Below are 114,123 nucleotides of genomic sequence, written 5' to 3'. Positions count from 1 at the left end.
AGGTGATCGTTCAGATCGCAACCTGATGTCCTATATTCGCGGCAATTACGGGACAGCCCACGACGGTTCTCAAACCCTCAACCTGATGAAGCGCGATGGCGCAACCATGACCGCCTTGCGTGCCCTATACCGGGCCGACGACGGTTCCGAGATAACGTTGGTGTCCATGTTCTGGATTCGCCAGGCCGGCGCCTCCATGACTGACCTCAAGCGTTTCTACCTGGTAGGTAAGCGGAATGTCAGTCTGGAAGTGCTCCTGCAGCAATTTGGTTCCAACAACGTGCGCCAGCTCAAGCAGTATGTCGATGACGACCCAATGCTTAAGCACTTCGACAACAGTTTTTCTGCGTACCAAGAGTATTTCACTAGGCTGCTACGCATGGAAAACTCCAATGCGCCGGCGCTGCTGCAGCGTGCATTGGGTCTGAAGAAGATTGATGACCTGACAGCGCTGATCCGTGAACTGGTGCTGGAGCCAAGCAAAGTTCGCGATCTGGCTACTGGGGTTGTTAAGGAATTCGACGATCTGATCGCCGTCCACAATGAGCTGGATACAGCTAAGCAGCAAAAGGAGGTGCTGAGCATCCTGCCAGACCATAACCGGAACTATGAGAGTTCCTTGGAGGAGCAAGGGCAGGTCAATTCAGAGGCCGCTGGGTTGACTGCATTCTTCGGTGAGCAGGGCAACCGACTCTGGGGACTGCGCTGTGAAGATCTGGATCGCTCGCTGGATGACCTGACGTCGGACGGTAAGCGTTTGGCTGAATCGGTGTCGCAGAATGAGGAGCGTGTAACCTCGCTTTTACACGCCTACCAGCAGCAGGGCGGTGATCGCCTTGATAGCCTGCGGCGTGAGGTTGAGGATGCGGAGAGGGGCTTCCAGACCACGACCAATAAGGCCCATGACTACCAGAAGGACACTCGTGATCTTGGGCTTGCTGAAACGCTTACCGCGAGCGCCGTGCGGGACAACATCGCTTCGGCCAAAGCTGTTCTGGTTGATTTACCCGCTCAGATTGACGATGCGAAGAATGCTTTCGGCGAGTCGCGTGGCGCTCTCTCGGGCATTACCCAACAGATAAAGAACCTGCAGGCCCAGATCAGTGAAATTGAGAAGCGGCCCAACTCCAACATTGACGCCGCGTTTCAGCGCCTGCGGGACGAAATGGTTGAGAGCCTGCAACTCAACAAAGATGGCGTCGTATTTATCGGTGAACTGCTCGACGTGCGCAGTACCGAAGCGCGTTGGCGCGGTGCTATTGAGCGGGCGCTTGGGGGCCACCGGACAACGTTGCTGGTGCCCGAAGACAAGTTCCGCATGGTTACCGGCTGGGTAAACAGCCGACACACACGGCCTGCATGTTCGTGTCCAGGTTGTCAGCAAGACCGAGCGCAACCCGGAGTTCCTCGGCGACGGGTTCCTACGCAAACTAGAATGGAAAGAACATCCGTATCGCGACTGGCTAAAGCGCCATCTGGCGCGTTTCGACCTGCACTGTGTGGATTCCACAGAAGTGCTCAATGATACCCCTTACTCCATGACCCGCGAGGGCCTGGTGCACATGGAAAAGGGGCGTTTTGAGAAGAAGGACGGGACACGCGTCGACGATAAAAAGAACTGGTACCTCGGATTCAACAACCTCAGCCGACTGGCGGCACTCCAGGAAGAGGGGGAGCGCCTGCGGGAAGGCCTCGATTCCGCCCGATCCGATGAATCTGTAAAACGTCAGGAAATGGACATCCTGGTGGCCTCTGAGGCCATCTGGAAACGTGTGGCTCAAACCCTGTGGGATCAAATTGACGTCACCTTGGCAAAGCAACACCTGGACACCCTAAAGAACGACCTTGCGGCCCTCAATGCTCCGGACAGCGATCTGAGTAAGGCCAAGGCGCTGCTTGAACTGGCTAAAAAAGAGCTCCAGGAAATCCGCACTGCGCAAAACCAAAATGCCAGAGCGGTCGGTGGGTTCGAGTTGGAGATCCGGCAGGCCAACAAAAGTCGTCAGGTCTCAGCCCTTGCTGCCAGTGCAGGCTTGGCAGACGCTGTGCGCCAGTCATTGTCCCTGCGTGTTGGCATTCTTACCTTGGAACATCTGGATAAACTCAATCAACTGGAGAAAACCCAGCGAGAGTTCCTAGATGATGCATTGAACTCGATTGGCAAACGAGCGAATCACTACAACGGCCGCATGATCGCGATCATCAACAGCTTCAAGACAAAGTGGCCGTTGGTTGCCAATGACTGGTTGACGACTATCGAGGGTCGCCAGGATTACATCGACTACCTCGACAAGCTTAATAACGAGGGTCTGCCCGATCTGGTTGAGCGCTTCCAGCAGCGTCTAAACAACAATACCACCCAGTCCCTGGGCCGCATGCAACGGGCCATTGATGACGAGCGTGAGGACATTCAGGATCGTATCGCCACCATCAACGAAGTGCTGGAGCGTACTGAGTTCAACCACGGCACGTTCCTGCGGCTGAAACATGAGGATGAACACTACGCGCATGTCAAAGAATTCACAGCCTTACTGGGCTCGGTTCTTAAACATGCCTCAAGCGTTGATCACGAGGCTCGGTTCCTCGAGCTTTGCAGTCTGATCAGCAAGCTGGAAAAGGCTACCAATTCAGCCACCGCCATTAACCTGGAGAGTCAACGCCTCTTGGATTCGCGCTACCGCATGACGTTCTATGCCAACGAAATCGTGAAGGAAACCGGCGCCGTGCGTGATGTGCTTCGCTCATCTTCAGGCAAGTCCGGTGGGGAGAAGGAGTCGTTTGCCGGCATCATCGTGGCTGCCAGTCTGGCCTATGTGTTGACCCCGGATGGTGCTCCGCACCCGATGTACTGCACCGTTTTCCTGGATGAGGCCTTTTCCAACACTGCCGATAAGGTGAGTCGCCGCGTGCTGCGGGTGTTTCGTGAGCTTAAAATTCACGTCAATTTGATTACACCCTACAAGAACCTGAACCTGGCTCGTGATTCAGCCCGCTCTCTGATCATCGCCGAGCGTAAGATCGATGGCCATGAAAGTCGCCTGAGCCAGATCACTTGGGATCAACTTGACCAGCAAAGCGCTGAACGCCGGGAAGCTAAGCAAATCCAATTGGCCGGGGTCGCTGAAGGCCTGGGCATTCAGATGGAGCAACTCTAATGCGCAGTTGGGGGCGTTTGCCAACCGATGTCATGCGCGAGGTCGAGCGCCTTGAATGGGATAACGCAACCAATCTACGGGGGCGACTGCAGGGCACGCGGCGCTTTCCAATCAGCTTGACGCTTAAGCCACCAGCGGCTGGCGATGCATTGATGGACATTGACCACTTCCACAACTGGGTCAATGCATGGCGGCAATGGAGCAAGCAAAGTCAGGTTAAGTGGGTAACCCGCAGGTATCGAGTGGTGGGTGATGTCGAGGTACCGGAGCGGCTTGACCTTGGGAATGTTAAAGAGTTGATTGAAGCCATCGGGCCAGCAGCCGTAAAGCGTTCCCATATCTGGGCGGCTCTCATGGAACCCCTGCTGGCAGTGGATCGAAATCTGTATGACACCCTCATTCGCCAGATTCTTGTGGTCGAGCAAATGAGTCATCGTACTGCTCAGCAGATGGCTAAAGTACTGCCACAGTTGCGTAAGGGTATTGGGGCTGGGTATTTCCTGCGGGGGGTGCCTGTGCAAGGGATTGATACCAAATTTCTGGAAACGTACAACCCTCTGCTGACCACCTTGCTTGATGTCATCCACAGCGGGGAACTGAGTGAAGCCGGTGGGCTGGATGCCTGGCTCGGCTGCCTGCCAACCCCGAGTAACTGGCTCTATATTCGACCCCTGTGCCCAGAGGTTAGGCAACAAATGGGGGGCTTTTCTGTAATACAGATTCCTCTTGAACAGTTTCTTGAGCAACCATTGCCTGGCCGCAGGGTGTTGGTAGTGGAGAACACCAAGCCAGGCTACGCCTTGCCCGAACTGCCCGAAACAGTCGCCATCTTTGGTGGTGGGCGGAACATCCAATGGCGTATGGCTCCATGGCTTGCCGAGCGGGATGTAGCATATTGGGGAGACATCGACAGCTGGGGGCTCACAATCCTTGCTCACGCCCGGCAGGCACTGCCAGGGATTACGGCCTTGATGATGGATCACGAGACCTTAATGACGCACATGGATTTTGCCGTGGAGGAGCCGCGCTCAACGAGCCTTCCTGCTATTGGTTTGCATGCGGAGGAGCGTATGCTGTTTGAAGGTCTTATCAAATCTGCGCAAAGCATAATCCGTTTGGAGCAAGAGTACCTTGCCCAGGATTATGTTTTGTCCAAACTCTACAACTGGGCGAATGGCTGCACCACGAAATCGTAATAGTCGTCTCCAACGCAACCCGGTTTGAGTCCGGTTCTTGGTCATGCGAGTGGTAGTAGACGTTATGAGTTGTGCTGAGGTTACTATGGCGTAAGTCCAGCTGCAGATCCTTTGCGCTGCGCAGCGGCGCATCAAACGTGGCCGCCGTGTGCCTAAGCCAATGGGCAGAAGCAGCTTTAAGGCTGATCAGCTCGTGCTCCTCTCGGTCTTCATCTCGCATCCGAGACAACGCGTTATCAAAAACAGCCTGGAGGAGGGCGCGCACCTGTCGTCCTGAAAGACCTGATCTGCCGCGCAGCGTAGTGAGCAGGGGTGTCTTTTCCTCCCACTGTGGCAACTCGGGCAGGCCAACGAAACGCCGATAGCGCCGAGATATTTAGTGACGTACTCGTCTCTAACGGCAATCTTCCCGGCTTTGTTGCCTTTGCCGATGACGTGGTACCACCAGTTTCCTTCTTCGTCCTGTCGAAAATCTCCCATGATCGGGTGCCAATTAGGTCTGCCGACGATATCTGAAACCCGAAGGTACATGGCGAAGAGGGTAGCTACGATGAACAGCGTTCGCTCATGACGCTCAGGTTCGGTCAACGCCATCTGTTCAGCGGTTTCCAGAACGTAGTCCCACTGAAGAGGCGTCAATGCGCGATGAGCGCCTTCTTCTTGCGGAGTGCTCCGATTCTGTCCCTTTTTCTTGATCATGCGGAACGGATTGGTAGCAGCTGCTCCGTCTTCGACCAGATGTTCGAAAAAACGACTACTGATTGAGTACACCTGATTGATGGTGCCTTGAGACGCTTTGTAGCTCTCGGGCAGTTCCACCCCTGGGTGCTGATCGCAGCTTTCCTTCTCACGACGAGCAGCTTTGGAAGATTTCAGGCTGAAAGGCCTCCATTTGTCGTTCGGCATAACCAGATCGCCCCACGTTGACTCTGTGTGGCTGCTGGAGACAAACCGCCCGCGAACAATTGGGCCAATCCAGTCTGCCGGCGGGTTCCGGCAGAACTCAAGGTAGTCCTCGGCGTCTTGACGCTAGAGCTGGCTAAATGGTTTGCGCTTAACAAGCATCGACCATAGGAGCATTCGTTCCACATGTGTGCGGTAAGACGTGAAGGTGAAACTGTTGTCCGAGAATGACCTCAGAAAACTACGCACCGCTAGGTAACCCTTGTGCGCCTCAACCATGGGCTCAAATGAGTCCAGGTAAACTCGAACACACACCATGCCAGGCTCAGGCGAACTAAAGTCCTGATCAATGAAGATCTCATAGGACACAAAGATAGGCCGCGGCAGTTGAGACATTAGAAGGCTTTACCGAGTGATTAACTTCAGCGAGAAACTTCCAGCATTGGGAGTAACTGGAAGTTAGAAGGGCGTGTTTCACAAATCCGCCCTCGCCATCAGCTGGTGAATAGAATGATCGTTTGACAATGTCCGATACTAGTCCTCTACGTGCTTGCGCGCAACTCAACTCTTTAAATTTCATGGTGCGGACATTACCGATAGAATCCTATTTTAAGTCTTGACTTAAGCTTGCAGTCGTACTAGCCATATAGCTTGACATATCCAGTTGTTCGGTTTGAAAGTATATTGTCGCTGGGGTTATTAATCCGAGGCGCCACTCTATTTTCCGGCATTTCTCATAATATGGTTTACTTGTTAATTGAAAATACCAACTTGGATGTCTGCATCACTCTGTTTTGACGTAAATTGAGTACCGGGATCGCCGGGAGATATGGCTCCCCTTAGGGTTGGCTTGCCTGGGCCGAGTCCGGCTGGCGGGGACAGTCTCAGCCCACGCAGGGCATGTCGACAAGATTGGAGCGGGCGGCCGCGTAAATCGACCGCAATACCAGTGGGCATTGGCCTATGGCCGGCCAGGCCCATTACAGATAAATGTAGTGGGCAATAGAGTTAATACTTAGTTTTCAGTGAACGGCTGGAATTAGTGCTGGCCTAGGTTCTTTACATGTGCCTACGCGTGTTTACGGTCTCGAATTTAGAGCACCTCTCGATGGCCACAATTTATTGCAATATCTACAAGTGCGCAACAGACTTTTTATTGTGTAGATGTGCAGCAGGTATTTTTTGCAGCGCAAGCAGTTCATATACTCATTCCATCAGAGAGAATTAGGAAAGAATGAATTTCTAGAGGTTTTTGCAATTTACGTTTCTACAGATTAGTGAACAATGAACATCTCTACAGATCGTTGAAAAAATGGCGATTCTACTTGTTGTTGAATAAACAGCCCTCAACTAGCCGTATTCACGGGAGCACGCATGTGGATACGACGTGGTTGAGCGGCAATCTTGGGCTAACTCTCAGCGTTGAGGGAGTGGATTGAGCGCGTCAGTACCTACTGGGCTGACGTCGTGTCGGAGGTGCCGGTGTTAGTCCAGAAAAACACCCAGTTGGCCAACACAGCAACGCCTGCAGGCGTTAGGGTTGCCTGGGGAGCAATCCAGCCCCCGAACCTGCTGACGTTTCTCCTAGTAAATGAAAGGCGGGCGTTTATCGTCGTTTTTGAAACATTGGCTGCAGGCCACGCAATCCGGGGCTTTCAGGCTATTTTGGGTGAGTAGATGAGTGCGCAACCATTCTCGGAGTTTTTGCAAAAAAGGGCTATGCCGTCAATGGGCGAAAACTAGGACTAGAATCCAATAATTTTCATGTATAACAACGGGATAGCTCGATATTTGGTGTCTACACATTCTGCAAAATCGACGTCCTGTGCAAGCCCGGTAAGAACGCTGGAGGTCATATCTGACGCGGGGTTCAGGGAAGCCCAGGGTGGATTTCTACTACTTTCGCGAACGCATCAACTGCCTGGATGGCAGAGCAGACCTGACAACCATAACCTAAAGCCAATCCCCAATACTCAATTTAACATAATATACATTATGCGTAGTCACAGCTATGGCTCCCCGGACCGAGACAGGTGGATTGCAAGCGCCAATAAGCTCCCTCACACCACAACCTTCAAATTACTCACGCTCACTCATTCACACCCATCCCACATCCCACCATAGGACACTGCAGCACTCAGCCCCTAACCAATGCAGTCCAACCCAACCGAAGAACCCTGCGCTCAGGCCACGCTTTGCGCTCGCACGCAACGCCAGTGCTACAGACACGTCGCGCGCCAATCTCGACCTTGTCCAGGCTACAAACTTAACGCCTGTTGAAATCTGCAGTAATCACAGGCCACAGCTGCTGCGCATTTCACGCTAAGGCAGGCACGCTCAAGTAGTCCTCTAAGTTGAATCCACAGGGCACGCCGTGACGGTCAATCTAGCTGTCGACATGAAGCATCTTGTAGAGCCGTCACAACGATCACGCCCAACGACAGCCTGCAAACCTGCCGCAATGCAAGGGCCTGAAACCTGCCGGGCCCTGTGCGATATGCATACAGTTCAGCCAATCCTGCATTAAATCGGCTGCAGGCACGACGCAAACCAATGATCAGCCAGTTACAGCCTCAGCCGGCGCCGAACGTGAACACAGGGAAGGGATTTGATAGACTGACACACCCCGCTAGACGCGTGGGCAAACAACTAGAAGTTAACTCAACTAAAGGACTATTTAGTTGAGTTATTTATGCCATGCCAGGCGCGCAAGTCATGGCCCCTGCCCTTGGGCTTGGTCATTCACCAAGCCCACCGCAGCCTTCACGCGCTAATCACACCATCGGCGTACATGTCGGCGATGATTCGCCAGCCTTGGGCTTCGAGCGTCCACACGAACAGGCTTTTCATGTGAAATGGCGCTGGCTCATCGGTTTGCAGCTCCCACGTCACCCAGGTGTAGGCGACATTCTCTGCCAGGCGGCGAAGCCGATCGATGCGGATGCGGGCCGCATGGGTGTCAGTGACCAAAGTGGCGACCAGGTCGCGCAGCGCCCCGCTGCCCGAGTACAGGTGGGTGGTGCCGGCACCGGTGATTTCGGTGTCGTGGGTATACAGTTCATCGACGATGGCCGCGGCATCTTTTTGTTGCCACAGCGCTTCCAGTACATTCAAGCGCTCTCGCAGGGCATCCCCTAGTTCATTGTTTTGCATGACTGACCTCTTGTTCTGATTGGAATTGGGGTGATCAACGACGTCCGTTGAAGTAGCCGCCCAGTTGGTGGGTGACTTTGCCAAAGGTGTAAATAAAGGCGCGGAACTGTTCTTTGCCGTAGATCTGCGAGCGAGGGATCGAGCTCATGACGTCATAGTGTTTCGAGCCCCCCAATATGCCTTCGGCCAACACCCGGCTGACCACGTGGCTGGGGGTTACGCCGAAGCCGGAATACCCTTGTACATAGAAGGCGTTCGGCCGGCCGGGCAAGGTGCCGATCTGCGGGAACAGGTTAGCCGAGCACTCCATGGGGCCGCCCCAGGCCAGGTCGATCTTGACGTCCTTGAGGTAGGGAAAGATGTTCAACATCAACTTGCGATTCCATTCCTTCAAGTTGTTGGGAATATGGTCAATGCAGTACGTGGCGGCGCCAAACAGCAGGCGGTTTTCATTGGTGACCCGGTAGTAGTCGATCACCGGGCGGATATCACTGAAGGCGCCACGGATGGGGCTGATTTGTTCAATCAACGCGTCCGAAAGCGGTTCGGTGACCAGCTGGAAGGCGTAGGTACTGATCATCGTCTTGTGCAGTTCCGGCTCAAGACGGTCGAGAAAGGCGCCACACGACCAGACGATTTTCTGGGCCTTGACCGAGCCCTTGGCGGTGCGCACATGGATGGTGTCGCCATAGGTGACTTCCAGCACCGGGGTGTTTTCAAACACCTGCCCGCCCAGGCTGACCAACGCTTGCGCCTCACCCAGCAACAGGTTCAGCGAGTGGATATGGCCGTTGCCCATGTGCATCAACGCGCAGCTGTAGGCGTCCGAACCGACGATTTTTTTGACGTCGGCACCTTCCAGGTAGGCGATTTCGCACTCGGGGCTCAGCTCCTTGTACTCTTTCTCCCAGGCTTGCAGCAGCTTGCCTTGGCGTTTGTTGAAGCCGAGGTAACCGTAGCCATGGCGAAAATCGGCATCGATGCAGTACTTGTTGATACGGCTTTGAATAATCGCGGCGCCCTGGTCGCTGATTTCAAAGATCGCCCGCAGACCGTCTTCGCCAACGTGTTTGCGGATCTTCTCCAGGTCATGCCCGATACCGGCCATGACGTGCCCGCCATTGCGCCCCGAGCCGCCGAAACCCAAGTAACGTGCTTCCAGCACCACGACATTCTTGACGCCCTGCTCTGCCAGTTCCAATGCCGTGTTGACGCCCGAAAAGCCACCGCCGATCACTACCACATCCGCTTCGATGTCGTGTTCAAGGTCGGGGAATTTCAGGTCGTATTTACGTGTGGCCGTGTAATAAGTAGTGGGTGTTTCAACAGATAGCATGACACTTCCTCACAACAGTGCGTTCATCAATCATCCGCCTCGGGCCACGCAGGGCGACAACGTTAGCGCTGCGCAGGTCATGGAGGCGACGCACTCATTAAATCGTCGGGCTGTTGAAAGCGACATGCGCCAGAGCGTCAACCAGATGACCCAGGCTGCCAGGATTGAGGCGTTACCGATGAGCTGGCAACGCATGCCGAGCCCCCTTCCCAATGATTAACATGTTACCGAATGGATCAGTTTTCCAGGCTCAGGGGGCCTATGCCCGATCCTCACGCGCACGCCGAATGAGCATGCCGCCCAAGACCCTACGATGACAACATAAGTAATTGATTTATATAGGGTAAAAAATCGTCCGCGCAAAGGCTGAACAACGGCGTGGTTTTTGCGTGGGCAAAGGGTCTTGATGTAAAAAAACCGGTAATGGAGGTTGCAGATGAACACCGTTGGCTCCCTGCACATGCACACGGGTGCGCGCGGCTTCGAGGAGTGGAACCACCACTTGGCCACCCATTGCGGCACCTTCCAGTGCGAGCCACCCGCCGAGCAAGGGCTGCAGGCGTTTTCGGGGGGTATCCTGCCCTCCTCCAGTGGCCAAGCCATCTGCCCGGGCTCGCGAATCGTCAGCAACTGCCAACATGTGCACCGCCAACACCGCGATATTCGGCAGGATGACCGGGACTTTTATTACCTAGTGATGCAGATGAGTGGGTCAGGCCTGATGTGCCAGGACGACGGCCAGGTCATGCTCAGCGCCCATGACCTGGTACTGCTGGACGTCAACAAGCCGTGTGATTTCTATTTCAACGGCCTCTCCGATCAATTGTCGTTGATCATCCCGCGGCATTTTATCGAGTCGCGATTCCGTCACCGGCAGTTGCTGCTCAATCATCGGATCGCGGCTGATTCCAGGCTGGGGATGCTGACCGGGCTGCTCACCCAGCAATTGTTCGATGCACAGCCTGGGTGTGACGAGGAATCGGAGGCCTTGCTGGACGCGTTGTTGGCCTTGCTGCGCCCCAACGTCACTGAAAACCTGGCAACCCCCCTACCCTATCAAGAGCAAACCCAGCTTCACATGCTGCAAAAAGCCAAGGCCTTTATTGAAGCGCAGTTGATCAACAGTGACCTTACGCCGTCGATGATCGCCGACAGGATCGGCACGTCGGTGCGCAACCTGCACCGTCTGTTCGCCCACGGCGATACCACGATCGGCCGCTATATCCTGGAAAGACGATTGGAACAGTGTGCCGAGCAACTGAAAAGCGAGGGTGCCTACGAAAAGGTCTCCAGCGTGGCGTACCAGTGGGGCTTTAGCGACGTCAGCCATTTCTCACGTTCGTTCAAGGCGCGCTATGGCGTCTCGCCCAAGGCGTTTCGCCAACACTAGCCGTGGCGCCGTCAAGCGCGCGAGACGCCGCGCTTTTCAGGAACACATCGCCGATTCGACGCGGTAATCGCGCGGGGACCGCTGGTACTGTTTCTTGAAGATCTTGCTGAAGTGCGCCGAGTCCGAGAACCCCCAGCGATAGGCGATCTCAGTGATGTTCTCATGCCGCAGGCACGGGTTGCCCAGGTCGCTGGCGCAGCGCTGCAGGCGCGCCCGTTGAATGAAACGGCAGACACTGTCGCCGCTGTTTTCAAAGGAGCGGTACAGGTGCCGTATAGAGATGCCCAACTGGTTGGCCATCCACTCGGGGCTTAACTCGGGGCTGTGCAGGTGCTCGCCGACCATGCGCTCGATTTGCCGGCGCAGCCCGCTGATTTCCAAAATGTCTTCTAGCCCCTGGCAATTGGGCCGCTCGATCAGCGTCGGCTGCAGCAGCGCAATGATCGCGTCCTGCATGCCCATGCCGTCATCGCCGGTAAAGCAGTCTTCCTGGTCTTGCAGGATCTGATTGACCAGCGAGCGCAGCAAGCGGCCGCTGGGTGAGCGTGTCTGTAGTTTCCCGGACAAGCTGCCGTGGGGGCTAAGGGCTCGCACCCGGTCGCGGGAAATCGAGATGGAGACGTGCTCGATCAACCCTTGGGGTTCGACGCTGCACTCACCGGCCTGGTCCATGATCGCCAATTCGCCGGGCGCAAGCTCGATGGCATGCCCATCCAGGTGAAGCTGGCAAAAGCCTTTGCGCTGCACGATCAGGAAGCAATAGCGGTCATCAGCGTTGTCGACGTTCTGCCGAGGCTTTGCAATCTGCCCGGCGTTGGTGCGCACTTCGGCCAGGCCGACGCCACCCAGGTCACGTTGCGACAATTCGCCAATAAACAGCGAGTGTTCGGGACGAAGGTGGGTGGTAAATGCACCGCACGCATCCCAGATGGCTTTATCCCAGTGCAGGGTTTTATGCCGCAGCCCATCTTGATTCATGATTGGCTCTCTTCGCGGACTGATTGCCCGCTTTTTCTTGGATTTATGGCCAATAGTTAACATGTTATTGAAATTTATTTCAACTCCGGCCGTCACTCCTCCACCAAGCAAAATTCGTGACAACCGCAGCGAGGGCGCCAAACTCAGTCGTTAATATTTCATCTAGATGAACTGCCCAGGCAGTCTGTTCACGTGTACTCCTTTGCCCTGCACGTGGCAATAAAAAAGCCGCAACCCGTTGGGGGTTGCGGCAATGGACAGGGTTACTCAATACGATGGGGGGATCACACCTCGTTCAGGATCCTCGACAGGCCCTGGTACAACTCGGGACGCGCGAACTTGAACCAGTAGGCCGTAACGATGCCGATCAAGGCGACCGCTAGCATGCCCAAGGGAATCGCGTCGTTGAAAATCGAATCGCCGCCGGTCAACAGCGGCATGTTGGTGACGATCACCGTCAAGCCGCACGCCAGGGCAATCGCACTGCCCAATGGCGCCAGCAGGCGTTGCCAGACGTTGGTGCCGTGCCGCTCGCGGTGGAAAAAGCGAATCACCGCAAGGGAGGTCAACAGCTGCACCGCGACAATCCCGATGGTGGCCGGTGCACTACCAATGGGCAGTACCTGGGTCATCGGGTCTACGTGAAACAGGCCGAATACCGCCAGCAAGATCACGCTGAACAGCGTTTGCACGGTGCTGGCAACGTACGGGGTGTTGTGCACCTGGTGCGTGCGAGCAAACCGGTGCCACAAGATGCCTTCGCGCCCCATGGCATACAGGTAGCGCGACAACGAGTTGTGAAAGCTGAGCAGCACCGCGAACAAGCTGGTGATCAACAGAATGTTCATGGCATCGGCCAAACCTGGGCCCACCAGGTGGGTTGCCAGTGCGAACCAGATGCCGCCCGGGTCCTGGGTCACGCCTGCGACGATCTGGTCAGGGCCCACGGCAACCACCAGCAGCCAGGACGACACGGCGAAAAAGCCCATGATAATCAGCAAGGCCAGGTAGGTTGCCCGCGGCAGGGTGCGCGCCGGATCTCGCGCTTCCTCGGCGTAGATGGCCGTGGTTTCAAAGCCCATGAAGGCTGCGCCGACAAACACCAGCGCCGCGCCGAAACCTGGCACGAAGACGTTGCTGGGCGCGAAGGCGGTCATGCTGAAACCTGCTGGCCCGCCGCCGTGGTACACCACTGCGGCGTCGAACACCACGATCACGGCCATCTCGGCCAGCATCAACAAGCCCAGGAAGCGGCCGTTGAAGGCGACGTTACGCGTGCCGAAAAACTGCACCACGATGGCTATCACGATCGAGACCAGCCACCACGGCACGGTCCAGCCCAGGTGGGACAGTGCATCGGCGCTGAAAAAGCCGATCAGCCCGTAACAGGCGACCTGCATCCCGGCGTAGGCCACGATGGCCAGGAAGGCTGACGCGGTACCCAGCGGCCGGCCCAGCCCAGTGGACACGTAGGCATAAAAGGCACCGGCGTTGCGAATATGGCGCCCCATGGCCACAAACCCGACGGCAAACAGCAGGTACGCCAGGCCAACCACCAGGAACGTACCGGGGATGCCGATGCCGTTACCCATTTGAATGGCCGTCGGTACGGCACCAATCAGGCCGGTCAGCGGCCCGTTGGTCGCCAGCACAAAGAAAACGATGCTCCACATGCCCACGGCGTTTTTTCTTAATGCGCCGACATTTGTATTTGACGACTCCATAACCCGTCCCTCGTTAAAGCAATGAATGAAGTGCTACGAGGCGACAGTGCCATTGAGCAAGGGGCCGGTCTTGTACATGCCGGTATGGCAGTTGTGTTTTTCTGCCACGTTCACTGGGTAAAAGTGCGTTTGGCACTCATAGACGCATGGATGTCTGGGATAGCAAAGAACAGGGGCGGCGTATGGCCATAGCCTCTGCTCGGCAGCGGGCGCACTTGCCTCGGCTGCCTGGCCTCACTCGCAACGTGCCGGGTGTATTCCTGCTAATGGTCCTGGAGAAACATCATCATGAAACGCAAGCCAATGCACCTGACCCTGCTCTATCGCTCTACCTCTCTCACGTTGCTGGTGGCATTGGCGCCGTTGGCCAATGCCCTTTCTTTATACGCCGATGACCAGACCCAGGTGGATGCCAAGTTGGTGGCCGCCGCCGGGGTATTTTCCAGCAAGCAAAACTACGACCAATCCGGTACCCGTACCAAAGGGTCGAGCAACTGGCAGGAGTCGGTGTTTCAGTATGGCTTGGACATCAAGCATGCGAGCCCACAGTATGGCAATACTTACGCCTCGCTTAATTGGGTGTCTTCGGGCACTTATGGTGACGGTGACCCGGCGGGCTGGTCGAGCGGCTCGGAACGCACCACCAAGATCGAGGATGCCTTCGTCGGCTGGCGCTCGGCCAACCTGTTCCCGGTATTGGGCACTGACGGCGTGGACTTCTCCGTGGGCCGGCAAAACATCGTCATCGGCGACGGCTTTCTGGTGTCGGGAGATGCTTTGAACCTGGGCAACGAAATCGCCAACGGCAAATTGAACCGCGGGGGGGCGTATTACCTCACGGCGCGCAAAGACTTTGACCGCACGGTGGTGTTGCGCCTGGGTGGCAAGCAAGGCTGGCGCAGTGACTTGATGTGGCTTAAATCCGATAACCCGGCGCAAGCCAACCCAGAGGTGGCGGTGGGCACGCTTGAGCACGTGGCCGACAAAGCCACGTTTGGCCTGACCTACCTCAAGGTGCTGGATACCGACAAAGACCTCGCCGAGCTGACCTACCCGGATCGCAAGGGCATGAAGCAATACAGCGTGCGGGCCACGGGCAATGCCGGCGTGCCCAACCTGTTTTTGTCCAGCGAGTATGCCCGTGAAGAAAAGACCAATGGCGACGCGAACGCCTGGTACGTGGAAGCCGGCTGGACGTTCAGCGATCTGCCGCTCAAGCCGGTGGTCAACTACCGCTACAGCCGATTTTCGGACGGCTATGACCCGATGTTCTACGGTAACGGCCGAGCACTGGGCACCTGGTTCCAGGGCGAAGTGGCGTCCAACTACGCTGGCCCCTTCAACAGCAACACGCAAGTGCACCACGTCGGCGTCAAGGTCGCGGCAACGCCAACCGTGAACGTCGGCACGCTGCTGTATGACTTCTCGACCCTGGACAAGAGCCAGCAGAACCTGAACGCCCGTGAGGCGGACCTGTACGCCGAGTGGACCATCAACGAGCACTTTACGCTGTTGCCACTGGTAGGCTTCTACAAACCGGAGAAAAGCGCCGACAGCGGTGGCACGCAGTTGGGCAACAGCAATACCAACGTCTACGCGCAGGTAATTCTGGCCGCCTCGTTCTGATAAAACACACTCAAGGCCGGCAGCCATAGGGCTGCCGGTCAGGTGCCCCGCCCTAGTGCTTTTGCTGATGCAGCATCGTTTGAATCTGATGGGTCGCCTGGCGGGTGCTTTCGGCGAGCTTGCGCACCTCATCGGCCACCACCGAGAACCCTCGCCCGACCTCGCCGGCGCGAGCTGGCCCGCAAGTAGGTGGCCCAGAGCCTCGGTGAGCTCCGCCGCCACCTTGTTCTTCTTGAAGATCATCTACGCACCGTCGACCTTTGAATCCATGAACGGTGGATCTGATCGTAAACCGAAGGCAAATGCTTGTGTGTGTGCGTGCCAGCGCAGTTGTGTGTTCAGGTAAAAACAAACAGGGCGCCTGGTGGGCGCCCTGCGTGCAACAACGTGGCCTGGACGATCGCACGGTTTACCGCGCGTGATTGTCGTAGGGGTTCAATGCCTGCAACACCTGGTCATGGGCCTTTGCTATCGCCGCCTGGGTGCGAAAGCCCTCGCTGCCCAGCCCGGCTTTCTGGTCCTGCTTGACGGCCGCCTCGATCACCTGCAAGTAACTCTGCGACTTGGACACCTCTTTGGGCGTCACGGTGGTTTCTTCCAGCTTGCCCATCACGTACTTCGATACCTTGGTGGTTTGCGAAGCGTCCTGCTTGAGTGTCGCGTCGACCAGTTCGCCCTTCTGGTAGGCGATGCTCGCCGTGCTGCTGGCACTGTCATCGAGCTGGTAGTAGTAATAGTTCTGGTCTTTGTTCAGGTTGCCCAGCGCCAATGCCGTGCCGGGAAACAGGCTTTTGTGGTAACTGGCCTTCAGGTGCGATTGCTGTTGCTGGGCGATGGAGCGATCCAGCGGGTTGCCCTGCACGTCGGTTTTCTGTGACGCGGTGTATTCGAAACTGTCGGTCTCGCCGCTGCGCATTGGGTTGGGCGAGGCGTCGGTCTGCTTGATCGATGCGGTGAAGTCGGCCAGCCCCGTCAACATCGCGTGCTCGGTGTCATTCAGATCCAGTGGGGTGGCGCTGTTGGCCGACGTCGACGCGGTGGCCGAGGGGCCGTTCAGCGAGGTGAAGGCATCCTTGAACAGGTTCATCAGGTCGGCATCGCCTTTGCCGCGTTTGCCTGCGGCATCAAACTGCGCGAGGAAGGCATTCAGCGCCTGGGCTTGCTGTTGGGCGGTGCCCAGGATCGCCGCATTGCGGGTGTCCACCGTCAACTGCACATCACCACTCGGGCCGCTGGCCTTGACGCTTTGCTTGTCGGCATCGGCGTGAAAGCTCAGGGTCTGGACGTCGGCGTCGCTGACTTGCAGTTGCGAGGTCAGGTCCACGGAGGTGAACACGCTCTTGTCGAACTGGGACAGCCCGTCCAGGTTCAGCCGCGGTGGCACTTGGGTCAAGCCGTCGATGGCCGACTGAAAGCCATCGGCCAATTTGCCGACGGCGGCCAATTCGGTGTCGCTCAGATCGCCGCCCGTCACGTCCATCTGCACCGCCAGGCCATTGGCTTGGCTGGCGAGGCTTAAGGTAATGGTCTTGCCACTGGCCGTGGTCAGGGTCAACGAAATGCTGTTGTCGGTGCTGGCGTGCAGGCTTTTTTGCGCCGAGGCCAGTTGCGCCGCCGCGGTTGTTTTCGACGAGTTGATCACGGACTGGGAGTAGTGGCTGCCACCGCCCTTGGCCAACTGGGTGAGCAGCGCGGCGCCCAGGTTCTTGAACCGGCTGGCCGAGTCCACGCTGCCGAAATTGTTGCTTAACGTCGAGGTGACCGCGTCCTTGGCCGTGCTGTTCTCCCACGCACTGACCGGCTCTGCATCGGTCAGCACGCCGCGCATCGAATACACCTGGGTGTCGCTGCTGGTGGCTTGGCCAAGCGTTACGATGGCTGCTGGTGCAGACACCGCCGCAGCCTGCGCGGTTACGGTCTGGGCGGGCGGCAGGCTGGTGGCCAGCGAGGCAAGGTTAAGCTGCGGGGTCACAAGTGAAGCCGTTATCGAGGTCATGAGAGTTATCCATTCTCCGCATTATTGTATCGGATCCATTACATGTAACGGCCTGGGGTGGTAAACCTTTAGCGCAAAGCAAACGTTTGATTTCCAACTCCTGGCTATCGGTAATCCCCCTGCCAAACGGACACCGATACCCAGCAACGCACCGCCCCCCTATACTGGCAACCTCTGAACCGTTGCAGTAAGGGAAGCACTCTTGAAACGCGATTTAAGGCTGGCTTCCCTGTTGACCCTGCTGGTGTGTGCAACGGTGGCCTTGTTGACGGGCTGGCAGATCTGGACCGCGCGCGAGAACACCTTGAGCAATATCGAGGTGGACACGCTGAACCTCACCCAGGCGCTCAATACCTACACCGACGGCATGTTCAAGCAGAGCGAGCTGGTGTTGATTGCCTTGGCGCAAATCGCCGAGTCCGAGGGCGTGGGGCCCCCACAGCGCGAACGCCTGCAACGCTTGATTGCCCAGGACATGAGCGCCCTGCCCCAGCTCAACAGCGTGGTGTTGTATGACGATAAGGGCAATTGGGTGCTATCCAACTCAGCCTTGCGGCCCGCTGACTCCAACGGCAACGACCGCGAGTTCTTCATCCACCACCGTGACCACCCCGACCGCGGCGTGTTCATCGGCCCCACCATCCGCAGCAAAGCCACCAACGCCTGGGTGATTTCGGTCAGCCGGCGGCTTGAGCATGCCGATGGGCGCTTTGCCGGGGTGATCGCCGTCACCATCAGCCTGGAGCACTTCCTCAAGCTGTACCAAAGCATCCAAGTGGGCAAGCTGGGCGCCATCAGCCTGACCACCTCGAGCGGCCAGGTGCTGGTGCGCTACCCCTTCCGCGAACAGGATATTGGCCGCGACCTGTCGTCTGCGCCGATCTTCAACGACGACCTGCGCCAGGCCCGCAGCGGCACCACGCGCTTTGCCTCCAAGGTGGATGGCATCAAGCGTTTGTACGCGTTCAAGAAGAGTGACCAATACCCCTTGGTGACCACCGTGGCCCAAGGGCAGGCCGAAGCCATGCAAGGGTGGTGGGACCAGTCGCAGAAGCTTTTGGGGGTGGTGCTGTTGCTGCTGGCCTTGCTGGTGGCGCTGGGCCAGCGGCTCAAGACCCACATCAATTACCGGATCAAGGCCGAACTCCAACTGCGCAAAAGCCAGAGCTCGCTGCTGGCGCTCAACGACGAGCTGGAAGTCCTGGCGTCGGTGGACAAGCTCACGGGCCTGGCCAACCGCCGGCATTTCGATGAGTTTCTGGACAGCGAACTCAAGCGCGCCCGGCGCACCGAAAGCCCGCTGTCGCTGCTGTTGATCGACGTGGATTTTTTCAAGCTGTACAACGACACTTACGGGCATATCGCCGGCGATCAGTGCCTGCAGCAGGTCAGCCAGATCATCAGCGCTTGCGCGCGCCGGCCAGGCGACCGGGTGGCGCGTTACGGCGGTGAAGAAATCGCCATCGTGATGCCCAACACCGATGGGCCCGGCTGCCATTCGGTGGCGCGTTGCATACTGCAAGCCATCGTCGAGGCTGGGATAGCGCACGCGCAAAGCCCATTGGGCGTGATCACCGTGAGCATTGGCGCCGCCACGTGCGTGGCGCCCTATGGCGAACCACAGGCGTTGATCGAAATTGCCGATCGGGCGTTGTATCAGGCCAAGGCCGAGGGACGAAACCGCTTGAGCGCACTCTAGACTCTGTACGACAAGTGTTTGAGCGAAGCTTAGGCAAGGCGAAAACAGGCGAGGAAAGGACCGGGGTCGCGCTCGACTTTACTGGTTATCCATGAGCATTGCGGTCGGACTCGCGCACGCGCCTGTTTTCATCGCGGCATAATCGAGCTCAGATACATTTCGTACAGAGCCTAATCTCCCAACGGACCACCTTACACCTTTCGTGGACGAGCCCAAGCCATGCCCGACCTGACCACCTTGCGCGACGACACCCCTGGCACCCACCAGGTCATGCACTTCAACAACGCCGGGGCCGCGTTGCAGCCCTCCGCCGTGCTGAACGCCGTGACCGCGCACCTGCACAACGAGGCCCTGTGGGGCGGCTACGAGGCCGCCGCCCTGGCCAGCGCCCCGTTGGACGCCGTGTACCGCTCCATCGCCCGGTTGCTCAATGCCCACCCACAGGAAATCGCCGTGGTCGAGAACGCCACGCGCGCCTGGGACATGGCCTTCTACGCACTGCCGTTGCAGCCAGGTGAGGTGATCCTGACCAGCAGCAACGAGTACGTCGGCAATTACATCCCCTACCTGCAGTTGCAGCGCCAGCGTGGCATCGAGATCCAGGTGCTGGCCGATGACCACAATGGCCAGGTGTCACTGAGCGCCTTGGCCGAACGCCTGGCGCAACCGGGCGTGGCGCTGGTGTCATTGCCGCTGCTGGCCACCGATGGCGGCCCGCTGCAACCGGTGCGCGAGATCGGCGCCCTGTGCCGTGCCGCCGGGGTGACCTTTTTACTGGATGCCTGCCAGGGCGTCGGGCAACTGCCGCTGGATGTGCGGGAGATCGGCTGCCATATCCTCACCGCGACCAGCCGCAAATACCTGCGAGGGCCGCGCGGCATGGGCTTTTTGTATATCGAAAAAGGCCTGTGCGAACAGCTCGAGCCGCCGTTTCTGGACCTGCACGCGGCCACCCTGGTGGGGCCGGCGCAGTTCGACATTCGCAGCGATGCCCGGCGCTTCGAGGCTTGGGAATGCAATGTCGCGGCCAAGCTGGGCCTGGGGGCTGCGGTGGACTATGCACTGGAGGTCGACGTCGAGCGGATCTGGGAGCGTATCCAGCAGTTGGCAGGCTACCTGCGGCGTGAATTATCGGGTATCGCCGGCGTGCAGGGCGAGGATGCGGGCGTGTGCACGAGCGGGATCGTCACCTTCACGCTGGACGCCTGCAGCCCGCTGAGGGTCAAGCAGGTCCTCGCCCAGGCGAGCAAACCGATCAATGTGTCGGTGACACGCGGTCGAACGGGGCCTGAGCGGGTGCGGGCCTCGGTGCATGCCTACAACACCGAGGCGGAAATCGATGCGTTGGTGGCGGCGGTTCGCGGCATCACGGCGGTGTAGGCTTCGCGGATAAACCCGCTCCCACCCTGCCTAACGGCGAAGCAGCAACTTGCTGGCCTCGAACCGATGCCCCGCCGAAAACAGCCGCCGATACGTCAGCAGTACCGCAATCACGGTGCCGAGCGCCGACGCCGCCGCGATCAGGAACATGATGACGATCTGGTAGCGCACCGCCTCCATCGGGTTTTCACCGGCCAGCACCTGGCCGGTCATCATGCCCGGCAAGCTGACCAGGCCCACCACGCTCATCTGGTTCAGGGTCGGGATCATGCCCGCGCGCACCGCCTGGCGTGCGGGCAGGCGCGCAGCTTCCCAGCGGCTGCCGCCCAGGGCCAGGGTCATTTCGATCACCCCGCGCCCGGCGGTCAGCTCCTGGGTCATGCGTTCGATGCCCAACGAGACGCCGGTCAGGGTGTTGCCCAAAATCATGCCCAGGATCGGGATGGCGTATTGCGGCTCGTACCAGGGGTGCACGCCGATCACGGCCAGCAACCCTACAGCCGCGACCAGCCAGGTGCCCAGCCAGATCGAGACGATGCTGTCGGTGCGTTGGCCGGCGTAGGTGCGCTGGCCGCGCGCGGACGCCGACAGGCCGGCAATCAGGGTCATCAGGCACATCACCGGCACTACCACGTACCAATAGGGGTACCGGAAGATCCAGCCCAGCACGTAACCGATGGCCAGCAATTGCACCACCGTGCGCACCGAGGCCACCAGCAACTGACGGCCCAGGCCCAATTTGAGCAGCAGCGACAACACGCCATTGATCAATACCAGGCACGCCGCGATGCCAATGTCCCAGGCCGACAGGCTTTGATAGTTCATGCCAGGGCCCCTGCGATCATGTTCAATTGCCGGTTGCTCACGCGCTGCGCCTGCTGCGGGTCATGGGACACCCACAAGTACGCCCGCGTGCCGGGTGCCTGGCCGAACCAGGCGCCCACCAATTGCTCGACCTGCGCGGCCGAGGCCGGGTCCAGCGCGGCGGTGGGTTCGTCCAGCAGCAGCACGTCGGGGTCCAACTGCAACACCCGAACCAGCGCCAGCACTTGTGCCTCGCCGCCGGACAGGTCAGCACTGTGCTTGTCCAAAAAAGCGGCCGGTTTGCCCGCCTGTGCCAGCAATCGCTGGACCGTCGGCAAGTCGAAACGCGCTTTGGCAAACACTTTCAGGCCATAGGGGTAACGCAGGTTGTCGGCCACCGTGCCGTCCAATAGCCCAGGCTTTTGCGCGATGTAGCACACCCGGCTGCGATAGGCCGGGACGTGGTCAGGTGCCACAGGGTGGCCCTTGAACAGCAACTCGCCACGGCTGGGAGCGTCCAGCAATGCCAGGGCGCGCAAGAAAACACTCTTTCCCGAACCCGACGGCCCGGTGATGGCGACCCGGTCGCCGCCGTTCAAGCGATAGTCGGTGGGGTGCAGCAGGACGCTGCCGGTATTGGCATCCAGGCGCGACAGCTGCCGCGTTTCTATCAAGTCATTCAAGGGCGCGGGGCCTGTGCAGGAAGATGGCTGTATCAGAGCACATTCGGCGCACAGGCTCTACAGCCTAGCCATTGACCGGTCGCCAGCCCAGGCCCAGGGCCTTGTGCAGCGAGGCAAAGTCCTTGAGCAATTGCGCGTCGCCGCTGATGCGATTTTGTTCGGCATCGAAGCGCGTGCGTTCGGCGTCCAGCCAGTCCAGGGTGCTGGCGGTGCCGGCGTCATAGCGCTCGCGGGTCAGGCTGGCGGCGCGCCCCGACGAGGCTTCGATGTCGCGCAACAGCACCACGTTCTCGCGCTGGTGGCCGTAGCGTGCAAGCGCGCTGTCGGCATCGCGCAAGGCGCCCAACACCACGCTGCGGTAATGCGCCTGGGCTTCGTCGCGCCCACCTTCGGCGCTGTCGATGCTGGCGGCCACGCGACCAAAGTCCAGGGCGTTCCAGCTCAAGCGCGGGATCAGCAGCCAGGTGCCGTTGTCCTTGCGCGCCAGGTGCGAGGGGTCACCAGCGCTGAAGCCCAGGTCGCCCATCAGCGACAATTTGGGGAACCAGTCGGCTTTCTTTTCGCCGATCTGCGCGTTGCTCGATGCCAGTTGGCGTTCGGCCGCGCGGATGTCCGGGCGCGCTTTTAGCAGTGCGGCGGGGTCTGCCACCGGCACGCTGGCGGGCACCTTGGGCAGGTCGGCAGGTTGCGCCAGGCGGCTGTCCAGCGCGCCTGGCTCAAGGTTGCACAGCACCGCCAACTGGTCCAGCGACTCGATAATGTCGGCCTGCAGCGGCAAACGCTGGGCTTGGGTGGTTTGCCACTGGGTGGTCACCTGCTCCAGTTGCAGCTGTGAGGCCACGCCGCGGCCGCGACGCTGGCGGGTCAAGTCCACCACCTGGGCCTCCAGGTCGGCCGAGGCATTGACCAGGGCCAGCCGCGCCTGTTGGTCACGCAGGCTCACGTAGGCCTGCACCACGTCGGCCGCCAGTTGCACCTGGGTGTCGGCCAGTTGTGCGCTGGAGGCCTGGGCGCTGGCGCTCGCCGCTTCAATGGCCCGGCGCGTGCCACCGAACAGGTCGAGCTCCCAACTGGCATCGAAATCGGCCAGGTACAGCTGCAACGGGCCACGGCCGCCGCCACTGTCACCCCCGGTCAACTGCGACAGGTCCGGCGAGCGCAGGCGCACGGCGGTCAGGTTAGTGCTGACCTTGGGCCGCCCCGCCGCCTGCTCGCTGCTCAAGCCCGCGCGCGCCTGGCGCAAACGTGCCTGGGCGGTCTGGATGTCCGGGCTGTCCTTGAGCGCGGCCTCCACCAATGTGTCCAGCTGGCTATCACCCAGGCCCCGCCACCAATCGGCGGCGGCGGGCACGCTGGCTGCCGCAGGGTCGGCGTGGGGCAAACGCCCGGCGGCCAGGGTTTTCTCGGCCACCACGGGGGCGCCGTGGTAATCCGGGCCCACGGTACAGCCGGCGAGCAACGCCAGGGTCACAGCGAGCACTAAGGGTCTTGGGGTCATCGTACAGGGCTCGCGGCAGGTTTCTGGAGTAATAGGGCCAACGGAATGCACACCACCAAGGCGATCCCCAGCAGGTAAAAGCATTCGTTGAAAGTCATCACCGACGCCTGGCGCGCGACGCTGGCGCTCAGTTGGGCAATGGCCTTGAGTTGGGCCAGAGCCTGGTCGCCGGTCTGGGCCAGGAAGCCTTGGGTCTGGGCGGCCATGTGGTCCTGGCCCAGGGTGCTGTTGGCGGTCAGCGACTCACGGATCATCGCGTCGTGATAGCTTTGCCGACGGTCAATCAGCACTCCCATCAGCGCCAGGCCGATCGAGCCCCCCAGGTTGCGCGCCATGTTGTAGAGCCCGGCCGCGTCCCCTGCTTCATGGGTGGCGACCGCCGCCATGGACGCCGAGTTCAGGGGCATCATCGCCAGGATCTGGGCAAAGCCGCGCACCAGTTGCGAGGCATAGAAGTCATGGCCCACGCTGTCGCTGGTCAAGTTCACGTCCATAAAGCAACTGGCGGCGAACATCACCAGCCCCAGGCTGACCAGCCAGCGGCTGTCGGCACTCTGCAGCAGTTTGGGCAGCACCGGCATCAACAGGAACGCCGGCAACCCCGACAGCAGCATGATGGAGCCAGCCTGCTGGGCGTTGTAGCCGGCGATGTTGCCCAGGAACTGCGGCAGCAGGTAACTGATGCCATAGATGGCCGCGCCAACGGTCGAGACGATGAAGATCACCGAGGCGTAGCGCGGGTTGCGCAGCAGGCCCAGGCGCACGATGGGTTTGCGCGCGGTGAACTGCCCCAGCGCCACCAGGAAAAAGCCCAAGGCCGACAACAGGCTCAGGCCGATGATCAAGGTCGAGTCGAACCAGCGTTCGCGCTGGCCTTCTTCCAGCACCACGGTCAGCGTGCTCAAGCCCAGGGCCAGGCCGAGAATGCCGGTCCAGTCGGCCTTGATAAACTGCTCCAGGTCGGACTTCTCCGGCTTGAGGCCGCTCCACAGCAAGGCCACCAAGGCCACGCTGACCGGCACGTTAACAAAGAAACACCAGCGCCAACTGGCGTTCTCGGTCAGCCAGCCGCCCACCACTGGGCCCATCAACGGCCCCAGCAGCACCGTCAGGCCGAACACCGCCATGCCCACCGACATCTGGTGCGCCGGCAAGCGCGTGCGGATGATGGTTTGCGCGGTGGGGATCATCGCCCCGCCGGCAAAGCCCTGGCCGATGCGCCCCACCACCATCGCCATCAGGCTGGTGGACAGGCCGCAGTACATGGAAAACACCGTGAACATGATCGCGGTGCCCATCAAAAACCGGCGCAGGCCAAACACCCGGGTCAGCCAGGCCGCCAGGGGGATCATGACGATCTCCGACATCAAATAACCGGTGGAGATCCAGGTGCCCTCGGTGCCGGAGGCGCCGATCTGGCCTTGGATTTGTGGCAGGGCCGAGTTGGTGATGGAAATGTCCAGGGTCGCCAGCAATGCACCCAGGGATCCGGCCGCCACGGCGACCCAGTCGGTGAGCGTAGCGTTGGCGGCACGCGGCGCGGCGGCCGGCGCAGGCGTCGCGAGGGCCTCAACCATGGTGGCGCAGGTCCACGTCCACGGTGGCCGACAGGCCTGGTACCAGCACCGCCCGCACATCGTCGGGCACATCCAGTTGGATGCGCACCGGCACCCTCTGGACGATCTTGGTGAAGTTGCCCGTGGCATTTTGCGATGGCAGCAGCGCGAACTGCGAGCCAGTGCCCGGCGACAGGCTGTCGATATGCCCGGCCAATTCCTGGCCCGGCAAGGCGTCCACGTGCACGGTCACTTTTTGCCCAGGGCGCATCTGGCCGATCTGGGTTTCCTTGAAGTTGGCGGTCAGGTACAGCGCCTGCACCGGCACCACGGTCAACAGCCGGGTGCCCGGCTGGGTGAACTGGCCCACGCGTACGCTGCGGTCGGCCACCCGCCCGGCCAGGGTGCTGACCACCGTGGTGTCCGCCAGGTCCAGTTGCGCCTGCTGCGCGCTGGCCTGGGCCACTGCCAGTTGCGCGCGGGTCTGCTGCAACTGTGCCTTGAGGGTGCCCACCCGGGTTTGCGCCGACAGCACCGCCGCCTGGTGGGCCGCAAGGCCGGTGTTGGCTTGCGCTGCCTTGTTGTCAAGGTCAGCCAGGCGCTCTTCGGTCTCCGCACCGGAGCGGGCCAGTGGGGCATAACGCTGTACCTGCCCCTGGGCATGCCGGGCATCGGCACTGGCACCGGCCAGTTCCGCCTTCGCCTGGGCAATGCTGGCGTCCTGCTGTTTAAGGTCGGCCTCGGCGCGGGCCACGTCGGCCTGGCGCGAGGCCACGGTGGCCTGGGCCTCGTCCAGGGCAGCCTGGTATTTGCGCGCATCCAGGCGTACCAAGGGCTGGCCGACCGCGACCGTGTCGTTATCCCCCACCAGTACCTGCGCCACGTAACCGCCGACCTTGGGCGCCACGGTCATGCTGTCGGCCTGCAGGTAGGCGTCATCGGTGCTTTCGAAGAATCGCCCACTGAACCACCAGTGCGCGCCCCAGCCCAGCCCGGCCACCAGGGCCAGCGCGCCCAAGCCCAGCAGCACACGACGGGGTTTGGCATTGCGCTCGGCGGGCGCGGTATCAGCCACAGGTTGCAGACGGTCGTGTTGACCCAGGGGACGATCGACGGACATGCCGTACTCCAAAATATTCCAGTTGGAATAAAGTGCGTTTCTGGCGAAATTATGTCAAGTGATATAATTTAACCCTTCACTCCCGCAAGGCACTTGGACATGGCACGACATCGACCCGCAACCGAAGGCGGCTACCAGCGCGGCGAAGACACCCGCGTGCGCATCATCGAGGCGGCGCTGGGGCTGTTTGCCGAACGCGGCTTCGAAGGCGCTTCGACCCGCGACATCGCTACTGCCGCCGGGGTCAATGCGCCTGCGCTGCAGTATTACTTCGATAACAAGGAAGGCGTGTACGTGGCGTGCGTGGAGCACATCCTCACGCGCATCTGGGACCAACTGGCCACGACCGTGAACGCGGCCGAGGCGCTGGTCGCGACACCCCAGGCGAGTGACGAGGCGCTGATCGAGGCGTACCTGGGCATTCTTGGCGGGTTCATGTCGTTTATCCACGACACGCCGCAGTCCGATCACTGGCGCCGCTTCATGGCTCGTGAACAGGCGGGCCTGGGACCTCAATCGGCGTTTGACCTGATGGACCAAGGCTTCAACAAGCGCCTGGGGCACGTGACCCGCAGCATCGTCGGCCGGCTGATCGGGCGCAGCGCCACCGACGAGGTCACCATCATCCGCGCCCTGGCGTTCAACAGCCAGGGCATGGTGTTCCGCGTGCTACGCCGGCCGGTGCTCAGTGCGCTGGGCTGGGAGAGCATCGACCTGGAACGCATGGAGACGGTGCGGCGGATATTGCTCTCGCAAAACCGCTTGACCTTGCAGGCACTGGTGCACGAGCGCGAATCGGGAAGACCGGTATAAGGGCGAAACCCCTACAGGAGTACAGATGTACTCCTACTGTGTCCAGGCCACCCCCTTGGTTGTTAAGACATGACCGGGGATAAGACCATTGTCGACAATCATGTTTTATTCTTTGACTTGGATGCACTCAAAAGCTATTTTTGACCTATCGAATCTCTGATGTGTCGACAATATGCTCACTTCCTCTGCCGCCGCCCTGCCCGCTGACGATTCTGAAACCCTCTCGGAAAACGTCTTTCGCCGTATCCAGTCGGCCATCGTCAAGGGCGAAATCGCCCCGGGCAGCAAAATCTCGGAACCGGAGTTGGCGCGCACCTATGGCATCAGCCGCGGGCCGTTGCGCGAGGCCATCCACCGCCTGGAGGGCCAGCGCCTGCTGGTACGCATCCCTCATGTCGGCGCGCGGGTGGTGTCGCTCAACCGTGCCGAACTGATCGAACTTTACGAAATCCGTGAGTCACTGGAGGGCATGGCCTGCCGCCTGGCCGCCGAGCGCATGACCCTGGAAGAAATCGACGAGCTGCGCCGCGTGCTGGAAACCCACGAACGCGACGCGGCCTTCCAGGCGGGTATCGGTTACTACCAGCAGGAAGGCGATTTCGACTTTCATTACCGCATCATCCAGGGCGCCGGCAACCGCACCCTCACCCAGATGCTTTGTGGCGAGCTGTACCAATTGGTGCGCATGTACCGCATCCAGTTCTCTGCCACGCCCAACCGCCCCCACCAGGCGTTTGCCGAACACCACCGCATTCTCGACGCCATCGCCGACCGCGATGGCGAACTGGCTGAACTGCTGATGCGCCGACACATCGGCGCCTCCAAGCGAAATATCGAGCGTCATTACCAGGACGCCGCTCAAACCGTTAGTCCAAGAGGCGAGTCATGAATAATAAAAGCACCCCCGGCCAACGCTTTCGCGATGCCGTCGCCAGCGAACACCCCTTGCAGGTGGTGGGCGCGATCAATGCCAACCATGCGTTATTGGCCAAACGGGCCGGCTTCAAGGCCATCTACCTGTCCGGTGGCGGCGTCGCGGCGGGCTCCCTGGGCTTGCCGGACCTGGGCATTACCGGGCTCGACGACGTGCTCACCGACGTGCGGCGCATCACCGATGTGTGCGACCTGCCGCTGCTGGTGGATGTGGACACCGGCTTCGGCAGCTCGGCCTTCAACGTGGCGCGCACCGTGCGTTCGATGATCAAGTTCGGCGCCGCGGCCATTCATATCGAAGACCAGGTGGGGGCCAAGCGCTGTGGCCACCGCCCCAACAAAGAGATCGTCAGCCAACAGGAAATGGTCGACCGCATCAAGGCCGCCGTCGATGCCCGCACCGACGACAGCTTCGTGATCATGGCCCGCACCGATGCCCTGGCGGTAGAAGGCCTGGAGTCTGCGCTAGACCGCGCCGCCGCCTGCATCGAGGCCGGCGCCGACATGATTTTCCCCGAAGCCATTACCCAGCTTGAGATGTACAAGCTGTTCGCCAACCGAGTAAAGGCGCCGATCCTGGCCAACATCACCGAGTTCGGCGCAACGCCGCTGTTTACCGTGGAGGAGTTGGCCAGCGCCGACGTCTCGCTGGCGCTCTACCCGCTGTCGGCCTTCCGCGCCATGAACAAGGCCGCCGAGAACGTCTACACCGCGCTGCGCCGCGACGGCACGCAGAAAAATGTCATCGACACCATGCAAACTCGCATGGAGCTTTACGACGCCATTGATTACCACGTCTTCGAGCGCAAGCTCGATGCATTGTTTGCGCAGAAGAAAGCCTGACCTGTGGGAGCACGGCTTGCCGGCGATGGCGTGCGCGAGTGCCCCGTCGCAGGCGAGCCTTGCTCCCACAGATGATGAGTCGAATTTCCCAGAATAAATTCAAGAATGGAGAGAACCATGGCCGAAGCAAAAGTGTTGAGTGGTGCCGGGCTGCGTGGCCAGGTGGCTGGGCAAACTGCCCTGTCGACCGTGGGCCAGGCCGGTGCCGGGCTGACCTACCGTGGCTACGATGTACGCGAACTGGCGCAACAGGCGCGCTTTGAAGAAGTCGCCTACCTGCTGCTATACGGCGAGCTGCCCAGTGCCGCCGACCTGGATGGCTACCAGCACAAGCTGCGCACCCTGCGCGACCTGCCACAGGCGCTGAAGGAAGTGCTGGAGCGCATCCCTGCCAAAGCCCACCCGATGGACGTGATGCGCACCGGTTGCTCGTTTCTCGGCAACCTGGAGCCGGAGCTTAATTTCGACCAGCAGCACCAGGCCACCGACCGACTGTTGGCAGTGTTCCCGGCGATCATGTGCTACTGGTACCGCTTCAGCCACCACGGCGTGCGCATCAACTGCGTCACCGAGGAAGACTCCATTGCCGGGCACTTCCTGCACCTGCTGCATGGCAAGGCGCCCAGCGAGTTGCACCGCAAGGTCATGGACGTGTCGCTGATCCTCTATGCCGAGCACGAGTTCAACGCCTCGACGTTCACCGCCCGTGTTTGCGCCTCGACCCTGTCGGACCTGCATTCGTGCATCACCGGCGCCATCGGCACCCTGCGCGGCCCGCTGCACGGCGGCGCCAATGAAGCGGCGATGGCCATGATCGAGAAGTTCAAGTCGCCCGAGGAAGCCACCCGCGGCACCCTGGCGATGCTGGAACGCAAGGACAAGATCATGGGCTTTGGCCACGCGATCTACAAAGACAACGACCCGCGCAACGAGGTGATCAAGGTCTGGTCGAAAAAGCTCGCCGACGAGGTTGGTGACAAGGTCATCTACCCGGTGTCGGTGGCCATCGACAAGACCATGTGGGAGCAGAAGAAACTCTTCCCCAATGCCGACTTCTACCACGCCTCGGCGTACCACTTCATGGGCATCCCCACCGAGCTGTTCACGCCGATCTTCGTCTGCTCGCGGCTGACCGGCTGGGCCGCGCACGTGTTCGAGCAGCGTGGCAACAATCGCATCATCCGCCCGAGCGCCGAGTACACCGGCGTCGAGCAGCGCAGCTACGTGCCCCTAGAGCATCGCTGAACCGCAGGTGCGTGGGGGCAAGGCCCTTGCTCCCACGACGCCCCGCTAAAGTGACTAAACCGTGATCGAGTCCCTGTGCCATGAATACTGATTACCGCAAGAATTTCCCCGGCACCCCACTGGACTACTACGACGCCTGCGCGGCTGTCGAGGCCATCCAGCCGGGCGCCTATGCCACCCTGCCCTACACCTCCCGCGTGCTGGCGGAAAACCTGGTGCGCCGCTGCGACCCGGCCACCCTCAACGCATCGCTTAGCCAACTGATCGAGCGCAAGCGCGACCTCGACTTCCCCTGGTTCCCGGCCCGCGTGGTGTGCCACGACATCCTCGGGCAAACCGCCCTGGTAGACCTGGCGGGCCTGCGCGATGCCATCGCCCTGCAAGGTGGCGACCCGGCCCAGGTCAACCCGGTGGTGCCGACGCAATTGATCGTCGACCACTCCCTGGCCGTGGAAAGCGGCGGCTTCGACCCCGACGCATTCGAGAAGAACCGCGCCGTCGAGGACCGGCGCAACGAAGACCGTTTCCACTTCATCAACTGGACCAAAAAAGCCTTCAAGAACGTCGACGTAATCCCGCCCGGCAACGGCATCATGCACCAGATCAACCTGGAGAAAATGTCGCCGGTGATCCAGGTGCGCGAAGGCGTGGCCTTCCCCGACACCTGCGTGGGCACCGACAGCCACACCCCGCATGTCGACGCATTGGGCGTGATCGCCATTGGCGTCGGCGGCCTGGAGGCCGAAAGCGTGATGCTGGGCCGCGCCTCCTGGATGCGCCTGCCTGAGAGCGTGGGCGTGGAGCTGACCGGCAAGCTGCAACCGGGCATCACCGCTACCGACATGGTGCTGGCCCTGACCCAGTTCCTGCGCCAACAGAAAGTGGTCGGCGCCTGGCTCGAGTTCTTTGGCCAGGGCGCGAGCGCCTTGACCCTGGGCGACCGCGCGACCATCTCCAACATGGCCCCGGAGTACGGTGCCACGGCGGCGATGTTCTACATCGACCAGCAAACCATCGATTACCTCAAGCTCACCGGCCGTGAAGACCAGCAGGTCAAGCTGGTCGAGGACTACGCCAAGCTGACGGGCCTGTGGGCCGACAGCCTGGACACCGCCCGGTACGAACGCGGCCTGAGCTTTGACCTAAGCACCGTGGTGCGCAACATGGCCGGCCCCAGCAACCCGCACGCCCGCCTGGCCACCGCCGACCTGGCCGCCAAGGGCATCGCCGGCGCCTGGGACGACGTGCCGGGGCAAATGCCCGACGGCGCCGTGATCATCGCTGCCATCACCAGTTGCACCAACACCAGCAACCCGCGCAACGTGATTGCCGCAGGCCTGTTGGCGCGCAATGCCAACGCACTGGGGCTGACCCGCAAGCCGTGGGTCAAGTCGTCCCTGGCACCCGGTTCCAAGACCGTGGCGCTGTACCTGGACGAAGCGGGCCTGACCGATGAGCTGGAGCAACTGGGTTTTGGCGTGGTGGCGTTTGCCTGCACCACCTGCAATGGCATGTCGGGCGCGCTGGACCCGGTCATCCAACAGGAAATCATCGACCGCGACCTGTACGCCACGGCCGTGCTGTCGGGCAACCGCAATTTCGACGGGCGCATCCACCCTTACGCCAAACAGGCGTTCCTGGCCTCGCCGCCACTGGTGGTGGCCTATGCCATTGCCGGCACCATCCGTTTCGACATCGAAAAGGACGTGCTGGGCCTCGACGCCCAGGGCAACGAAATCCGCCTGAAAGACATCTGGCCCAGCGATGAAGAAATAGACCGCGTGGTCAAAAGCTCGGTCAAGCCCGAGCAATTCCGCCAGGTGTACATCCCCATGTTCGCCGTGCACGAAGACACCGGCCCCAAGGTCGCGCCGCTCTATGAATGGCGCCCCATGAGCACCTACATCCGCCGCCCGCCCTACTGGGAAGGCGCCCTGGCCGGTGCGCGGCCACTCAAGGGCATGCGCCCGCTGGCCGTGCTGCCCGACAACATCACCACCGACCACCTGTCGCCGTCCAACGCCATCATGCTCGACAGCGCCGCCGGCGAATACCTGGCGAAAATGGGCTTGCCGGAAGAAGACTTCAACTCTTACGCCACCCACCGCGGCGACCACCTGACCGCCCAGCGCGCCACCTTCGCCAACCCGAAACTGTTCAACGAAATGGTTGTGGAGAACGGCCAGGTCAAGCAGGGCTCACTGGCCCGCGTAGAGCCTGAAGGCCAGGTGATGCGCATGTGGGAAGCGATTGAAACCTACATGCAGCGCAAGCAGCCGCTGATCATCATCGCAGGTCAAGACTACGGCCAGGGCTCGTCCCGCGACTGGGCGGCCAAGGGTGTGCGCCTGGCGGGTGTTGAAGCGATCGCTGCCGAAGGCTTCGAACGCATCCACCGTACCAACCTGGTGGGCATGGGCGTGCTGCCACTGGAGTTTTTGCCTGGCACTGATCGCCACACCTTGAACATCGACGGCAGCGAAACCTACGACGTGGTCGGCGAGCGCACCCCGCGCGCCACCTTGACGCTGGTGATTCACCGCGCCAACGGCGAGCGACTGGACGTGCCGGTCACTTGCCGCCTGGACACCGCCGAAGAAGTCTCGATCTATGAAGCCGGCGGCGTGCTGCAGCGCTTTGCCCAGGACTTCCTGGAATCCAGTTCAGCCGCCTAAGCGCGAGGGGAAGTACCTACATGGCTCACGTAGCGCAAATCAAGATCCCCGCCACTTACATGCGCGGCGGCACCAGCAAGGGTGTGTTCTTCAACCTGCAGGACCTGCCCGAAGCGGCCCGGCAGCCGGGCCCGGCCCGCGATGCCTTGCTGTTGCGGGTGATCGGCAGCCCAGACCCGTACGGCAAACAGATCGACGGCATGGGCGGCGCCACCTCCAGCACCAGCAAGACGGTGATCCTGGCCCGCAGCACCCGCCCTGAACATGACGTGGACTACCTGTTTGGCCAGGTGTCCATCGATTCGGCGTTCATCGACTGGAGCGGTAACTGCGGCAACCTGTCGGCGGCCGTCGGTTCCTTTGCGGTCAGCAACGGCCTGGTGCCGGCCGATCGCGTGCCCCACGACGGCATCGCCGTGGTGCGCGTGTGGCAAGCCAACATCGGCAAGACCATCATCGCCCATGTGCCCATCACGGGCGGCCAGGTGCAGGAAACCGGCGACTTCGAGCTCGATGGCGTGACCTTCCCGGCCGCCGAAGTGCAGTTGGAATTCATGGACCCGGCCGCCGAGGAAGAAGGCGGTGGCGGCTCGATGTTCCCCACCGGCAACCTGGTCGACGACCTGGAGGTACCGGGTGTCGGCACCTTCAAGGCGACGATGATCAACGCCGGCATCCCGACCATCTTCGTCAACGCCGCCGACATCGGCTACACCGGCACGGAGCTGCAAGATGCCATCAACAGCGACGAAAAAGCCCTGGCTCGCTTCGAAACCATTCGGGCCTACGGCGCCTTGCGCATGGGCCTGATCCAGGACCTGGGCGAGGCCGCCAAACGCCAGCACACGCCCAAGGTCGCCTTCGTCGCGCCGCCGGCCGCTTACACCGCCTCCAGCGGCAAGGCGGTCGGTGCCAATGACATCGACCTGCTGGTGCGTGCCTTGTCCATGGGCAAATTGCACCACGCCATGATGGGCACCGCCGCCGTCGCCATCGGCACCGCGGCCGCCATCCCCGGCACCCTGGTCAACCTCGCCGCCGGCGGTGGCGAACGCAGCGCCGTGCGCTTCGGCCACCCCTCCGGCACCTTGCGCGTGGGCGCGCAGGCCAACCGGGTGGACGGTGAATGGACCGTGGTCAAAGCCATCATGAGCCGCAGTGCAAGGGTGTTGATGGAGGGGTGGGTGCGGGTGCCGGGGGATGTGGTCTAGGCCCACAGCTTAATCTAGAAACTGAAGATCGTCTCCCTGAATGAAGGCGCGAACTGCTGGTTGTGGGTTCGCTAGCCGCTTGAAGACCTCCGTGACAAGTTCGACGTCTTCAAGTTCTTTAAGATGGTAATTTTGTCATCTACAATAGTGCTGGAGCCGCTCTCTGACAGTCTAAAACTACTGGACTTACTGGGGCGTATGTTCAATTCTAATCAAATGGTGGATTTGGAGTGGTTCACGAGCAATTGGTTTGGGCAAGGTCTGGATTTGTACCAGAAGTTCGACGCCTAAGGGTGGCACCTAAGGGCCGCTACGAGGCTGTATGGGACAAATTCTATACACTCCCTCGGGGCATAAGATTTTAAGATCAACACCTTGGCATTAACCAGCCACGCTACGATTCAATGTAACTAGTTTAATTTGTACATCCTGGAAGATTGGGAGGATCCATATAGCAGCGATAGCTTTTTGGCTCAGATGGCGATATTCCATATCCATCTGAGCCTCCTTCCCTGGGGCTATATTCCACACTAAAAACGCCACAACCTCCCAGCAAAAAAACGCCCACACATAAAAAATATAATCTTCTCATCGTATACTCAATGCTAGATATTTCGTGAATAATACACTCGCCGGCACCACTATTGATGCCAGCTCTTTCCGGCTGATGCGAAAGAATCTTCCTACAAAACAACTTTTCTCTAATTTTTAAATCCTTAAAAAAACACTTGAAGCGGCACAATAATGAAAGTCGTAGGCTAACGATTGGCTGAGTAACGAGAGATCGAATTAAGCGACTGGCGGCCTGTCCTATCCCTCGTACGCTGCTCATTCATCCCCTTTCAGGAGCCACCTGCCATGAAGATTCTGATGATCCTCACCTCCCACGACCAACTCGGGGATACCGGCAAGAAAACCGGGTTCTGGCTGGAAGAGTTCGCCGCGCCCTACTTTACCTTCAAGGATGCCGGTGCCCAGTTGACCCTGGCTTCGCCCAAGGGTGGCCAGCCGCCGCTGGACCCCAAGAGCGACGAACCGGATGCGCAAACCGCCGCCACCGAGCGCTTTGCCAAGGACGCGGCCGCGCAACAGGCCTTGGCCCATACCGTGCCGTTGGCGGGGCTTAAGGCCGACGATTTTGATGCAGTGTTCTACCCCGGCGGCCATGGGCCGCTGTGGGACCTGGCCAATGACGCCCATTCCATTGCCCTGATAGAGGCGTTTTACGCTGCCGGCAAACCGGTGGCTGCGGTGTGCCATGCGCCGGGCGTGTTGAAAAACGTGAAGACAGCCGATGGCCAACTCCTGGTCAAAGGCAAGAAAGTCACCGGCTTTACCAACAGTGAAGAGGCTGCGGTGCAATTGACCGATGTCGTGCCTTTCCTGGTGGAAGATGCGCTCAAGGCCAACGGTGGCCTGTATTCCAAGGCCGCGGATTGGGCCGTGTACGTGCAGGTGGACGGGCACTTGATCACCGGGCAGAACCCGGCCTCCTCAGAGGCGGCGGCAGAGGCGTTGCTCAAGCAGCTTTAAGGTCACGGCGACGCTTTCGCGGATAAATCCGCTCCTACCGGGTTGTGTAGCGGCGGATTGCGCAATGGCGTGTAGGAGCGGATTTATCCGCGAAGCAGCAACGCGGTTACCACCCGAGCCACCGCAGCCCGCGCCTACCGCCTCAGCGCAATTGAACAGTAAATTCCACTTGCACCAGGAGAACGATCGTTCTACCTTGTGATGCATGACTAGACAGCCCACCACAGACCCCCGCGAAACCCTCCTCGACACCGCCGAGGCGTTGATCTATCAACACGGCATCCACGCCACCGGCATGGACCTGTTGGTGAAAACCAGCGGTGTGTCGCGCAAAACCCTCTACCGCTATTTCGCCAGTAAAGAGGCACTTACCGCCGCCGCCCTGCGCCGCCGCGATGGGCGCTGGATGCTGTGGTTCGAAACCCAGGTCAACCAGGCCCCTAACCCGGCCGAGCGCCTGCTTGCGCTGTTCGACGTGTTGGGCGGCTGGTTTGCAAGCGAGGGCTTTCGCGGCTGCGCCTTTATCAATACCGCCGGTGAAATAGGCGACCCAAACGACCCGATTCGCCAGGTGGCCCGCGAGCACAAACAAAAGCTGCAGGACTTCGTGCAGGCCCTGTGCCGTGCCCATGACGCCACCGACCCGCAGGCCCTGGCGCGCCAGTTGTTGATCCTGATTGACGGCGCCATCACCGTTGCCCGCGTGATGGGCGACTTGGGCGCGGCTGACCAGGCGCGCCTTGTGGCACAACGCTTACTCTGAACCTCACCTGGAGATACCCCTATGCCCGCAAACGCCGAGATCCGTGCGCCCCTGCCGCCCTTCACCCGTGAATCAGCCATCGAGAAAATCCGCCTGGCCGAAGACGGCTGGAACAGCCGCGACCCCGAGCGGGTGGCCTTGGCCTACTCGCTGGACACCCGCTGGCGCAACCGCGCCGAGTTCGTCAGCAATCGCGAACAAGCCCGCGACTTCCTGGCACGCAAATGGGCCAAGGAGTTGGACTACCGGCTGATCAAGGAGCTATGGGCCTTCACCGACAACCGCATTGCCGTGCGCTACGCCTACGAATGGCACGACGATTCGGGCAACTGGTTCCGCTCCTATGGCAACGAAAACTGGCAGTTCGACGAAAACGGCCTGATGACCGAGCGCCACGCCTGCATCAACGACCTGCCGATCAAGGCTACCGAGCGCAAATACCACTGGCCGCTGGGCCGCCGCCCGGACGATCATCCCGGGCTGTCTGATCTGGGCCTGTGACCCTCAACGAATCCCCGGCACCCGCACCTTGCCCGCCCGGCACTGGCCCTTGACGCCCTTGCCGCAGGCGGCAAACGCCAGGTCCTTGGCCAGGCACACGCGCACTTCGGCAAGTTCCGGCCCGTTGCAGGTCACCACGATGCCGTCTTCGGGCAGCCCCGGGTTGCTCTGGCGAAACAGCTGGGCGATGTCATCGGCGTCAAAATAATGCGCGGTGGTGGACGGTTGCAACGCCGCCGGAACCTTGACCAGGCCCAAGGCCTTGTCGGCGGTGCGCAGGTAACCGTCGGCACCCAGCCCCGTGCAGGTGCCGTGTTTTTTCCATTCATGCTCAAGCAACCCGGCCGTGGGGAACAGCGTGCGGCCCAGGCTGCGTTGCTCGCGGGACAACGGCTGGGCCTGCCCGCAATCCTGAGGCCAGCCGCCTTTGGCGTATTGCGGCCACAGCCCATGCAGCACGAAGCCGTAACCCTTGCCGCTGCACTGCTCGTTGTCCGGGTGGCTGAGGCAGAAGGTCGGTGACCACGACAGGGTCAACAGGTAGTAATCGAACCCGCCGCCGCTGGCCACCGACGGCGCGTGGCTGCGGCCACCTTGCTGGTTGAACCAGGCGCCTGCCAGGGCCAGCACCAGTAACAGCGCGATGAGGTGAGTCTTTTTCACGTGGCGGTCGTCCTGATCGAATGCAACCGGCGTTTTAGCACAATGCGCGATCAATCGGCGCACATTCATGCAGCTAATGGCGCTGCGTTCACGCGACACAAGGCCCTAAGCTCAGGCCATCCGCTTCTTCAAAAACAATAACGAGGCCGACATGGACGAGCACGCCTACCTGCAGGCATTGCGTACCCTCCAACAACACGCCTGGCCGCCCGGCGTTCCTCGCGACCCCTGTTACCCCCTGGGTGAGCGCCCGCTCAGCGAGTACCTGCGCCATTGGGCACAGGTTGCGCCACAGCGGGTGGCGCTGCATTTCTACGGCCACATCACTACCTTCGCCGAGCTGGATCGGCTGAGCGACCGCTGCGCCGCGCTGCTTCAGGAACTGGGCGTGGGCCCCGGCCAGCGGGTGGCAGTGATGCTGCCCAACTGCCCACAACTGCACATCATCTTCTACGCCATTTTGAAGCTCAATGCCGTGCATGCGCCGGTCAGCCCCATGGCCAAGGGCCTGGAACTGGCCTATCAGCTTAAAGATTGCGCTGCAGAGGTGATCCTCTGCTTCGATCAACTGCTGCCCTTGGTGCGTCAGGTGCAGGCCCAGACGGCGCTGCACACCCTGATCTCCACCAGCCTGAGCGAACTGTGCCCCGCCCAGCCGACCCTTCCAGTGCCCGACCTGCTGCGCATGCCCCGCCAACCGGCCGACGATGCGCTGGATTTCTACCCGGCACTGGCGGCCTGTCGCAGCCCCGCACCCACGGCAGCCCCGCACCTGGATGACATCGCCGCGTTGAACTACACCGGCGGCACCACCGGCCTGCCCAAGGGCTGCATCCACACCCATCGCGACATGCTCTACACCTGCGCCAGCTTCGTGCCCACGGCGTTAGGCTGCGATCAATCGAGCGTGGCCTTGAATTTTTTACCCGAGTTCTGGATCGCCGGGGAAAACTCCGGTCTGCTGTTCCCGGTATTCAGCGGGTGCAGCCTGGTGCTGCTGGCCCGCTGGGACGCCCTCACCTTCATCAGCGCGGTGCAGCATTATCAGGTGACGCACAGCGGCATGTTGGTGGACAGCATCGCCGAGGTACTGGACTACCCGCAGGTGCACACCTTCGATTTCAGCTCCCTGCAGCGCATCGGCGCGATCTCCTTCATCAAGAAACTCACCTGTGGCTATCGCCAGCGCTGGCAGCAATTGACCGGTTGCACGCTGTTTGAATTCAGCTTCGGCATGACTGAAACCCACACCTGCGACACCTTCACCTACGGCCTGCAAACCGACGACTTCGATTTGCGCGCGCAACCGACCTTCGTCGGCCTGCCCGTGCCGGGCACCGAGTTCAAGGTGTGCGATTTCGACAGCGGCGAACTGTTGCCCCTGGGCAGTACCGGGGAGCTGTGCCTGCGTTCCCCTTCCCTGCTCAAGGGCTACTGGCAACGCCCGACCGAGAGCGCCGATGCCCTGCGTGGCGGCTGGTTGCACACTGGCGACCTCGGTGAAATCACCGCCCAGGGCTTTATCCGCTACCTGGGCCGGCGCAAGGAGATGCTCAAGGTCAATGGCATGAGCGTGTTCCCCAGCGAACTGGAAGCGCTGTTGGGCCAGCACCCGGCTATCCAGGCCAGCGCGGTGCTGGCCCGGGCCGATGCGCAGAAAGGCCAGGTACCCGTGGCCTTCATCGTGCTCAAACCCGGCAGCGATACCACGCCTGCCCAGTTGCATGCCTGGTGCAGCGAGGCCATGGCGGCTTACAAAGTGCCGCAATTGCGCCTGATGGACAGCTTGCCGATGACCCCCACCGGCAAAGTCAAAAAACAAGAACTGGAAGCCCTGCTGTGAACCGACCTGTACAGACCTTGCTGATCGCCAACCGCGGCGAAATCGCCATCCGCATCGCCCGCACGGCAGCCGAAATGGGCATCACCAGCGTGGCCGTGTATGCCGAAGACGATGGCGACTGCCTGCACCTGCGCAAGGCCGACCACGCCGTGGCACTCAAGGGCCGGGGCGCTGCGGCCTACCTGGACCCGGCGCAATTGGTTGAAATCGCCTTGGCCAACGGCTGCGATGCCGTGCACCCCGGTTACGGCTTTCTCAGCGAAAACGCCGAATTTGCCCAAGCCTGTACGGCGGCGGGGCTGACCTTTGTCGGCCCCGATGCCGAGGTGCTTCGCACCTTTGGTGACAAGGCCCGGGCGCGTAAACTGGCCATCGAGCTAGGCATACCGGTGGCCGTTGGCAGCGGCCAGGCCACCACCCTGGAGCAAGCGCAGACGTTGTTGCGCCAAGGGCCGATCATGCTCAAGGCCCTGGCCGGCGGCGGTGGTCGTGGCATGCGCGCGGTGTATGAGGTGGCAGAGCTGGCCGCAGCGTTCGAGCGCTGCCAGGCCGAAGCGCTGGCCGCGTTCGGCAAAAACGCCCTCTACGTGGAGCGGTTGATCCAGAAGGCCCGGCACATCGAGGTGCAAGTGCTCGGCGACGGCCAAACCGTCAGCCACCTGTGGGAGCGTGACTGCACCTTGCAGCGCCAGCACCAAAAGCTCATCGAGATCGCCCCGGCGCCCGGCCTGCACCCGCGCCTGGCACCGCGCATTCGCGAGGCAGCCCTGCAATTGGCGCAACAGGTGGGCTATCGCGGCATCGGCACCTTCGAGTTCCTGGTCGACGATGAAGGCGACTTCGTGTTCATGGAAGCCAACCCGCGCATCCAGGTCGAGCACACCGTCACCGAAGCCATCACCGGCGTCGACCTGGTGCAGGTGCAACTGCGCCTGGCCGGTGGTGCCCGGCTGGGTGACCTGGGCTTGGCCACGCCGCCTGCGGCCCGCGGCCTGGCGCTGCAAATGCGTATCAACCTGGAGCAGATGCAGCCCGACGGCAGTGCCCGCGCCAGCAGTGGCGTGATCAGCGTGTACGAACCGCCCAGTGGGCTGGGTATCCGGGTCGACGGCTATGGCTACAGTGGCTATGCCACGGTGCCTGCGTATGACTCGCTGCTGGCCAAGCTGATTGTGCAGGCCGACGACTACCCCACCTTGCTGCGCCGCGCTTACCGGGCGCTGTGCGAGTTTCGCCTGGAAGGCGTGCGCAGCAACATCGGCTTTTTGCAGAACCTGCTGCAGCGCCCGGAACTGCCAAACCGTGAGCTGGACACGCGTTTTATCGAGCGGCACATCGTCGAACTGTTGGCGCCCCCGCCGGCAGCGCACCCGCAGTTGCTGCCCGCCAGCAGCAGCGGCCCCGCGACGCTGGCGCCAGAAGCCCAGGCGCCCCACGGTTGCCTGACGCTGGTGGCACCCAGCCAGGGCGTGTTGGTGCAATGGGAAGTTGCGCCTGGGGCGCCAGTGGCCGTGGGCCAAGCCGTGGCGGTGCTGGAAGCGATGAAGATGCAGTTCGTGGTCAAGGCCCAGGCCAGCGGTGTGGTTCACTCCCTGGCCGTGGCGGCCGGCGACAGCCTGTACGAAGGTGCGGCGCTGTTGTTCCTGGAGCCTGCCGAGGTTCAGGGCACGGCGTTTGCCAGTGAGGAGGCTTTGGACCTGGCACATATCCGTGCCGACCTTGCCGAAGTGCTCGAGCGTCACGCCGTGACCACAGACCAACGCAGGCCCCAGGCGGTGGCCAAGCGGCGCAAGACCGGCCAGCGCACCACCCGGGAAAACCTTGATGACCTGCTGGATGCCGACAGTTTCATCGAATACGGCAACCTGGCGCTGGCGGCGCAACGACGTCGGCGCAGTGAAGAGGAACTGATCGAGCTGAGCCCGGCCGACGGCCTGGTGGGTGGCATCGGCACGGTCAACGGCGCGCAGTTCGGCAGCCAAACCGCGCGCTGCATGGCCATCGCCTATGACTACACGGTGTTCGCTGGCACCCAGGGCATGATCAACCACAAGAAAACCGATCGCCTGCTGGGCCTGGCCGAACAGTGGAAGCTGCCCGTGGTGCTGTTCGCCGAGGGCGGTGGCGGGCGCCCCGGCGACAGCGATTTCGTCGGCGTGGCGGGCCTGGACTGCCACACCTTTATTGCCATGGCGCGCCTGGCTCGCCAGGTGCCGTTGGTGGGCATTGCCTCGGGCCGGTGCTTTGCCGGCAATGCGGCGTTACTGGGGTGTTGCCACGTAATCATCGCCACGCGTAACGCCAGTATCGGCATGGCCGGGCCGGCCATGATCGAAGGTGGTGGCCTGGGCCGTTTCAGCGCCGAAGAGGTGGGCCCCACCTCGGTGCAGTCGCCCAACGGCGTGATTGATGTGCTGGTGGACGATGAAGCCCAAGCGGTGGCCGTGGCCAAGCAGTACCTGGGTTATTTCCAGGGCCCGCTCAAGGACTGGACATGCGCCGATCAACGGGCCTTGCGCCACGTGATCCCGCAGAACCGCCTGCGCGTGTATGACATCCGCCAACTGATCGATACCTTGGCCGATGAAGGCTCGGTGCTGGAATTGCGCGGTGCCTTTGCCCCGGGCTTGATCACGGCGTTGATCCGCATCGAAGGTAGACCGATCGGTCTTATCGCCAACAACCCCCAGCACCTAGGGGGCGCCATTGATGCGGCAGCCGGAGACAAGGCCGCACGCTTCATGCAGTTGTGCGAAGCCTTCGGCCTGCCGTTGCTGTCGTTGTGCGACACCCCGGGCTTTATGGTCGGCCCCCAGGCCGAACAGCAGGCCACCGTGCGCCATGTGTCGCGCATGTTTGTCACCGCGGCCAGCCTGAGCGTGCCGTTTTTCACCGTGGTGCTGCGCAAGGGCTACGGCCTGGGCGCGCAGGCCATGGCGGCAGGCAGCTTCCATTCGCCGCTGTTTACCATCGCCTGGCCCAGCGCCGAGTTTGGTGCCATGGGCCTGGAGGGCGCGGTGCGGCTGGGCTACGCCAAGGAGTTGGCAGCCATTGAAGACCCTGCCGCGCGCCAGCAGTTGTTCGAAAAAATGGTGGCCAAGGCTTACCGCAACGGCAAGGCGATCAACATGGCCAGCTACCTGGAAATCGATGCGGTGATCGACCCCCAGGACACCCGCAGCTGGTTGCTGCGCGGGTTGAACGCGGCAGGTACCCCGGCTCGCAAATCTGCCGGTTTCGTCGATACTTGGTAAACACCGTATGATGCCGGCCACTTTACACCCAACGGGTACCTCGCCATGTCCACGCTCGCCCCCACTGTCCAGCCTCGCGGCTGGGCGTTCTGGTTCAAACCGCTGGCTTTCTTACTGGTGGCGGTCATCGGCCTGTACTACGTGAAGTGGTCGCCCTACTACCTCAAGTCCTTCATCGCCGCTGGCAGCCACAGCATTGGCGGCTCGATCATCGACGATCATCAGGTGGCCCCGCTGTCGGCGGCGCTGGCCTATGCCCAGGTGTACTTCCTGGCCATCTGGAAAGCCGCCGTGCTGGCGGTGATATTGGGCTCCCTGGTGCAAGTGCTGATCCCGCGTGACTGGCTGCTGCGGGTGTTCGGCAAGGCGGGCGTGGGCTCTACCTTGCGCGGCGGGCTGTTCGCCCTGCCCGGCATGATGTGCAGTTGCTGCGCAGCGCCAGTGGCGGCGGGCCTGCGCAAGCAGCAGGTGTCGGTGGGCGCGGCGCTGGCCTTCTGGATCGCCAACCCGGTGCTTAACCCTGCCACCATCATCTTCATGGGGTTTGTGCTGGGCTGGCAGTTCAGTGCGCTGCGGATCATTGCCGGGGTCATCCTGGTGATCGGCGTGTCGTTGTTCGCCGAACGCATCGCCAAGCCGCAAACGCTGCCCGAAGCTGCTGTCGAAGCCGTTGAAATCGTCACCAGCCCAGACGACAGTGGCTGGTTTGCACGCTGGATGAAAACCCTCTGGCAGTTGTTCTGGACCACCATCCCAATCTACGTGCTGGCGGTATTGGTGCTGGGCGCAGCCCGCGTGTGGCTGTTTCCGCATGTGGATGGCGCCATGGGCAACAGCCTGCTGTGGCTGGTCCCGCTGGCCGTCGTCGGCACGCTGTTCGTGATCCCCACGGCGGCGGAAATCCCGATCGTGCAAACCCTGATGGCCTTGGGCCTGGGCACGGCGCCGGCCGTGGCCCTGCTGATGACCCTGCCCAGTGTGAGCCTGCCGTCGCTGCTGATGCTGCGCAAGTCCTTCGACAGTCGGGTACTGGTCAGCGTGGCGTTGCTGACCATGGTGGTGGGCATTATCAGTGGCTTGATCGGCGCCGCGGTGCTTTAACCGCGCTGCTGGCGGTCGCGAAGGTAGCCGATGACAGCGGCGCGATCGCCGGCAAACTCGATGCGCTCGCGCTTGGCATCGCGCTGGTAGGCGTACATCGGGTCGTAGTACTCGCCCAGCAGCCCACTGATCCATTCCCGATGGCCGTCTATTTCGCCGCTGCGTGATTGTGCCAGCAAGGCGTTGTCCATGGCGTGCGCCAGGCGCTGGTAGCGCTCGCCACCCAGGCGTTTGACGATGGCCGCCAGGCTCTGCTGCAGCCGATCGGCAAACCGCTCAAAGCCCTGCTCCTGGCCATGCACCGCAACGAACTCGGCGCGCAGGTCCACCACGTAATCCTTGAGGATGCGTTCCACCCGGCTGTCCAGGCTGTCTTGCAACCAGACCATGGGCGTTGCCTGCATCTTGCGGAACATCGACAACGGCACCGCCAGGCTACCGACCGCGCGGCCTTCGTCTTCCAGAACAAATTGCCGGTGGCCCGCAGCGCGCTTTTTCAGCACGTCCACGGCCAGGTTGTTCTCAAAGCTGATCTGCGAAGGTTGCGCGGTGGCATGCCGGCCAAAGCTTGAGCCACGATGGTTGGCGTGGCCTTCCAGGTCCAGGTTGTTGGGCAGTTGCGCGAGCACTTCGGTCTTGCCACTGCCGGTCAGGCCGCCGACCAAGACGAAATCGCACTGCGTGACGGCCTGTTCGATCTGTTCGAGCAAAAAGCTGCGCAGCGCCTTGTAGCCACCACTGATGCGCGGGAACTCGATGCCTGCCTCGCTTTTGAGCCATTGCTGGGTGATTTGCGAGCGCAGGCCGCCGCGAAAGCAGTACAGGTAGCCATCGGGGTGTTGCCGCGCAAATGCAGCCCACTGTTCGATGCGCGCCTGCTTGAGCTCGCCCGAGACCAGGCGGTGACCCAACTCGATGGCCGCCTGCTGGCCCTGCTGCTTGTAGCAGGTGCCGACCTTTTCCCGCTCGCTGTCGTTCATCAGCGGGCGGTTGATGGCGTGGGCAAACGCGCCCTTGTCGAACTCCACCGGCGCTCGCACATCCATCAATGGCCGGTCGTTGAGAAACACCTCTGTGAAATCGACGGCGTTATCGCGCATCACATCACCTCGACAGCGTGTTGCTGTCGCGCAACCAGCTCGCCAATCGGCTCGAGGGCCAGGCCCAGTTCGCCCGCCAGTTGGCGAAACGCCGCATCGCCTTGGGGCTCGACGGCAATCAGCAGCCCGCCGCTGGTTTGCGGGTCGCACAGCAGTAGCTTGTTCGGCTCGCTCAATGCGCCGATGCGCTCGCCGTAGCTTTCATAGTTGCGGTGGGTACCGCCGGGCACGCAGCCCTGTTCGATGTAATAGTCCACGCTGGGCAGGCGCGGCACGGCGCCGGCGTTCAGGCGCGCGGTCAAGCCGCTGCCGTCGGCCATTTCAACCAAGTGCCCGAGCAGGCCGAAGCCGGTCACGTCAGTCATCGCCTTCACCCCCTCCAAGCGCGCAAAGCGGCTGCCGGGCTTGTTCAGGGTGCACATCTGGTCGCGGGCCACGCCGACATCGGCCTCGCGCAACAGGCCCTTTTTCTCGGCGGTGGTCAGCACGCCAATGCCCAGCGGCTTGGTCAGGTACAGCTGGCAGCCTTGGGTAGCGGTGTCGTTGCGCTTCATGTGGCGCTTATCGACCAGGCCCGTCACGGCCAGGCCGAAAATGGGTTCCGGGGCATCGATGGAGTGCCCGCCGGCCAGGGGAATACCGGCCTCGTCACACACGGCGCGGCCGCCACGGATCACTTCACGGGCGATTTCCGGGGCCAGCACATTCACCGGCCAGCCCAGGATGGCAATGGCCATGATCGGGTCGCCGCCCATGGCGTAGATGTCGCTGATGGCATTGGTGGCGGCAATGCGGCCGAAATCATAGGGGTCGTCGACGATCGGCATGAAAAAGTCGGTGGTCGAGACCACACCGCGTTCTTCATCGATGGCGTACACCGCCGCGTCGTCGCGCGAGGCATTGCCGACCCACAGGTTGGGGTCCAGGTTCTGTGCGCCGCTGCCGGCGAGGATCACTTCCAGCACCTTGGGCGAAATCTTGCAGCCGCAGCCAGCGCCGTGGCTGTACTGGGTAAGGCGGACGGGCTCATTCATGGGTCGATCTCTTTCAGGCAAGGCTGCAAGTCTAACAGAGCCCCCGCCGTGCCACCGAACGCACACCTTTGTCCGCTGTCCAAATAGATGTCTGCGAGGTGACTCGCGTCCAAATAAGAGAAGACTATGGTTACCCATTACAGTGTCTCCGGCCACCTGGCTTGCGGCCGCCACGGCGACAACCTCGCCGCCAGCGCCGAACTGAACCAGGTCAAGTGCCACAACTGCCGCAACACCGATGCCTACAAGCAGGCCCGCCGCGACCAGCGCAACGCCTCGCGCCGCGCCGCCCGCAAGGCCCGTTCCAGCCATCCGGCCGGTAACTGGCGCGACGCCTGGCAGCAACGCCTGGCCCAGATGCCTGGGCGCCAGCGCCTGCCACGCGGCTTTGCCGGCCAGGCGTTCGTCTAGACTGGCTAGAGGGGTGGAGTCATCCGCCCCTGCTCTCTGGACGATTGAACCCGATGGATCTCTTGATCATTTCTTGAGACACACACCATGAACCCCAACCTGCTCGCCGTGGCCATCGCTTCGTTGATGATCACCGGTTGCTCCATCCCGACTGCACCGCACTCCGACCTTTCCCAAGCCGAGTATTTCAACCAGTCCCCCACCCGCTCCAGCCAGGCCCGTGTGCCCGCAGGCCAGCAGGTCAGCCTGGGGGTGGTCTATACCCAGGGTGCGCGTATCAACCACCAGTACCTGGCAGACTATAACGCCCAGGCGGGCACTGGATTTGGCCAGAGCCTGTTGATCCAGCCGATCCACGACGCCTACGTGGCCACCTCGCAGCCGGGCCTGGCCAACGCGGCGATCATGCGGTCGTTGCAGGCGCAGTTCGGCCGGGTGACGGTGTATGAGTCGCCCCAGGCGCTGAAAGCCGCGCGCCCGGATGTGATCGCGATGGTGGATACCCGCAGCCAGTTGATCACGCCGCGGGCCAGCGATGTGCAGTCTGACGTGACGGTGCAGTTTTATGACCGTGACATGCATTACATTGCCACGGTGCAGGGGCACGACCAGAAGAGCTTTCGTCCCGTGTGGGCGGGGGCGCGGACCACGGATGAGTACGTGAGTGAGATTCGGCAGCAGCAGGATGTGCAGGTGAGTGCGTTGCAGCGGTTTGATGTAGCGTTGAGGTCAGTGGTCAAGTAGGCCGTTGGCACCAAGGCGCACGCCCCTCACCAGCGTGCAATCTGCTTGTGATCTTGATCTGCTTTTGATCTTGATCTTGATCTTGATCTTGATCTGCTCTTGATCTGCTCTTGATCTTGATCTTGATCTGCTCTTGATCTTGATCTTGATTGTATGCCCCGTAAAGCGCCCGGGCCGACTGGAGGCGTCGCTCAAGGGGCGGCCCGCAGGGCCCGAGGCGCAGCCGAGGAAGACGGCAGCCGGCAAGCTTCTATAGCCGGTGCCGTCTGCCCCTTGAGCGACGCCGGAAGGAGGGGACCCGCAGCGCAGCGGAGGGCCCAAGCAGGGGCAAGCCTTTTTTGCTTACTTTTTGTGGCGTTTGACAAAAAGTAAGACGCCGTAAGGGCGGAACGGTGAAGTGGCCTCCCCCTAGATAATGGATATGCTCGCAATTCTCAGAAGCAGGATTCCGACGCCTTGCACATATCCATTGGTTAGGATGATGCCGAATCACCTTTCCGGCCTTACGCCGGCTCACTTTTTGTCAAACGCCCGGTGTGCCGGCCCAGCCAAAAAGTAAGCAAAAAAGGCTTGCCCCTGCTTGGGCCCTACGCTGCGCTACGGGTCCCCTCCCTCCGGCATCGCTCAAGCGGACGACGGCCCGGAATAGAAGCTCCTCCGGCTCCGTCTCCGGCGGCTACGCCTCCGGCCGCTTGATCGACGCCTCCAGTCGGCCCGGGCGCTTAATGGGGCATACAATCAAGATCAAAAGCCAAGCAGATCAAGAACAGATCAAGAACAGATCAAAAGCAGATCCAGAGCAGATCCAGAGCAGATCCAGAGCAGATCCAGAGCAGATCCAGAGCAGATCAAGAGCGGGGCTCGCCACTGCTCGGATTTTGGGGGGGCTGATTATGCCGCTACCCTTGGCTGCAACCACCCACTGAACAACCTTGTCACCCGCGGCATGAACACATACACCACCAGCAACACAATACTTGCGGTGATAACCACGTTGGCCGGCACATACCCGCCCAACCAAGGCAACACGCCGAACACCGGTTTCCACAGCAACGGCACCAAAAAACTCAGCGGCAGGATCACCATGAAGGTAATGCACGCCTGCTTCCAACGCGGTGGCGGGTTCGGGGCGCCGGCGTCCACCGGGGTAAACCAGAACTCGCGCTCGCTCTTGACCTCGGTCTGGTCGCCATCGGCCAACCACGGCTGGGCCTCCAGCACCAAGGCCTCGCGGGTGTCCGACTCCAGCCAGAACTTCAGTTGGTCGGCGCTGGCCCAGCGCAGCACCATGGTGAATTGCGCCAGCCCGCCGTTGTGCCCGCGCATCACGTCGATGCCCAAGTGCCCGGGGAATTCGCGGGCCTTGGCAATGGTGGTACGCAGCCATTCTTCGTAGTGGCTTTCTTTACCGTGCTTGATGCGGTGGCGCACCAGTAAGGTGACGACGCCGTCGGTAAGGTCAATGTTCATCGGTGTGATCTCCTGGGTCGTCGGTCAAAAGGCAAAGCAGGAACAGCCAAACGCACCCCAGAACCCCTGGAAGTCGCTGGTCGGCACATTGGCCTGGCGCACCTTGTCATGGCTGTGGGCATGCACCCCGCACGGCCCGCTGCACTGGTGCACCTGGTTCATCACCGGCGATTGCGGCCGCCAGTGGCCCGGCACCTTGGCCACCGGTGACCAGTCTGGCGTCACCGGCAAGGTAGGTGGCGCCAGTTGGCCGAACTCGCCGGCGGCGTGCACCACCTTGCCGTCCACCACGGTAAGCAGTGACTCGATCCACTTGATCGCTTCGTCTTCAACGCTGAAATAATCGGCGCTCAGGGCCACCAGGTCCGCCAGTTGACCGACCTTGATCTGGCCCTTCTTGCCCTGTTCGGACGAGAACCAGGCGCTGCCATGGGTGTACAGTTCAAGCGCCACATCCCTGCTCAGGCCCTCAGGGTACAGCTCCAGGCCGCCCACGGTCTTGCCGCTGACCATCCAGTACAGCGAAGTCCAGGGGTTGTAGCTCGACACCCGGGTGGCGTCGGTGCCGGCGCCCACCGGCACGCCCTCGGCCAGCATGCGCTGGATCGGTGGCGTGGCCTCGGCCGCCTTGGCGCCGTAGCGGTCGACGAAGTATTCGCCCTGGAAGGCCATGCGGTCCTGAATCGCGATGCCGCCGTTGAGCGCCCTCACCCGCTCGATGTTTTTCGGCGTGATGGTTTCGCAGTGGTCGAAGAACCACGGCAGGCCATTGAACGGAATGTCGCGGTTGACCTTCTCGAACACGTCGAGCATGCGGCTGATGGACTCGTCATAGGTGGCGTGCAGGCGGAACGGCCAACGTTGCTCCACCAGGTGGCGCACCACCGGTTCCAGTTCCTGCTCCATGGTGTGCGGCAGATCCGGGCGCGGTTCCAGGAAGTCCTCGAAGTCGGCTGCCGAGAACACCAGCATCTCGCCGGCGCCGTTGTGGCGCAGGTAGTCATCGCCCTGGTGCAGGGTCACGCTGCTGGTCCAGTGCTTGAAATCGGCCAGCTCTTCCTTGGGTTTTTGGGTGAACAGGTTGTAGGCGATGCGCACCGTGAGCTGCTTTTTCGCCGCCAATTCGTTGATCACCTCGTAGTCATCGGGGTAGTTCTGGAAACCGCCGCCGGCGTCGATGGCACTGGTCACGCCCAGGCGATTGAGCTCACGCATGAACTGGCGCGTCGAGTTGACCTGGTATTCGAGCGGCAACTTCGGCCCTTTGCTCAAGGTGGAATAAAGGATCATCGCATTGGGCCGGGCCACCAGCATGCCGGTGGGCTCGCCGTTGGCGTCACGCACGATTTCGCCGCCGGGCGGGTTCGGCGTGTTGCGGGTATAGCCCACCACCTTGAGGGCGGCGCGGTTGAGCAAGGCGCGGTCATACAGGTGCAGCACGAATACCGGGGTGTCGGGCGCCGCGGCATTCAACTCCTCGATGCTGGGCATGCGTTTCTCGGCAAACTGGAATTCGTTCCAGCCGCCCACCACGCGTACCCACTGTGGCGCAGGGGTACGGTCGGCCTGGTCCTTGAGCATGCGCAGGGCATCGACCAGCGAGGGCACGCCTTCCCAGCGCAGCTCCAGATTGTAGTTCAGGCCACCGCGGATCAGGTGCAGGTGCGAGTCGTTGAGGCCGGGGATCACCGTGCGCCCGTGCAGGTCGATCACTTGGCTGGCCGCGCCGCGATGGGCCATGGCCTGGGCGTCGTTGCCCACCTCGATGAACCTGCCGTCCTTGATGGCCACGGCGCTGGCGCGGGGCTTGGTGCGGTCGACCGTGTGCAGGCGGCCGTTATAGAGGATGAGGTCGGCGTGCATGTTTTTGTTCTCCTGAACGGGGCATCGAGTGAGCTTAGCTGGGTGTGGAGCTAATGTAGTGCCTGATCCTATTGAGAACAATTAGCAGGATTTGAGACTTATTGATTCCATTTTGATGACAATTTCACCCGGCCACGCGCACCGAAATATCCCACCCGGCCCCATCAAGGTGCAGTTCAAGTGCCTTGTGGCAGCCTCAAGTTCAATAAAACCGCGGCTAGGCAACCTGGCACACATCTAGCATTCCTCCACGACGTGCAGGAGTCATCACAGGTTCGCCGCACCACAATTTGCAAATGGCTGACTAGGGTTCCGGCTCGCTTAGGCGAGTGGCTGGTCCGAGAGTTGGCGACCTCCAGTTGAGGTTACACGGCGGGATAAAAGCCCGGGAGACAGCCACCGTTCACGCGGTGCCGCGATGCTCCTGGCCATCTCACGTTCAACTGGAGAAACACCCATGCTCAACGTTCGTCTCCCCGCCTTGCTGGCCGCCACCTTCGCGGCCTTTCTGAGCCTCAGTTCACAGGCCGCGCAAAAAGATCACTTCAACGTGTGCTGGACGATTTACGCCGGTTGGATGCCATGGGAATACGCCGGCACCCAGGGCATTGTCGATAAGTGGGCCAAGAAGTACGGCATCAGCATCGACGTCACCCAGCTCAACGACTACGTCGAATCCATCAACCAGTACACCGCCGGCCAGTTCGATGGTTGCACCATGACCAACATGGACGCCCTGACCATCCCCGCCGCCGGCGGCGTGGACAGCACCGCGCTGATCGTCAGCGACTTTTCCAACGGCAACGACGGCGTGGTGCTCAAGGGCACCGGCAAGACCCTGGCCGACCTCAAGGGCATGAACGTCAACCTGGTGGAACTCTCCGTCTCCCACTACCTGCTGGCCCGGGGCCTGGAAAACGCCCACCTGAGCGAAAAAGACCTGAAGGTGGTGAACACTTCCGACGCCGACATCGTTGCCGCCTTCAACACCGACCAGGTGCAGGCCGTGACCACCTGGAACCCGATGCTTTCAGAGATCAAGGCCAAGCCTGGCGTGACTGAAGTGTTCAATTCCAGCCAGATCCCCGGCGAGATCATGGACATGATGGTGGTCAACAGCCAGACCCTCAAGGACAACCCAGCGTTGGGCAAGGCGCTGACCGGCGCCTGGTTTGAAGTGGTGGCCTTGATGAACGCCAAGACCGCCGCCAGCACCGCCGCCCTGGAACACATGGCCAAGGCCTCGGGTACTGACCTGGCCGGTTTCCAAGCGCAACTGGACACCACCAAACTGTTCGCCACCCCGGCCCAAGCCCTGGCGTTTGCCACCAGCCCGAAACTGCCCGCCACCATGGACAAGGTCGCGCAGTTCTCCTTTGCCCACGGCTTGCTGGGCGAAGGCGCCAAGGACGCTAACGCTGTAGGCATGACCTTCGCCAAAGGCATCACCAGCGGCGACAAGGGCAACCTCAAACTGCACTTTGACCCGACCTACGTGCAAATGGCCGCCGACGGCAAGCTCTAACCCTCAGGAGACGGCCATGCGCCTGATCAATCGTCACCCCGACCGTGCCGGCCGCCTGATGCTGTTGTTGCTGCCGTTCGTGCTGATACTGGCCGCCTACTTCCTGGGCTCGGCCAGCCGCCTGGCCGAAAACGCCAACGACAAACTGCTGCCCAGCGCGGTGCAGATGGGCGATGCGGTAAAACGCATGGCGTTGGTGGCCGACAGCCGCACCGGCGATTTCCTGCTGCTGGTGGACAGCGCCGCCAGCTTGCAACGCCTGGCCATTGGTTTGGGCATCAGCGCCCTGGCAGCCCTGTGCCTGGGCGTGTTGGCCGGCACAGTGCCGCTGTTTGGCGCCGGCCTGTCGCCCTTGCTCACGGTGCTGTCGATGGTGCCGCCGCTGGCGATACTGCCGATCCTGTTCATCGTGTTCGGGCTGGGCGAGTTGTCCAAGGTCATGCTGATCGTCATCGGCATCACCCCGGCGCTGGCCCGTGACCTTGAACAGCGCGCTCGGGAAATCCCGGTGGAGTTACTGATCAAGGCGCAAACCCTGGGCGCCTCGACCTGGACGGTGATCCTGCGGGTGGTGTTACCGCAATTGCTGCCACGCTTGTTGATCTCGCTGCGCTTGATGCTGGGTTCGGCCTGGTTGTTCTTGATCGCGGCAGAAGCCATCGCCTCCACCGACGGCCTGGGCTACCGGATCTTTTTGGTACGTCGCTACCTGGCCATGGACGTGATCTTGCCTTACGTAGTGTGGATCACCCTGCTCGCCTGGTTGATGGACTGGGGCCTGAAAGCCCTGACCCGGCGCGCCTTCCCCTGGTACGAAGGAGCGCGGCCATGAGCTTTATCAGCGTGAACAACGTGTGGCAGCAGTATGGCGACCAAGTGGTGCTTGAACGCCTGAACCTGAGCGTGGCCGAGGGTGAGTTCTGCACCCTGGTTGGCGCCTCGGGCTGCGGCAAATCGACCTTCCTGCGCTTGCTACTGGGCCAGGAGCGCACCAGCCGTGGCCAGATCCTGCTCGACGGCAAGCCGCTTGCGGGCGAACCGGACGCGACGCGGGGCGTGGTGTTCCAGCGTTATTCGGTGTTCCCCCACTTGAGCGTACTGGACAACGTCGCCCTGGGCCTGGAACTGCCGCGCGCCCCTTGGCTGGGCCGCTTGTTGGGCCAGGCCAAGCGCGAGGCCCGCGAGCAGGCCAGCGTGCTGCTGCACAAGGTCGGCCTGGGCCATGCGTTGGGCAAATACCCGGCGCAGTTGTCCGGCGGCATGCAGCAACGGCTGGCCATTGCCCAGGCGCTGATCATGAAGCCACGGGTGCTGCTGCTGGACGAGCCGTTCGGCGCGCTGGACCCCGGCATCCGCAAAGACATGCACGTGTTGCTGCTGGAACTGTGGCGCGAAACCCGACTGACCGTGTTCATGGTCACCCATGACCTGGCCGAAGGCTTCAGCCTAGGCACCCGCCTGTTGGTGTTCGACAAGGTTCGCCAAGACCCGCATGCCCCCGGCGCCTATGGCGCGCGCATCACCTACGACATCCCCTTGAACGCAGACCGCCGCGCCGCCCGCGCCGCGATCGATGCCCTGCCGGCCGCGCTGGCGGGCACCCTGCAACTGGCTTGAAGGACACGCACATGAACGATACGACCTTGCCCTACCCGGCCTTCGCCGAAGAAACCTTGCCTGGCGGCGGCCACCGCTCTTTTGTGCTCAAGCGCGGCCACCTGCTGCGCCTGACCGACCTGCACGGCGGCGCCAACGTCAGCCTGACGCTGCTCAATGCCCAGGAAAAAACCGAACGGTTGAGCCTGCCCGACAGCCTCAAGTGCCAACACACCGCCAAGCTCACCGCTGGCCATTGTTTGTACTCGGACATGGGCCGGGTACTGGCGGCCATCACCGCCGACACCACGGGCTGGAGCGACAGCTTCGGTGGCGTGCTGTGCGCACAGGAAGTGGCCGGCAAATACGGCCAGGGCCGCTACCAGGAGCTGCGCAACGGCTTTTACCGCAACGGCGTCGACAACCTGCTGGTGGAACTGGGCAAATGGGGCCTGGGCCTGGCCGAGCTGACCATGCTGCTTAACCTGTTCAGCCGCGTGGACGTGGACGCCGACGGGCGCTTCCAGTTCATCGAGGGGCATTCCAAGGCCGGCGATTACATCGAGCTTTACGCGCCGATGGACACCCTGGTGGTACTCACCGCCCTGCAACACCCCATGGACCCCAACCCCCGCTATGCACCGCAACCGCTGAACCTTACCTGGATGCATGCCAGCGCCGAGGTCGCCGAGCACTGCCGCACCTCACGCCCGGAAAACCAGCGCGGCTTCATCAACACCGATCGCCTGTTCGCCTGAGGAGGCTGCCATGTCACTGTCATCTGCAAAACACCCGGAGGCTGCGGTGTACCGCGCCACCATTGCCGCTGGCGAACCCTTCCTGACCGAGGTCAAGGCCGGGCAGACCGTGCGCATCCTCGACCTTGAAGGCAACCAGGCGGTGGACACGTTGTTCTACAGCGCCGCCAACCCCAAGGAGCGCTATGACGTGCAACGCACCCTGCGCCGCCAGGGCAGCGTGTACCTGAGCGCCGGCAGCGTGCTGTATTCCAACCTCGGCAACCCGCTGCTGACGATCGTTGCCGACACCTGCGGGCGCCACGACACCCTGGGCGGGGCCTGCGCCCAAGAGAGCAACACCGTGCGCTACGCCTTGGACAAACGCCACATGCACAGCTGCCGCGACAACTACCTGCGCGCCTGCGTGCACGACGGGCGCCTGGGCAAGGGCGACATCAGCCCCAACATCAACTTCTTCATGAACGTCCCGGTGACGGCCGACGGCGGCCTGACCTTCGAAGACGGCATTTCGGCGCCGGGCAAGTACGTGGAGCTGCGCGCCGAGGTCGACGTGATCGTGCTGATCTCCAACTGCCCGCAGTTGAACAACCCGTGCAACGGCTACAACCCCACCGCAGCGCAGTTACTGATATGGGACTGACCATCAAACGCATCCGGCGCTGGCTGTTCGTCCTGTGCCAATCACGCTCGGGCCAATGCCTCAAATGATGCGCCGCCCCCCTGTGTAGGAGCGGATTGATCCGCGAAAAGATCGCCACGGTCTAGCTGAAAAACCGTGGCGCCTGCTGCGCGGATCAATCCGTTCCTACGCGGAGGTGTGTTTGGAGGACGACCTTCAAGCACTTCCAGCATTGCGGGACGGCCCGCATCCCAGGTCAAGGCTCACTTGATGCGCCTTGGGGGGTTATGCCATGTTCGACACCCTGCTGATTGCCAACCGCGGCGCCATTGCCTGCCGCATCCTGCGTACGCTGCGCGACCTTGAGGTGAAAGGCATCGCGGTGTATTCCGAAGCCGACATCGCCAGCCGGCACATTCTTGAAGCCGACGAAGCCCACAGCCTGGGTGAAGGCGCGGCTGCCGGCACCTACCTGGCCGTCGACAAGATCCTCGCCATTGCCCGCCAGACCGGCGCCAAGGCCATCCACCCCGGCTACGGCTTTCTCTCGGAAAATGCCGCCTTTGCCCAAGCCTGCGAGGCGGCTGGCATTGCTTTCGTAGGCCCTACGCCCGAGCAACTGCGGGTGTTTGGCCTCAAGCACACCGCCCGCGCCCTGGCCAAGCAGCACGGCGTGCCCTTGCTGGAAGGCACCGAACTGCTCGACAGCCTGCAAGCGGCCTTGCTCGCCGGTGAGCAGGTCGGCTACCCGGTGATGCTCAAAAGCACCGCCGGCGGTGGCGGCATCGGCATGCGCGTGTGCCGCAGCGCCCTGGAACTGAGCGAGTCGTTCGAGGCGGTCAAGCGCCTGGGCCAGAACAACTTCAGCGACGCCGGGGTGTTTATCGAGAAGTACATCCAGCGCGCCCGCCACCTGGAAGTGCAGGTGTTCGGCGATGGCCAGGGCGAAGTGATCGCCCTGGGCGTGCGTGACTGCTCGGTGCAACGGCGCAACCAGAAGGTATTGGAAGAAACGCCGGCGCCCAACCTGCCCGACGGCATGGCCGAAGCCCTGTGCGCGGCGGCCATCAAACTGGCCAAGGCGGTAAACTACCGCAGCGCCGGCACCGTGGAGTTCGTCTTTGACAGCGAAGACCAGCGCTTCTACTTCCTGGAAGTGAACACCCGCCTGCAGGTGGAGCACGGTGTCACCGAACGGGTGTGGGGCGTGGACCTGGTGCGCTGGATGGTGCAGTTGGCGGCCGGCGACTTGCCGCCCCTGGGCGAGCTGCGCCTGTCGCCCAGCGGCCACGCCATCCAGGCGCGGCTATACGCCGAAGACCCGGGCCGCGACTTCCAACCCAGCCCGGGGCTGTTGACCGCGGTGAACTTTCCCGCGGCCGACGGCAAGCACCTGCGCATCGATACCTGGGTGGAAGCGGGCTGCGAGATCGCGCCTTACTTCGACCCGATGATCGCCAAGCTCATCCGTTGGGCACCCACCCGCGAACAGGCCCGCATCGGCCTGCATCAAGCCCTGGGTGACAGCCAGTTGTACGGCGTGGAAACCAACCGCGACTACCTGCGCCAGATCCTGCTGGACGCGCCCTTCGCCACCGGCCAGCCCTGGACCCGTTGCCTGGAACAGTTGGTGTATCAAGCACACACCGTGCAAGTGCTCAGCGGCGGCACCCAGACCAGCGTGCAGGACTACCCCGGCCGCCTCGGCTACTGGGCCGTGGGCGTGCCACCGTCCGGGCCCATGGACAGCCAATCGTTGCGCCAAGGCAACCGCTTGCTGGGCAACGACGAAGGCGCGGCGGCACTGGAAATCACCCTGAACGGGCCAGTGCTGCGCTTTAACACCGCAGCCGTGGTGGCCGTCACGGGCGCGGTGATTGGCCTGACGTTGAACGGCGAACCGGTGCCAATGAACCAGGCGCTGTTGATCCCGGCGGGCGCGACCCTGCAACTGGGCAGCGTACCCGGCGCTGGCGTTCGCAGTTACCTGTGCGTGCGCGGCGGGCTGCAGGTGCCCGACTACCTGGGCAGCAAAAGCACCTTTACCCTGGGGCAGTTCGGCGGCCACTGCGGGCGGGCACTGCGCGCCGGTGACGTGCTGCACGTGCCGGAACTGGCTGATACAAGCCACGGCCAAGGGCTGGATGAGCCCTTGACGCTCACGCCCGTGCGCCAGGTGCGGGTGATTTACGGCCCCCACGGCGCCCCCGAGTACTTCACCGAAGCCTACATGCAAACGTTCTTCGCCACCGAGTGGCAGGTGCACTTCAACTCCAGCCGCACCGGCGTGCGACTGATCGGTCCAAAACCTGAGTGGGTGCGTGCCGACGGCGGCGAAGCCGGGCTGCACCCCTCTAACATTCACGATAACCCCTACGCCATCGGTGCCGTGGACTTTACCGGCGACATGCCGGTGATCCTCGGCCCGGACGGCCCAAGCCTGGGCGGTTTCGTGTGCCCGGTGACGGTGATCGAGGCGGATTTGTGGCAGTTGGGGCAGTTGAAGGCCGGTGACAAGGTGCAGTTTTACCCGGTCAGCGTTGGGCAGGCCCGCGCGTTGGCGGCGCCAGGTTCGTTACAGGTGACCCCACCCCCGTGTAGCAGCATCCGCGAATCGGTCACCCTGCAATCCCCCGTCGTGATGCAAATCGGCGAAGGCAACGCCCACCTGGTCGCCCGCCTCGCCGGCGACACCCACCTGCTGCTGGAAATCGGCGCACCGGAACTGGACCTGGTACTGCGTTTCCGCGCCCACGCCCTGATGCAGGCGCTTAACGCCCTGAACCTGCCTGGGGTGATCGACCTGACGCCCGGCATCCGCTCCTTGCAGGTGCATTACCAACCCGAGCAGTTGCCACTGGCCAACCTGCTGGACATCGTCGCCGGTGAATGGGGCGCAGTGTGCGCCGCGCAAGACCTGCAAGTGCCCTCGCGCATCGTCCATCTACCGCTGTCGTGGGACGACCCGGCCTGCCAACTGGCCATCGAGAAATACATGACCACCGTGCGCAAGGACGCGCCCTGGTGCCCCAGCAACCTGGAGTTCATTCGCCGTATCAACGACTTGCCCAACCTTGATGAAGTGCAACGTACGGTGTTCGACGCCAGCTACCTGGTCATGGGCCTGGGCGATGTGTACCTGGGCGCGCCCGTGGCAACGCCCTTGGACCCGCGCCACCGGCTGGTCACCACCAAGTACAACCCGGCGCGCACCTGGACGGCCGAGAACTCGGTGGGCATCGGCGGCGCGTACCTGTGCGTGTATGGCATGGAGGGCCCTGGCGGCTACCAGTTCGTCGGCCGCACCCTGCAAATGTGGAACCGCTACCGCGACGTCGCCGCCTTTGAGGGCAAGCCGTGGCTACTGCGCTTTTTCGACCAGATTCGCTTTTACCCGGTCAGTGCCGACGAGTTGCTGCGCATCCGCCGTGATTTCCCATTGGGGCGTTTTGAACTGGGCATTGAGCAAAGTCATTTGAACCTGGCGGACTACCAGGCCTTCCTGGATCGCGAAGCGGCCGGGATCGCCGCCTTTCGCGCCCAGCAACAGGCTGCCTTCAGTGCAGAGCGGGCGCGCTGGATCGCCAGTGGCCAAGCACATTTCGACAGTGACGAAGGCATGCCACCGCCCCAAGCTGACACGCCGTTGGCCGACGACGAACACGGCGTGGAGAGCCCCATCGCCGGTAACCTCTGGCAGGTCCAGGTGGAAGTCGGCGCCCGGGTGGCTGCCGGTGAGGTGCTGGTGGTGCTGGAGTCAATGAAAATGGAAATCCCGGTGTTGGCCCCGTTCGCCGGCACGGTTCGACACATCCACGTGCAGCCAGGTTCGCCCGTAGGCGCAGGCCAGCGGGTCGTGGTGTTGGCCAGCGAACAATCTGAGAATCAAGGAGTTACAGCATGAACCTGAATTTGAATCTGGATGCGCTGCGCGCCGCCTACCGTGCCGGCACCCTCAGCCCACGGGAAGTACTGACCCAGGTGCAGGCCAAGGCCAGTGCCCTGAATCCCGACTACCACCTGTTCATCCACCTGCTCAGCCTGGACGAACTGGAGCCCTATCTGCTTGCCCTGGAAGGCCGCGACCTTGATAGCCTGCCGCTGTACGGCGTGCCGTTCGCGATCAAGGACAACATCGACCTGGCCGGCATTCCCACCACCGCAGCCTGCCCGGCGTTCGCCCACGTGCCTGAACGCTCGGCGACCTTGGTCGAACAACTGATCGCCTTGGGCGCGATCCCCCTGGGCAAGACCAACCTGGACCAATTCGCCACCGGCCTCAATGGCACACGCTCGCCCTACGGCGCTTGCCGCAACAGCGTGCTCGCCGAGTACCCCTCGGGCGGCTCCAGTGCAGGCTCATCCCTGGCCGTGGCGCTGGGCGTGGCCAGCTTCGCCCTGGGCACCGACACCGCAGGCTCGGGCCGCGTGCCGGCGGCGCTGAACAACCTGGTGGGCCTGAAGGCCACCAAGGGTTTGCTCTCCACGGCCGGCGTGGTGCCGGCTTGCCGCACCCTGGACTGCGTCACCACCTTTACCGCCACCGCCCGCGAGGCCAGCCAGTTGCTCGCCCTGACCGCAGGCCTGGACCCGCGGGATGAATACAGCCGCACCAACCCGGCCTGGAACGATGCGACGGCCTTCGGTGCACCTCGCCCGTTTCGCTTTGGCGTGCCACGGCCCCAAGACCTCGCGTTTTTTGGCTGCACCGAGGGCCCCGGGCTGTTCGCCCAAGCGATCGACAGGCTCAACGCCATGGGCGGCCAAGCCGTTGAACTGGACCTGTCGCCCTTTTTGGAGGCCGCACGCCTGCTTTACGAAGGCCCTTGGGTGGCCGAACGCTACAGCGTCGCCGGGGCCCTGATGGAACAGCACCCCGAAGCCGTGCTGCCAGTGATCCGCGCCGTACTCACCAAGGCCCCCGGCGTCAGCGGCGTGCAGACATTCCGCGGGCAATACCGGCTGCAGGCGCTCAAGGCGATCTGTGACCAGGCCCTCGGCTCGCTCGATTGTGTCATCACCCCCACCATCGGCCGCCCGGTGACCCTGGCCGAACTTGAACAAGCGCCGGTGCTGCGCAACTCGGAGTTGGGCTACTACACCAACTTCATGAACTTGCTCGATTACGCCGCCGTGGCGGTGCCCAGCGGTTTCATGGCCAATGGTTTGCCCTGGGGGGTGACCCTGTTCGGCCGCGCGTTCACCGACCAGTACCTGTTGAGCCTGGCCAACGCCTTCACCGGGCAAGCGGCGCCGGCCAGCCTTGCGCGCAATGACCGCGCAAGGTTAGTAGTGTGCGGTGCGCACCTGGACGGCCTGGCGCTGAACGGGCAGTTGCAACAGCGCGGCGCGCGGCTACTGGAGGCCACCCACAGCTCACCCGATTACCAGCTCTACGCGCTGGCTGGCGGCCCGCCCCTGCGCCCCGGCATGCTGCGCGTAGCCGAAGGCGGCGTGGCCATCGAGGTCGAGGTGTGGGAGTTGCCGAGCAGTGAACTGGGGTCTTTTCTAACCGGTATCCCGGCACCGCTGGGCTTGGGCAAAGTACAACTGGCCGATGGGCGTTGGGAAACCGGGTTCATTTGCGAGCCGTATGGCCTGCAAGGGGCCGTGAACATCAGCCCGTTCGGTGGCTGGCGCGGTTACTTCGCGGCCTCCAAGCCCAACTGATACGGCCCGGCCTCGTGCTCCAGAAGCGCGGGGCCGGCAACCACCACAGATCGCCCCGCCGCCCAAACTCCTTTATGTATCGGCGCCAGCCCGCTACCCTGCCCGCTTATTCCTTTGCTTCAGGCCGCCCCTTGCCCCACACCATCCCCGCCCGCACCCTGCCCGCCACGGCCGTGACCTGCGACACCTGCGCCGCCAAATGCTGCCGGCTGGAAGTGATGCTGATCACCGAAACCGGCGTGCCGGAGCGCTTTATCGCCGAAGATGACTGGGGCTCGCAAACCATGCTGCGCCTGGACGACGGCTGGTGCGCGGCGCTGGACCGGCACAGCATGAGCTGCAGCATTTACCAGAACCGCCCCCTGATCTGCCGCGAGTTCGAAATGGGCGGTGATGACTGCCTGATCGAGCGGCAAGTCAACTGAATACACATCGCCCTGGGTAGGCGCGGATTTATCCGCGAAGGGGCGCCGCGGTCGTTCAGATAAACTGCGGCGCGCTTTTCGCGGATAAATCCGCTCCTACAGGGGGGGCTGCAACGATCACGGCAATTGAGTCACACCTTCAAGGCCTGGCCCACGCTGTCGGCAATCGGCGTGGTGGGCCGGCCAATCAGTCGGCTCAGCTGCTTGGCGCCATCGAACAGCGCGCCTTTGGCCGCCGCCGCATCGGAATCGGACAACAGCTCGGCGATCACTTGCGGCAAGCCCACCTGGATCAGCACCGCGCGGTAGTCGGCTTGCGGCAGGTTGTTGTACACCACCCGCTTGCCGGACTGCTGGGCCACATGGGCGGCAAGTTCGGCCAGGGTATAGGCCTGATCCCCCGCCAATTCATACACCTTGCCAGCCTGGCCTTCACTGGTCAGCACCACGGCGGCCGCCGCTGCATAGTCGGCCCGGGCCGCCGAGGCAATTTTGCCCTCGCCCGCAGCGCCCAACAGCGCACCGTGTTCCAGCGCCGAAGGGATGCCTGCCGTGTAGTTTTCGTTGTACCAACCGTTGCGCAACAGCACGTGGGGGATGCCCGATTGGCTCAGCGCCCGTTCGGTTTCCAGATGCTCGGCAGCCAAGCCCAGGCTTGAGGTGTCGGCGTGCAGCACGCTGGTGTAGGCCACAAGCTTGACCCCGGCCTGTTTGGCGGCCTGGATCACGGCCTTGTGTTGCTGCCCGCGCTGGCCGATTTCGTTGGAGGAAACCAACAGCAAGCGGTCGACGCCGGCCAGTGCCTCGGCCAGGCTGGCGGGCTGGTTGTAGTCAAAGGGGCGCACTGTCACGCCTTGGGCGGCGAGGTCCTGGGCCTTGGCCGGGTCACGCACCAAGGCCACCACGTCGGTCGCGGGCACGCGCCCCAGCAGTTCAGTAATGACCAGACGACCCAACTGCCCTGTAGCACCGGTGATAGCGATCATGAATAAATACCTTGATTGACTGTGAAAGAAACGCCACCCTAAACCCTAAGCTAACCAATAGTAAGTACGTACAAAAAGGTAAGTATCATGAGCGCCCCTGAGGATTTTCGTCCCGCCCCTTTCTCTGTAATGGCCCGCCGCGGCGAATTAATGGACGCCAACTGCCCGTCCCGCGACGTGCTCAAGCACATGACCAGCCGTTGGGGCGTGCTGGTGCTGGTGATTTTGCTGGGTGGCATGCACCGCTTCAGCGACCTGCGCCGCAAGATCGGCGGGGTCAGCGAGAAAATGCTCGCGCAAACCCTGCAAGGGCTGGAAGGCGATGGCCTGGTCAATCGCGTTTCGCTGCCGGTGGTGCCGCCCCACGTTGAATACAGCCTCACGCCACTGGGTTGCGAAGCTGCCGAACTGGTGGAAGGCATGGCCGATTGGATCGAAGAAAAACTGCCGCGCATCATGGAGTATCGCCAGCAGCAGGCACAGGTTCAGGCACAAGACTGAGCCAGCAACCACTGCTTGAGCGCCTGTATCGGGGGGCGCAACATCGCGCCGCCTCGATCGACAGCAGCGACTGATCTCGGTCGTCGGCAGACGGCCAAAGCGACCCGTGCGTTAGCGCAGGCGCGCTGACTGGCAACCCATCAATCCTTTGCTAAGGTCAGTGAGCCTGTTGTGTAACTTACTGGAAACCTTCGGAGGGATTCGAAAATGTCAGCCTGCAACCTGCCTTTGTCTAGCCGTTTCAAGGCGCCCTTGCTCGCTTGTTGCCTGGGCGAGGTGATCGTGGACGTCAGCGGCCCACTGTGGGACCGCGACGTACGCACCATCGACGGCCGCAAGCTCAAGGGCATCGTGATCAAGTACCAATGAACCGCGCGGCGATGTGCCTCAGCCTGTCCTTGACTGCTGCGGTGGCCAATGCTGCCGGCACCCTGCCCGAGTTGGGCAGCCAGCCTGCGCCGGCAAACGCCGACCCGGAGCGCTGCCATCAGTTACAGAACAACTTCGACATCGACCTCAAGGAGGTGGTTAAAGCCGGTTGCCAACCGTCCACCGAGCAAATCTCCAAACTCATGGACAACCCGGTCGGCAACCTGGTGCTGCTGTTCAACCAGTTCGACTACACCGCACTCAAGGGCCCCCACAGCAACGGTACCCGCTACCTGGGTAAATACAGCTTCATGCCCACGTTCCCGATTTCCATCGGCGAGGACTGGAACCTGATCAACCGCATCCCCATCAGCTACGTCAGCGCGCCGGTGAACCGCAAGGCCGGCGACCTGATCGGCATGAGCCCCTACGAGGTGCTGGCCGACCGGGATTTCCCCTCGATCATCCAGGACCCGTTCGACCGCACCAGCGGCTTGGGCGACCTGGCGTACGTGGGGGTATTTTCACCCAAGCAGCCGATCCACTTTGACGGCGGCGGCAAACTGGTCTGGGGCGTGGGCCCCACCGCCATGTTCCCCACCGCCGAGGAAGACGTGCTGGGCACCGGTAAATATTCCCTGGGCCCGGCGTTCGTCGCCGCCTACCTGGGGCCGGACTGGACCCTGGGCGTGTTCCCGCAACATTGGTGGTCGGTGGGCGGTGACAGCCAGCGCAAGGACGTCAGCCTGACCAACATCCAGTATTTCATCCAGCGCAACATTCCCGGCGACGCGCAATGGCGCGTCGGCATGACCCCCAACGTCACCGTCAACTGGAAAGCCGACGGTGGCCAGAAAGTCACGTTCCCGGTCGGCCTGGGTGCCGGGCGCATCTTCAACTTCGGCAAGCTGCCGGTACGCATCTCGGGCGAAATCCAATACTCGGTCATCCACCCGGACGATCAGATCAGCAGCCGCTGGAACTTTCGGCTGTCCTTCATTCCGGTCATCCCGACCTTCATGCTTTGAACACCACAAGGAACGTCTGCCATGAAAAAACTCAACGCACTGCACAAGGCCATTGCCTTGGCCACCTTGATGTCGGCCGCCAGCCTCAGCGCCCACGCCGAGGATATTCCGCTGTCGGCGGCCGTGGAGGCCAACCAATTGACCACCAAGGTGCTAGCCGTGGACGCGGCCAAGCACCAGGTGACGCTGGAAGGCGCCCAGGGCGCGCAGATACCGGTACAATTGAGCGATCAGGCCAAGGACCTTGGCCACTTGAACGTGGGCGACCAGGTGCAGGTGCTGGTGACCCACTCCGTGGCCGCCGCGCTGGACACCGACGTCGATAAGTCGCCACCCGATTCCAGCGCGCGCGAGGGCGTGGTGCGGGCCACCGCCGACAACCCCCACCCGGGCGGGGAGGCGTATCGGCAGGTGCGGGTGCAGTTGAAGATCACCCATATCGACCTGAAAAAACACGAGGTGACCTTCGAAGGCCCAGCGGGCAACTCCAAGGTGGTGGCGGTGAAAAACCCAAAGATCCAGGCCAAGCTCAAAGACCTGAAAGTCGGCCAGAGCGTGCGGGTGACTTACACCGACACGCTTAAAATTACTACCGCCCACCAGGGCTGATCACCTCGCTACCAGGCCAGCCTCAGTCAATGGGGGCTGGCCATTTAGGGCATCTTCCACCCCGCCCAGCATCTGACCGATGGTCCAGGGCTTGCGCACGAACGCCACCGACTTTTTCACCCCCGAGCTTTCCGGCGTCTCGTGGCCCGAGGTGATCAAGACCGGCATTTGGGGCCAGCGCTCTTCGACCCGATTGGCCAAATCCGCACCATTGAGTGCGCCGGGCATCAGGATATCCGTCAACAGCAACGAGACGTCCTGGTGGTGCGCCTCAAGGTACGTCAGCGCCGCATCCGCCGTTTCCTCGGCATGCGTGGCGAAACCCTCCTCCTGGAGAATCTCACAAACGAAGTCGCGGATGATTGCTTCGTCTTCCACCACCAGGATCAGGCCGGCAGGGCGAGCGGTTCGGTCCATCGAGGGTACGGTCATGTTCAGGGTTTCCATCGTCGGGAGCCCGAACCAAAGGCAGGGGTTCGGAGCAGTACACAAGCTCTGAGCGATGATGTCGGGGAAAATTCAATTCCGATGGTCGGGGCTGGGCCTTATATAATTAAAGGGCATTTAATCTACTAATATTAATTAACAAGGCGCATATAACAACACAGCCTTTCACACCCCTCATGCGAGTGATTAGCCTAGCGGCCACCTCTTATATTGCAGGGAGCACGCATGAGCTTAACCCCCCCTACCCTGAGCCTTGATGCCGATGTATTGATCATTGGCGGCGGCCTTGCCGGCACCTGGGCGGCCGTGGCGGCAGCCCGTGAAGGCGCCAGGGTGATCCTGGCCGACAAGGGCTATTGCGGCACCAGCGGCGTGACTGCCACGGCAGGCCCCGGGCATTGGTGGGTGCCGCCGCTGCCCGGGGCCCGTGAAGCCGCCATCGACAAGCGCCTGGGGATCGCCCATGGCCTGGCTGATCGGCGCTGGATGGCGCGGGTCATCGACACCACCTGGAATAGCCTGCCGACCCTGGCCAACTATTACCACTACCCCCGGGACGATCAGGGCGTGACCCACTACCGCGGCCTGCGCGGCCCCGAATACCTGCGCGGCATGCGGCGCTATGTGCTGGACAGTGGCGTAACCATCTTGGACCAACACCCAGCCCTTGAGCTGCTGCGCGATGGTCACGGCCGCCTGGCCGGTGCACGCGGTTGGCGTCGCCACGCCGGTGGCGGCTGGCAGGTGCGCGCGCCTGCCGTGGTACTGGCCACCGGCGGTTGCGCCTTTCTTTCGCGCTTGTTGGGCAGCCACACCAATACCGGCGACGGTTACCTGATGGCCGCCGAGGCGGGTGCGGAACTGTCTGGCATGGAGTTTTCCAGCTATTACTGCATCGCGGCCGCCGACAGCAGCATGACCCGCTCGATGGTCTATACCTTTGGCGAGTATTTCGACGCCGCCGACCGCCCTTTGTCTTTACCCATGGGGCCGGAATTCACCGATGCCTTGGCCCGCGCGCTGCTGCAGGGGCCAGTGTATTGCCGATTGAACCGCGTGCCCGCCGAGGTGCGTGCGCGCCTGCCCAGCATCCAACCGAACCTGATGCTGCCCTTTGATCGACGCGGCGTGGACCCGTATCGCGAGCGCTTCGCGGTCACTTTGCACCCAGAAGGCACCATCCGCGGTGTCGGTGGCCTACGGGTGATGGATGAGCATTGCCAGACCGGCGTGCCTGGCCTGTTTGCCGCAGGCGATGCGGCCAGCCGCGAGTTGATCGCCGGCGCCTCGTCGGGCGGCGGCGCGCAGAACTCCGCGTGGGCTTTATCGTCAGGGCAATGGGCAGGCCTTGGGGCTGCACAATTGGCACGGCAAGGTCAGCCAAGCGGGCACCTGCAGGGTTTTGCCGGGCACGGCCTGGTCGACCAGCACCACGCTGCCACGACGCCGCTGATCCAACAGATCCAGAACGAAGTACACCCGCTGGACAAAAACCTGTTTCGCAGCGGCCCGCAGATCGAGCGCTCGCTGCAAGCCCTGGACACTGTCTGGGACAGCGTCAGCCAGGGCCTTGCGGTGGACCCGGCCAACCCCCTTCGCGCCCGCGAAACCGTGGCCATGGCGGCCACGGCCCGCTGGTGTTACAGCGCCGCCGCCGCGCGTCGAGAAAGCCGCGGCATGCACCAGCGCAGCGATGCCCCGCAGCAAATCAGCGCCTTCGACGGGCACATCCGCGTCGGTGGCCTGGACAGCCCCTGGCAGCGATTCGACCCCCTGCCCTTTGCGCCTCAGGAAACCCCTACCCCATGATTGAGTTGATCTTCAGCGACCTGTGCAGCGGCTGCCAGAAATGCATCGCCGTATGCCCCACCAACGTCTTGCAGCCTGGCCCACGCGGCACGCCGCGCATTGGCGATGTACACGCCTGCCAGACCTGTTTCATGTGCGAGCTGTACTGCCCCAACGACGCCCTGTACGTGGACCCGCATTGCGACACGCTGCAACACCCCGACCCACGGCAGATCCTCGCCAGCGGCTTGCTGGGCCAATATCGCCGGGATTCGGGGTGGGATGAATGGGCCGATGACCCGCGACATCAGAACGAGCATTGGCGCATGGATGGGGTGTTCCAGTTGGCCAGGGGGCAGCATTGAGCACAGCCCTCACCCCAACCCGCACCTTCTGGCAGAGGGCGGGGTGAGGGCCAGGGCCTACCCGCAAACATCAACCAAACCGAACACTGCGCAGCACTTCCTCCTGCGCCACCTCAACCCCCAACAACCCCAGCAACCGGGCGCGGATTGCCTGGAAGCCCGCTTGCCCGCTATCGCGCTCGCGGGGCAAGTCGATGGGCACCTGCTCGGCCACCTTGCCGTCAGCCAGTACGATCACCCGATCGGCCAGCAATATCGCTTCATCGACATCGTGGGTCACCAGCAGCACTGCCGGGGTGTGTTTGCGCCATAGTTCAATGATCAACTGGTGCATGCGGATACGGGTCAAGGCGTCCAGGGCGGCGAAGGGTTCGTCCAGCAACAGCAATTTGGGCTCGCGCACCAGGCTGCGGGCCAGGGCCACGCGCTGGGCTTCGCCACCGGACAGCGTCGCGGGGTACGCGTCGATGCGGTGGCCCAGGCCCACTTCCTTCAGTGCATCCACTGCTCGGGCCCGAGCGTTGTTGCCACGCAGGCCCAGCACCACGTTTTTCCAGGCGCTTTTCCACGGCATCAGGCGGGGTTCCTGAAAGACTGCGGCGCGGGCCACGGGCACGCGCAACTGGCCGCTGTCGATGCTGTCCAGGCCCGCCAGGGTGCGCAGCAAAGTGGTCTTGCCAGATCCGCTGGCACCCAGCAAGGCGACAAACTCACCGGGGGCGATGTCCAGGTCCAGGCTATCGATGACCCGTTGCTCGTCGAACTGGCGCACTACGTCATGCAGCTCCACGGCCCACGCTTGGAATGGCTTGAGTACAGACATGCTTCAGTTCCTTGTGAAAGAGGGCCGCCAGGCCAGGGCATAACGTTCCAGGGCACGGATCAGGCCATCGATCACCAGGCCCAGCACGCTGTAGATCAACAGGCAAATGACGATGACGTCCGTACGCATGAAGTCCCGCGCGTCGCTGGCCAAAAAGCCAATGCCGGCGGTGGTATTGATTTGCTCGACAAACACCAGGGCGAGCCACGAAATACCCAGGGCGTAGCGCAGGCCCACGAAGAACGACGGCAAGGCGCCAGGCAAAATCACGTGCCAGATCAGTTCGGCACGGTTCAGGCCCAGGGTATTGGCAGCTTCGATCAGCTTGGGGTCAATATTGCGGATGCCCGAGAACAGGTTCAGGTACACCGGGAAGGTGGTGCCCAGCACGATCAAGGCCACCTTGGTGAACTCGCCGATGCCAAACCACAGAATGAACAGCGGTACCAGCGCCAGCGACGGAATGGTGCGCAGCATTTGCAGGGGCGAGTCCAGCACAATCTCGCCACGCCGCGACAACCCGCTGACCAGCGCCGCCGCCACGCCAATGCTCACCCCAATGGCCAAGCCCAGCATGGCCCGCTGCAGTGATACCCAGAGGTGCTTGCCCAGCTCCCCCGACACGATCATGGCCCACAAGGTATCGCCGATCTGCGAGGGCGCGGCGATCACGCGGCTGGGGATCCAGCCCAATCGCGAAGCCGCCTCCCACAGCAACAACAACGCAATGGGGCTGATAATGCGCAGCACGAAATCCGGAACCTTCCAGTGGCGCGTGGCGCGCAGGCGCTCGGCCTCGGCGGTGCTGCGCGTTATGCTGAGGTAGCCGGGCGGTGAATTGGCTGAGGTCTGGGTCATAAGGCTCCTGCCTGTACGATTAAAAACAGAGCTCATCCTAGGTAGCCCCCAGGCGTTCGTGAAATACCGAAAGCGCCTAGGGTTATAATGCAATTACCTGATATTCAATAAAATTGATAATTCAGTTATTTCATAATTAACTTAGAACCAAAAAGAATTTCACACCCATTCCTTATACACATACCTTGATCACCATAGATCCGACCCCTTGCCCGGCGGAGGTGACCTTTCAAGAATGGTATGAGGAAGATCCCATGAGCATCGAATTCATCGGTTACATCGGCGGCCAGCACGGGTCCGAGATCCACCCCCCGAGCGGCCCCGTGCTGCAGCGCGAGTACGTCGAAAAGGTCGCGCGCGCCCATGAACAAGCCGGTTTCGACCGTGCGTTGATAGCGTTCCACTCCAACAGCCCCGACAGTACCCTGATCGCTTCCCACGCTGCCAGCGTGACCGAGCGGCTGCAGTTTCTGATCGCCCACCGCCCAGGTTTTGCCGCCCCGACCCTGGCCGCCCGCCAATTTGCCACCCTGGACGTGCTCAATGGCGGGCGCACGGCGGTGCATATCATCACCGGCGGTGACGACAAGGAACTGCGTGGCGACGGCAGCTTCCTGGGCAAAGAGGAGCGTTATGCGCGCACCGACGAATACCTGGAGGTGCTGCGCAAGGAATGGACCAGCCCTACCCCCTTTGACTACAGCGGTGAGTACTACCAGTTCGAAGGCGCCCATTCGGCGGTGAAGACCGAACAACCGATCCCGCTGTACTTCGGCGGCTCTTCGCAGGCGGCGATCAAGGTGGCCGGCAAGCACGCCGACGTCTACGCGCTGTGGGGCGAAACCTATGAGCAGGTGCGCGAGATCGTCGCCCAGGTGCGCGCCGAAGCCGCCAAGCACGGCCGCACCATTCGCTTCAGCCTGAGCCTGCGGCCGATTCTGGCCCAGACCGAGGAAAAAGCCTGGGCCCGTGCCGACAGCATTCTGCAAAAGGCCACCACCCTGGCCGAGCAACGCGGTTTTGTGCGCCGCGAGCCGGCGAACGAAGGCTCGCGCCGTTTGCTGGCCGCTGCCGCCCAAGGCTCGCGCCTGGACAAACGCCTGTGGACCGGCATCGCGGGCTTGCTGGGCGCCCAAGGCAACTCCACTTCACTGGTGGGCACCCCGGAACAAGTCGCTGAAGCCCTGCTCGACTATTATGATCTGGGTATCACCACCTTCTTGATACGCGGTTTCGACCCACTCGAGGACGCCATCGATTACGGCAGAACACTGATTCCATTGACCCGCCAGTTGGTCGCCCAGCGTCAGCACAAGGTTGCCTGAACATGGCCACAGCCCTAAACCCACAGCGCCTTCGCCACTTTATCGGGGCGCTGGCCGAGTTGCTCGACCGGCACCCCGAGGAAGAGGCCGCCCTGCACCGCGGCGGCGAACTGCTTGGTGAGTTGGTCAGCCACGATGATTGGCTGCCCGACGATTTCGCCCAGCCAAACCCCGAGCGCTACCAGCAGTTCTTGCTGCATGCCGACTCGCGCCAGCGCTTTTCCATCGTCAGTTTCGTCTGGGGCCCGGGCCAGCAGACGCCCATCCACGACCACCGGGTGTGGGGCCTGATCGGCATGTTGCGCGGCGCCGAATATTCCCAGGGCTTCGCGCGCCATCCAGACGGCAGTATCCTGCCCGAGGGCAAGCGGGTGCGCCTGTCGCCGGGCCAGGTTGAAGCGGTCTCGCCACGCATTGGCGACATCCACCAGGTCAGCAATGCGTTCAGCGACCAGGTGTCCATCAGCATCCACGTGTACGGCGCCAACATCGGCGCAGTGCACCGGGCGGTCTATCAACCCGACGGCAGTGAAAAGCTGTTCATTTCCGGTTATTCAAATCGCGTGTTACCCAACATCTGGGACCTGTCCAAAGAGAACCCTGCCCCATGAGCCAAACCCCGTACCGTTCCTTCGCCGATATCCGTCGTGCCCTGCTGGCGCGTGAAGAAGTGGCCCTGATCGACGTGCGCGAAGAGGCGCCGTTCGCCGAGGCCCACCCGCTGTTCGCCGCCAACCTGCCCTTGTCCAAGCTTGAAGTCGAAGCCTACCCACGCATCCCCAGGCTAAATACCGCCATCACCGTGTATGACAACGGCGAAGGCCTGGCCCAACAGGCCATCGAGCGGCTCAAGGCGCTTGGCTACGGCAACCTGGCGCTGCTGGAAGGCGGCCTTGAGGGTTGGCGAAGCGCAGGTGGCGAGCTGTTCATCGACGTCAACGTGCCCAGCAAGGCCTTTGGCGAGTTGGTGGAATACGAACGCCACACCCCGTCGCTGAGCGCCGAGCAGGTCAAGGCACTGATCGATGAAAAGGCCGACGTGGTGGTGCTCGACGCCCGCCGCTTCGACGAATACCAGACCATGAGCATCCCCACCGGCATCAGCGTGCCGGGGGCTGAACTGGTGCTGCGCGCCCGTGAACTGGCGCCAGACCCGGCCACCCGCATCATCGTCAACTGCGCCGGGCGCACTCGCAGCCTGATCGGCACGCAATCGCTGATCAACGCCGGCCTGCCCAACCCCATCGCCGCCCTGCGCAACGGCACCATTGGCTGGCTGTTGGCCGGGCAAACCCTGGAGCACGGCCAGGCCCGGCGCTTTGCCGCCACGTCGGCCGACACCCAGCGCCAGGCACAAAGCGATGCTCGCCAGGTGGCCGATCGCGCTGGCGTGCTGCGCGCCAACCTGTCCGACTGGCAACGCTGGCAGCAAGAGCCCACGCGCACCACCTACCTGTTCGACGTGCGCACCCCGCAAGAATTTGAAGCCGCCCACCTGCCCACCGCTCGTTCCACCCCTGGCGGCCAACTGGTGCAAGAGACTGACCATTTCGCCAGCGTGCGCGGCGCGCGCATCGTGCTGGTGGATGACGATGGCGTGCGCGCCAACATGTCGGCTTCCTGGCTGGCGCAACTGGGCTGGGATGTGTACGTACTGGATGGGCTCAAGCCTGCTGACTTTTCCGCCACCGGTGCCTGGCAGCCAAGCATCGCCGCCGTCGCGCCGTTCGAACAGATCAGCGTGCAAGCCCTGGTGGAGTGGCAAGGCCGCGGGCAGACCCAGGTGCTGGACTTCACCACCAGCGCCAACTACGTCAAGCGCCACATCCCGGGCGCCTGGTGGGCCTTGCGCAGTGACCTGAGCCAAGCCCTGCAGCGCATCCCGCCCGCCGAGCGCTACGTGTTGACCTGCGGCAGCAGCCTGCTGGCGCGCTTCGCCGTGGCCCAGGTCGAGGCGTTGTACCGGCAAGCCGGTGTTCGTGCTGCGCGATGGCAATGCCGGCTGGTTTGCGGCGGGCCAACCCGGCGAGTCAGGCGAAACCCGCCTGGCCTCGCCCCGCATCGACCGTTACCAGCGCCCTTACGAAGGCACCGACGCACCGCGCGAGGCGATGCAGGCGTACCTGGATTGGGAGTTTGGCCTGGTGGAACAGCTGGGCCGCGATGGCACGCATGGGTTCAGGGTGATTTAGCGCCCCGTGATCAATCCGCGCTTGGACAGGCGGATTGTTCATCTGCCAATGATTCAATTCACCAAACGCAGTCAATCCTTGCGCCATAACAGGAATGGCAAGGCTGCGGCCAGCAACTCGTCCGGCACCTCTTCGGGTAAATAATGCCCGCCGGGCAACGCCTGGCCATGGACGTCATCGGCCACCTTGCGCCACTCGGCCAGCGGGTCGAAACAACGCGCCACTACCCCATCGGCACCCCACATCGCCAACAACGGCACCGTCAACCGGCGCCCGGCCGCCAGGTCCGCGCGGTCGTGCTCCAGGTCGATGCTGGCGCTGGCGCGGTAGTCTTCACACAAGCTGGTGGCCGAACCCGGGCGGGACAAGCCGCGCAAGTAGTCGGCAAACGCCTCGTCGGTGAACGGCGCCATGCCCGCGCTGCGGGTGCCCATCACGCTGCGCAGGTAGCCTTCGGGGCTGGCCTGGATCAGGGTTTCCGGCAGGGGCGCGGGGCGAATCAGAAAAAACCAATGCCAATAGGCCCGGGCAAAGGCCTCGTTGGTTTGCTCGTACATGGCCAGCGTCGGTGCGATGTCCAGGGTCACCAGGCGCTCTACCGCGCCGGGGTGGTCCAGTGCCAGCCGATGCGCCACCCGGGCGCCACGGTCGTGGGCCAATACGCTGAAACTGTCGAAACCCACCGCGTGCATCAACTCCAGATGATCGCGGGCCATCACCCGCTTGGAATAGTTGATGTGCAGGTCATCGGCCGGTGGCCGCCCGCTGTCACCGTAGCCGCGCAGGTCGGCCGCCACCACGGTGAAGTGCTCGGCCAGGCGCTCGGCCACCTTGTGCCAGATCACGTGGGTTTGCGGGTGGCCATGCATCAACAGCAGCGCAGGCCCCTCCCCGCCGATTCGGTAAGCGATGTCGACACCGTTGACATGACGCAGCTCACGCGTGAATCCAGCAAACATGGCACACACCCTCAGGCTAAAAACTCATCCTAGCCGTTAGCGCAAGCCTGACAAGTGCACAAGTGTGATGGATATCTTCACGCAGTGTGAACCAAGCGACCCAAGCATCAGTCGTACAAAATAAGCCCGGTGCAAAGGCTTGAGTCCGGACTAAATGGTTTACCCACTTTGAACGAGGACGTACCCATGAAGCAATTGTTAGGTTGTGGTCTGCTGGTACTGGCAGCGGCATTTAGCGTGCAATCCTTTGCCGATGATCAGGACGCCAGCTGCGACGCCAATGTTCAACGCCTGAACGACCGGGTCAACAGTGCCGCCACCACCGACCCTACGGTCAAATCCCTGGTGGAAAAAGACATCGCCAGCGCCAAGGCCGCCCAGGCCAAGGGCGATACCAAAGAATGCATCACCATTACCGACCGTGCGAAATCGCGGTTGGACAAGTACAACAAGTAAGATTTCGGGGCCTGCCTGGCGCTTGAACCCGCCGGCAGGCGCCTTACATCAAAACGCCGCCCGAAAAACCCCCTCGATCTGCGCCTGCCCTGCCCGCCTTGGGTTGGTCAGCCCACATGCATCCTTCAACGCATTGGCCGCCAACACCGGCAGGTCTTCGACCTTCACGCCCAGTTGCCCCAGCCCGGGTGCAATGCCGATACGCTCGCTTAATTGCTCGATCGCTTCAATCGCCCCCTGCGCGCCCTGTTCAGCGGTACAGCCTTGCACCTCCAAGCCCATGGCCTTGGCCACGTCGCGCAAGCGGTCTGCGCACACCTGCGCGTTGAATCGTTGCACGTGGGGCAGCAGTATCGCGTTGCATATGCCGTGCGGCAGGTCGTAGAGGCCGCTCAATGAGTGAGCCATGGCGTGCACATAGCCCAGGGATGCGCTGTTGAAGGCCATGCCCGCCAGAAACTGCGCGTAGGCCATGTTTTCGCGGGCCGCCCGGTGGTTGCCGTCGGCCACGGCCTGGGGCAGATGGTGCATGATCAATTCGATGGCCTTCAGCGCGCAGGCATCGGTAATGGGCGTGGCGGCCGTGGACACATAAGCCTCGATGGCCTGTGCCAGGGCGTGCATGCCGGTGGTGGCGGTCAGGGCCTGGGGCATGGTGACCATCAGCGCCGGGTCGTTGACCGACATCAGCGGCGTGACGTTGCGGTCGGCGATGGTCATTTTCACCCGGCGAACCGGGTCGATGATGAAGCAGAACCGGCTCATCTCGCTGGCCGTGCCCGCCGTGGTGTTGATGGCCACCAGCGGCAATTGTGGCATGCGGGAACGGTCGACGCCTTCGTAGTCGGCAATAGGGCCGCCATTGGTGGCGCACAGGGCAATACCCTTGGCGCAATCGTGGGGCGAACCACCGCCCACGGCCACCACGAAATCGCACTGGGTGCTTTTCAGGAGGTCCAGCCCGCGCTCCACGCAGGCGATGGTGGGGTTGGCCTTGGCGCCATCGTACACCACCGTATCGATGCCCTGCCCGGACAGCATCCAGGCCACGGTGGCGGCGACCTCGGCCTTGACCATGCCGGCGTCGGTCACCAGCAACGCGCGGCGAAACCCTAGCTTGGCAATCGCGCCCACGGCTTCACCCAGGCAATCGCGGCCCATGATATTGACGGCGGGAAGGAAAAACGTGTGGCTCATGGCGTTGGTCTCGTCAGGCTCGACCCGGCAGCGGGTCTTTTAGAACCTTCAGCGTGCGCCCAACCGGTTGGCCCGGTGTTGATCCGTGTCAAGCAATGCCGCCGCCACCGGCATCTCCACCCGCTCGGCCCGCAACGCAAAATCCCCTAGCCGCTCGAAGTTGACGTTAGCCCCCGAGTCGATCGCCACCAAGGTCTGGCCCTGCAGGCGGTGCTGGTTGACGTAGCGCTTGATCCCGGCCACCGCCAGCGCGCCAGACGGTTCAGTGATGGAGCGGGTATCGTTGTAGATGTCGCGGATCGCCGCGCACAACTCATCGTTACTGACGGTGATCACGTCATCGACGCAGTGGCGGCAGACCTCGAAACAATGGGCGCCGACCTGGGCCACGGCAACCCCCTCGGCAAAGCTGTCGACCTGGGCCAGCACCACCCGCCCGCCGGCCTGCAGGGCTGCCTGCAGGCAGTTGGAGCCTTCGGCTTCGACGCCGATGACCTTGATCTGCGGGCGCAGGTACTTGACGTAGGCGGCGATGCCGGCGATCAGGCCACCGCCGCCCACCGGGACGAAGATCGCATCCAGGTCGTCGGGCTGCTGGCGCAGGATTTCCATCGCCACGGTGCCTTGACCGGCGATCACGTCGGGGTCATCGAACGGCGCGACGAAGGTGTAGCCGTTGCGCGCCAACGTCAGCGCATGCGCCAGGGCCTGGGGAAAGTTGGCGCCGTGCAGTACCACCTGGCCGCCGCGCGAGCGCACGCCTTCGACCTTCAGGGCAGGCGCCGTGGTGGGCATGACGATGATGGCTTCGATACCCAACATGCGCGCCGCCAAGGCCACGCCCTGGGCGTGGTTGCCGGCAGACGCAGTGACCACGCCACCGGCGCGCTCGGCCGGGCTCAATAGCGCCAGCTTGGTGTAGGCCCCACGGATCTTGAAGGAGAACGTGGGCTGCAGGTCTTCACGCTTGAGCAGCACGCGATTGCCCAGGCGCTCGGACAAGGCCGGCGCGTGCTGCAGGGGCGTCTGGATGGCCACCTCGTACACCGGCGCGGCCAGGGTCTTTTTGGCGTAGAGGGCGAGTTGCTCGGGGGTCATGGTGGTCTCCGGTTTTTTCAAGCCCGGGAGACACTGGGTACAAAAAACCCGCCTCCAGGGCGGGTTGGGTGCAGATGAACGCTAGCCCGCCAAATAAGGAATGGCGGTAATAATAACGGCGGCGAACATCGGCATGGATAAGGTCATGGGCTGAACTTAGCCTGCCGGCAAACGGCTGTCAATGGTCCTGTACACGACCGCTGGTCGACTGCCGGGCACCTCTGGCGGGGCCTGGCAGCCAAACCTGTGTAGCGACTTGCTCAAGGAGAATCGCCATGAACACCGTTCACTGGGCCACCCTGGCCCTGACTGCACTGCTGGGCGCCAGCGCCCTGCCGGCCTTGGCCGATGACAGCACCGGCCCGACCAACCCGGCTGCAACCGGAACCGTACCTGCCGAAATCGGCGTGCCTTCGGGTACCGGCACGCGCATGGAAAACGGCAATGCCGATGGCTCGGCAACGCCACGCGCGCCGGGTGAAAGCGGCACGGTGAAGATCAAGCCACAAGGCTCGGGCAATGCCGAGGGCAGTTCAATGGGCAACTCCACGGTCAAGCCGGACAGCTCTTCGAGTGAACGCAAGACGCCGTGATTGAAAACGCTCCCAGCCCTCTTTGTCACACAGACGATGGGGCGGGCTGCCTAGCCAATGGCCCGCCCCAATTCATTGAACAACGTCACCACCGACCGCAGGTTGCGGCACTCGGGCCGCGTCAACAACCACAGTGCACTGTCGCACCCGGCCAGTGGTTCGCCGATCAGTTTCAAGCCCGCGCACAGAAAATCCGGCAGCACCGCCACCCCCAAACCGGCCCGCACCAGTTGCGCCACCGACAACATCGAATTGCAGCGGTAGCCAGGGGTCACGCCCGGCCAGTGCAGGCGCCGCCAGACGACGCTGGGGTGGTCGGGTAGAAAGTCGTCCGGGCCGACCCAGGTCAGTTCGGTCAGCGTTCGCTGACCCATGGTTTGCCAATACGCCTCGCTGCTGCACAGCCGATAGCACACGCCGGTCAGCCGTTTGCCCACCAGGTGCTCAGGCGGCGAGTCGGTCAGGCGCACAGCGATATCGGCATCGCGACGGGTCAAGTTGACGAAGGCATTGGAGGTGGTCAGCTCCAATGTCAGGGCGGGGTAGGCAGGCATGAACGTCGCCAGTGCGGGCAGTACCAGGGTGTGCAGTACAGCGTCCGTGCAGGTCAGGCGGACCGTGCCGCTGACCACTTCGCCCCCTTGCTCGACACTAACCTGGGCCACCCCCAGCGCGGCTTCGGCACGCTCGGCCTGGGCGGCCAGGCTCAACGCCAGTGCGGTGGGCAAATAACCGGCGCGGCTCTTGTCGAACAACGCATTGCCCAGCGCCGCCTCAAGCTTGCGCACGCTGCGAAACACCGTCGACACGTCCACCAGCAGCAGGTCGGCGGCGCGGGCCAGGGTGCGCCCGCGCACCAGCGCCAGCACCAGGCACAGGTCGGTGTGATTGAGTCGATATTGCATGGCTGCACGAATACTCTGCACGGATGCCAATGTCGATTGCATCGGCGCCCCATTATAGTGGCCACCTGTTGTCCCACAAGCCCCCTGAAGGATCAGCCGATGCCATTTGCCACCCCCCTGAAGATTGCTTTGATAGGCGATTACGATGAAACGGTCACCGCCCACCGCGCCATCGACCGCGCCCTGCCCATGGCGGCCGAACAGACGGGCCTTGCCCTGCAGGCTCATTGGCTGGCAACCGATGCCATCGACACGCTGGAGGGCTTTGACGCGATCTGGTGCGTGCCCGCCAGCCCCTATCGCGACACCGAGGCCGCGCTGCAGGCCATCGGCCATGCGCGGGTCAATGGGATTCCGTTTTTGGGCACCTGCGGCGGCTTTCAGCATGCGCTGCTCGAATACGCCCGCAACGTCCTCGGCTGGCAAGATGCCGAACACGGCGAGACCGCCCCGGATGCGCCGCGCACCGTCATCAGCCGCCTGAGTTGCTCGCTGGTGGAAGCACGCCAGCAGATCCGCCTGACCCCAGGCTCAGCCATGGCCCAGGCTTACGGCTGCACGTCCACGGATGAAGGCTACCGGTGCAATTTCGGCATCAACCCAGCGTTTGCCGAGGCACTCACCGCCGGCCCTTTGCGGGTCAGCGGGCGGGATGAAAACAATGAGATCCGTGCCGTGGAGTTGGCCGGGCACAGGTTTTTCCTGGCCACCCTGTTCCAACCCGAACGCGCCGCATTGGCCGGGCATACGCCACCGCTGGTGGCCGCGCTGGTGCAAGCGGCCGGCCGTTACCGGGAGGCCCGCTGATGTTCCTGAACGCACCTGCGCCCCCTTACTATGCGGTGATCTTCACCTCGCAGCGCACCGACATCGACGATGGCTACGGCCAGGCCGCCGCGCACATGGTCGACCTTGCCAGCCAACAACCTGGCTACTTGGGAATCGAGTCGGCGAGGGACGCCCAAGGGCTGGGCATTACCGTGTCCTATTGGCAAAACGAGGCCGCCATCCTGGCCTGGAAACACCACGCCGAACACGCCGCCATTCGCGACAAAGGCCGAGCACGGTGGTACCAGGCGTGCATCACCCGGGTGGCAAAAGTAGAGCGGGCCTATATCTCGCCTTGCGCAGGGTAATTTCCTTCAATACCGCAGGCGCCAGGCACCTTACCGTGGGCTCATGTTCCTCGATCCGGTAGTCAAGCATGAGCCTTTACCTGTCCATGGCCGCCTTCGCGCTGGCCTCCTCCATCAGCCCGGGCCCGGTCAATATCGTCGCCCTCAACAGCGGCGCCCGGCACGGCCTGCGCGCCAGCCTCAAGCATGTCACCGGGGCCACCGCGGGGTTCACCGTGCTGCTGGTGCTCACGGGGCTGGGCTTGCACGAGTTGCTGGACCTGTGGCCGGGGTTGACCGAGGCGATCCGTTGGGCCGGCGTGGTCTTTCTGCTGTACCTGGCCTGGCGCCTGGCCCGCGACAACGGCCAGCTAGGCCAGGGCGACAACAGCCCACCGCCCTCGTTTGGCTACGGTGCCTTGATGCAGTGGCTCAACCCCAAGGCATGGTTGGCTTGCGTGGCCGGCATGGGCGCATTTGTCGCTGACGGTGATGCCGGCCTGATCGGGCGCTTCGCGCTGATCTATTTCGTGGTGTGCTACCTGTCGATCGCCTGTTGGGCCTGGGCCGGCAGTTTTATCCGCGAATACCTGCGCAAGGCCTCCAGCGTGCGCCTGTTCAATCGGCTGCTGGCGTTGCTGCTGGCCGGCTGCGCGGCCTACCTGATGCTGGAGTGAGCGCGGTAATGCCCGGGCGTGGCCGCCAGGTGCTGCTTGAACACCCGCTGCAGGTGAGCCTGGTCGGCGAACCCGGCGTCCAGGGCCGCCTCGGCGATGGCCCGGCCACGGCGCAGCTGGGCGCGGGCAAACTGAATGCGGCAATCGGTCAGGTAGCCATGGGGCGTCAGGCCGTACTGCTGCTTGAACGCGCGAATCAGGTATGAGGGCGACAACTGCGCGACGCTGCAGATCTCTGCTAACGTGACCTCACCGGTGCAATTGGCGCGGATGAAGTCGGCAGCCCGGCCCAATTTGTCGTGGGCCAGCACGGCCCGCTGCGGCAAAGGGTCCAGGCATTGCTGGGCCAGGGTAAAAAACTCGATCGTGGCGCTGTGCTTGGCCAACGGCGCCAGGTCGGCGTTGGTCAAGGTGGCATACAGCCCGTTCAACCCGGCGAACAAGCGCGGGTCGTCACTGTGGGTGGTGGCGAACGTGCGCAGGTCCTGATGGGCGCCCAGCCCCATTTGGTGCTGCAACTCGGTCAGCCACGGCGTGTCCAGGTACAGCATGCGGTAGGCCCAGGGCTGGTCCTGCAAGGGATTGCAGGCATGCACGTCGCCGGGGTTCATCACTACCACCGTGCCCTGCCCCACCCGGTGCCGGGCGCGGCCATTGAGGTAGGTACTGTGCCCCGAGACGATCGCGCCGATGGAAAAGGATTCGTGGGAATGGCGGGCGTAGCACACGTGACGGCCGTCAAGGACGTCACGGGCTTCGATGAATGGGACGGCTGGGTCGCGCCAGAAACGGGAGTTTTCCATGCGTGGAATATCCCATTCGGCGGCCTTGCGTGCAACCTCTGGCCTAAGGCATTACGGGCGGCACGTACGCCAACGTCGTGCCCAACGCCCACAGCAAAAACAGCACCAACGGCACATGCACCAGCAGTTGCACGAACGAGAAACCGATCAGGTCCCGCGCCTTGAGCCCCAGCACGCCGAGCAGCGGCAGCATATAGAACGGATTGATCAGGTTGGGCAGCGCCTCGGCGGCGTTGTAGATCTGCACCGCCCAGCCCAGGTGGTACTTCAGGTCGTTGGCCACCTGCATCACGTACGGTGCCTCGATGATCCACTTGCCACCCCCCGACGGGATGAAGAACCCGAGGATGGCCGAGTACACGCCCATCAGCAGCGCATAGGTATCGTGGGAGGCAATCTGCACGAAAAACGTCGAGATGTGGTGCGCCAGGGTTTGCGCGTCGCTGCCCTTGACCGTGGTCAGGATCGCGGCGATCGAGCCGTACAGCGGGAACTGGATCAGCACCCCGGTGGTGGTCGGCACCGCACGGGCCACCGCATCCAGGAAGCTGCGCGGGCGCCAGTGCAGCAACGCGCCGAGCATGATGAACAGGAAGTTATAGGTGTTGAGCCCCGAGATCGCGGTGATCGCAGGCTTGCTGGAAAACTCATGGAACAACCAGCCCGCCGCCAGCAGCACCATCAAAATGATCAGCAACGGGCTGTATTCCAGCCACTCGCCGGGGCGGGTGCGGGGCGGTGAGGCCGGCAGGCTGAAGCTTGGGTCGATGCCGCAGGCCTTGGCATCTCGCGCCGTGGCCGGGCCCGGCGCGGTGGCGTAGGCGATGATCAACGAGGCCACCACCAGCACGGCCAGCAGCACACCCGACTGCCAGAGGAAGATGGTCTGGGTGAACGGGATCACCCCGGTGATCGCCAGGATCGAGGGTGGCAAACTGGCAGGGTTGGCCTGCAGCTGCGCAGCCGACGACGACAGGCCCAAGGCCCACACCGCGCCCAGGCCCAGGTAGGCGGCCGCACCGGCGGCGCGGTAGTCCATGCGCAGGTCGGTGCGCCGTGCCAGGGCGCGTACCAGCAACCCGCCGAACACCAGCGACAGGCCCCAGTTGAGCAGCGAGGCGAGCATCGAAATCAGCGCCACCCACGCCACCGCCGAACGGCCATTGCGCGGAATGCGCGCCAGGCGATCGATCAGTTTGACCGCCGGCGGCGAACTGGCCACCACGTAGCCGCCGATCACCACAAAGGCCATTTGCATGGTGAACGGGATCAGGCTCCAGAAACCATCGCCAAACGCGGTGGCGGTTTCCAGGGGCTTGGCACCGATGGCCATTGCCGCCAGCGCCACCACGATCACGGCGACCGCGGCAAATACCCAGGAATCGGGGAACCAGCGCTCGGCCCAACTGGAGCAGCGCAGGGCAAAACGCGCGTAGCGGCTCTCTTCGACGACAGCGGTCATGGGGGTACCTTTCTTGAATTTATTATGAGGTTCAAACGGGTGTAACCGGTACCACTGTGGGAGCACGGCAGGCCTGCGATGGCGCCCTTGAAGGCCCATCGCAGGCTTGCCGTGCTCCCACAGGAGTCGACGTGGTGCTTTTTTAGAAAGTCATCTCCGGCACGTGCTCGGGAACGATCAGCTTGCCGGCGGTCTTGGCGACGATTTCCTCGACGCTGATCCCCGGCGCCCGTTCGCGCAGGATGAAGGCGCCGTCTTCAATTTCAAGGTAGGCCAGGTCCGTCAGCACCTTGCGGATACAGCCGGCGCCGGTCAGTGGCAAGCTGCACTGGGGCAGCAACTTGGACTCGCCGTCTTTGGAGGCGTGGGTCATGGTGACGATGATGTTGTCGGCCCCTGCCACCAGGTCCATCGCCCCGCCCATGCCCTTGATCAGCTTGCCGGGGATCATCCAGGAGGCGATGTTGCCGTGCACGTCCACCTCGAAGGCGCCCAGCACGGTCAGGTCGACATGGCCGCCGCGGATCATCGCGAACGACTGGGCCGAATCAAAGATCGAGGCGCCCTTGCGCGCGGTGACCGTTTGTTTGCCGGCGTTGATCATGTCGGCATCGATCGTGTCTTGGGTGGGGAATTCGCCCATGCCCAGCAGGCCGTTTTCCGATTGCAACATCACGTCGATGTCGTCGGGCACGTAGTTGGCCACCAGGGTCGGGATACCGATGCCCAGGTTCACGTAGTAACCGTCTTTAAGCTCGCGGGCCACGCGCTGGGCCATTTGTTCGCGGGAAAGTGCCATGTTCACATCCTCGTTGTTCTTGTTCGGGCTCAGGCTTTGAGCGTGCGTTTTTCGATGCGCTTCTCGAACTGGCCAACAATGACCCTATCCACATAGATGCCCGGGGTGTGAATCTCGCTGGGCAGCAACACGCCCGGCTCGACGATCTCCTCGACCTCGACCACGGTGATGCGCCCGGCGGTGGCCGCCAGCGGGTTGAAGTTCTGCGCGGTATGGCGGTACACCACGTTGCCGAAGTGGTCGGCCTTCCAGCCCTTGACGATGGCGAAGTCGCCGGTGATGGCCTCTTCCAGGATGTACTTGCGGCCGTTGAATTCACGCACCTCCTTGCCCTCGGCCACCGGCGTGCCGTAGCCGGTAGCGGTGTAGAACGCCGGAATGCCGGCACCGCCGGCACGCAGCTTCTCGGCCAGGGTGCCTTGGGGGGTGAGGTCCACTTCCAACTCGCCATCGAGCAACTGACGCTCGAACAGGGCGTTCTCGCCCACGTAGGAGGCGATCATCTTGCGGATCTGCCGGTCTTCCAGCAGCACGCCCAGGCCAAAGCCATCGACGCCGCAGTTATTGGACACCACGGTCAGGCCGCGCACGCCCATGCGCTTGATCTGCGCAATCAGGTTTTCCGGGATGCCGCACAAGCCGAAGCCGCCGCTGAGCACCGTCATGTCGTCGGTCAGGCCGGCCAGGGCCTCTTCATAGGTTGCTACTCGTTTGTCGAGTCCAGCCATGTCGATTCGCCTTTTTCTGTTTGTTGTTTAACCCATAGCGTAGCTACCGGGCAGCGTAGGGCCATCTTCTCTCGCGACGAGTAATTTGTTAATTTTGTTTTTGTGCGCTATTCATTTGGATTTTAAAACAATGAACCTCAAGCAGCTTCGTGCCTTTCTCGCCGTCGCGCAAACCTTAAGCTTTGCCCAGGCCGGCGAGCGCCTGCACCTGTCGCAGCCGGCCCTGAGCCTGACCATCAAGGGCCTGGAAGAAAGCCTGGGCGGCACGCTGTTGGCCCGCACCACCCGCAGCGTCAACCTGACCCCGGAAGGTGAAGCCTTGCTGCCGCTGGCGCGGCAACTGTTGGCTGACTGGGACAACACCGAAGAACTGCTGCGCCAGCAGTTCACCCTACAACTGGGCCGGGTTTCGATCGCTGCCATGCCCTCCTTCGCCGGCAACCTGTTGCCCGGTGCGCTGAAGGTGTTTCGCGATCGATACCCGCGCATCAACGTGGCGGTGCACGATGTGATCAACGAACAGGTGTTGGAAATGGTGCGCCATCGACGCGTGGAGTTGGGTATCGGTTTTGAGCCGCCCCCGAGCCGCTCAGTGCTGTTCACCCCTTTTTACCTGGACCGTTTTGTCGCCGTGGTGGCCGCCGACTCGCCCTTGGCGCAGCTGTCGAGCCTCACCTGGCAGCAGTTGTTGAGCGAAGACTTCATCACCCTGCAACGGCCCTCCGCCGTGCGCCTTATGTTGGAAGAAGGCGTGAGCGAGCTGCACGGCAAGCTCGCCGTGGCCTTTGAAAGCCACCAGTTGAGCACCGTGGGCCGCATGGTTGCCAAGGGCCTTGGGGTCAGCGCGGTGCCGGCCCTGTGCATCGAGCAGATGCACGAATTGGGCGCGCGCTGTATCGCCTTGGACGAGCCGCGCATCGAGCGCCACATCGGCTTGATGCGCCTGGCCGACCACAAGCTGTCCAGCGCAGCCCAGGCGCTGCAGGATGTGCTGATGGAATGCGCACGAGCGGCGCCCGCGTTGAACTAAACAGCCCGCAAGAAGGCCAGATTGATATCATCCAACACCGCTGGAGTGTTTATGCGCACTGTTGAATTGGCAGGTAAAAGCGTACCCGTAATCGGCCAGGGCACCTGGCGGATGGGCGAAAACCCTGAAGCCCGTCGCGACGAGGTGGCCGCCTTGCGCCTGGGGATCGCCCAGGGCCTGACGTTGATCGACACCGCGGAAATGTATGGCGAAGGCGGCGCCGAAAGCGTGGTGGGCGAAGCCATTCGGGGCCATCACGACGAGGTGTTCATCGTCAGCAAGGTCTACCCGCACAACGCCAGCCGCCAGGGCACGGTGGCCGCCTGCGAGCGCAGCCTGAAACGCCTGGGGGTGGGCTGCATCGACCTTTACCTGCTGCACTGGCGCGGGCAATACCCCTTGAGTGAAACGCTCGAAGCCTTCGAGCGCCTGCGCGAGGCCGGCAAGATCGGCCGCTGGGGCGTGTCCAATTTCGACGTGGCCGACCTGCAGGCGCTGGCCAACCCCGACTGCGCGACTAACCAGGTGCTCTATAACCCCCAGGCTCGCGGCATCGAGTTCGACCTGCTGCCCTGGAGCCGCGAGCAGCGCTTGCCGACCATGGCCTACTGCCCGATCGCCCAGGGCGGGCAACTGCTCAGCTCGCCGGTATTCCAGCAGATTGCCGAACGCCACCAGGTAACCCCGGCTCAAGTCTGCCTGGCCTGGGTATTGCGCCAGGAGGGCGTCATCGCGATTCCCAAGGCGGTGAGCCCGCAGCATGTGCGACTGAACGCGGCGGCAGCGAACCTACGCTTGAGCGCCCAAGACCTCGCCGCCATCGATCAGGCCTGCCCGCCGCCGTTGCGCAAGCAGCCTCTGTCGATGGTTTGAGACACACCGGGCAACTATCGATCAGGTGCCTGCCTGGCGTGAATCTGTAAATCTCTGGCATCTCTCATTGCCAGGGTGTAGCCGAACAGCTACAGTATGCCGTGAATAGATTCATGACTACGGGCGCGTTCGATCAATGGTTGCGCGCACTCAAGGATTACAAGGCGCGTGCGCGTATCACCGCACGCCTCTTGAGCGCCCAAATGGGCAATTTCGGGAACTGCCAGCCCGTTGGCGAAGGGATCAGCGAAATGCGCATCCACACCGGGCCGGGTTACCGCGTGTATTACAGCCGTCGTGGCGAGGTGGTTTATCTGCTGCTCTGTGCCGGCGACAAGGCCAGCCAGAAGCTGGATATCCGCAACGCCAAGGCCCTTCTCAGCGATATCGATCGCGGAGCCAGCACATGACCACACTCAATACCTTTGAAGCGGCCAATTACCTCACGGATGAGGCCACCATCGCCGAGTTCCTCACCGCAGCCCTTGAAGATGAAAACCCCGATGTTTTCCTGCAGGCCCTGCAGGAAGTTGCCAAGTCGCGCGGCATGAGCCAGGTGGCAAGGGACGCGGGCCTGAACCGCGAAAGCCTCTACAAGGCGTTGGCACCCGGCGCCAAGCCGCGCTATGACACCGTGTTCAAAGTCATCCATGCCCTGGGTATCAAACTCTGCGCCCACTGACGCTTCACCACGCCTCCCCTGCCCAACGCTGCGCCAGGAACTCGACGAACTCGCTCAAACGCCGTGGCACCGGGTCGCGGCGGGCGCGCACAGCGCTGATCGGTACGCTCGGCTCGTGCCAGTTGGGCAGCACGCGCACCAACCGGCCTTCACGCAAATCATCCGCCACATCCCATGTTTCGCGCAGCGAAATCCCCAAGCCTGCCAGGCACCAGGTGCGCAGCACATCGCCGTTGTCGCTGCACAGTTCGCTGACCAGGTTCACCCGCTCGCTTTGCTTGCCACCGTGCAACTCCCAGCAGTCGTGCAACAGGCCCGGGTAGCCGAACAGCAGGCACGCATGCTCGCGCAGGGCCTGGGGGCTGGCCGGTTCGCCGTGTTGGGCCAGGTACTGGGGCGAGGCCACCAGCACGCCTTGGTTTTGCGCCAGGTGGCGGTCGATCAGGCGGGCGTCGTGCACCGGGCCGATGCGAATCGCCAGGTCCACTTCGCTGCTGTAAAGGTCAACGAAACGGTCGGTGAGGTTGAGTTCAAACCCCACCTGCGGGTGCAGTTGGCGAAACGCCGCCACCGCCTGGGCCACGTAGCGGCTGCCGAAAGCCACCGGCGCGGTCAATTGGATCAGCCCCTGCAATTGCGCATGGCCTTGCTGGGCCACCTCGCACGCCTCCTGCAACAGCGCCACTGCGGTGCGGGCGCGCTCGGCCACGGCGCGGCCTTCGTCGGTAATGCTCAACTGGCGGGTGTTGCGCTCGAACAGGCTGGCGCCCAGGGCTTTTTCAAGGCGCGCGATCTGCTTGCTGACGGTGGGCGGCGCCAAGTCCATCGCACGGGCCGCCGCAGAAAAACTCTGACAGTCGATGACTTTCAGAAACACCACCAGGTCATCCAGGTTACGCAGCTGCATCTGTGCCATTCCGTCATAAGTGTGCGGCGACTTTACCTTATAATGGCCGCCCCCCGCACAGGAACGCGACATGAGCCAAGCACTGCAGATCACCGACCTTCAACTGGGCGACGGCAAGGCCGTGGTCAAGGGTGCCTTGATCACCACCCACTACACCGGGACCCTGGCCGACGGCACGGTATTCGACTCCTCCCACCAGCGCGGCAAGCCGTTCCAATGCGTGATCGGTACCGGCCGAGTGATCAAGGGCTGGGACCAGGGCCTGATCGGCATGCAGGTGGGCGGCAAGCGCAAACTCTGGGTGCCGGCGCACCTGGCGTATGGCGAACGTACGATGGGGGCGATTACCCCGCATTCGGACCTGACGTTCGAAATCGAGTTGCTGGAAGTACTGACCCGCGATGATTGACCGTCTTTTTGCCCGTGGCCGCAGCCGATAATCACACGGCGGCCTCAATGTCTGCGCCCTGTGACCGATATCATGGTGAAGCCCTCCTGCCCCCACCTTCACCAGGGTACCGATGACCAATCGATTCAATGACCGACTGCGCCGGCTCAAATGCCCAAATGTCCTGAACCTGCTGCCACTGGTCATTTTGGTGATAGGCAGCAGCCTGGCCATCAGCGTCGGGCAAATGGACAGCAAGCACCGGCGCGACGAGCAACGGGCCCAGGTCGAGCTGCGCCTGAATGCCATCGGCGCCCAAGTGGAAAGCAGCCTGCGCAGCGCGTTTGGCGAGGCCGAGGGCATCGCCCAACTGATCAGCCTGGACGGGCGTATCGATGACGGCCATTTTCGCGCCATGGCCGACCAGGTGCTCAAGTCCGTGGGCTACATTCACCACCTGGTCATTGCCCCCGACGATGTCATGACCGCGGTCTACCCATTGCATGGCAATGAGCAGATCCTGGGCAGGGACTACCGCACGCTCGGTGAACAATACGCCCAGGTGCAGCGGGCCAGGCGCCTCGCGCAAGCGACTTTGGACGGCCCGCTGGCGTTGCTCCAGGGGGGCCGGGCACTGATTTACCGGCGGCCGATTTTCTTGACCCAACACCGGGGCATGCCGCGCTACTGGGGTAGCCTGGCGGTGGTCGCCGATATCGACCCGCTGCTCAAGGCCACCGGCCTTGCCGACGACCAGACGCTGGACGTTGCCCTGCGCACGGGTGACAACCAGAGCGCACCCGGCGTGGTGATCAGCGGCGATGCGACGCTGTTCCAGGGCGCTGCCAGCGTGCAGGCGATCAAAGTGCCGGGCGGCGCCTGGCAATTGGCCGGGCAACCCCACGGCGGCTGGACAACCTTCGGGTTACTGGACTCCTCGCTGTTTATCCTGTGCCAGGGCGCCGTGTTGCTGTTTGGCGTGTTGACCCATTTGCTAGGCCGCAGCCACCGCACGGTCAGCCGGCGCAACCAGGAACTGAGCGATGAAATCTTTGAGCGCGTTGCCATCCAGGCGTCGCTGGTGCAGAGCGAGGACCGCTTCCGCACGCTGTTCGAGCGCTCGCCTGATCCGGTCTGGATCGTCGACGCCCAAGACCACTGCGTGCAAGCCAACGCCGCTGCCCTCAAGGCCTTCGGCTTCAGTGACATGGCCGATTTTCGCGGCCTGACGCCAGCCGATGTGTCCCCCGTGCTGCAGCCCGATGGCCAGACCTCGGCATACAAGGCCATGGCCAACATGCGCGCCACCCATGCCAAGGGCGTGCACCGCTTCGAATGGCTGCACAAGCACACCGACGGCTCCACGTTCGCCGCCCAGGTCACGCTGTGCATCATGCAACTGGCCCAGGAAACCCTGACCTACTCGATCGTGCGTGACATTACCCAACTCAAGCGTGCCCAGGCCGAGCTTGAGCAACTGGCCCATTACGACGCGATCACCCGCCTGCCCAACCGCCCCCACTTTCATCTACGCCTCAACCAGGCTATCGAGCAAGGCGCGCCATTGGCCGTGCTGATCCTTGACGTGGATGGTTTCAAGACCGTCAACGACACCCTTGGCCACCCCCTGGGCGACCGGCTGTTGCAACAGGCCACCCAGCGTTTCATCGCCAGCATCGCTGCCAGCGACACCGTGGCACGCCTGGGCGGCGATGAATTCGCCTTTATCCTGCTGGGCAATGAGCGGGTGATGGCCGTGGTACAGGCTTTGGTCCAGGCACTGCACGCGCCGTTCGACCTGGACGGCAATACCGCGCTGGTCACGGCCAGCATCGGCGTGGCCTTGTTCCCTGAGCACGGCAAGAGCAGCGATGAGTTGCTGCGCCATGCCGACACCGCCATGTACGCGGCCAAGGAGTCGGGGCGCAATGACTACCGCGTGTACCAGGCCAGCATGACCCGCCAGATGCAGGCAAGGGTGGACCTGGAGCACGCCTTGCGCCGGGCCCTGGCCGGCCAGGAGTTCGAGGTGTGGTACCAGCCCAAGGTCGACCTGTTCAGTGGCCGCGTCGAGGGCGCCGAAGCCCTGCTGCGCTGGCACGACCCGCAGTTGGGCCTGGTGATGCCGGGCGACTTCATCCCGCTGGCCGAGCGCACCGGGTTGATCGTGCCCATGGGCGAGTGGTTGCTTGCGCAGGTGTGCCAACAGTTGCAAACCTGGCAGGCCCACGGTCACCGCCTGGGCCATATCGCCGTGAACGTGGCGGTGCCGCAAATCGAGCGCAGCGATTTTGTCGCCACCGTGCAGCAGGCGCTTGCGCGCCACGGTCTGAACCCCTGCCAACTGGAAGTGGAAGTCACCGAAAGCCTGATCATGGAAAGCCCGGACCTGGCTCGCAATGTCCTGCGGCGCCTGCAGGCGCTGGGCGTGCATACGGCGGTGGACGACTTTGGTACCGGCTACTCATCCCTGGCTTACCTGCACCTGCTGCCCATCGACCACCTGAAGATCGATCGGGCCTTCATCCGCGACCTGCCTGACTCCGCCGCACACGCCGCGATCACCCGGGCCATTATCGACCTGGGGCGAGCCTTGGAATTCCGGGTGACAGCCGAGGGTATCGAAACCCAGGAGCAGTACGAATTCTTGCGCAACGCCGGCTGTGATTCGGGCCAGGGTTACCTGATTGGCCGGCCCATGCCGGCCAAGGCGTTCGAGGCGTGGCTGGTTCAACGTGATGAAGTGGTTTACCCGTGAGCCGGGGCAGCGGCACCACTGCCCTGCTCGCGCGCCGGCCGGCTCGCCCACAACGACGTCAGCACGATCAGCAACCCGCCCAACCAGGCGGCGGCGCTCAACTGCTCGCCTAGCCACAGCACCGCGAACAGTGCACCAAACAATGGCTCGGAGCCCATCAGCAAGGAGGCCCGGGTCGGGGTGGTGCGGCGCACCCCGTAGTTTTGCGCGTAAAAGGCAAACAGCGTGCAAAACACCACCAGGTAGGCCGTCGCCCACCAGAACGCCGGGGCGTGCGGCAATGCAGGCAGTGGCCCCGGCAGCGCCAACAGCAACAGTAGGCAGCCGCTGGCCACCACCCCGGTCTGCACGGCGGTCAGTGCCAGGGCCGACACGTTGCTGGTTTGCGAATAGCGCTTGGTCAGGCACACGATGAAACCGCGCAGTAGCGCCGCGCCGATCATCAGCCAGTCGCCCAGGTTCATCCGTACCTCGCCGCCATGGGTCAGCAGCAGCGCGCCCAGCAATGACAAGCCAGCCGCCAGGAACGCCGCAGTGGTCGGCCGACGCTTGAACATCAGCCACTCGAAAAACGGCGTGAACACCACGAATAGACTGATCAGGAACGCCGCGTTGCTGGCACTGGTCTGCAGCACGCCGTAGGTCTCCAGCAGGAAAATCGCCAGCAAGGTCAGCCCCAGGGGCAAGCCAGGGCGCAAGGCTGCGCGAAACTGCCCGCGCAGGCTGGGCAGCAACAACACGCAGGTCATGCTGAAGCGGATGAACAAAAAGCCCAGCACCGGGTAAAACACCAGCGCCTGCTTGGCCACGCCATAGCTGGTGCCCCAGATGATCGCCACCAGCAATAGCATCAGGTCGGCGTTGCGTACTGCGAGTCTGTTCATGGTGCTCCATCTCTTTCAAGGCTTCATGCGATACTGCAGGCCCCGCCCCAGAGGGCTGGCCTGCGACGCGGCGATTATGTGCCAGCGCTTGTACGCCGATAACCCGGGCGCTGCAGACAACAGTTGTGCGCTATGAGAACGAATCAGCACATGGGCCTGATGCCCTACATGGCGGTGTTCGCCAAGGTGGTGGAGCTGGGTAGTTTTTCGGCTGCCGCCCTGCAACTGGGGCTCACCGCTTCGGCGGTCAGCCGCCAGGTGGCCACGCTGGAAAAAGCCCTGGCGGTCAAGTTGCTGGAGCGCACCACCCGCAGCCTGCGGCTGTCCGAGGCGGGGGCCGAGGTGTATGCGCGCTGTTGCGAAATGGTCGAGGCCGGGCGCTCGGTGATGGCGGTGGCCGACCGCTTCGTCGCCAGCCCCCAGGGCCTGGTGCGCCTGAGCGCGCCCAAGGCGTTCGGGCGCAAGTTGATCAGCCCGCACATCGCCGAGTTCCTGGGCCTGTACCCCGAGGTCGACGTGCAGTTGATGCTGATCGATCGGCCCATGGACCTGATCGGCGACGGCCTGGACCTGATGATCCGGATCACCGATACGCCGCCGCCGGGCCTGGCCGCACGGCCGCTGCTGGATGTCTACCACCTGCTGTGCGCCAGCCCCGCCTACCTTGAACGCGCAGGCCACCCCGCCCACCCCCACGACCTGGCGCGGCACAGTTGCATCTACCTGGGCGAAACCCCGGGCGACAACCGCTGGCACCTGCGCCATGGTGCCAGCGGCGAACAGGTCAGCGTTTCGGTGCGCGGGCGTTTCGTCTCCAACCACAGTGAAGCGCGCCTGGATGCAGTGCTCGATGACCTGGGCATTGGCTGCCTGCCGTTCTTTACTGCTGCCCAGGCGCTGAAAGCTGAGCGCGTGGTCGAGGTACTGCCCCAGTGGCGCTATGAAACCAGCTACTTCGGCAAGGCCTGGATGCTTTACCCGCCCAACCGTTACCTGCCGCCCAAATGTCGGGTGCTGATCGACTTCCTGGCCGCCAGAGTCGCCGCGCACTGAGCGGTGCTATAGTGCAGGTTCATGTTGGGCGGCGGTTAACGGAGGGTTCGCCATGTACCGTCTGCGTTCGCTGGGCACCGTGCTTTGTTGTGGCCTGGCACTGGCCGCACAGGCCCAGACCCTGCCCGCCGACGGCCAGGCCCCGGCGCTGTTGTTTGCCGAACCGCCCGCGCTGCAGTCGGTGCCCGCCAGCCCCTACGTCGGCACCCAACCAGACGACTTCGTGGTAGTGCCCCAGCAGCATGAATTCAGCGACTCGCAGCCGCCGACCGTGGTCGATACCCAGCCGCGCCTGTTCCGGCGTACCTACGACCCGCAGCGCGGGGTGTACGTGGACACCGAGGTTCGCGCGCTCAAACCGATCGATCCGCAGGCACCGGCCAGCACTGATTAGCCTTATCGCGATGGAAAGCCATGACCGCCACTGCACCCACTGCCCACTGTTCCATCCTGCTGCTGGCCGGCGGCCGCGGCCAACGCATGGGCGGCGCAGACAAGGGCCTGATTGCCTGGCACGGGCAACCCCTGGTTGCCCACGTACAGGCGGTGGTTCGCCCGCTGACCGACGACCTGATCATTTCCTGCAACCGCAACCCGGAGCGCTACCAAGCCTTCGCCGACCACTTGGTCAGCGATGCGCAGGCAGACTTTCCCGGCCCCCTGGCCGGCGTGTTGGCAGGCCTTGCCAAGGCCCGGCACCCGCAGATGCTGGTGTTGGCCTGCGACGCCCCGTGCGTTGACCGCCCACTGCTGCGCAGCCTGCTCGCGCTGGGGCCGCGGCAGCCTGCGATGGTGCGCGAGGCCGGCCAATGGCAACCGATGTTCAGCCTGATCCCGCGCCACCTGTTGCCGGCATTGCAAGAGGCCTGGCATCAGGGCGAGCGCAGCGTGTTGCGGGCCTTGTTGCCCCACGGCCTGCTACCGCTGGAGTGCCCGGCGGGCGATCCACGCCTGGTCAATTTCAACACGCCGGCGCTGTTGCAGGCCCATGCACCTTGAGCATGAAACTGCCGGGTGATTGCAAGGGTCCTACCTGTATCATTCCTCGAGGACGATCGCCATGGATTCAGAGTGTTCCGACGACGACATTCCCGTCCCACCGCGCCCCGGCAAGACTCAACGGGTGGCCGAGCAGATGCTTGGCAATGCTGGCATCCTGGTCAACGGGCCCAACCCCTGGGACATGCGCCTCAATGCCCCGGGCGTGCTGGAACGTGGCCTGGGCTACGGTAACCTGGGCCTGGGCGAGGCCTACATGGACGGGGATTGGGATGCGCAGCACCTGGATGAGTTCTTCGCGCGGCTGCTGCGCGGCGGTATTGGCGACGCCGTACACCCTGCGGCGTTGATTTTCCATGCCTTGAGCGCCCGCCTGCTCAACCTGCAAAACGAACGCCGCGCCTGGCAGGTCGGCCAGCAGCACTACGACCTGGGCAATGACTTCTACACCGCCATGCTCGACCCGCGCCTGACCTACACTTGCGGCTACTGGCAGCACGCCGACAACCTGGCCGACGCCCAGGAAGCGAAGCTTGACCTGGTGTGCCGCAAACTCGGGCTGCAACCGGGCATGCGCGTGTTGGACATCGGCTGCGGCTGGGGCAGTTTCATGGCCTACGCCGCCGAACACTACGGCGTGGAATGCGTGGGCGTGACCATTTCCAAAGAACAATGCGAATGGGCCCGCGAGCGCTATTCGCACCTGCCCTTGGAGTTCCGCCTGCAAGACTACCGCGAGTTGGACGAGCGCTTCGACCGCATCGCCAGCATCGGCATGTTCGAGCACGTGGGCCACAAGAACTACCGCGTGTACATGGAAACCGCGCACCGCTGCCTGGCAGACGAAGGGCTGTTCCTGCTGCACACCATCGGCAAGAACCAGCGCCACTCCACCCCTGACCCGTGGGTGGACAAGTACATTTTCCCCAACGGCGATTTACCCTCCATCGGCCAGATCGGCGATGCGCTGGATGGCCTGTTCGTGGCCGAAGACCTGCACAGCTTCGGCGCCGACTACGATAAGACGCTGATGGCCTGGCACAGCAACTTCGAAGCAGCATGGCCACAGTTCGCCGAACAACTGGGTGAACGCTTCTACCGCATGTGGCGTTACTACCTGCTGTCGTGCGCGGGGGCATTCCGCGCCCGCGATATTCAGCTGTGGCAGTGGGTGTTGTCGCGCAAAGGCTTGGTCGGCGGTTACCAACGCATCACGTGATCCTGTGTAGGAGCGGATTCATCCGCGAACCACACAACGCGCATCCACCTGACTCACCGCGGCGATCCATTCGCGGATAAATCCGCTCCTACAGGGTATGAATTGTAGGAGCGGATTCATCCGCGAAAAACACAACGCGCATCTACCTGATTCCTAAGCGTCCGCTCAACACACCTTGCCTAATTAGACGGGTGCCTACCTGTCGCAAGATTGCACTCCAGTCGACTGCGCGTTTGCATTCGATTTGACCGTTCATTGTAAGCGTCCGACGACCTGACCTAGGTAATCGGCACCGATCGCCTGAATGCAGGAGTCTCGCCATCTGTTTTCCCGGAACGCTTACGCCAAAACCGCAACCCTACAGTTCACGTACCATCACCAAGTCTCGGTGGACATCATCGCCGCATTGAAAACTGGTTTCTCCAACTGTCAAAAATCCATTACGTTGGTAGAAGCCTATTGCGCGGGCATTCTGATCATTCACCGTGAGCCGGATACGATCTGTAATACCCGTAAGCGTCGCAGTTAAGAGGAGTTGTGCGGCACCGGTTCCATGGTGTTTTGAATCGACATAGCATCGCTTCAACTCAGGGATGCCATCCGCCAGTGGGATGTTTAATCGATCTGGTTTGTAGTCGACCAAACTGAAACCCACAATATCTCCAGCTTTCTCCAACACTCGCACCTCTTCGCTTGACGTATCCAGTGCGATCTGAAAACAACGCGCGGTCAGATTTTCGCTGATGTAGCGCTCCAGTTCTTCTGCTGGAGTGTCAGTTGGGCACGCCAATGAAAAGGTAGCCTTCGCGATTCTACTCATGCTCTCAGAGTCACCCATTATCGCTGGACGCACACGCATACATCGCTCCTTGGATTGGTAGATATTAGCGCGTACCGACGACTGAGAAGGCAGCTACGCAACTCAAGTGTTACGAAATGAGCCTGTGGAATGCAAGCCTGTCGAGAGTCCATGAGCATGAATAATGATCAAACAAGGAGCCTTGGCCGGACTACAACAGAGCTGTTAGATCAGTTCGTATTTTTGTAAGCGTCTGGCACACATACCTTGCTCAGATCAGGCAGGTATCCACTGATGCGGCAGCAGTCGCTCGATCTCACTGGCCCGCTGCGTCGGCAGCCGCGTCAGCACGTCCTTGAGATAAGCATACGGATCATGCCCATTGATGCGTGCTGACTGGATCAGGCTCATGATCGCGGCCGCCCGCTTGCCGCTGCGCAGCGATCCCGCAAACAACCAGTTAGACCGCCCAAGCGCCCACGGCCGGATCAAGTTCTCGATCTGGTTGTTGTCGATGGGCACAGCACCATCTGCCAGGTAGCGCGTCAGCGCTACCCAGCGTTTGAGACTGTAATCCAGAGCCTTCGCTGTAGCCGACCCCTCGGGCACAAGTTCACGCTGGGCCAGCATCCACTCATGTAGCTTTTCAGCGAGGGGCACTGCTGTTTCCTGGCGTAATCGCCAACGGTCTTCGTCGCTCATTTCCCTGGCGTGTCGCTCGACTTCGTAAAGCCCGCCAATCGAGTGAAGCGCCTGCTCCGCCAATTGGCTTTTATTGGCTACATGCAAGTCAAAGAACTTACGGCGTGCATGGGCCATGCAGCCGATCTCGGTGATGCCCAGCTCAAAGCTGGCCTTGTAGCCGGCAAAGTCATCACAGACCAGCTTCCCGTTCCAGGTGCCCAAGAAGTTACGCGCATGTTCACCGGCACGGCTGGGGCTGAAGTCGTAGACCACGGCCTTGAGGGCCGAGAATGGCGTAGTGCTGTAGGCCAAGACATAAGCGCGGTGGGTTTTCTTCTCGCCGGGCGCGAGCATTTGTACCGGCGTTTCATCGGCGTGAACCACGCGCTGGACCAGTACCACTTCGCGCATCGCATCGACCAGCGGCTGAAGCTGTACGCCGGTTCGGCCCACCCAATGCGCCAGGGTCGAACGTGGTATTGCCAGGCCGGCACGGCCGAAGATCTTTTCCTGTCGATACAGCGGCAGGTGGTCGGCGAACTTGGCTACCATCACGTGCGCCAGCAGGCCGGCAGTGGAAATGCCCTTGTCGATCACCTGTGGGGGTACCGGGGCCTGGATCAGTGTTTCGCACTGCCGGCAAGCCCATTTCCCACGCACATGCTGTTCGACGGTGAACACGCCCGGCGTGTAGTCCAGTTTTTCGCTGACGTCTTCACCGATGCGCTGAAGCTGGCAGCCGCAAGCGCACTAAGTATTGTCCGGCTCGTGATGGATTACAGTGCGTGGAAACTCCGGCGGCAACGGCGCACGCTTTGGTTGCTGGCGTGGTTCTGTCTGTGCGGGAGCGGGATGAAGGGCTTTTAACTCGGCCTCGATGGCTTCGAGGTCGGTATTGAGCAGGTCATCGAGCAAGCTGCCTTGCGCCGGGCTGATCTGCTCGCTGCGCTTGGCAAACTTGTGGCGTTTAAGGATGGCGATTTCGTGAGTGAGCTGCTCGATGATCGTTTCATCACGATGGATCTTTCGGCTCTGGGTGTCGACCTTGGACATCAACTGCGCAGCCAGTGTGCGCAGTTGTTCGGGGGTCATTTGGTCGAGATCGGGCAAGGAAGTCATGGGGGTGGATTTTACCAAAAGCAGCCCGACTGCTTCAGCTAAAAGGCAGCATTTAAAGCAATGTAATTGCGCCGCCCGCACCGACTCGTTGCCAGGGTAATCCAAGTACCAGCGCCTGGAGTTGTTCGGGGTCGAGTTCGACCTCCGTTCCACGATGGAGGCCTGGCCAATGAAACTTACCTTGGTTCAAGCGCCGTGCCGCCAGCCAGATACCGACGCCGTCATGCACAAGGACTTTCATCCGATTGGCCCGACGGTTGGCAAAGAGGTAAGCGCAGTGCGGCTTCGCCGCACCGAACACCGCGACCGCTCGGGCCAACGCAGTCTCAGTGCCGGCGCGCATGTCCATAGGCATGGTGGCGAGCCAGATTGTATCGACGCGAATCATTGGGCCAAGCCACGAATGAAACAGGCGCAGCCGTCCGGATCCGAGGCTGGCCATTTTACGGTGATGGATTTATCACCCAGAGGCAGCGAGATGATCACCATCTCTTCTGATGCTCGCCTTGGTACCGTTTTTACCGGAACGAAAGCCGGCAAGGTTGCAGGCGATTGATCCCTGTAAGTCGGTAGCCACTTGCGGATCACGTTGACGTTGATGCCGTGATGGATGGCTACGCTGGAAATCGTCGCTCCGGGTTGCAGGCATTCTTGGACGACCTGGGCTTTGAATGGTTTGGGATAAAAGCTTCGTTGGCGCATGGAAATCCTGGCGATAAGGGCGATCGCGTCCGCTTAAAAATACGCGGACACCATCGCCCTTAATGCTGGAGTTCGGTAGGTGACTTGGCCGGACGGTTACCCTGATTCACCGCAGCGATCCATTCGCGGATAAATCCGCTCCTACAGGGTATGAATTGTAGGAGCGGACTCATCCGCGAAAAACACAACGCGCATCTACCTGATTCACCTCGGCGATCCATTCGCGGATAAATCCGCTCCTACAGGGTATGAATTGTAGGAGCGGATTCATCCGCGAAAAACACAACGCGCGTCTACCTGATTCACCGCGGCGATCCATTCGCGGATAAATCCGCGCCTACGGAAGATATCAGCGGGTTCAGCGCGGGGTCCTGGCCCAGTTGCTCCACACAGTGCGCCACGAAGGTGCTGACCTTGGCCGCTAATCGGGCGCCCTTGGCGTACACCACCTGTATCGGCAACGCCGGCGGCTCGAACTCGGCCAGCACCACCTCCAACTCCCCCGCCGCCACCCGGCGCGCCACTTGATAGGACAGCACCCGGGTCACGCCCCACCCAAGGCTTGCGGCATGGATCGCCGCCTGGTTGGCGGTGACTACCAGCCGTGGCTCGGGGCGCCAGCTCAGCGGCTGACCGTTTTCCACGAAGTGCCAGTCGGTGTGCAAATGGCTGGCCGAGGTCTGGATGATCGTGGCCCGGCGCAGCTCGCCGGGGTGGCTGGGGCGGCCATGCACATCCCAATAGCCGGGGGTGGCACAGACCACCTGGCGCACGTGGCCGACCGTCACCGCATGGTGCCCGGCCTCTTGCAGGTGGCCGATGCGAATGGCCACGTCGACGCCCTCCTCAAGCATATCGACCACTCGGTCTACCAACAGCGCATTGATCGACACGGGCGGGTAGCGGTCCAGATAGCCAGCCATCAGCGGCGTGACGTACAGGTCGCCGAACAACACGGGGGCCGTGATCGTCAACACGCCACTGGGCAGCGAATAACTACCGGCCGCGGCCGCTTCGGCCTCATCGAGTTCACCCAGGATACGCCGGCAATCCTCGGCGTAACGCTGGCCTGCCTCGCTCAGGTGCAAGCTGCGGGTGGTGCGGGTCAACAGTTGCGTGCCAATGCGCGCTTCCAGGGCTGCCACTGCGCGGGTCACACTGGGCGGCGACAGCTTGAGGCGGCGCGCCGCCGCGGCAAACCCCTGGGCATCGGCCACGGCCAGAAACACCTGCATTTCCTGAAATCGATCCATGGCTCATCCCTACACGACGTGTGTCACTTTATCAGAGCGCCAGCACCAACGGATCCGCGCCCTGTGCCGGCACCGCGCAGCAAATCAACACCTCCCCAGGCGCCGGCAACTCGGCCGGTGGGCTGGGGTAATGCACCTGGCCACTGACCAGGCGGGTGGCGCACGTGCCGCACGAACCACCCCGGCAACTGAATTCGGGGGCCAGGCCACGGCTTTCGGCCAGTTCCAGCAAACTGCCACCCCCCGGCTTCCAGCGCGCCTGCTGGCCTGAGGTGGCAAACACCACCGGCACCGGCGCGCTGGCGGCGGGCGGTTGCTGCACGCTAGCCACAGGCTTGTCCTGGGTCCGCTTGAGGCTGGAAGGGCCAAAGGTTTCGGCATGGATGCGGTCGTCCTGCAGGTGCAAGTCACGCAGACCATCGTACAGCGCCTGGGTAAACGTGCCGGGGCCGCACAGGTAGAAGTCGAAGTCATCCAACGACAACACCGCCTTGAGCAGCGCAATGTCGATGCGCCCTTGCCCATGGTAATCCTGCCCCGCCCGGGCGCAGGCCTCAGGCTGGCTGAGCAGGCGGATCACCTGCAGCGCATCGCCGGCCTGTGCTTGCAGCGCCTGCAACTCCTCGCCAAAGGCCAGGTCCGCCAGGTGCCGGGCGCTCTGGATAAACCAGGTAGGCCGGGTACGCCGGGTGCGCTGGCCTTGGTAAACCACCTCGCGCAGCATCGACAGCAACGGCGTCACGCCCACGCCTGCGGCGAGCAGCACCAGTGGCCGACGCGCCTGGGCCTGCACACTGAAGCGGCCCTGGGGCGCACGGGCTTGGATCACGTCGCCCACGCCCACCTGGTCATGCAGGTATGCCGACACCCGCCCATCGCGCTTGACGCTGATGCGTAGAAAATCATCGGACGGTGCGCTGGACAGGCTGTAAGTGCCAATGACCGGCGCCTGGCCGGGGCTCAGGGCAATGCGCACTGGCAAGTGCTGCCCGGCATCGAAACGTGGCAGCCCGGCGCCGTCATCGGGCGCCAGGTAAAACGAACGGATGTCGCGGCTTTCATCGACGATGCGCGTCACCCGCCAAGGCCGCCAGGTGTCGCGTAACGCGTCGGCTTGCAGCCGCGCGGCGGCCTGCACCCAATCGCCAGTCAGTTGGCTGGTGGGCGACACGCCGTGCAATTGCCAACGCAAGGCCAGCGCGGCCGGGCGGCGCACCACCTGCTCCACGGCCAGTTGCCAGAGGCGCTCGGCGCCCTGGAACGCGGCGATTTCATCGCTCTGCAGCAGGATCTCGGTACGCCCGCTCAGGTGCAGCAGGTCGCCCGTGGCAAAGTCGACAAACAACAACCCCGCCATGGGGTTGAGCAGCAGATTGCCCAGCGTGTTGAAAAACAGATTGCCGGCAAAGTCCGGAATCGTCAGCACATTGCCCTGCACCCGCACAAACCCTGGGTTGCCGCCACGGTGGGAAACATCCACGGAGCGCCGTTCGGGATCGCCGTCTTCATCCACGAAACTGGCGACGAAAAAGGTGTCGGCGCGGCTGATGCACTGCCGGTCGCGCTCGTTCAGTTCAGGGGCACGTTCGACCGGGCCCGGTTTTTCGGGCACCCCGCCAGACTGCACCGCGCGCAACTGAATGTACTGCGGGCAATTGCCGAAGGCCTGGGCCACCGCCACGCTGAAGCCTTGGTCGTCCACCACCGCGACCTGGCCGTTGACGCGGTTGCGCCGGCGGGTGTTCAGGTCGATGCCAAGCAGGCCCACGGCGCTGCCAGGGGCCACGGCCAATGGGTCGCTGCTGCCCGGCAGGCTGTCGAGCCGCAGCACCTGTGGGCCGGGCGAATGGGCGAAGCCTGGAGGGCCTTCCAGCATCGTCGCCCACGGCCGCCCGTCGGCATCCACGCCGCCCATCACCAGGTACGGTAGCAACGGATAAAACTGACGATGCTGGTCGGGCAGTTGCTTGCCAATGGCCCGGCGCCCCACCACGGCCATGCGTTCGGCCACGCCGGCGCGCTGTTGCAGCTGCAGTTCGCCGGCGTGCCAGGGGAACGATTCGATTGCCATTACCGGTGCTCCTGTATCAAGCGGTTTGCAGGCCCACGACGGTGCGCGGCATGCCGACAAACCCCGGCAACGCCTCGATGCGGGCCAGCCAGGCGCGCACGTGTGGGTACTCGGCCAAGCAGACATTGCCTTCCGGTGCGTGAGCGATGTAGGTATAGCAGGCGATGTCGGCGATGCTCACTGCGCCCCCGACCAGGTATTGGCGGCCGGCCAATGCCTGGTCGATCACCTTGAGCAGGTCATGGGCGCGGGCGATGGTGGCCTGCGCGTCCAGCTTGGCGCCAAACACCGTGATCAACCGCGCCGAGGCGGGGCCGGCGTGCAAAGGCCCCGCCGCCACCGACAGCCAGCGCTGCACCTGTGCCAGTTCGACCGGGTCGGTGGGCAGCCAGAGGCCCTTGCCGTAGCGGGTGGCCAAATACACCAGGATCGCATTGGAGTCGGCCAGCACGGTACCGTTGTCATCGATCACCGGCACCTGGCCAAAAGGGTTCAGCGCCAGGAAGGCAGGCTGCTTGTGCTCACCCTTGGCCAGGTCAACGAACACCTGTTCAGTGTCCAACTCCAGCAGCGAGAGCATCAGTTTCACCCGATGGGCGTGGCCGGAAAGGGGGAAGTCGTAGAGTTTGATCGCCATGGTCGGCTCCAGGTCAAGTGGGTGTGGAGCCAGCTTGAACCTGCACCCGAAGTGATGGAATAACCAGTTTTGGCAATCCATCATTTCAGCCTGCGCAACAGTAGGCGCGGACTTATCCGCGAACGATCGAGTGGCTATCTCAGGCAAACCAAGGCGGCGGTCCGGTGCCCCCACAAGGGGCGTGGTGCAGGGGAGCGCCTCATTTAAGTTCAAAAACAGCCCCTTACACAGCGTTACAGGCCCTGTTTACGGCGCTGGCCTGGATCTTGCTGTTTGACCACTGGTCATACCGGTCAGATCTTGATGCGCTCCAGGCATTGCGCAATCGGTGAATTGCGTCCTAGAATCGACCTGCACTGGACATACCGGTAAGACCAAAATAATTAAGTCCTTGCTTTGGGTACCCTTGCGTCCCGGCAAAGACACCGACCAGGATCCTCCTCATGCTCAAGTGGTGCTCTCGCTCGATTTTCCTACAGGTTGTGCTCGGACTGATCATAGGCATCGTCTGCGGCCTCAGCTTTCCCGCCTTCAGCGCCGAACTCAAACCCTTGGGTGACGGCTTTATCAAACTGATCAAGATGCTCATCGGCCTGGTGGTCTTTTGCGTCGTGGTCAGCGGCATTTCCGGCGCTGGCGACCTGAAGAAGGTGGGGCGCATCGGCTTGAAATCGGTGCTGTATTTTGAAGTGCTGACCACCCTGGCCCTGGTGATCGGCCTGGTGTGCGCCTACGCCACGGACCTGGGCACCGGCGCCAACATCCACCTGGACCAACTGTCCACTAGCGACTTGGGCGACCTGACCGCACGCACCCATCAAATCCACGGTGCCTCTACCTTTATCATGGACCTGATCCCCAACTCGGTGATCGGCGCCTTTGCTGACAACAACATCCTGCAAGTGCTGCTGTTTGCCGTGCTGTTTGGCAGTGCGCTGAACCTGGTAGGCGAACAGGCCTCGGGCATCTCGCGGCTGATCAGTGAGCTGAGCCACGTGGTGTTTCGCATCATGGGCATGATCGTGCGCCTGGCGCCCATCGGCGTGTTTGGCGCCATCGCGTTCACCACCAGCAAGTACGGCATCCAGTCGCTGCAGCACCTGGGCAGCCTGGTGGTGGTGTTCTACCTGACCTGTTCGGTGTTCGTGCTGCTGGTGCTGGGCACGGTGATGCGCCTGTCGGGGCTGCGCATCCTGCCCTTCATCAAATACCTGCGCGAAGAACTGCTGATCGTGCTCGGCACCGCCTCCTCCGACGCCGTGTTGCCGCAAGTGATGCGCAAGCTCGAACATCTGGGCATCGGCAGTTCCACCGTAGGGCTGGTGGTACCGACCGGGTACTCGTTCAACCTCGACGGTTTCTCCATCTACCTGACCCTGGCCATCGTGTTCATCGCCCATGCCACCGGCACGCCGCTGGCCTTCACCGACCTGCTGACCATTTTGCTGGTGTCGCTGGTCACCTCCAAGGGCGCCCACGGCATCCCCGGCTCGGCCTTGGTGATCCTGGCCGCGACCTTGACCGCGGTGCCGGCGATACCGGTGGTGGGCCTGGTGCTGGTGTTGGCCGTGGACTGGTTCATGGGCATCGGCCGGGCACTGACCAACCTGATCGGCAATTGCGTGGCCACCGTTGCCATCGGCCGTTGGGAAAACGATATAGACCTCAAACGTGCCAATAATGTGCTCGCCGCCCGCCAAGGGTTCGCCTTCAAGGCCCAGAAGCCTGTGAACGTGGCGCACCAACAGGACTTTTGACTTTCAATAAGGAAAACCCGGTGATCAGCTCATCTACCGTCGTCACTTCAGTGGTCGAAAAACTCCGGCAGGCCCTGGCCACCGGCCGCTGGCGCTCCGGCGACATGCTGCCCGGCCAGCGCGAACTGGCCGAGCAACTGGGCATCAGCCGGCCCAGCCTGCGCGAGGCCATCATCGTGTTGGAAACCCTGGGCCTGGTGCGCTCCATGCCCGGCAAAGGCGTGGTGGTGCTGGATGAACCCCTGGCCGATGGCGTCGCCAGCGCCAGCGCGGTGGCCCAGGCCACCCTGGGCGACTACCTGCAACTGCGCTACACCCTGGAGCCGTTCATCGTCGGCCTGCTGGCCCAGTCCATCAGCCAAAAGGAAACCGGCGAGTTGCGCCTGAGCCTGATGGACTTGCGCGAAGCCCTGGAGGAGGCCGACGGCGAGGCTGGCAACCACGCCTACATCGCCTTCCACGAGCAACTGTTCGCCCTGACCGCAAACCCGATTTTCCACAGCATGGTGCAGCAAACCCGCAGCGCCCTGCAGCAGTCGGCGCAAGCGTTGAAGGTGTCCGCCGAACATCAGGCCGCGCGCCTTGGCGAAGCCGAGGCGCTGGTGCGCGCCATCCGCAACAAGGACAGCGCGGGCGCCAGCGACCTGATGCGCCAACACATCCTGCAGGAAGGCCGACGCCTGAACGTGCCCCTGCAGATACCCGACAATGCCTGAGCGCGAGGCCCGCGATGCTGAGTAACGTATTGACCTTCCCGGTGAGTGCCCGTCGGCACACGCCGCGGCGCAAATGTTCGGCCGGCGACGCCTATGACCAGGTGCTGTACGCCCTGCTCGACCAGCAACTACCTGCAGGCGCCGCACTCACGGCGGGCTGGATCAGCCAGCGCTGCGGCGTGGGCCGCAACGTCACCAGCCAGGTGTTGAGCCGCCTGGCCCGCAACGGGCTGATCGAGGCCCACCCCGGCTGCCCGGCCCGGGTGGTGCAATCAAGCGACGCCCAGGCGCAGCAAACCCTGACCGCCTGGCAAATGGCCGAACGCTTGAACATGGCCCAGGTGGCCAGGCACTGCAACGAGATGGACGTGGCGCGGCTGCAACAGTGGCTGGCGCGCGAGCATCATTACCTGTGCAGTGGCCAGCCGGCCCTGGCGCTGTGCACGGTGGTGGAGTTGCACCTGCACCTGGCGTCGATGACAGGCAACAAGCCGTTGATGCGCTTCGCCGAAACAGTGGTGCCACTGGGCTGCCTGATCACGGCGCGAGGGGTGGCGGTTGACCACTTGGCGTCGTGGGCGGCCAGGCGCAACCTGGTGGCGGCGCTGGCCGAGGGCAATGCGCCCAAGGCCTGCACCTGGGTGGCTGCGGCAATCGCCCCCTGCCAGCCCAACCGGTGCGCGCCCTCGCCTTCCGAGCGCGGGCTGGGCTGAGGGCCAGCCACCCGCTCACGGGTTCTGGCTCTCGCTGTCCTGGCGGTTTTGGCTCAAGTACCGGTCCAGCGTGGCATTGTCCCCCGAATTGTCGCTGGCCACGCTCCACAAGTGGCGCTCGATGCCTTGGGCCAGCAGGTGGCCGACGGCGGACTCGATGGCCGACAGCACGCACAATTGCGCCGGCTCGTTGGTGGTATAGCCCACCTCTGCCTCCAGCAGTTTCTTGAATTCGATGAACTTGAACACCCCGGCGCTGCGCCCTACCGAGTAGATGGTCTTGCTGGTCATGACGTTGGCCAGCACTTGCCCGCTGCGCACGTCCACGGCGCGCAGGTTGACCGAAACCTGGTCGACCCGATACTCGCGGGAGATGTCGATCCCCAGGTAGCGGGCACCTTCGCCGCCGCTGCGCACGTTGGTGTCGTAGGCGATGATGCCGCCCTCCAGCATCAGGTTGGCAGCCTGCAGGGGCGGCAGTTCACCCATGATGTTCACTGGGGTATCGGGTTTTTTCTGCGAGGCGCGGATGATTTTGCGTTCGGTCAGCAGGTTCTGCAGGCCTTCGCGCTCCAGCACCACGAACCAGCCACTGGCCTGCAGGGCGTCCATCAGCATGCTGGCCGCGCCTTGGGTCACACTGGTGGAAAAAGAGCTGGCCGGGGTTGGCTTGTACTGCCCGGTCTGGTCGCGAAACCCATACACCACCGCCATCAGCCGGCCCTTTGGCCGCGGCATTTTCAACAGGTCGTAATAGGTCGAGGCCCGTGGTGTCAGGGTCGGGGTTTCGGTGTCCTGCTCGGCCGGCATCGGCTCGCGCAAGCCGCAGCCCGCCAGCGCCGCCAACAGCAGGGTGGCAATGATCAGTTTTTTCATGACGCACACTCCCCATCAGCCCAAATCCCTACTGGGACAGGCCATTGACCTGGATTTCCGAGACCTCGCCGGTCGCCCGGTCGGTCACCTGAATGCTCAGGGCCCCCGAGTCGTCGACGACGTTGACGATAAATGCATCGGTGGACAGGCTGCCCGAGTTGCCGGTCGAGATATTGTCCAGCACCTGGTTGAGCAACCGCGCCTGCAACTGGCTGGTGAACCGCTCCAGGGCCGTGGTGCCGGTGGCCGAGGACTTTTTCAAGTCCGGGTCGTCGTAATCGTTCTGCGACTGGGCGTTGTTGAGCAGCCAGGTGCCGTTGAGCGGGTTACCGCCAAACGAGGGGTTCACCGGCGTGTAGACCAGCTCCGTGGCGCAGACCAGGCCACTGCCGCACACGCCCGCCAACAGCAGGCCAACGCGGCGCGAGAGGGTTGTCGTGTTCATAGTTCATCCTTCTCAAGGTCGGTGGTGTCCTGCAATAGGGTTTCCAGCTTGCGCTGGATGATCTGCGCCTTGACCAGGTCAGCGGCCTCATTGGCCGTGGCCTGTAAATCCACGGTGTTCGGCGGCAGGAAGCGCCGGTAGATCACGCGTTGCTGATATTCGATGGTGACCAGGCTGCCCCAGCGCGCCGAGGGGCGTTCGCGCACCACCAAGTTGAAATCCATGCGGCTGATGTCGCGCATGCGCTTGCTGAAGCTGTAGTAAAAGTCGTGGCCGATGTGCGAGATGCAGTCCTCGGTGATAAAGCCCATCATTTCGTCTTCGGCGCCGGCCCAGGCGTTGCCCGCCAGCAGCAGGCAAGCCAACGCCAGCGCAGGCCCGCGCTTCATGGTGCCAACCCGCCGGTGGCGGCCGGCTGGCCCTTGGCAGGGCTGTCGAGAAAGGCCTTCTCGGCCACGAACTGCCAGTCGCGGTAGCGCACCATGCCGTTGAAGTCCGACCACTGGGCATCAAAGCCGGCCTGTTTGAGCGGGGTCGCGTCGCTTTGGCTGTAGAGCCCGTTGATGCGCCCGTCCAAGCCGCGCATCAGGCCCCACTCGGTGTTGCCCACGGGGTCTGGGTAGAGCCTGCGCAAGTGGTGCCGGGGGCTGGGGAAACGGTCGTCGACCAGCAGGTCCTGCAAGTCGCGCGGGTACTGCGCCAGGCCCGGCGAGGCGCGGTAGTAGCTGCGCAGCGCCTGGGCATACTGGGTGCCCACCCACAGCAGTTCGCGCTCGCGGTCGCGCCGGGCTGCGGTGGCCCATAGCTCGCCGGCACTGGCCAGGCCCATGCCCATCACCATGATCAACAGCAACACGCCCAGGTAGGTAAAGCCCCCCTGCCCCACGCGCTCACCACTCGGCGAATTGGCTGCCATCGCGCGCCCTCCCATTGGAACCACTCTTGACGTCGGCCACCCCGCCGGCCACGCCATCGGGCGGCGACACCAGTACCCATTGGTCGGCACGCTCAGTGATCGGGTCCACCGGCAGGTTGCGCAAGTAACGCTGTTCGACCAGTTGGTCGAGGGAATCGGGATAGTGCCCGGTGTCGCCGTAGTAATGGTCCAGGGCTTCGCGCATGGCCGCCAGGCTCTGGTGCAAAGTGGTTTCCTTGGAGGCTTCCAGGCTATTGAAATAGCGCGGCAAGGCGATGGTCATCAGGGTAGCGATGATCGCCATCACCACCATCAGCTCGATCAAGGTAAAGCCGGTTTGCCGTCGCATAGGTTCACCACTCGCGGTAAGCGATGCCGTTAAGGCCCTTGCCACGGGCCTGGGAATACACGTCAAACACGTCCTCGCCATCACGCGGGCTGTCGGCGCTGCTGTCGTAGGAGCGCAAGCCCCAGCCCCCCGTGTCGTCTTGCCGGGCAGTGGCGAACGGATCACGGGGCACGCGCCGCAAAAAATAGAACTTCGCGCCCTTGGCACTGCGCACGTCGCGCACGCCGTCCACCAGCGCCTGCAGGCTGGGCGGGTAGCCGCTGCTGTTCAGCGATTTTTCGATGTAGCCGGCGTCGAAGGCGCGCTTGTAGGCGTCGATGGCGTCGCGGATCTGGTACAGGGCGCTCTTGAGCTCCTGTTCTTTGCCGCGGCGCACCACGGTTTCGGTCAAGGGCGCGGCCATGCTGGCGAGCAGCCCAAGCAAGGCCAGGGTCACCACGACTTCAATCAGGGTGAAACCGCGCGCCGAGGTTTTCATCGCTCAAGGCCTCTCGATCACGTGCGTGGCGGCAATCGGTGCGGCCAGCGGTTTGGGCTGTTCGGCCGACTCCCAGGCGCGGTCCGGCGCCTGCACGTGCATGCTGGTTTCGGTGCCGGTGCTGAACTCCATGTCCGAAGGGCTCTGGTACGGCAGGTTGCGCACGATGTGCGGGGTAATCGAGAGCACCAGCTCCGACTTGCCAATGGTGTCCTTGTTGCTGCCAAACAACCGCCCCAGCCCCGGTATGTCGCCAAGGCCCGGGATTTTGTTGCCGGTGTCGCCGTGGTCGTTTCGTACCAGGCCTGCCAGCACCTGGGTTTCGCCGTCGTGCAGGCGCAAGGTGGTCTGGGCGTTGCGGGTGTCCACCTGGACCGGGATGGTGCCTTGGCGGGTAGGTTCCAGAGGCGTTGCGTTACTCACTTCCAGGGCTATCTTGATGGCCACTTCGTTGTTCAGGTGCACGATGGGTTGCACCTCAAGCTTCAAGCCCACGTCCAGGTAGGTCACGCTTTCGGTGATCACCGGGCCTTGGGTGGACGGCACCGAGGTGGCGCTGATGATCGGCACCCGTTGGCCGATGTGAACACGCGCCTGCTCGCGATTGCTCACGCGGATCACTGGGCTTGCCAAGGTGTTGATGTCGTTGTCCTGGGCGTTGATTTTCAGCTGTGGCGAGGGCGAGATGGAGATGCGGCCGGCATTGATGCCGCGCAACTGGTCGAGCACGCTGACCCCGGTGCCATCGCTGTTGATCACCCCAAAGGTGTTGGGCCATTGCAGGCCCAGGTCAAGGATGCGCTGGCGAGCCACCTCCATCACCTCCACTTCCAGCACCACCTCGGGGTTGGACTGGTCTTGGGCCTGCAGCAGTTTCTCGGCCATGCGCACCGCGTCTTCGGTGTCGCGCATGGTCAAGGTGTTGAGGCGTTCATCGACGAACACGTCGCGAGTCTTGAGCATGGTCTTGATCATGTTCAGCGCGGTGTTGGCTTCGATGTTGGTCAGGTAGAAGGTGCGCATCACCAGCTCCTGGTAGTCCTTGACCTTCTGCGGCGAGTCCGGATAGATCAGGATGGTGTTCTCGTTCACCACCTTCTGGTGCAATTGGTTCTGTTGCAGCAGTAACGCCACGGCGTCCTCGATGCGCACGTCGCGCACAAAGATCGTGGCTTTCATGTCGGGGCGCAGGTCCTTGTCGAAAATAAAGTTAAGCCCCGCCACCTGGGACAGCACCTCGAAGATCACCTTCATGTTGGCGTCGCGAAACTCAAGCGTCACGGGCCGGTCCAGGCGCGTGTGCAGCTGCGGGTAGCTCACCACGTTGCGGCTCTGTACCAGTTGGATATTGCTGCGCAGCTCCAGGGCGCCTTCGTTCTTGGGGTCCAGCTCAAGAATCTGCCGTACCTGGCGGTCGGCGCCATTGATGTCGCCACGACGCAGGTCGCCGCGGGCCAGTTCCAGTTTCTGGTCCTGGGTGCGCAGGTAATCCAGTTGGCGCAGGTCGTCCTGGGCGCGGCGGTTGTTGGGTTCGATGTGCAGCACCCGGCTGTAGCTTTGCTGGGCCACGGCGAATTCGCGGTTGGCCCGGGCGGTGTCGCCTTGGGCCAGCAACGCCTTGACGCCCGTGCTGCGGGCATTGTTCAACGCCAGGTGCAGTTCGGTGTCACGCGGGTTCTCGCGCAGGCCGTCCTCGATGCGGGCGATGGCGGCTTCATATTGCCCCTGGGCCACCAGGTCGCTGGCCTCCTGGTTGGCGACGCGGGCGGTGCTGCAGGCGGCCAGGCCAATGCACAAGGCCAGCAAGGTCAGTCTCAAACGCGGTGAGTTCATTGCGTGCTCCCCACAGACAAGGTCTGCGCTAAATGCAGCGGCAGATAAACCAGGCGCAGTTCCTTGTCGGAAATGGTCTCGATCCGCCAGGTGTCGTCGATCACATCCCCTTTGCGCACGACGTATATTTTTTCGCCGTTCTGCAAGAACACTTGCAGGTCACGACGGTCATCCAACCGGCCGATGAACTGGAACGGCATGGGCGGTGCACTGGGGGCTTGCACCACGGTGGTGGGGTTCACCGGTTGTTCGGTGACGGTGGCCAGGGTGGCCAGTGGTTTCCAACTCTTGGCTGCGAACAGGTCGCCCGCTGGGCTCAGGTCCTTGATCGGCGCCTCGGCTTTCGCCGCGCCCGCGGCCGGCAGGCTGCCGCGTAACCGCGCCTTGACCGGCGCCGTGGCGGTGGCCTCCTGCTCGGCCACGTCGGATTTGAGGAACAGGTCCGGGTAGCTCGCCACCGCCGCTGCCACCGCGAAAAACACCAGCCAGCCCACGACCCGTTTATTGTTCATCACGACCTCGACAGGTAAAGGGTCATGCGGATCCGCCCGGTCAGGTCGGTGTCGGCGATGCGTTTGCGTTGGAACTCCACGTCCTCCACCACCACCGCGGGCAGCTCACCCAACAAGGCGTGCAGAAAGCGCCGCAGCTGCGGGTAACTGCCCTTGACCGGCAGCAGGATCTGATAACGCGCCAGGTGGGTATTGGGGTCCACGCCCAAGGCATATTCGCCGCGGGCCAGGGTGATGTGCTCCTGGGCGGCCAGGGCATAGATGCGGTCGATGGCCACCGTGGCTTGGGGCTGGGCCGGCAGTTTGCGGCGAAAATCCTCAAGCTCGCGCTGCGGCACCACCGGGGCTGCGACACTGCCCGCTTGGACCTTGGCCAGGTACTCGCCGGCGTCGCGGGTTTGCTGGTTGAGTTGCTCGACGCTGCGCCAACCGGGCAGCAAACCGGCCGCGGCATACACCAGTGCCAACACCAGCAACGCGATGCCGACCAGGCCGGGCAGGCCCAGGCCCTGGAGGTATTCCTGCACAATCAATCTAGGGATGCGCATCGCCGATCTCCCAATTGGCCAGCAAGTTGAACTGCACCGGGTGCTCCGGCGACTTGGCGTCAATCTCGTGGTTGAGCAACGACACGTCGCTGAGCTCTTCGCTGGCTTCCAGTTGCCGGTGGAAGTCGAGCATCGCGTCCAGGTCCCGCGCCTCGGCGGTGATGCGTACTTGCCCTTTGCGCGCGTCGGGGGTCAGGGTCAGCAACGCCACGTTGTCCAGCTGCAGCGCCTCGAGCATGGCGAACAGCCGTTCCCAGGGCCTGCGCAGTTGCTGCGACACTTGGCGCATTTGCGCCAGGTTCTGCTCCTGCTCGCGCAATTGCGCGGGGGTCAGGCTCACGCCTGCGCCACTGTCGCCGGTGAGTTGGCGTTGGGCGTGGCGCAGGTGGGTGTGCTGTTGCGCCGCCCATTGGTCCAACTGCTGCTGGCCGATGACACAGCCGATGGCCACGGCCAGGCCCAGGCCCAGCAAGCCCCAGCCCAGTGGGCCTGAGCGCCGGCGCGGCTGGAAGTCGAGCGTTAGCGGGCGCATCTCAAGCCACCGCCCGGGACATCACGTACAACCCGTCGCGCAGCGGCGCCGGGTCGTCTTCCAGGGTGCGCAGTTGCACGCCGGGCAACTCGGGCAGGCTGTCGAGCCGGCCCGGCGCGTGCAGATAAATATTCAAGGGCCGCTCACTGAGGGCGGCCTGCAGCTCCCGTTCGCGGCTGATCAGGGCACCCAAGGCGGCGTCGTTGTCGGCGCAGCCCACCGAGCGCACGGCGGCCCAGCGCCCTTCGCGCGCCAGCAGCACGACGCTGCGCACCGGCTCCGCCACCACGAACAGGAAATCGCCGCTGGCAAGGCTGCGGTCAAAGCGGTTGAACGCCGCCATCAGGTACGGCTGCACCGACCTCAGGCGCAGCCCGCGTGCCGCCACCAACTGGCGCAAGCGGCCCAACAGGTCCTGGGGCAAGGCGCTGGCGATGCGCTCGCGGCCAGCCGCTTCTGCCGACAACACGATGCTCCAGGGCTGGCTGGGCACGCCGTACAGGTCTTCGAAACACACCTGGGCAAAGCCCTGCAGCTCGTTCACGCTGGTGATCTGCTCACTCCAGGGCACCAGGCAGTAGCGACTGAAATGCGCCGAGACCAGCACGCATAAATCGGCCCGGCCTTTGGCATGTTCGGCCAGCAGGCGGTCCAGGGTGTCCAGCGCCACCGCGAAGGCGGCGAAGCCCTCGTCGATGAAGCCGACGCTGCCCAGCCAGCAGGTGCGGGCGCCCTGCAAACGCCCCAGGCCCACGCCACTGGCGCCGATCACCGCAACAAATCGATCACGCGACAAAAGTGACACGATTGATCTCCTCCAGGGTGGTCCGGCCATCGCGCACCAGCTCCAGTGCCGACTCGCGCAACAGGCGCAAGCCACGGGCACAGGCCAGGGCCTTGATTTTCGAGATGGGTTGGCGTTCGACGATCATCTGCCGCAATTCGTCGTCCAGGTGCAGCAACTCGGCGATCGCCGTGCGCCCGCGGTAGCCCGTGCCCCGGCAATGGCCGCAGCCCTTGCCATGCACAAAGTGGTAATGGCCGGCGTCCGCGGGGTCGATCCGGGCGGCCAGCAACTCCTCCTCAGTGGGCTGGCAAGGCACGCTGCAATGGCTGCACGACAGGCGGATCAAGCGCTGGGCCAGCACGGCGTTGAGCGCCGAAACCAGGCTGTAGGGGTCGATTTCCATTTGGGTAAACCGCCCGATCACGTCGAACACGTTGTTGGCGTGGATGGTGGTGAACACCAGGTGGCCAGTCAGCGCCGACTGCACGGCGATCTGCGCGGTGTCGGGGTCGCGGATCTCGCCGACCATGATTTTGTCCGGGTCGTGGCGCAAGATCGAGCGCAGGCCACGGGCGAAGGTCAGGCCTTTCTTTTCGTTGACGGGGATCTGCAACACGCCGGGCAACTGGTACTCCACCGGGTCTTCGATGGTGATGATCTTGTCCACGCCGTGGTTGATCTCGGTGATCATCGCGTACAGGGTGGTGGTCTTGCCGCTGCCGGTGGGCCCGGTCACCAGCACCATGCCGTAGGGTTCGGCGGCCAGGCGGCGCAGGCTGCGCAAGGTCTCGTCGGCAAAGCCCAAGGCCTGCAGTTGCACGCCGCTGACCTTATCGGCCAGGTCCTGCTTGTCGAGCACCCGCAGCACCGCGTCCTCGCCGAAGATGCTCGGCATGATCGAGACCCGAAAGTCGATCTGGCGGCCGCTGATGCCGATCTTGAACCGGCCATCCTGGGGCACCCGCTTCTCGCCGATGTCCAGTTCGGCCATGACCTTGACCCGCGAGATCACCTGCTCGGCGAACTCGGTGCCCTGGATCTTGCTGATGTTGTTGAGTACGCCATCGATGCGGTACTTGATCACCAGGCCGCTGCCCGTGGTGCCGAGGTGGATATCACTGGCGTGCATCTTCAAGGCGTCGTACAGCGTGGAGTTGACCAGTTTGACCACCACGCTCGCATCTTCGCTGATACTGGTCAGCGACAGGCTCTGCAGCGTGTCGATCTGCGTGCCGGCATCAGCCTGGGCATTGAGCGACTCCACCGCGTGGAAGCTTTCTTCATGGCGGGCCAGGTAGGCCTTCAGGTCGTCGGCGTGCACCAGGTACAACGGTGCGCCATGCAGGCAGTCGTCGATCCAGGCCAGGCGGGCGCCATCGAAGGGGTCGGCAAACACGCCGATGACCGCGCCGGCGTGGCGCAGCAGAATGAATTCGCGCTTGAGGCACTGCGCCAGGGTGACCCGGTCGAACACCGGCACGGCATCGAACAGGCTCGGGCCATCCAGCACGGGGTAATGCAGGGTCGCGCCCAGGCACTGGACAAAGCCCTGCGGGGGCAACCCGCAGAGTTGTTGCAGGGCGTCGAGCATGCGCTCGCCAGAGGATGAGGCGAGGGTTCGGGCCTGGGCCAGCTGATCACTGGCGAATCGGTGGGGTGCACGGGCCGGCGATGCCGGTTCTACAGCAAGGGACAAACGTTCCATGGCACGCTCTCCAACACCCGGGGCTTTTGGCCCTCTCGGCGCGGCAGGCCATCGCGGCGTGTGCCGGAACGTCTATCGCGCCATTACTCCCCGGTGAGCATGTCTCGGTCGTGTGATGCGGTGGTCGCCAACTCGTCGCCACGTCGGCGGTCCGCCAGCACCCAACTGCCGTCATACAGCTGCAGGGGGAAGCTCTCGGTCCTGCTCTGGCGCCGTTCGACAAACCCTTCGGACATGGTCACTCCCGCCCTGTGGCTCGCGCTTGATCCCCAGCAGGTCGCAGACCGCTCGTGCCAGTTCCGCCAACGGAAACGGTTTGAACAGGATATGGCTGACCCCCAGGTTGCGGGCCCGCTCACAGACCTCGGCGGTCGGGTGGGCGGTGATCAGCACAAAATGACAGTGCCTGTTCTGGCGGACGGCATCGAGTACCTGAAAGCCTTCCATGTCGGGCAAGCGGTAATCGAGCACCATTACATCCGGGGCAAAGGTCTCGGCGATGCCGATGGCCTTGGCGCCCTCGTGAGCCACACGAACGTCCAGACCTTGGGCCTGGAGGTAAACTTCCAGGTTTTGCGCAAGGATCTGTTCATCTTCGACAACCAGTACTTTGTTTAACAAGGTGGACTCCTTGAAACTGCAGGTCCGTGAATCCGAGCCTGGGAGTGCGCGCCTCACTTAGGCTTGAGCACACTTCATGCCAGACCCGGCGACGGATTTTTACCGTGCCATGCCGCTGATTTCCATGGGAAAAATAGTACTCCCATGCCCCCATCCCCCAAATTTGGGGAACTGCCTGAATGCCGACTGCCAAGGTTCCCCACTATTGGGGGGGAAACTTCAATGGGCGTCAATCCGTTCGACGCTGCCTTGCGTACGCAAGCGTGCCAACGCTTGCTGTCGTGCTTGGGCCTGCTGGCGTGAGCCGAGCAATGCCCTGGCCGCTTCCAGGCCCTGTAGCGGTTCGACATCAGCACCTTGCAGGTGGTTCTGCGAGGTGATTAAAAGTCGGTTTTCATCCA

Annotated in this window: 103 protein-coding genes, 5 pseudogenes and 1 riboswitch (2 of these 109 only partly in view); of the genes and pseudogenes, 56 read left to right on the top strand and 52 right to left on the bottom strand. The window is 62.7% G+C overall.

Going from position 1 to position 114,123, the window contains the following annotated elements:
* The 3 genes in view from L9B60_RS27160 to L9B60_RS27150 are tightly spaced (each overlapping or abutting the next) and all read left to right on the top strand, a layout consistent with a single transcriptional unit that may run on beyond the window.
* Positions 1-1,525, top strand: the 3' portion of a protein-coding gene (locus L9B60_RS27160) for an ATP-binding protein (RefSeq protein WP_249674055.1). The gene continues 236 nt to the left of window position 1, outside the view; only the last 1,525 of its 1,761 coding nucleotides appear in the window; the start codon falls outside the window, past its left edge; it ends in the stop codon at positions 1,523-1,525.
* Positions 1,515-3,155, top strand: a complete 1,641-nt coding sequence (locus tag L9B60_RS27155; protein ID WP_249674054.1) for an SbcC/MukB-like Walker B domain-containing protein — start codon at positions 1,515-1,517, stop codon at positions 3,153-3,155. The genes L9B60_RS27160 and L9B60_RS27155 overlap by 11 nt, the downstream gene beginning before the upstream one ends.
* Positions 3,155-4,351: a DUF3322 domain-containing protein gene (locus tag L9B60_RS27150; RefSeq protein ID WP_249674053.1), complete on the top strand. Its 1,197-nt coding sequence runs from the start codon at positions 3,155-3,157 to the stop codon at positions 4,349-4,351. The genes L9B60_RS27155 and L9B60_RS27150 overlap by 1 nt, the downstream gene beginning before the upstream one ends.
* Before the next feature lie 34 nt (positions 4,352-4,385).
* On the opposite strand, the pseudogene L9B60_RS27145 reads toward L9B60_RS27150, so the two are convergent.
* The 3 genes and pseudogenes from L9B60_RS27145 to L9B60_RS27135 form a co-directional block, all read right to left on the bottom strand.
* A pseudogene (locus L9B60_RS27145) lies at positions 4,386-5,650 on the bottom strand (tyrosine-type recombinase/integrase); the annotation flags it as partial.
* 2,367 nt (positions 5,651-8,017) lie between these two features.
* Complete coding sequence (locus L9B60_RS27140) at positions 8,018-8,407, bottom strand: DUF4440 domain-containing protein (protein WP_249674052.1); 390 nt, start codon at positions 8,405-8,407, stop codon at positions 8,018-8,020.
* A gap of 34 nt (positions 8,408-8,441) precedes the next feature.
* A complete protein-coding gene (locus L9B60_RS27135; RefSeq protein ID WP_249674051.1) occupies positions 8,442-9,743 on the bottom strand; it encodes an NAD(P)/FAD-dependent oxidoreductase in 1,302 nt (433 codons plus the stop codon).
* A gap of 436 nt (positions 9,744-10,179) precedes the next feature.
* On the opposite strand from L9B60_RS27135, the gene feaR (L9B60_RS27130) reads away from it, so the two are divergent.
* The gene (gene feaR, locus L9B60_RS27130; RefSeq protein WP_249674050.1) at positions 10,180-11,133 is read left to right on the top strand and encodes a transcriptional regulator FeaR; all 954 of its coding nucleotides are present in this window, start codon (positions 10,180-10,182) and stop codon (positions 11,131-11,133) included.
* 36 nt (positions 11,134-11,169) lie between these two features.
* Here the strand turns inward: feaR (L9B60_RS27130) and feaR (L9B60_RS27125) are convergent, their stop codons facing one another.
* Both feaR (L9B60_RS27125) and L9B60_RS27120 read right to left on the bottom strand, forming a co-directional pair.
* Positions 11,170-12,111: a transcriptional regulator FeaR gene (gene feaR / locus L9B60_RS27125; protein ID WP_249674049.1), complete on the bottom strand. Its 942-nt coding sequence runs from the start codon at positions 12,109-12,111 to the stop codon at positions 11,170-11,172.
* Positions 12,112-12,395: 284 nt separating this feature from the next.
* Positions 12,396-13,784 (bottom strand): APC family permease, encoded by a 1,389-nt coding sequence (locus tag L9B60_RS27120; protein ID WP_249674048.1) that lies wholly within the window; start codon positions 13,782-13,784, stop codon positions 12,396-12,398.
* 339 nt (positions 13,785-14,123) lie between these two features.
* On the opposite strand from L9B60_RS27120, the gene L9B60_RS27115 reads away from it, so the two are divergent.
* Entirely contained in the window at positions 14,124-15,461 is a 1,338-nt protein-coding gene (locus L9B60_RS27115; RefSeq protein ID WP_438866023.1) for a hypothetical protein, read from the top strand.
* A 52-nt stretch (positions 15,462-15,513) separates the two neighbouring features.
* Here the strand turns inward: L9B60_RS27115 and L9B60_RS27110 are convergent.
* Together L9B60_RS27110 and L9B60_RS27105 are read right to left on the bottom strand one after the other, a co-directional pair.
* Positions 15,514-15,636 (bottom strand): annotated as a pseudogene (locus tag L9B60_RS27110) (methyl-accepting chemotaxis protein); the annotation flags it as partial.
* Positions 15,637-15,870: 234 nt separating this feature from the next.
* Positions 15,871-17,457 (bottom strand): lactate dehydrogenase, encoded by a 1,587-nt coding sequence (locus L9B60_RS27105; protein ID WP_249674047.1) that lies wholly within the window; start codon positions 17,455-17,457, stop codon positions 15,871-15,873.
* 202 nt (positions 17,458-17,659) lie between these two features.
* Here L9B60_RS27105 and L9B60_RS27100 point away from each other — a divergent pair, with 202 nt between their 5' ends.
* Both L9B60_RS27100 and L9B60_RS27095 read left to right on the top strand, forming a co-directional pair.
* Positions 17,660-19,156: a sensor domain-containing diguanylate cyclase gene (locus L9B60_RS27100; protein WP_249674046.1), complete on the top strand. Its 1,497-nt coding sequence runs from the start codon at positions 17,660-17,662 to the stop codon at positions 19,154-19,156.
* A gap of 219 nt (positions 19,157-19,375) precedes the next feature.
* Positions 19,376-20,536, top strand: coding sequence for an aminotransferase class V-fold PLP-dependent enzyme (locus tag L9B60_RS27095; protein WP_249674045.1), 1,161 nt, complete (start codon positions 19,376-19,378; stop codon positions 20,534-20,536).
* Positions 20,537-20,566: 30 nt separating this feature from the next.
* Here L9B60_RS27095 and L9B60_RS27090 read toward each other — a convergent pair whose 3' ends face one another.
* The 5 genes from L9B60_RS27090 to L9B60_RS27070 all read right to left on the bottom strand — a co-directional run bounded on the left by L9B60_RS27090 (position 20,567) and on the right by L9B60_RS27070 (position 26,197).
* The gene (locus L9B60_RS27090) at positions 20,567-21,361 is read right to left on the bottom strand and encodes an ABC transporter permease (protein WP_249674044.1); all 795 of its coding nucleotides are present in this window, start codon (positions 21,359-21,361) and stop codon (positions 20,567-20,569) included.
* A complete protein-coding gene (locus L9B60_RS27085) occupies positions 21,358-22,023 on the bottom strand; it encodes an ABC transporter ATP-binding protein (RefSeq protein WP_249674043.1) in 666 nt (221 codons plus the stop codon). The genes L9B60_RS27090 and L9B60_RS27085 overlap by 4 nt, the downstream gene beginning before the upstream one ends.
* 64 nt (positions 22,024-22,087) lie before the next feature.
* Entirely contained in the window at positions 22,088-23,521 is a 1,434-nt protein-coding gene (locus L9B60_RS27080; protein ID WP_249674042.1) for an efflux transporter outer membrane subunit, read from the bottom strand.
* Positions 23,518-25,098, bottom strand: a complete 1,581-nt coding sequence (locus L9B60_RS27075) for an MDR family MFS transporter (RefSeq protein WP_249674041.1) — start codon at positions 25,096-25,098, stop codon at positions 23,518-23,520. Before L9B60_RS27075 ends, L9B60_RS27080 begins: the two co-directional genes overlap by 4 nt.
* Positions 25,091-26,197, bottom strand: coding sequence for an HlyD family secretion protein (locus tag L9B60_RS27070; protein ID WP_249674040.1), 1,107 nt, complete (start codon positions 26,195-26,197; stop codon positions 25,091-25,093). The genes L9B60_RS27075 and L9B60_RS27070 overlap by 8 nt, the downstream gene beginning before the upstream one ends.
* Positions 26,198-26,296: 99 nt before the next feature.
* On the opposite strand from L9B60_RS27070, the gene L9B60_RS27065 reads away from it, so the two are divergent.
* From L9B60_RS27065 to L9B60_RS27025, 9 genes are all read left to right on the top strand, one after another.
* Positions 26,297-27,010 carry a CerR family C-terminal domain-containing protein gene (locus tag L9B60_RS27065; RefSeq protein ID WP_249674039.1) on the top strand — a complete coding sequence of 238 codons (714 nt, stop codon included), beginning with the start codon at positions 26,297-26,299 and terminating at the stop codon, positions 27,008-27,010.
* A 172-nt stretch (positions 27,011-27,182) separates the two neighbouring features.
* On the top strand, positions 27,183-27,899 hold the full coding sequence (locus tag L9B60_RS27060) for a GntR family transcriptional regulator (RefSeq protein WP_249674038.1): 717 nt from the start codon (positions 27,183-27,185) through the stop codon (positions 27,897-27,899).
* On the top strand, positions 27,896-28,786 hold the full coding sequence (gene prpB / locus L9B60_RS27055) for a methylisocitrate lyase (protein WP_249674037.1): 891 nt from the start codon (positions 27,896-27,898) through the stop codon (positions 28,784-28,786). The genes L9B60_RS27060 and prpB overlap by 4 nt, the downstream gene beginning before the upstream one ends.
* 117 nt (positions 28,787-28,903) lie before the next feature.
* The gene (prpC, locus tag L9B60_RS27050; RefSeq protein WP_249674036.1) at positions 28,904-30,031 is read left to right on the top strand and encodes a bifunctional 2-methylcitrate synthase/citrate synthase; all 1,128 of its coding nucleotides are present in this window, start codon (positions 28,904-28,906) and stop codon (positions 30,029-30,031) included.
* Positions 30,032-30,111: 80 nt separating this feature from the next.
* A complete protein-coding gene (acnD, locus tag L9B60_RS27045; protein ID WP_249674035.1) occupies positions 30,112-32,706 on the top strand; it encodes a Fe/S-dependent 2-methylisocitrate dehydratase AcnD in 2,595 nt (864 codons plus the stop codon).
* Positions 32,707-32,726: 20 nt separating this feature from the next.
* Complete coding sequence (gene prpF / locus L9B60_RS27040) at positions 32,727-33,917, top strand: 2-methylaconitate cis-trans isomerase PrpF (RefSeq protein ID WP_249674034.1); 1,191 nt, start codon at positions 32,727-32,729, stop codon at positions 33,915-33,917.
* A gap of 858 nt (positions 33,918-34,775) precedes the next feature.
* Positions 34,776-35,450, top strand: a complete 675-nt coding sequence (locus L9B60_RS27035) for a type 1 glutamine amidotransferase domain-containing protein (protein WP_249674033.1) — start codon at positions 34,776-34,778, stop codon at positions 35,448-35,450.
* A 205-nt stretch (positions 35,451-35,655) separates the two neighbouring features.
* The gene (locus tag L9B60_RS27030) at positions 35,656-36,213 is read left to right on the top strand and encodes a TetR/AcrR family transcriptional regulator (RefSeq protein WP_249674032.1); all 558 of its coding nucleotides are present in this window, start codon (positions 35,656-35,658) and stop codon (positions 36,211-36,213) included.
* A gap of 21 nt (positions 36,214-36,234) precedes the next feature.
* Positions 36,235-36,714, top strand: a complete 480-nt coding sequence (locus L9B60_RS27025) for a nuclear transport factor 2 family protein (RefSeq protein WP_249674031.1) — start codon at positions 36,235-36,237, stop codon at positions 36,712-36,714.
* Between the two features lie 3 nt (positions 36,715-36,717).
* Here L9B60_RS27025 and L9B60_RS27020 read toward each other — a convergent pair whose 3' ends face one another.
* Entirely contained in the window at positions 36,718-37,377 is a 660-nt protein-coding gene (locus L9B60_RS27020) for a ribonuclease T2 family protein (protein WP_438866022.1), read from the bottom strand.
* Between the two features lie 151 nt (positions 37,378-37,528).
* Between L9B60_RS27020 and L9B60_RS27015 the strand changes: the two genes are divergently transcribed.
* From L9B60_RS27015 to L9B60_RS27005, 3 genes are read left to right on the top strand one after another with little or no spacing between them, the layout of a single operon-like run.
* Positions 37,529-39,220, top strand: a complete 1,692-nt coding sequence (locus tag L9B60_RS27015; RefSeq protein WP_249674030.1) for an AMP-binding protein — start codon at positions 37,529-37,531, stop codon at positions 39,218-39,220.
* A complete protein-coding gene (locus L9B60_RS27010; RefSeq protein WP_249674029.1) occupies positions 39,217-42,474 on the top strand; it encodes a carboxyl transferase domain-containing protein in 3,258 nt (1,085 codons plus the stop codon). Before L9B60_RS27015 ends, L9B60_RS27010 begins: the two co-directional genes overlap by 4 nt.
* A 45-nt stretch (positions 42,475-42,519) precedes the next feature.
* A complete protein-coding gene (locus tag L9B60_RS27005) occupies positions 42,520-43,575 on the top strand; it encodes a permease (protein WP_249674028.1) in 1,056 nt (351 codons plus the stop codon).
* Here L9B60_RS27005 and mnmH read toward each other — a convergent pair.
* Positions 43,572-44,675, bottom strand: a complete 1,104-nt coding sequence (mnmH, locus tag L9B60_RS27000) for a tRNA 2-selenouridine(34) synthase MnmH (RefSeq protein ID WP_249674027.1) — start codon at positions 44,673-44,675, stop codon at positions 43,572-43,574. The genes L9B60_RS27005 and mnmH overlap by 4 nt on opposite strands.
* A complete protein-coding gene (gene selD, locus L9B60_RS26995) occupies positions 44,675-45,709 on the bottom strand; it encodes a selenide, water dikinase SelD (RefSeq protein ID WP_249674026.1) in 1,035 nt (344 codons plus the stop codon). Before selD ends, mnmH begins: the two co-directional genes overlap by 1 nt.
* 126 nt (positions 45,710-45,835) lie before the next feature.
* Between selD and L9B60_RS26990 the strand changes: the two genes are divergently transcribed.
* The gene (locus tag L9B60_RS26990; protein ID WP_249674025.1) at positions 45,836-46,120 is read left to right on the top strand and encodes a hypothetical protein; all 285 of its coding nucleotides are present in this window, start codon (positions 45,836-45,838) and stop codon (positions 46,118-46,120) included.
* A gap of 87 nt (positions 46,121-46,207) precedes the next feature.
* Positions 46,208-46,864, top strand: coding sequence for an ATPase (locus tag L9B60_RS26985; protein ID WP_249674024.1), 657 nt, complete (start codon positions 46,208-46,210; stop codon positions 46,862-46,864).
* Between the two features lie 891 nt (positions 46,865-47,755).
* Here the strand turns inward: L9B60_RS26985 and L9B60_RS26980 are convergent.
* Together L9B60_RS26980 and L9B60_RS26975 are read right to left on the bottom strand one after the other, a co-directional pair.
* The gene (locus tag L9B60_RS26980; RefSeq protein ID WP_249674023.1) at positions 47,756-48,334 is read right to left on the bottom strand and encodes an antibiotic biosynthesis monooxygenase; all 579 of its coding nucleotides are present in this window, start codon (positions 48,332-48,334) and stop codon (positions 47,756-47,758) included.
* A gap of 24 nt (positions 48,335-48,358) precedes the next feature.
* On the bottom strand, positions 48,359-50,197 hold the full coding sequence (locus L9B60_RS26975; RefSeq protein ID WP_249674022.1) for an amidohydrolase: 1,839 nt from the start codon (positions 50,195-50,197) through the stop codon (positions 48,359-48,361).
* Positions 50,198-50,490: 293 nt separating this feature from the next.
* A riboswitch (guanidine-I (ykkC/yxkD leader) is annotated at positions 50,491-50,591 on the top strand.
* Between the two features lie 63 nt (positions 50,592-50,654).
* On the opposite strand from L9B60_RS26975, the gene L9B60_RS26970 reads away from it, so the two are divergent.
* The 8 genes from L9B60_RS26970 (at position 50,655) to L9B60_RS26935 (ending at position 60,793) form a co-directional block, all read left to right on the top strand.
* The gene (locus L9B60_RS26970) at positions 50,655-51,722 is read left to right on the top strand and encodes a putative urea ABC transporter substrate-binding protein (RefSeq protein WP_249674021.1); all 1,068 of its coding nucleotides are present in this window, start codon (positions 50,655-50,657) and stop codon (positions 51,720-51,722) included.
* A 16-nt stretch (positions 51,723-51,738) separates the two neighbouring features.
* Positions 51,739-52,554 carry an ABC transporter permease gene (locus L9B60_RS26965; protein ID WP_249674020.1) on the top strand — a complete coding sequence of 272 codons (816 nt, stop codon included), beginning with the start codon at positions 51,739-51,741 and terminating at the stop codon, positions 52,552-52,554.
* Positions 52,551-53,339: an ABC transporter ATP-binding protein gene (locus L9B60_RS26960; protein WP_249674019.1), complete on the top strand. Its 789-nt coding sequence runs from the start codon at positions 52,551-52,553 to the stop codon at positions 53,337-53,339. Before L9B60_RS26965 ends, L9B60_RS26960 begins: the two co-directional genes overlap by 4 nt.
* A gap of 11 nt (positions 53,340-53,350) precedes the next feature.
* Complete coding sequence (locus tag L9B60_RS26955; protein WP_249674018.1) at positions 53,351-54,076, top strand: urea amidolyase associated protein UAAP1; 726 nt, start codon at positions 53,351-53,353, stop codon at positions 54,074-54,076.
* Between the two features lie 10 nt (positions 54,077-54,086).
* Positions 54,087-54,719 (top strand): urea amidolyase associated protein UAAP2, encoded by a 633-nt coding sequence (locus tag L9B60_RS26950; RefSeq protein WP_249674017.1) that lies wholly within the window; start codon positions 54,087-54,089, stop codon positions 54,717-54,719.
* 271 nt (positions 54,720-54,990) lie between these two features.
* Positions 54,991-58,602, top strand: coding sequence for an urea carboxylase (uca, locus tag L9B60_RS26945; protein WP_249674016.1), 3,612 nt, complete (start codon positions 54,991-54,993; stop codon positions 58,600-58,602).
* Entirely contained in the window at positions 58,599-60,368 is a 1,770-nt protein-coding gene (gene atzF / locus L9B60_RS26940) for an allophanate hydrolase (protein WP_249674015.1), read from the top strand. The genes uca and atzF overlap by 4 nt, the downstream gene beginning before the upstream one ends.
* Before the next feature lie 131 nt (positions 60,369-60,499).
* Positions 60,500-60,793 carry a YkgJ family cysteine cluster protein gene (locus L9B60_RS26935; protein ID WP_438866021.1) on the top strand — a complete coding sequence of 98 codons (294 nt, stop codon included), beginning with the start codon at positions 60,500-60,502 and terminating at the stop codon, positions 60,791-60,793.
* Positions 60,794-60,924: 131 nt separating this feature from the next.
* Here the strand turns inward: L9B60_RS26935 and L9B60_RS26930 are convergent, their stop codons facing one another.
* A complete protein-coding gene (locus L9B60_RS26930; RefSeq protein WP_249674014.1) occupies positions 60,925-61,779 on the bottom strand; it encodes an SDR family oxidoreductase in 855 nt (284 codons plus the stop codon).
* Between the two features lie 87 nt (positions 61,780-61,866).
* Between L9B60_RS26930 and L9B60_RS26925 the strand changes: the two genes are divergently transcribed.
* The 4 genes from L9B60_RS26925 (at position 61,867) to L9B60_RS26910 (ending at position 64,286) form a co-directional block, all read left to right on the top strand.
* Positions 61,867-62,280, top strand: coding sequence for a winged helix-turn-helix transcriptional regulator (locus L9B60_RS26925; protein WP_249674013.1), 414 nt, complete (start codon positions 61,867-61,869; stop codon positions 62,278-62,280).
* 207 nt (positions 62,281-62,487) lie between these two features.
* Positions 62,488-62,649 (top strand): hypothetical protein, encoded by a 162-nt coding sequence (locus L9B60_RS26920; protein ID WP_249674012.1) that lies wholly within the window; start codon positions 62,488-62,490, stop codon positions 62,647-62,649.
* Positions 62,646-63,677 (top strand): transporter family protein, encoded by a 1,032-nt coding sequence (locus tag L9B60_RS26915; protein ID WP_249674011.1) that lies wholly within the window; start codon positions 62,646-62,648, stop codon positions 63,675-63,677. The genes L9B60_RS26920 and L9B60_RS26915 overlap by 4 nt, the downstream gene beginning before the upstream one ends.
* Positions 63,678-63,698: 21 nt before the next feature.
* Positions 63,699-64,286: a hypothetical protein gene (locus L9B60_RS26910; RefSeq protein ID WP_249674010.1), complete on the top strand. Its 588-nt coding sequence runs from the start codon at positions 63,699-63,701 to the stop codon at positions 64,284-64,286.
* On the opposite strand, the gene L9B60_RS26905 is transcribed toward L9B60_RS26910, so the two are convergent.
* The gene (locus tag L9B60_RS26905) at positions 64,287-64,733 is read right to left on the bottom strand and encodes a response regulator (RefSeq protein ID WP_249674009.1); all 447 of its coding nucleotides are present in this window, start codon (positions 64,731-64,733) and stop codon (positions 64,287-64,289) included.
* 225 nt (positions 64,734-64,958) lie between these two features.
* Between L9B60_RS26905 and L9B60_RS26900 the strand changes: the two genes are divergently transcribed.
* The gene (locus tag L9B60_RS26900) at positions 64,959-66,542 is read left to right on the top strand and encodes an FAD-dependent oxidoreductase (RefSeq protein WP_249674008.1); all 1,584 of its coding nucleotides are present in this window, start codon (positions 64,959-64,961) and stop codon (positions 66,540-66,542) included.
* Positions 66,539-66,886, top strand: coding sequence for a 4Fe-4S dicluster domain-containing protein (locus tag L9B60_RS26895; protein WP_249674007.1), 348 nt, complete (start codon positions 66,539-66,541; stop codon positions 66,884-66,886). The genes L9B60_RS26900 and L9B60_RS26895 overlap by 4 nt, the downstream gene beginning before the upstream one ends.
* Positions 66,887-66,956: 70 nt before the next feature.
* On the opposite strand, the gene L9B60_RS26890 is transcribed toward L9B60_RS26895, so the two are convergent.
* Both L9B60_RS26890 and L9B60_RS26885 read right to left on the bottom strand, forming a co-directional pair.
* Positions 66,957-67,709: an ABC transporter ATP-binding protein gene (locus L9B60_RS26890; protein ID WP_249674006.1), complete on the bottom strand. Its 753-nt coding sequence runs from the start codon at positions 67,707-67,709 to the stop codon at positions 66,957-66,959.
* Positions 67,710-67,712: 3 nt separating this feature from the next.
* Positions 67,713-68,603 carry an ABC transporter permease gene (locus L9B60_RS26885; protein ID WP_438866020.1) on the bottom strand — a complete coding sequence of 297 codons (891 nt, stop codon included), beginning with the start codon at positions 68,601-68,603 and terminating at the stop codon, positions 67,713-67,715.
* A gap of 218 nt (positions 68,604-68,821) precedes the next feature.
* On the opposite strand from L9B60_RS26885, the gene L9B60_RS26880 reads away from it, so the two are divergent.
* The 3 genes and pseudogenes from L9B60_RS26880 (at position 68,822) to L9B60_RS26870 (ending at position 72,084) form a co-directional block, all read left to right on the top strand.
* The gene (locus L9B60_RS26880) at positions 68,822-69,892 is read left to right on the top strand and encodes an LLM class flavin-dependent oxidoreductase (RefSeq protein WP_249674004.1); all 1,071 of its coding nucleotides are present in this window, start codon (positions 68,822-68,824) and stop codon (positions 69,890-69,892) included.
* 2 nt (positions 69,893-69,894) lie between these two features.
* Positions 69,895-70,503, top strand: a complete 609-nt coding sequence (locus L9B60_RS26875) for a cysteine dioxygenase family protein (protein ID WP_249674003.1) — start codon at positions 69,895-69,897, stop codon at positions 70,501-70,503.
* A pseudogene (locus tag L9B60_RS26870) lies at positions 70,500-72,084 on the top strand (rhodanese-related sulfurtransferase). The gene L9B60_RS26875 and the pseudogene L9B60_RS26870 overlap by 4 nt, the downstream one beginning before the upstream one ends.
* Positions 72,085-72,155: 71 nt before the next feature.
* Here the strand turns inward: L9B60_RS26870 and L9B60_RS26865 are convergent.
* On the bottom strand, positions 72,156-73,043 hold the full coding sequence (locus L9B60_RS26865; protein WP_249674002.1) for an alpha/beta fold hydrolase: 888 nt from the start codon (positions 73,041-73,043) through the stop codon (positions 72,156-72,158).
* A 186-nt stretch (positions 73,044-73,229) separates the two neighbouring features.
* Here L9B60_RS26865 and L9B60_RS26860 point away from each other — a divergent pair, with 186 nt between their 5' ends.
* Positions 73,230-73,499: a PA2433 domain-containing protein gene (locus L9B60_RS26860; RefSeq protein ID WP_249674001.1), complete on the top strand. Its 270-nt coding sequence runs from the start codon at positions 73,230-73,232 to the stop codon at positions 73,497-73,499.
* Between the two features lie 48 nt (positions 73,500-73,547).
* Here L9B60_RS26860 and L9B60_RS26855 read toward each other — a convergent pair whose 3' ends face one another.
* Positions 73,548-74,696 (bottom strand): iron-containing alcohol dehydrogenase, encoded by a 1,149-nt coding sequence (locus tag L9B60_RS26855; RefSeq protein ID WP_249674000.1) that lies wholly within the window; start codon positions 74,694-74,696, stop codon positions 73,548-73,550.
* Between the two features lie 48 nt (positions 74,697-74,744).
* Positions 74,745-75,794 (bottom strand): threonine ammonia-lyase, biosynthetic, encoded by a 1,050-nt coding sequence (gene ilvA / locus L9B60_RS26850; RefSeq protein ID WP_249673999.1) that lies wholly within the window; start codon positions 75,792-75,794, stop codon positions 74,745-74,747.
* A 275-nt stretch (positions 75,795-76,069) separates the two neighbouring features.
* Between ilvA and L9B60_RS26845 the strand changes: the two genes are divergently transcribed.
* Positions 76,070-76,387, top strand: a complete 318-nt coding sequence (locus L9B60_RS26845) for a hypothetical protein (RefSeq protein WP_249673998.1) — start codon at positions 76,070-76,072, stop codon at positions 76,385-76,387.
* Positions 76,388-76,437: 50 nt separating this feature from the next.
* Here the strand turns inward: L9B60_RS26845 and L9B60_RS26840 are convergent, their stop codons facing one another.
* Entirely contained in the window at positions 76,438-77,334 is an 897-nt protein-coding gene (locus L9B60_RS26840; protein WP_249673997.1) for a LysR family transcriptional regulator, read from the bottom strand.
* 57 nt (positions 77,335-77,391) lie between these two features.
* Between L9B60_RS26840 and L9B60_RS26835 the strand changes: the two genes are divergently transcribed.
* The 3 genes from L9B60_RS26835 (at position 77,392) to L9B60_RS26825 (ending at position 79,084) form a co-directional block, all read left to right on the top strand.
* Positions 77,392-78,099 carry a CTP synthase C-terminal region-related (seleno)protein gene (locus L9B60_RS26835; RefSeq protein ID WP_249673996.1) on the top strand — a complete coding sequence of 236 codons (708 nt, stop codon included), beginning with the start codon at positions 77,392-77,394 and terminating at the stop codon, positions 78,097-78,099.
* Complete coding sequence (locus L9B60_RS26830) at positions 78,099-78,428, top strand: antibiotic biosynthesis monooxygenase family protein (protein WP_249673995.1); 330 nt, start codon at positions 78,099-78,101, stop codon at positions 78,426-78,428. The genes L9B60_RS26835 and L9B60_RS26830 overlap by 1 nt, the downstream gene beginning before the upstream one ends.
* 68 nt (positions 78,429-78,496) lie before the next feature.
* Positions 78,497-79,084: a LysE family translocator gene (locus L9B60_RS26825; protein ID WP_249673994.1), complete on the top strand. Its 588-nt coding sequence runs from the start codon at positions 78,497-78,499 to the stop codon at positions 79,082-79,084.
* On the opposite strand, the gene L9B60_RS26820 is transcribed toward L9B60_RS26825, so the two are convergent.
* The 4 genes from L9B60_RS26820 to L9B60_RS26805 form a co-directional block, all read right to left on the bottom strand.
* Entirely contained in the window at positions 79,066-79,887 is an 822-nt protein-coding gene (locus L9B60_RS26820) for a helix-turn-helix transcriptional regulator (RefSeq protein ID WP_249673993.1), read from the bottom strand. The two genes, L9B60_RS26825 and L9B60_RS26820, sit on opposite strands and share 19 nt — an antisense overlap.
* A gap of 43 nt (positions 79,888-79,930) precedes the next feature.
* Entirely contained in the window at positions 79,931-81,349 is a 1,419-nt protein-coding gene (locus tag L9B60_RS26815; RefSeq protein ID WP_249673992.1) for a short-chain fatty acid transporter, read from the bottom strand.
* 142 nt (positions 81,350-81,491) lie between these two features.
* On the bottom strand, positions 81,492-82,148 hold the full coding sequence (locus tag L9B60_RS26810) for a CoA transferase subunit B (protein ID WP_249673991.1): 657 nt from the start codon (positions 82,146-82,148) through the stop codon (positions 81,492-81,494).
* 29 nt (positions 82,149-82,177) lie between these two features.
* Complete coding sequence (locus L9B60_RS26805) at positions 82,178-82,876, bottom strand: CoA transferase subunit A (protein ID WP_249673990.1); 699 nt, start codon at positions 82,874-82,876, stop codon at positions 82,178-82,180.
* Between the two features lie 130 nt (positions 82,877-83,006).
* Here L9B60_RS26805 and L9B60_RS26800 point away from each other — a divergent pair, with 130 nt between their 5' ends.
* The 4 genes from L9B60_RS26800 to L9B60_RS26785 all read left to right on the top strand — a co-directional run bounded on the left by L9B60_RS26800 (position 83,007) and on the right by L9B60_RS26785 (position 85,461).
* Complete coding sequence (locus L9B60_RS26800; RefSeq protein WP_249673989.1) at positions 83,007-83,906, top strand: LysR family transcriptional regulator; 900 nt, start codon at positions 83,007-83,009, stop codon at positions 83,904-83,906.
* A gap of 51 nt (positions 83,907-83,957) precedes the next feature.
* The gene (locus L9B60_RS26795) at positions 83,958-84,779 is read left to right on the top strand and encodes an aldo/keto reductase (RefSeq protein WP_249673988.1); all 822 of its coding nucleotides are present in this window, start codon (positions 83,958-83,960) and stop codon (positions 84,777-84,779) included.
* 113 nt (positions 84,780-84,892) lie between these two features.
* Entirely contained in the window at positions 84,893-85,189 is a 297-nt protein-coding gene (locus L9B60_RS26790) for a type II toxin-antitoxin system RelE/ParE family toxin (protein WP_249673987.1), read from the top strand.
* Positions 85,186-85,461: an addiction module antidote protein gene (locus tag L9B60_RS26785; RefSeq protein WP_249673986.1), complete on the top strand. Its 276-nt coding sequence runs from the start codon at positions 85,186-85,188 to the stop codon at positions 85,459-85,461. The genes L9B60_RS26790 and L9B60_RS26785 overlap by 4 nt, the downstream gene beginning before the upstream one ends.
* 4 nt (positions 85,462-85,465) lie before the next feature.
* Here L9B60_RS26785 and L9B60_RS26780 read toward each other — a convergent pair whose 3' ends face one another.
* Positions 85,466-86,368 carry a LysR family transcriptional regulator gene (locus L9B60_RS26780; RefSeq protein ID WP_249673985.1) on the bottom strand — a complete coding sequence of 301 codons (903 nt, stop codon included), beginning with the start codon at positions 86,366-86,368 and terminating at the stop codon, positions 85,466-85,468.
* Positions 86,369-86,438: 70 nt separating this feature from the next.
* Between L9B60_RS26780 and L9B60_RS26775 the strand changes: the two genes are divergently transcribed.
* Positions 86,439-86,777, top strand: a complete 339-nt coding sequence (locus L9B60_RS26775; protein ID WP_249673984.1) for an FKBP-type peptidyl-prolyl cis-trans isomerase — start codon at positions 86,439-86,441, stop codon at positions 86,775-86,777.
* Positions 86,778-86,889: 112 nt separating this feature from the next.
* Entirely contained in the window at positions 86,890-89,514 is a 2,625-nt protein-coding gene (locus L9B60_RS26770; protein ID WP_249673983.1) for a bifunctional diguanylate cyclase/phosphodiesterase, read from the top strand.
* Here L9B60_RS26770 and L9B60_RS26765 read toward each other — a convergent pair.
* Positions 89,505-90,398, bottom strand: coding sequence for a DMT family transporter (locus L9B60_RS26765; RefSeq protein WP_249673982.1), 894 nt, complete (start codon positions 90,396-90,398; stop codon positions 89,505-89,507). The genes L9B60_RS26770 and L9B60_RS26765 overlap by 10 nt on opposite strands.
* 132 nt (positions 90,399-90,530) lie before the next feature.
* Here L9B60_RS26765 and L9B60_RS26760 point away from each other — a divergent pair, with 132 nt between their 5' ends.
* The 4 genes from L9B60_RS26760 (at position 90,531) to cfa (ending at position 93,669) form a co-directional block, all read left to right on the top strand.
* Positions 90,531-91,451 carry a LysR family transcriptional regulator gene (locus L9B60_RS26760; RefSeq protein WP_438866019.1) on the top strand — a complete coding sequence of 307 codons (921 nt, stop codon included), beginning with the start codon at positions 90,531-90,533 and terminating at the stop codon, positions 91,449-91,451.
* 52 nt (positions 91,452-91,503) lie between these two features.
* Positions 91,504-91,845, top strand: coding sequence for a hypothetical protein (locus L9B60_RS26755; RefSeq protein WP_249673980.1), 342 nt, complete (start codon positions 91,504-91,506; stop codon positions 91,843-91,845).
* A 20-nt stretch (positions 91,846-91,865) separates the two neighbouring features.
* Entirely contained in the window at positions 91,866-92,450 is a 585-nt protein-coding gene (gene mobA / locus L9B60_RS26750; protein ID WP_249673979.1) for a molybdenum cofactor guanylyltransferase MobA, read from the top strand.
* A gap of 61 nt (positions 92,451-92,511) precedes the next feature.
* Positions 92,512-93,669, top strand: a complete 1,158-nt coding sequence (gene cfa, locus L9B60_RS26745; RefSeq protein WP_249673978.1) for a cyclopropane fatty acyl phospholipid synthase — start codon at positions 92,512-92,514, stop codon at positions 93,667-93,669.
* Positions 93,670-94,027: 358 nt separating this feature from the next.
* On the opposite strand, the gene L9B60_RS26740 is transcribed toward cfa, so the two are convergent.
* The 7 genes and pseudogenes from L9B60_RS26740 to L9B60_RS26710 all read right to left on the bottom strand — a co-directional run bounded on the left by L9B60_RS26740 (position 94,028) and on the right by L9B60_RS26710 (position 100,934).
* A complete protein-coding gene (locus tag L9B60_RS26740; protein WP_249673977.1) occupies positions 94,028-94,528 on the bottom strand; it encodes a GNAT family N-acetyltransferase in 501 nt (166 codons plus the stop codon).
* A gap of 216 nt (positions 94,529-94,744) precedes the next feature.
* Positions 94,745-96,271: pseudogene (tnpC, locus tag L9B60_RS26735) on the bottom strand (IS66 family transposase).
* A gap of 52 nt (positions 96,272-96,323) precedes the next feature.
* Entirely contained in the window at positions 96,324-96,614 is a 291-nt protein-coding gene (gene tnpB / locus L9B60_RS26730; protein ID WP_249680163.1) for an IS66 family insertion sequence element accessory protein TnpB, read from the bottom strand.
* Between the two features lie 41 nt (positions 96,615-96,655).
* Entirely contained in the window at positions 96,656-96,973 is a 318-nt protein-coding gene (tnpA, locus tag L9B60_RS26725) for an IS66-like element accessory protein TnpA (RefSeq protein ID WP_249673976.1), read from the bottom strand.
* Positions 96,974-97,275: 302 nt separating this feature from the next.
* Positions 97,276-98,226 carry a LysR family transcriptional regulator gene (locus tag L9B60_RS26720; RefSeq protein ID WP_249673975.1) on the bottom strand — a complete coding sequence of 317 codons (951 nt, stop codon included), beginning with the start codon at positions 98,224-98,226 and terminating at the stop codon, positions 97,276-97,278.
* A gap of 31 nt (positions 98,227-98,257) precedes the next feature.
* Positions 98,258-100,291, bottom strand: a complete 2,034-nt coding sequence (locus L9B60_RS26715; RefSeq protein ID WP_249680161.1) for a 2Fe-2S iron-sulfur cluster-binding protein — start codon at positions 100,289-100,291, stop codon at positions 98,258-98,260.
* A gap of 22 nt (positions 100,292-100,313) precedes the next feature.
* A complete protein-coding gene (locus L9B60_RS26710) occupies positions 100,314-100,934 on the bottom strand; it encodes a glutathione S-transferase family protein (protein WP_249673974.1) in 621 nt (206 codons plus the stop codon).
* A 443-nt stretch (positions 100,935-101,377) separates the two neighbouring features.
* Between L9B60_RS26710 and L9B60_RS26705 the strand changes: the two genes are divergently transcribed.
* Genes L9B60_RS26705 through L9B60_RS26695 form a run of 3 tightly spaced genes read left to right on the top strand, consistent with a single transcriptional unit; the run spans position 101,378 to position 104,120 of the window.
* Entirely contained in the window at positions 101,378-102,691 is a 1,314-nt protein-coding gene (locus L9B60_RS26705) for a C4-dicarboxylate transporter DctA (RefSeq protein WP_249673973.1), read from the top strand.
* Between the two features lie 20 nt (positions 102,692-102,711).
* Entirely contained in the window at positions 102,712-103,407 is a 696-nt protein-coding gene (locus L9B60_RS26700; protein ID WP_249673972.1) for a FadR/GntR family transcriptional regulator, read from the top strand.
* 14 nt (positions 103,408-103,421) lie between these two features.
* Positions 103,422-104,120: a GntR family transcriptional regulator gene (locus tag L9B60_RS26695; protein WP_249673971.1), complete on the top strand. Its 699-nt coding sequence runs from the start codon at positions 103,422-103,424 to the stop codon at positions 104,118-104,120.
* 15 nt (positions 104,121-104,135) lie between these two features.
* Here the strand turns inward: L9B60_RS26695 and L9B60_RS26690 are convergent, their stop codons facing one another.
* The 14 genes and pseudogenes from L9B60_RS26690 to L9B60_RS26625 form a co-directional block, all read right to left on the bottom strand.
* On the bottom strand, positions 104,136-104,996 hold the full coding sequence (locus L9B60_RS26690; RefSeq protein WP_249673970.1) for a CsgG/HfaB family protein: 861 nt from the start codon (positions 104,994-104,996) through the stop codon (positions 104,136-104,138).
* A 28-nt stretch (positions 104,997-105,024) separates the two neighbouring features.
* Complete coding sequence (locus tag L9B60_RS26685; RefSeq protein WP_249673969.1) at positions 105,025-105,441, bottom strand: curli assembly protein CsgF; 417 nt, start codon at positions 105,439-105,441, stop codon at positions 105,025-105,027.
* Complete coding sequence (gene csgE, locus L9B60_RS26680) at positions 105,438-105,830, bottom strand: curli production assembly/transport protein CsgE (protein ID WP_249673968.1); 393 nt, start codon at positions 105,828-105,830, stop codon at positions 105,438-105,440. The genes L9B60_RS26685 and csgE overlap by 4 nt, the downstream gene beginning before the upstream one ends.
* Positions 105,827-106,357, bottom strand: coding sequence for a type II secretion system protein (locus L9B60_RS26675; RefSeq protein WP_249673967.1), 531 nt, complete (start codon positions 106,355-106,357; stop codon positions 105,827-105,829). The genes csgE and L9B60_RS26675 overlap by 4 nt, the downstream gene beginning before the upstream one ends.
* Positions 106,332-106,706, bottom strand: a complete 375-nt coding sequence (locus L9B60_RS26670; RefSeq protein WP_249673966.1) for a type II secretion system protein — start codon at positions 106,704-106,706, stop codon at positions 106,332-106,334. Before L9B60_RS26670 ends, L9B60_RS26675 begins: the two co-directional genes overlap by 26 nt.
* A 4-nt stretch (positions 106,707-106,710) precedes the next feature.
* Positions 106,711-107,184 (bottom strand): type II secretion system protein, encoded by a 474-nt coding sequence (locus L9B60_RS26665; protein ID WP_249673965.1) that lies wholly within the window; start codon positions 107,182-107,184, stop codon positions 106,711-106,713.
* Between the two features lie 3 nt (positions 107,185-107,187).
* On the bottom strand, positions 107,188-109,017 hold the full coding sequence (locus L9B60_RS26660; RefSeq protein WP_249673964.1) for a secretin GspD/PilQ domain-containing protein: 1,830 nt from the start codon (positions 109,015-109,017) through the stop codon (positions 107,188-107,190).
* A complete protein-coding gene (locus tag L9B60_RS26655) occupies positions 109,014-109,529 on the bottom strand; it encodes a hypothetical protein (RefSeq protein WP_249673963.1) in 516 nt (171 codons plus the stop codon). The genes L9B60_RS26660 and L9B60_RS26655 overlap by 4 nt, the downstream gene beginning before the upstream one ends.
* Entirely contained in the window at positions 109,529-110,077 is a 549-nt protein-coding gene (locus L9B60_RS26650; RefSeq protein ID WP_249673962.1) for a GspMb/PilO family protein, read from the bottom strand. The genes L9B60_RS26655 and L9B60_RS26650 overlap by 1 nt, the downstream gene beginning before the upstream one ends.
* A complete protein-coding gene (locus L9B60_RS26645) occupies positions 110,064-110,609 on the bottom strand; it encodes a PilN family protein (RefSeq protein WP_249673961.1) in 546 nt (181 codons plus the stop codon). Before L9B60_RS26645 ends, L9B60_RS26650 begins: the two co-directional genes overlap by 14 nt.
* Before the next feature lies 1 nt (position 110,610).
* The gene (locus L9B60_RS26640; protein ID WP_249673960.1) at positions 110,611-111,414 is read right to left on the bottom strand and encodes a hypothetical protein; all 804 of its coding nucleotides are present in this window, start codon (positions 111,412-111,414) and stop codon (positions 110,611-110,613) included.
* Complete coding sequence (locus tag L9B60_RS26635; protein ID WP_249673959.1) at positions 111,395-113,101, bottom strand: GspE/PulE family protein; 1,707 nt, start codon at positions 113,099-113,101, stop codon at positions 111,395-111,397. The genes L9B60_RS26640 and L9B60_RS26635 overlap by 20 nt, the downstream gene beginning before the upstream one ends.
* An 83-nt stretch (positions 113,102-113,184) precedes the next feature.
* Positions 113,185-113,722, bottom strand: a pseudogene (locus tag L9B60_RS26630) (response regulator).
* Between the two features lie 219 nt (positions 113,723-113,941).
* Positions 113,942-114,123: the final stretch of a SurA N-terminal domain-containing protein gene (locus tag L9B60_RS26625; RefSeq protein ID WP_249673958.1), read on the bottom strand. 475 nt of this gene lie beyond the right edge of the window; the window shows 182 of its 657 coding nt (coding positions 476-657); its start codon lies off the right edge, out of view; it ends in the stop codon at positions 113,942-113,944.

The organism is Pseudomonas abieticivorans, assembly GCF_023509015.1.
Classification (GTDB): Bacteria; Pseudomonadota; Gammaproteobacteria; order Pseudomonadales; family Pseudomonadaceae; genus Aquipseudomonas; species Aquipseudomonas abieticivorans.
This window is presented reverse-complemented; position numbering and strand designations above follow the sequence as displayed.

Bases quoted from the DNA above. Each gene is read 5' to 3' on its own strand.
- L9B60_RS26890 (WP_249674006.1), bottom strand. From the start codon at position 67,709: ATGTCTGTACTCAAGCCATTCCAAGCGTGGGCCGTGGAGCTGCATGAC.
- tnpA (WP_249673976.1), bottom strand. From the start codon at position 96,973: ATGCGCCAACGAAGCTTTTATCCCAAACCATTCAAAGCCCAGGTCGTC.
- L9B60_RS27005 (WP_249674028.1), top strand. From the start codon at position 42,520: ATGTCCACGCTCGCCCCCACTGTCCAGCCTCGCGGCTGGGCGTTCTGG.
- L9B60_RS26925 (WP_249674013.1), top strand. From the start codon at position 61,867: ATGAGCGCCCCTGAGGATTTTCGTCCCGCCCCTTTCTCTGTAATGGCC.
- cfa (WP_249673978.1), top strand. From the start codon at position 92,512: ATGGATTCAGAGTGTTCCGACGACGACATTCCCGTCCCACCGCGCCCC.
- L9B60_RS26810 (WP_249673991.1), bottom strand. From the start codon at position 82,148: ATGGCACTTTCCCGCGAACAAATGGCCCAGCGCGTGGCCCGCGAGCTT.
- L9B60_RS26825 (WP_249673994.1), top strand. From the start codon at position 78,497: ATGAGCCTTTACCTGTCCATGGCCGCCTTCGCGCTGGCCTCCTCCATC.
- L9B60_RS26780 (WP_249673985.1), bottom strand. From the start codon at position 86,368: ATGCAGCTGCGTAACCTGGATGACCTGGTGGTGTTTCTGAAAGTCATC.
- L9B60_RS27105 (WP_249674047.1), bottom strand. From the start codon at position 17,457: ATGACCTCGATAACGGCTTCACTTGTGACCCCGCAGCTTAACCTTGCC.
- L9B60_RS27070 (WP_249674040.1), bottom strand. From the start codon at position 26,197: ATGTCCGTCGATCGTCCCCTGGGTCAACACGACCGTCTGCAACCTGTG.
- L9B60_RS26820 (WP_249673993.1), bottom strand. From the start codon at position 79,887: ATGGAAAACTCCCGTTTCTGGCGCGACCCAGCCGTCCCATTCATCGAA.
- L9B60_RS26885 (WP_438866020.1), bottom strand. From the start codon at position 68,603: ATGAGCTCTGTTTTTAATCGTACAGGCAGGAGCCTTATGACCCAGACC.
- L9B60_RS26775 (WP_249673984.1), top strand. From the start codon at position 86,439: ATGAGCCAAGCACTGCAGATCACCGACCTTCAACTGGGCGACGGCAAG.
- L9B60_RS26985 (WP_249674024.1), top strand. From the start codon at position 46,208: ATGAACCCCAACCTGCTCGCCGTGGCCATCGCTTCGTTGATGATCACC.
- L9B60_RS26875 (WP_249674003.1), top strand. From the start codon at position 69,895: ATGGCCACAGCCCTAAACCCACAGCGCCTTCGCCACTTTATCGGGGCG.
- L9B60_RS26920 (WP_249674012.1), top strand. From the start codon at position 62,488: ATGTCAGCCTGCAACCTGCCTTTGTCTAGCCGTTTCAAGGCGCCCTTG.
- L9B60_RS27095 (WP_249674045.1), top strand. From the start codon at position 19,376: ATGCCCGACCTGACCACCTTGCGCGACGACACCCCTGGCACCCACCAG.
- L9B60_RS26895 (WP_249674007.1), top strand. From the start codon at position 66,539: ATGATTGAGTTGATCTTCAGCGACCTGTGCAGCGGCTGCCAGAAATGC.
- L9B60_RS27015 (WP_249674030.1), top strand. From the start codon at position 37,529: ATGGACGAGCACGCCTACCTGCAGGCATTGCGTACCCTCCAACAACAC.
- L9B60_RS26755 (WP_249673980.1), top strand. From the start codon at position 91,504: ATGTACCGTCTGCGTTCGCTGGGCACCGTGCTTTGTTGTGGCCTGGCA.
- L9B60_RS26705 (WP_249673973.1), top strand. From the start codon at position 101,378: ATGCTCAAGTGGTGCTCTCGCTCGATTTTCCTACAGGTTGTGCTCGGA.
- L9B60_RS26670 (WP_249673966.1), bottom strand. From the start codon at position 106,706: ATGCGACGGCAAACCGGCTTTACCTTGATCGAGCTGATGGTGGTGATG.
- L9B60_RS26785 (WP_249673986.1), top strand. From the start codon at position 85,186: ATGACCACACTCAATACCTTTGAAGCGGCCAATTACCTCACGGATGAG.
- L9B60_RS26740 (WP_249673977.1), bottom strand. From the start codon at position 94,528: ATGCGTGTGCGTCCAGCGATAATGGGTGACTCTGAGAGCATGAGTAGA.
- L9B60_RS26915 (WP_249674011.1), top strand. From the start codon at position 62,646: ATGAACCGCGCGGCGATGTGCCTCAGCCTGTCCTTGACTGCTGCGGTG.
- L9B60_RS26685 (WP_249673969.1), bottom strand. From the start codon at position 105,441: ATGAACACGACAACCCTCTCGCGCCGCGTTGGCCTGCTGTTGGCGGGC.
- L9B60_RS26650 (WP_249673962.1), bottom strand. From the start codon at position 110,077: ATGCGCATCCCTAGATTGATTGTGCAGGAATACCTCCAGGGCCTGGGC.
- L9B60_RS27080 (WP_249674042.1), bottom strand. From the start codon at position 23,521: ATGACCCCAAGACCCTTAGTGCTCGCTGTGACCCTGGCGTTGCTCGCC.
- L9B60_RS27075 (WP_249674041.1), bottom strand. From the start codon at position 25,098: ATGGTTGAGGCCCTCGCGACGCCTGCGCCGGCCGCCGCGCCGCGTGCC.
- L9B60_RS27065 (WP_249674039.1), top strand. From the start codon at position 26,297: ATGGCACGACATCGACCCGCAACCGAAGGCGGCTACCAGCGCGGCGAA.
- L9B60_RS26675 (WP_249673967.1), bottom strand. From the start codon at position 106,357: ATGGCAGCCAATTCGCCGAGTGGTGAGCGCGTGGGGCAGGGGGGCTTT.
- L9B60_RS26655 (WP_249673963.1), bottom strand. From the start codon at position 109,529: ATGAACAATAAACGGGTCGTGGGCTGGCTGGTGTTTTTCGCGGTGGCA.
- L9B60_RS26800 (WP_249673989.1), top strand. From the start codon at position 83,007: ATGAACCTCAAGCAGCTTCGTGCCTTTCTCGCCGTCGCGCAAACCTTA.
- L9B60_RS26880 (WP_249674004.1), top strand. From the start codon at position 68,822: ATGAGCATCGAATTCATCGGTTACATCGGCGGCCAGCACGGGTCCGAG.
- L9B60_RS26660 (WP_249673964.1), bottom strand. From the start codon at position 109,017: ATGAACTCACCGCGTTTGAGACTGACCTTGCTGGCCTTGTGCATTGGC.
- L9B60_RS26645 (WP_249673961.1), bottom strand. From the start codon at position 110,609: ATGCGCCCGCTAACGCTCGACTTCCAGCCGCGCCGGCGCTCAGGCCCA.
- L9B60_RS27140 (WP_249674052.1), bottom strand. From the start codon at position 8,407: ATGCAAAACAATGAACTAGGGGATGCCCTGCGAGAGCGCTTGAATGTA.
- L9B60_RS27035 (WP_249674033.1), top strand. From the start codon at position 34,776: ATGAAGATTCTGATGATCCTCACCTCCCACGACCAACTCGGGGATACC.
- L9B60_RS26710 (WP_249673974.1), bottom strand. From the start codon at position 100,934: ATGGCGATCAAACTCTACGACTTCCCCCTTTCCGGCCACGCCCATCGG.
- L9B60_RS26790 (WP_249673987.1), top strand. From the start codon at position 84,893: ATGACTACGGGCGCGTTCGATCAATGGTTGCGCGCACTCAAGGATTAC.
- ilvA (WP_249673999.1), bottom strand. From the start codon at position 75,794: ATGACCCCCGAGCAACTCGCCCTCTACGCCAAAAAGACCCTGGCCGCG.
- L9B60_RS26980 (WP_249674023.1), bottom strand. From the start codon at position 48,334: ATGAACATTGACCTTACCGACGGCGTCGTCACCTTACTGGTGCGCCAC.
- L9B60_RS27120 (WP_249674048.1), bottom strand. From the start codon at position 13,784: ATGTGGAGCATCGTTTTCTTTGTGCTGGCGACCAACGGGCCGCTGACC.
- atzF (WP_249674015.1), top strand. From the start codon at position 58,599: ATGAACCTGAATTTGAATCTGGATGCGCTGCGCGCCGCCTACCGTGCC.
- L9B60_RS26860 (WP_249674001.1), top strand. From the start codon at position 73,230: ATGAAGCAATTGTTAGGTTGTGGTCTGCTGGTACTGGCAGCGGCATTT.
- L9B60_RS26635 (WP_249673959.1), bottom strand. From the start codon at position 113,101: ATGGAACGTTTGTCCCTTGCTGTAGAACCGGCATCGCCGGCCCGTGCA.
- L9B60_RS26975 (WP_249674022.1), bottom strand. From the start codon at position 50,197: ATGCACGCCGACCTCATCCTCTATAACGGCCGCCTGCACACGGTCGAC.
- L9B60_RS26845 (WP_249673998.1), top strand. From the start codon at position 76,070: ATGAACACCGTTCACTGGGCCACCCTGGCCCTGACTGCACTGCTGGGC.
- L9B60_RS26990 (WP_249674025.1), top strand. From the start codon at position 45,836: ATGGTTACCCATTACAGTGTCTCCGGCCACCTGGCTTGCGGCCGCCAC.
- L9B60_RS26690 (WP_249673970.1), bottom strand. From the start codon at position 104,996: ATGAAAAAACTGATCATTGCCACCCTGCTGTTGGCGGCGCTGGCGGGC.
- L9B60_RS26760 (WP_438866019.1), top strand. From the start codon at position 90,531: ATGAGAACGAATCAGCACATGGGCCTGATGCCCTACATGGCGGTGTTC.
- prpC (WP_249674036.1), top strand. From the start codon at position 28,904: ATGGCCGAAGCAAAAGTGTTGAGTGGTGCCGGGCTGCGTGGCCAGGTG.
- L9B60_RS26900 (WP_249674008.1), top strand. From the start codon at position 64,959: ATGAGCTTAACCCCCCCTACCCTGAGCCTTGATGCCGATGTATTGATC.
- L9B60_RS26720 (WP_249673975.1), bottom strand. From the start codon at position 98,226: ATGGATCGATTTCAGGAAATGCAGGTGTTTCTGGCCGTGGCCGATGCC.
- L9B60_RS26795 (WP_249673988.1), top strand. From the start codon at position 83,958: ATGCGCACTGTTGAATTGGCAGGTAAAAGCGTACCCGTAATCGGCCAG.
- L9B60_RS26960 (WP_249674019.1), top strand. From the start codon at position 52,551: ATGAGCTTTATCAGCGTGAACAACGTGTGGCAGCAGTATGGCGACCAA.
- L9B60_RS26955 (WP_249674018.1), top strand. From the start codon at position 53,351: ATGAACGATACGACCTTGCCCTACCCGGCCTTCGCCGAAGAAACCTTG.
- L9B60_RS26910 (WP_249674010.1), top strand. From the start codon at position 63,699: ATGAAAAAACTCAACGCACTGCACAAGGCCATTGCCTTGGCCACCTTG.
- feaR (WP_249674050.1), top strand. From the start codon at position 10,180: ATGAACACCGTTGGCTCCCTGCACATGCACACGGGTGCGCGCGGCTTC.
- mnmH (WP_249674027.1), bottom strand. From the start codon at position 44,675: ATGCGCGATAACGCCGTCGATTTCACAGAGGTGTTTCTCAACGACCGG.
- csgE (WP_249673968.1), bottom strand. From the start codon at position 105,830: ATGAAGCGCGGGCCTGCGCTGGCGTTGGCTTGCCTGCTGCTGGCGGGC.
- L9B60_RS27060 (WP_249674038.1), top strand. From the start codon at position 27,183: ATGCTCACTTCCTCTGCCGCCGCCCTGCCCGCTGACGATTCTGAAACC.
- L9B60_RS26695 (WP_249673971.1), top strand. From the start codon at position 103,422: ATGCTGAGTAACGTATTGACCTTCCCGGTGAGTGCCCGTCGGCACACG.
- L9B60_RS26665 (WP_249673965.1), bottom strand. From the start codon at position 107,184: ATGAAAACCTCGGCGCGCGGTTTCACCCTGATTGAAGTCGTGGTGACC.
- L9B60_RS26765 (WP_249673982.1), bottom strand. From the start codon at position 90,398: ATGAACAGACTCGCAGTACGCAACGCCGACCTGATGCTATTGCTGGTG.
- L9B60_RS26835 (WP_249673996.1), top strand. From the start codon at position 77,392: ATGCCATTTGCCACCCCCCTGAAGATTGCTTTGATAGGCGATTACGAT.
- L9B60_RS26770 (WP_249673983.1), top strand. From the start codon at position 86,890: ATGACCAATCGATTCAATGACCGACTGCGCCGGCTCAAATGCCCAAAT.
- selD (WP_249674026.1), bottom strand. From the start codon at position 45,709: ATGAATGAGCCCGTCCGCCTTACCCAGTACAGCCACGGCGCTGGCTGC.
- L9B60_RS27135 (WP_249674051.1), bottom strand. From the start codon at position 9,743: ATGCTATCTGTTGAAACACCCACTACTTATTACACGGCCACACGTAAA.
- acnD (WP_249674035.1), top strand. From the start codon at position 30,112: ATGAATACTGATTACCGCAAGAATTTCCCCGGCACCCCACTGGACTAC.
- L9B60_RS27025 (WP_249674031.1), top strand. From the start codon at position 36,235: ATGCCCGCAAACGCCGAGATCCGTGCGCCCCTGCCGCCCTTCACCCGT.
- L9B60_RS26815 (WP_249673992.1), bottom strand. From the start codon at position 81,349: ATGACCGCTGTCGTCGAAGAGAGCCGCTACGCGCGTTTTGCCCTGCGC.
- L9B60_RS26830 (WP_249673995.1), top strand. From the start codon at position 78,099: ATGTTCCTGAACGCACCTGCGCCCCCTTACTATGCGGTGATCTTCACC.
- L9B60_RS26855 (WP_249674000.1), bottom strand. From the start codon at position 74,696: ATGAGCCACACGTTTTTCCTTCCCGCCGTCAATATCATGGGCCGCGAT.
- tnpB (WP_249680163.1), bottom strand. From the start codon at position 96,614: ATGCGCGCCGGCACTGAGACTGCGTTGGCCCGAGCGGTCGCGGTGTTC.
- L9B60_RS26965 (WP_249674020.1), top strand. From the start codon at position 51,739: ATGCGCCTGATCAATCGTCACCCCGACCGTGCCGGCCGCCTGATGCTG.
- prpB (WP_249674037.1), top strand. From the start codon at position 27,896: ATGAATAATAAAAGCACCCCCGGCCAACGCTTTCGCGATGCCGTCGCC.
- prpF (WP_249674034.1), top strand. From the start codon at position 32,727: ATGGCTCACGTAGCGCAAATCAAGATCCCCGCCACTTACATGCGCGGC.
- feaR (WP_249674049.1), bottom strand. From the start codon at position 12,111: ATGAATCAAGATGGGCTGCGGCATAAAACCCTGCACTGGGATAAAGCC.
- L9B60_RS26970 (WP_249674021.1), top strand. From the start codon at position 50,655: ATGCTCAACGTTCGTCTCCCCGCCTTGCTGGCCGCCACCTTCGCGGCC.
- L9B60_RS26905 (WP_249674009.1), bottom strand. From the start codon at position 64,733: ATGGAAACCCTGAACATGACCGTACCCTCGATGGACCGAACCGCTCGC.
- L9B60_RS27150 (WP_249674053.1), top strand. From the start codon at position 3,155: ATGCGCAGTTGGGGGCGTTTGCCAACCGATGTCATGCGCGAGGTCGAG.
- L9B60_RS26930 (WP_249674014.1), bottom strand. From the start codon at position 61,779: ATGATCGCTATCACCGGTGCTACAGGGCAGTTGGGTCGTCTGGTCATT.
- L9B60_RS27030 (WP_249674032.1), top strand. From the start codon at position 35,656: ATGACTAGACAGCCCACCACAGACCCCCGCGAAACCCTCCTCGACACC.
- L9B60_RS26840 (WP_249673997.1), bottom strand. From the start codon at position 77,334: ATGCAATCGACATTGGCATCCGTGCAGAGTATTCGTGCAGCCATGCAA.
- uca (WP_249674016.1), top strand. From the start codon at position 54,991: ATGTTCGACACCCTGCTGATTGCCAACCGCGGCGCCATTGCCTGCCGC.
- L9B60_RS27090 (WP_249674044.1), bottom strand. From the start codon at position 21,361: ATGAACTATCAAAGCCTGTCGGCCTGGGACATTGGCATCGCGGCGTGC.
- mobA (WP_249673979.1), top strand. From the start codon at position 91,866: ATGACCGCCACTGCACCCACTGCCCACTGTTCCATCCTGCTGCTGGCC.
- L9B60_RS27115 (WP_438866023.1), top strand. From the start codon at position 14,124: ATGAAACGCAAGCCAATGCACCTGACCCTGCTCTATCGCTCTACCTCT.
- L9B60_RS26865 (WP_249674002.1), bottom strand. From the start codon at position 73,043: ATGTTTGCTGGATTCACGCGTGAGCTGCGTCATGTCAACGGTGTCGAC.
- L9B60_RS26950 (WP_249674017.1), top strand. From the start codon at position 54,087: ATGTCACTGTCATCTGCAAAACACCCGGAGGCTGCGGTGTACCGCGCC.
- L9B60_RS26805 (WP_249673990.1), bottom strand. From the start codon at position 82,876: ATGGCTGGACTCGACAAACGAGTAGCAACCTATGAAGAGGCCCTGGCC.